Origin of the sequence: Pseudomonas sp. GM33 (assembly GCF_000282295.1) — a bacterium.
Lineage (GTDB): Bacteria > Pseudomonadota > Gammaproteobacteria > Pseudomonadales > Pseudomonadaceae > Aquipseudomonas > Aquipseudomonas laurylsulfatiphila.
In genome coordinates, this window is record NZ_AKJO01000176.1 from 1 (window position 1) to 108,506 (window position 108,506).

Annotated in this window: 102 protein-coding genes and 1 pseudogene; 42 read left to right on the forward strand and 61 right to left on the reverse strand. The window is 57.5% G+C overall.

All coding sequences use genetic code 11. The annotated features are described in order from the left end of the window. The first annotated feature begins 115 nt into the window (after positions 1 to 115). Entirely contained in the window at positions 116 to 958 is an 843-nt protein-coding gene (panB, locus tag PMI26_RS03720) for a 3-methyl-2-oxobutanoate hydroxymethyltransferase (RefSeq protein WP_007979388.1), read from the forward strand. 14 nt (positions 959 to 972) lie between these two features. Beyond that, positions 973 to 1,458, forward strand: a complete 486-nt coding sequence (locus PMI26_RS03715) for a MaoC family dehydratase (protein ID WP_007979390.1) — start codon at positions 973 to 975, stop codon at positions 1,456 to 1,458. 81 nt (positions 1,459 to 1,539) lie between these two features. On the opposite strand, the gene PMI26_RS03710 is transcribed toward PMI26_RS03715, so the two are convergent. The 7 genes from PMI26_RS03710 to pyk all read right to left on the reverse strand — a co-directional run bounded on the left by PMI26_RS03710 (position 1,540) and on the right by pyk (position 9,381). After that, positions 1,540 to 2,256 (reverse strand): TerC family protein, encoded by a 717-nt coding sequence (locus tag PMI26_RS03710; protein ID WP_007979391.1) that lies wholly within the window; start codon positions 2,254 to 2,256, stop codon positions 1,540 to 1,542. A gap of 158 nt (positions 2,257 to 2,414) precedes the next feature. Continuing rightward, the gene (gene gpmI / locus PMI26_RS03705; RefSeq protein ID WP_033048337.1) at positions 2,415 to 3,938 is read right to left on the reverse strand and encodes a 2,3-bisphosphoglycerate-independent phosphoglycerate mutase; all 1,524 of its coding nucleotides are present in this window, start codon (positions 3,936 to 3,938) and stop codon (positions 2,415 to 2,417) included. A 9-nt stretch (positions 3,939 to 3,947) separates the two neighbouring features. Then, entirely contained in the window at positions 3,948 to 5,573 is a 1,626-nt protein-coding gene (locus tag PMI26_RS03700) for an NADP-dependent glyceraldehyde-3-phosphate dehydrogenase (protein WP_007979395.1), read from the reverse strand. A 79-nt stretch (positions 5,574 to 5,652) separates the two neighbouring features. Further along, entirely contained in the window at positions 5,653 to 6,450 is a 798-nt protein-coding gene (gene tpiA, locus PMI26_RS03695) for a triose-phosphate isomerase (RefSeq protein WP_007979397.1), read from the reverse strand. A 3-nt stretch (positions 6,451 to 6,453) separates the two neighbouring features. Next, entirely contained in the window at positions 6,454 to 7,755 is a 1,302-nt protein-coding gene (eno, locus tag PMI26_RS03690) for a phosphopyruvate hydratase (RefSeq protein WP_007979399.1), read from the reverse strand. Continuing rightward, positions 7,748 to 7,918: a hypothetical protein gene (locus PMI26_RS31685; RefSeq protein ID WP_007979402.1), complete on the reverse strand. Its 171-nt coding sequence runs from the start codon at positions 7,916 to 7,918 to the stop codon at positions 7,748 to 7,750. Before PMI26_RS31685 ends, eno begins: the two co-directional genes overlap by 8 nt. 14 nt (positions 7,919 to 7,932) lie before the next feature. Then, entirely contained in the window at positions 7,933 to 9,381 is a 1,449-nt protein-coding gene (gene pyk / locus PMI26_RS03685; protein WP_007979404.1) for a pyruvate kinase, read from the reverse strand. A 315-nt stretch (positions 9,382 to 9,696) separates the two neighbouring features. Here pyk and PMI26_RS32425 point away from each other — a divergent pair. The 4 genes and pseudogenes from PMI26_RS32425 to otnC form a co-directional block, all read left to right on the forward strand. Then, a pseudogene (locus PMI26_RS32425) lies at positions 9,697 to 10,458 on the forward strand (MCP four helix bundle domain-containing protein); the annotation flags it as partial. Further along, positions 10,456 to 11,319 (forward strand): methyl-accepting chemotaxis protein, encoded by an 864-nt coding sequence (locus PMI26_RS32430; RefSeq protein WP_443200856.1) that lies wholly within the window; start codon positions 10,456 to 10,458, stop codon positions 11,317 to 11,319. The pseudogene PMI26_RS32425 and the gene PMI26_RS32430, both read left to right, overlap by 3 nt. Before the next feature lie 144 nt (positions 11,320 to 11,463). Beyond that, positions 11,464 to 12,429: a GntR family transcriptional regulator gene (locus tag PMI26_RS03675; protein WP_007979408.1), complete on the forward strand. Its 966-nt coding sequence runs from the start codon at positions 11,464 to 11,466 to the stop codon at positions 12,427 to 12,429. Next, on the forward strand, positions 12,426 to 13,064 hold the full coding sequence (gene otnC / locus PMI26_RS03670) for a 3-oxo-tetronate 4-phosphate decarboxylase (protein ID WP_007946566.1): 639 nt from the start codon (positions 12,426 to 12,428) through the stop codon (positions 13,062 to 13,064). Before PMI26_RS03675 ends, otnC begins: the two co-directional genes overlap by 4 nt. Before the next feature lie 293 nt (positions 13,065 to 13,357). On the opposite strand, the gene PMI26_RS0129870 is transcribed toward otnC, so the two are convergent. Next, entirely contained in the window at positions 13,358 to 14,254 is an 897-nt protein-coding gene (locus PMI26_RS0129870; protein ID WP_033048340.1) for a LysR family transcriptional regulator, read from the reverse strand. Positions 14,255 to 14,358: 104 nt separating this feature from the next. Here PMI26_RS0129870 and PMI26_RS03665 point away from each other — a divergent pair, with 104 nt between their 5' ends. Beyond that, the gene (locus tag PMI26_RS03665) at positions 14,359 to 14,805 is read left to right on the forward strand and encodes a GFA family protein (protein WP_007979412.1); all 447 of its coding nucleotides are present in this window, start codon (positions 14,359 to 14,361) and stop codon (positions 14,803 to 14,805) included. Positions 14,806 to 15,019: 214 nt separating this feature from the next. Here the strand turns inward: PMI26_RS03665 and acnA are convergent, their stop codons facing one another. After that, positions 15,020 to 17,704, reverse strand: coding sequence for an aconitate hydratase AcnA (gene acnA, locus PMI26_RS03660; RefSeq protein WP_007979413.1), 2,685 nt, complete (start codon positions 17,702 to 17,704; stop codon positions 15,020 to 15,022). Positions 17,705 to 17,918: 214 nt separating this feature from the next. Between acnA and PMI26_RS03655 the strand changes: the two genes are divergently transcribed. Then, positions 17,919 to 18,659, forward strand: coding sequence for an ABC transporter substrate-binding protein (locus PMI26_RS03655; RefSeq protein WP_007979415.1), 741 nt, complete (start codon positions 17,919 to 17,921; stop codon positions 18,657 to 18,659). Positions 18,660 to 18,696: 37 nt separating this feature from the next. Here PMI26_RS03655 and PMI26_RS03650 read toward each other — a convergent pair whose 3' ends face one another. The 5 genes from PMI26_RS03650 to PMI26_RS03630 form a co-directional block, all read right to left on the reverse strand. Further along, positions 18,697 to 19,737: an AbrB family transcriptional regulator gene (locus PMI26_RS03650; RefSeq protein WP_007979416.1), complete on the reverse strand. Its 1,041-nt coding sequence runs from the start codon at positions 19,735 to 19,737 to the stop codon at positions 18,697 to 18,699. Next, positions 19,734 to 20,798 carry a lactonase family protein gene (locus PMI26_RS03645; protein ID WP_007979418.1) on the reverse strand — a complete coding sequence of 355 codons (1,065 nt, stop codon included), beginning with the start codon at positions 20,796 to 20,798 and terminating at the stop codon, positions 19,734 to 19,736. The genes PMI26_RS03650 and PMI26_RS03645 overlap by 4 nt, the downstream gene beginning before the upstream one ends. Positions 20,799 to 20,840: 42 nt before the next feature. Next, a complete protein-coding gene (locus tag PMI26_RS03640) occupies positions 20,841 to 21,722 on the reverse strand; it encodes a LysR family transcriptional regulator (protein ID WP_007979420.1) in 882 nt (293 codons plus the stop codon). Further along, entirely contained in the window at positions 21,712 to 22,980 is a 1,269-nt protein-coding gene (otnK, locus tag PMI26_RS03635; protein ID WP_007979422.1) for a 3-oxo-tetronate kinase, read from the reverse strand. Before otnK ends, PMI26_RS03640 begins: the two co-directional genes overlap by 11 nt. A gap of 118 nt (positions 22,981 to 23,098) precedes the next feature. Next, a complete protein-coding gene (locus tag PMI26_RS03630; protein WP_007979423.1) occupies positions 23,099 to 24,169 on the reverse strand; it encodes an isocitrate/isopropylmalate dehydrogenase family protein in 1,071 nt (356 codons plus the stop codon). 262 nt (positions 24,170 to 24,431) lie between these two features. On the opposite strand from PMI26_RS03630, the gene rraA reads away from it, so the two are divergent. Further along, positions 24,432 to 24,914, forward strand: a complete 483-nt coding sequence (gene rraA / locus PMI26_RS03625; RefSeq protein WP_007979425.1) for a ribonuclease E activity regulator RraA — start codon at positions 24,432 to 24,434, stop codon at positions 24,912 to 24,914. On the opposite strand, the gene PMI26_RS03620 is transcribed toward rraA, so the two are convergent. Further along, on the reverse strand, positions 24,907 to 25,845 hold the full coding sequence (locus PMI26_RS03620; RefSeq protein ID WP_033048355.1) for a GntR family transcriptional regulator: 939 nt from the start codon (positions 25,843 to 25,845) through the stop codon (positions 24,907 to 24,909). The two genes, rraA and PMI26_RS03620, sit on opposite strands and share 8 nt — an antisense overlap. A 225-nt stretch (positions 25,846 to 26,070) precedes the next feature. On the opposite strand from PMI26_RS03620, the gene PMI26_RS03615 reads away from it, so the two are divergent. The 4 genes from PMI26_RS03615 to PMI26_RS03600 all read left to right on the forward strand — a co-directional run bounded on the left by PMI26_RS03615 (position 26,071) and on the right by PMI26_RS03600 (position 29,880). After that, the gene (locus PMI26_RS03615; protein ID WP_007979428.1) at positions 26,071 to 26,730 is read left to right on the forward strand and encodes an aspartate/glutamate racemase family protein; all 660 of its coding nucleotides are present in this window, start codon (positions 26,071 to 26,073) and stop codon (positions 26,728 to 26,730) included. A 29-nt stretch (positions 26,731 to 26,759) separates the two neighbouring features. Then, complete coding sequence (locus PMI26_RS03610) at positions 26,760 to 27,548, forward strand: hydroxypyruvate isomerase family protein (protein ID WP_007979430.1); 789 nt, start codon at positions 26,760 to 26,762, stop codon at positions 27,546 to 27,548. Between the two features lie 133 nt (positions 27,549 to 27,681). Continuing rightward, positions 27,682 to 28,425, forward strand: a complete 744-nt coding sequence (gene phbB, locus PMI26_RS03605; protein WP_007979432.1) for an acetoacetyl-CoA reductase — start codon at positions 27,682 to 27,684, stop codon at positions 28,423 to 28,425. Positions 28,426 to 28,518: 93 nt separating this feature from the next. Then, complete coding sequence (locus tag PMI26_RS03600) at positions 28,519 to 29,880, forward strand: CitMHS family transporter (protein ID WP_338009692.1); 1,362 nt, start codon at positions 28,519 to 28,521, stop codon at positions 29,878 to 29,880. A 186-nt stretch (positions 29,881 to 30,066) separates the two neighbouring features. On the opposite strand, the gene PMI26_RS03595 is transcribed toward PMI26_RS03600, so the two are convergent. Then, positions 30,067 to 30,990, reverse strand: a complete 924-nt coding sequence (locus PMI26_RS03595) for a universal stress protein (RefSeq protein ID WP_007979436.1) — start codon at positions 30,988 to 30,990, stop codon at positions 30,067 to 30,069. A 323-nt stretch (positions 30,991 to 31,313) separates the two neighbouring features. Between PMI26_RS03595 and PMI26_RS03590 the strand changes: the two genes are divergently transcribed. Beyond that, complete coding sequence (locus PMI26_RS03590; protein WP_007979437.1) at positions 31,314 to 31,739, forward strand: potassium channel family protein; 426 nt, start codon at positions 31,314 to 31,316, stop codon at positions 31,737 to 31,739. 61 nt (positions 31,740 to 31,800) lie between these two features. Here PMI26_RS03590 and PMI26_RS03585 read toward each other — a convergent pair whose 3' ends face one another. Next, positions 31,801 to 32,685, reverse strand: coding sequence for a universal stress protein (locus PMI26_RS03585; RefSeq protein WP_007979439.1), 885 nt, complete (start codon positions 32,683 to 32,685; stop codon positions 31,801 to 31,803). Positions 32,686 to 33,020: 335 nt separating this feature from the next. On the opposite strand from PMI26_RS03585, the gene fnr reads away from it, so the two are divergent. Next, the gene (fnr, locus tag PMI26_RS03580; RefSeq protein ID WP_007979441.1) at positions 33,021 to 33,764 is read left to right on the forward strand and encodes a fumarate/nitrate reduction transcriptional regulator Fnr; all 744 of its coding nucleotides are present in this window, start codon (positions 33,021 to 33,023) and stop codon (positions 33,762 to 33,764) included. An 85-nt stretch (positions 33,765 to 33,849) separates the two neighbouring features. Here fnr and PMI26_RS03575 read toward each other — a convergent pair whose 3' ends face one another. Then, positions 33,850 to 34,761, reverse strand: a complete 912-nt coding sequence (locus PMI26_RS03575; RefSeq protein WP_007979442.1) for a universal stress protein — start codon at positions 34,759 to 34,761, stop codon at positions 33,850 to 33,852. 225 nt (positions 34,762 to 34,986) lie between these two features. On the opposite strand from PMI26_RS03575, the gene PMI26_RS03570 reads away from it, so the two are divergent. After that, entirely contained in the window at positions 34,987 to 35,550 is a 564-nt protein-coding gene (locus PMI26_RS03570) for a GNAT family N-acetyltransferase (protein WP_007979444.1), read from the forward strand. Between the two features lie 54 nt (positions 35,551 to 35,604). Here the strand turns inward: PMI26_RS03570 and PMI26_RS03565 are convergent, their stop codons facing one another. Further along, complete coding sequence (locus PMI26_RS03565; RefSeq protein WP_007979446.1) at positions 35,605 to 36,528, reverse strand: universal stress protein; 924 nt, start codon at positions 36,526 to 36,528, stop codon at positions 35,605 to 35,607. A gap of 24 nt (positions 36,529 to 36,552) precedes the next feature. Beyond that, positions 36,553 to 36,810 (reverse strand): hypothetical protein, encoded by a 258-nt coding sequence (locus PMI26_RS03560; protein ID WP_007979448.1) that lies wholly within the window; start codon positions 36,808 to 36,810, stop codon positions 36,553 to 36,555. 340 nt (positions 36,811 to 37,150) lie between these two features. Between PMI26_RS03560 and PMI26_RS03555 the strand changes: the two genes are divergently transcribed. Next, complete coding sequence (locus PMI26_RS03555) at positions 37,151 to 38,071, forward strand: universal stress protein (protein ID WP_007979450.1); 921 nt, start codon at positions 37,151 to 37,153, stop codon at positions 38,069 to 38,071. Between the two features lie 21 nt (positions 38,072 to 38,092). Here PMI26_RS03555 and PMI26_RS03550 read toward each other — a convergent pair whose 3' ends face one another. From PMI26_RS03550 to PMI26_RS03490, 13 genes are all read right to left on the reverse strand, one after another. Next, positions 38,093 to 39,292, reverse strand: coding sequence for a patatin-like phospholipase family protein (locus tag PMI26_RS03550; RefSeq protein ID WP_033048348.1), 1,200 nt, complete (start codon positions 39,290 to 39,292; stop codon positions 38,093 to 38,095). Between the two features lie 323 nt (positions 39,293 to 39,615). Continuing rightward, a complete protein-coding gene (locus PMI26_RS03545) occupies positions 39,616 to 39,897 on the reverse strand; it encodes a hypothetical protein (RefSeq protein WP_007979455.1) in 282 nt (93 codons plus the stop codon). A gap of 425 nt (positions 39,898 to 40,322) precedes the next feature. Next, positions 40,323 to 40,910: a peroxidase-related enzyme gene (locus tag PMI26_RS03540; RefSeq protein WP_007979457.1), complete on the reverse strand. Its 588-nt coding sequence runs from the start codon at positions 40,908 to 40,910 to the stop codon at positions 40,323 to 40,325. Beyond that, a complete protein-coding gene (locus tag PMI26_RS03535) occupies positions 40,910 to 41,437 on the reverse strand; it encodes a CMD domain-containing protein (protein WP_007979459.1) in 528 nt (175 codons plus the stop codon). Before PMI26_RS03535 ends, PMI26_RS03540 begins: the two co-directional genes overlap by 1 nt. Before the next feature lie 67 nt (positions 41,438 to 41,504). Continuing rightward, on the reverse strand, positions 41,505 to 43,070 hold the full coding sequence (locus tag PMI26_RS03530) for an ABC transporter substrate-binding protein (RefSeq protein WP_007979461.1): 1,566 nt from the start codon (positions 43,068 to 43,070) through the stop codon (positions 41,505 to 41,507). 54 nt (positions 43,071 to 43,124) lie between these two features. Then, the gene (locus tag PMI26_RS03525) at positions 43,125 to 44,138 is read right to left on the reverse strand and encodes an ABC transporter ATP-binding protein (RefSeq protein WP_007979462.1); all 1,014 of its coding nucleotides are present in this window, start codon (positions 44,136 to 44,138) and stop codon (positions 43,125 to 43,127) included. Next, positions 44,128 to 45,141 (reverse strand): ABC transporter ATP-binding protein, encoded by a 1,014-nt coding sequence (locus PMI26_RS03520; RefSeq protein ID WP_007979464.1) that lies wholly within the window; start codon positions 45,139 to 45,141, stop codon positions 44,128 to 44,130. Before PMI26_RS03520 ends, PMI26_RS03525 begins: the two co-directional genes overlap by 11 nt. After that, on the reverse strand, positions 45,138 to 46,058 hold the full coding sequence (locus tag PMI26_RS03515; RefSeq protein ID WP_007979467.1) for an ABC transporter permease: 921 nt from the start codon (positions 46,056 to 46,058) through the stop codon (positions 45,138 to 45,140). Before PMI26_RS03515 ends, PMI26_RS03520 begins: the two co-directional genes overlap by 4 nt. Then, the gene (locus PMI26_RS03510; protein ID WP_007979469.1) at positions 46,055 to 47,029 is read right to left on the reverse strand and encodes an ABC transporter permease; all 975 of its coding nucleotides are present in this window, start codon (positions 47,027 to 47,029) and stop codon (positions 46,055 to 46,057) included. The genes PMI26_RS03515 and PMI26_RS03510 overlap by 4 nt, the downstream gene beginning before the upstream one ends. Continuing rightward, entirely contained in the window at positions 47,026 to 48,486 is a 1,461-nt protein-coding gene (locus tag PMI26_RS03505) for an FAD-dependent oxidoreductase (protein WP_007979472.1), read from the reverse strand. The genes PMI26_RS03510 and PMI26_RS03505 overlap by 4 nt, the downstream gene beginning before the upstream one ends. A gap of 224 nt (positions 48,487 to 48,710) precedes the next feature. Continuing rightward, the gene (locus tag PMI26_RS03500) at positions 48,711 to 49,661 is read right to left on the reverse strand and encodes a LysR family transcriptional regulator (protein WP_007979475.1); all 951 of its coding nucleotides are present in this window, start codon (positions 49,659 to 49,661) and stop codon (positions 48,711 to 48,713) included. Positions 49,662 to 49,806: 145 nt separating this feature from the next. Then, entirely contained in the window at positions 49,807 to 50,259 is a 453-nt protein-coding gene (locus tag PMI26_RS03495; protein ID WP_007979477.1) for a VOC family protein, read from the reverse strand. An 85-nt stretch (positions 50,260 to 50,344) separates the two neighbouring features. Beyond that, the gene (locus PMI26_RS03490) at positions 50,345 to 52,480 is read right to left on the reverse strand and encodes a calcium-binding protein (RefSeq protein WP_007979479.1); all 2,136 of its coding nucleotides are present in this window, start codon (positions 52,478 to 52,480) and stop codon (positions 50,345 to 50,347) included. Between the two features lie 531 nt (positions 52,481 to 53,011). Between PMI26_RS03490 and PMI26_RS03485 the strand changes: the two genes are divergently transcribed. Both PMI26_RS03485 and gltS read left to right on the forward strand, forming a co-directional pair. Continuing rightward, positions 53,012 to 53,572 (forward strand): YSC84-related protein, encoded by a 561-nt coding sequence (locus PMI26_RS03485; protein WP_007979481.1) that lies wholly within the window; start codon positions 53,012 to 53,014, stop codon positions 53,570 to 53,572. A 233-nt stretch (positions 53,573 to 53,805) separates the two neighbouring features. Next, positions 53,806 to 55,020 carry a sodium/glutamate symporter gene (gene gltS / locus PMI26_RS03480; RefSeq protein WP_007979483.1) on the forward strand — a complete coding sequence of 405 codons (1,215 nt, stop codon included), beginning with the start codon at positions 53,806 to 53,808 and terminating at the stop codon, positions 55,018 to 55,020. A 164-nt stretch (positions 55,021 to 55,184) separates the two neighbouring features. Here the strand turns inward: gltS and putA are convergent, their stop codons facing one another. From putA to lhpH, 6 genes are all read right to left on the reverse strand, one after another. Further along, complete coding sequence (gene putA / locus PMI26_RS03475) at positions 55,185 to 59,135, reverse strand: trifunctional transcriptional regulator/proline dehydrogenase/L-glutamate gamma-semialdehyde dehydrogenase (RefSeq protein ID WP_007979485.1); 3,951 nt, start codon at positions 59,133 to 59,135, stop codon at positions 55,185 to 55,187. Positions 59,136 to 59,362: 227 nt separating this feature from the next. After that, entirely contained in the window at positions 59,363 to 60,085 is a 723-nt protein-coding gene (locus tag PMI26_RS03470) for an amino acid ABC transporter ATP-binding protein (protein ID WP_007979487.1), read from the reverse strand. Beyond that, entirely contained in the window at positions 60,082 to 60,735 is a 654-nt protein-coding gene (locus tag PMI26_RS03465; RefSeq protein ID WP_007979488.1) for an amino acid ABC transporter permease, read from the reverse strand. The genes PMI26_RS03470 and PMI26_RS03465 overlap by 4 nt, the downstream gene beginning before the upstream one ends. Before the next feature lie 10 nt (positions 60,736 to 60,745). Beyond that, on the reverse strand, positions 60,746 to 61,408 hold the full coding sequence (locus tag PMI26_RS03460) for an amino acid ABC transporter permease (RefSeq protein ID WP_007979490.1): 663 nt from the start codon (positions 61,406 to 61,408) through the stop codon (positions 60,746 to 60,748). Between the two features lie 56 nt (positions 61,409 to 61,464). Further along, on the reverse strand, positions 61,465 to 62,286 hold the full coding sequence (locus PMI26_RS03455; protein ID WP_007979493.1) for a transporter substrate-binding domain-containing protein: 822 nt from the start codon (positions 62,284 to 62,286) through the stop codon (positions 61,465 to 61,467). Between the two features lie 123 nt (positions 62,287 to 62,409). Continuing rightward, positions 62,410 to 63,417 (reverse strand): trans-3-hydroxy-L-proline dehydratase, encoded by a 1,008-nt coding sequence (gene lhpH, locus PMI26_RS03450; protein WP_007979495.1) that lies wholly within the window; start codon positions 63,415 to 63,417, stop codon positions 62,410 to 62,412. Positions 63,418 to 63,672: 255 nt separating this feature from the next. Between lhpH and PMI26_RS03445 the strand changes: the two genes are divergently transcribed. From PMI26_RS03445 to PMI26_RS03435, 3 genes are read left to right on the forward strand one after another with little or no spacing between them, the layout of a single operon-like run. Further along, on the forward strand, positions 63,673 to 65,904 hold the full coding sequence (locus PMI26_RS03445; RefSeq protein ID WP_007979497.1) for a N,N-dimethylformamidase beta subunit family domain-containing protein: 2,232 nt from the start codon (positions 63,673 to 63,675) through the stop codon (positions 65,902 to 65,904). A gap of 4 nt (positions 65,905 to 65,908) precedes the next feature. After that, a complete protein-coding gene (locus PMI26_RS03440) occupies positions 65,909 to 66,934 on the forward strand; it encodes an Ldh family oxidoreductase (RefSeq protein WP_033048360.1) in 1,026 nt (341 codons plus the stop codon). A gap of 53 nt (positions 66,935 to 66,987) precedes the next feature. Then, positions 66,988 to 67,428, forward strand: coding sequence for a GNAT family N-acetyltransferase (locus PMI26_RS03435; protein ID WP_007979501.1), 441 nt, complete (start codon positions 66,988 to 66,990; stop codon positions 67,426 to 67,428). Between the two features lie 23 nt (positions 67,429 to 67,451). Here PMI26_RS03435 and PMI26_RS03430 read toward each other — a convergent pair whose 3' ends face one another. Both PMI26_RS03430 and PMI26_RS03425 read right to left on the reverse strand, forming a co-directional pair. Then, a complete protein-coding gene (locus tag PMI26_RS03430) occupies positions 67,452 to 68,735 on the reverse strand; it encodes an NAD(P)/FAD-dependent oxidoreductase (protein ID WP_007979503.1) in 1,284 nt (427 codons plus the stop codon). Positions 68,736 to 68,852: 117 nt separating this feature from the next. Beyond that, positions 68,853 to 69,518, reverse strand: a complete 666-nt coding sequence (locus PMI26_RS03425) for a GntR family transcriptional regulator (RefSeq protein ID WP_007979505.1) — start codon at positions 69,516 to 69,518, stop codon at positions 68,853 to 68,855. 260 nt (positions 69,519 to 69,778) lie between these two features. Here PMI26_RS03425 and PMI26_RS31495 point away from each other — a divergent pair, with 260 nt between their 5' ends. From PMI26_RS31495 to PMI26_RS03410, 4 genes are all read left to right on the forward strand, one after another. Next, positions 69,779 to 69,940, forward strand: a complete 162-nt coding sequence (locus tag PMI26_RS31495) for a hypothetical protein (protein WP_007979507.1) — start codon at positions 69,779 to 69,781, stop codon at positions 69,938 to 69,940. A gap of 23 nt (positions 69,941 to 69,963) precedes the next feature. Beyond that, entirely contained in the window at positions 69,964 to 70,215 is a 252-nt protein-coding gene (locus PMI26_RS03420; protein ID WP_274517841.1) for a tautomerase family protein, read from the forward strand. A 54-nt stretch (positions 70,216 to 70,269) separates the two neighbouring features. Continuing rightward, the gene (locus tag PMI26_RS03415) at positions 70,270 to 71,232 is read left to right on the forward strand and encodes an ornithine cyclodeaminase family protein (protein WP_007979511.1); all 963 of its coding nucleotides are present in this window, start codon (positions 70,270 to 70,272) and stop codon (positions 71,230 to 71,232) included. 85 nt (positions 71,233 to 71,317) lie between these two features. Further along, the gene (locus PMI26_RS03410; RefSeq protein ID WP_007979513.1) at positions 71,318 to 72,352 is read left to right on the forward strand and encodes a trans-3-hydroxy-L-proline dehydratase; all 1,035 of its coding nucleotides are present in this window, start codon (positions 71,318 to 71,320) and stop codon (positions 72,350 to 72,352) included. A gap of 90 nt (positions 72,353 to 72,442) precedes the next feature. On the opposite strand, the gene PMI26_RS03405 is transcribed toward PMI26_RS03410, so the two are convergent. After that, positions 72,443 to 72,907 carry an Lrp/AsnC family transcriptional regulator gene (locus tag PMI26_RS03405; RefSeq protein ID WP_007979515.1) on the reverse strand — a complete coding sequence of 155 codons (465 nt, stop codon included), beginning with the start codon at positions 72,905 to 72,907 and terminating at the stop codon, positions 72,443 to 72,445. A gap of 260 nt (positions 72,908 to 73,167) precedes the next feature. On the opposite strand from PMI26_RS03405, the gene PMI26_RS03400 reads away from it, so the two are divergent. The 6 genes from PMI26_RS03400 to PMI26_RS03375 all read left to right on the forward strand — a co-directional run bounded on the left by PMI26_RS03400 (position 73,168) and on the right by PMI26_RS03375 (position 78,870). Further along, on the forward strand, positions 73,168 to 74,151 hold the full coding sequence (locus PMI26_RS03400) for a transporter substrate-binding domain-containing protein (RefSeq protein WP_238540845.1): 984 nt from the start codon (positions 73,168 to 73,170) through the stop codon (positions 74,149 to 74,151). Between the two features lie 116 nt (positions 74,152 to 74,267). Beyond that, the gene (locus tag PMI26_RS03395) at positions 74,268 to 74,909 is read left to right on the forward strand and encodes an amino acid ABC transporter permease (protein WP_007979518.1); all 642 of its coding nucleotides are present in this window, start codon (positions 74,268 to 74,270) and stop codon (positions 74,907 to 74,909) included. Between the two features lie 8 nt (positions 74,910 to 74,917). Beyond that, a complete protein-coding gene (locus tag PMI26_RS03390) occupies positions 74,918 to 75,583 on the forward strand; it encodes an amino acid ABC transporter permease (protein ID WP_007979520.1) in 666 nt (221 codons plus the stop codon). Continuing rightward, positions 75,576 to 76,352 (forward strand): amino acid ABC transporter ATP-binding protein, encoded by a 777-nt coding sequence (locus PMI26_RS03385; RefSeq protein ID WP_007979523.1) that lies wholly within the window; start codon positions 75,576 to 75,578, stop codon positions 76,350 to 76,352. The genes PMI26_RS03390 and PMI26_RS03385 overlap by 8 nt, the downstream gene beginning before the upstream one ends. A gap of 90 nt (positions 76,353 to 76,442) precedes the next feature. Then, positions 76,443 to 77,675 carry a diaminopropionate ammonia-lyase gene (locus tag PMI26_RS03380; protein WP_007979525.1) on the forward strand — a complete coding sequence of 411 codons (1,233 nt, stop codon included), beginning with the start codon at positions 76,443 to 76,445 and terminating at the stop codon, positions 77,673 to 77,675. A 25-nt stretch (positions 77,676 to 77,700) separates the two neighbouring features. Continuing rightward, positions 77,701 to 78,870 (forward strand): M20 aminoacylase family protein, encoded by a 1,170-nt coding sequence (locus tag PMI26_RS03375; protein WP_007979527.1) that lies wholly within the window; start codon positions 77,701 to 77,703, stop codon positions 78,868 to 78,870. A 63-nt stretch (positions 78,871 to 78,933) separates the two neighbouring features. Here the strand turns inward: PMI26_RS03375 and PMI26_RS03370 are convergent, their stop codons facing one another. Together PMI26_RS03370 and PMI26_RS03365 are read right to left on the reverse strand one after the other, a co-directional pair. Beyond that, positions 78,934 to 79,716, reverse strand: coding sequence for an SDR family NAD(P)-dependent oxidoreductase (locus tag PMI26_RS03370; RefSeq protein WP_007979528.1), 783 nt, complete (start codon positions 79,714 to 79,716; stop codon positions 78,934 to 78,936). A 121-nt stretch (positions 79,717 to 79,837) separates the two neighbouring features. Next, positions 79,838 to 80,758 carry a LysR family transcriptional regulator gene (locus PMI26_RS03365; RefSeq protein ID WP_007979530.1) on the reverse strand — a complete coding sequence of 307 codons (921 nt, stop codon included), beginning with the start codon at positions 80,756 to 80,758 and terminating at the stop codon, positions 79,838 to 79,840. Positions 80,759 to 80,906: 148 nt separating this feature from the next. Here PMI26_RS03365 and PMI26_RS03360 point away from each other — a divergent pair, with 148 nt between their 5' ends. Continuing rightward, a complete protein-coding gene (locus PMI26_RS03360; RefSeq protein WP_007979532.1) occupies positions 80,907 to 81,812 on the forward strand; it encodes an NAD-dependent epimerase/dehydratase family protein in 906 nt (301 codons plus the stop codon). A gap of 290 nt (positions 81,813 to 82,102) precedes the next feature. Here PMI26_RS03360 and PMI26_RS03355 read toward each other — a convergent pair whose 3' ends face one another. From PMI26_RS03355 to PMI26_RS03320, 8 genes are all read right to left on the reverse strand, one after another. Beyond that, positions 82,103 to 83,083 (reverse strand): transketolase family protein, encoded by a 981-nt coding sequence (locus PMI26_RS03355; RefSeq protein ID WP_007979535.1) that lies wholly within the window; start codon positions 83,081 to 83,083, stop codon positions 82,103 to 82,105. A gap of 3 nt (positions 83,084 to 83,086) precedes the next feature. Next, positions 83,087 to 83,971, reverse strand: a complete 885-nt coding sequence (locus PMI26_RS03350) for a transketolase (protein ID WP_007979537.1) — start codon at positions 83,969 to 83,971, stop codon at positions 83,087 to 83,089. 79 nt (positions 83,972 to 84,050) lie between these two features. Then, the gene (locus PMI26_RS03345) at positions 84,051 to 85,154 is read right to left on the reverse strand and encodes an LLM class flavin-dependent oxidoreductase (protein ID WP_007979539.1); all 1,104 of its coding nucleotides are present in this window, start codon (positions 85,152 to 85,154) and stop codon (positions 84,051 to 84,053) included. Positions 85,155 to 85,356: 202 nt separating this feature from the next. After that, positions 85,357 to 86,154: an SDR family NAD(P)-dependent oxidoreductase gene (locus tag PMI26_RS03340; RefSeq protein WP_007979542.1), complete on the reverse strand. Its 798-nt coding sequence runs from the start codon at positions 86,152 to 86,154 to the stop codon at positions 85,357 to 85,359. 29 nt (positions 86,155 to 86,183) lie between these two features. Beyond that, a complete protein-coding gene (locus PMI26_RS03335) occupies positions 86,184 to 87,683 on the reverse strand; it encodes a sugar ABC transporter ATP-binding protein (RefSeq protein WP_007979544.1) in 1,500 nt (499 codons plus the stop codon). Positions 87,684 to 87,706: 23 nt separating this feature from the next. Continuing rightward, positions 87,707 to 88,657 carry a sugar ABC transporter substrate-binding protein gene (locus PMI26_RS03330; RefSeq protein WP_007979547.1) on the reverse strand — a complete coding sequence of 317 codons (951 nt, stop codon included), beginning with the start codon at positions 88,655 to 88,657 and terminating at the stop codon, positions 87,707 to 87,709. A 57-nt stretch (positions 88,658 to 88,714) separates the two neighbouring features. Continuing rightward, positions 88,715 to 89,701 carry an ABC transporter permease gene (locus PMI26_RS03325; protein ID WP_007979549.1) on the reverse strand — a complete coding sequence of 329 codons (987 nt, stop codon included), beginning with the start codon at positions 89,699 to 89,701 and terminating at the stop codon, positions 88,715 to 88,717. A gap of 59 nt (positions 89,702 to 89,760) precedes the next feature. Next, positions 89,761 to 90,276: a flavin reductase family protein gene (locus PMI26_RS03320; protein ID WP_007979551.1), complete on the reverse strand. Its 516-nt coding sequence runs from the start codon at positions 90,274 to 90,276 to the stop codon at positions 89,761 to 89,763. A gap of 289 nt (positions 90,277 to 90,565) precedes the next feature. On the opposite strand from PMI26_RS03320, the gene PMI26_RS03315 reads away from it, so the two are divergent. Continuing rightward, complete coding sequence (locus PMI26_RS03315; RefSeq protein ID WP_007979553.1) at positions 90,566 to 91,492, forward strand: LysR family transcriptional regulator; 927 nt, start codon at positions 90,566 to 90,568, stop codon at positions 91,490 to 91,492. Positions 91,493 to 91,651: 159 nt separating this feature from the next. Here PMI26_RS03315 and PMI26_RS03310 read toward each other — a convergent pair whose 3' ends face one another. Continuing rightward, positions 91,652 to 92,566 carry a pirin family protein gene (locus tag PMI26_RS03310; RefSeq protein ID WP_007979555.1) on the reverse strand — a complete coding sequence of 305 codons (915 nt, stop codon included), beginning with the start codon at positions 92,564 to 92,566 and terminating at the stop codon, positions 91,652 to 91,654. Between the two features lie 122 nt (positions 92,567 to 92,688). Here PMI26_RS03310 and PMI26_RS03305 point away from each other — a divergent pair, with 122 nt between their 5' ends. The 3 genes from PMI26_RS03305 (at position 92,689) to PMI26_RS03295 (ending at position 95,691) form a co-directional block, all read left to right on the forward strand. Further along, complete coding sequence (locus PMI26_RS03305) at positions 92,689 to 93,600, forward strand: LysR family transcriptional regulator (RefSeq protein ID WP_007979557.1); 912 nt, start codon at positions 92,689 to 92,691, stop codon at positions 93,598 to 93,600. Between the two features lie 94 nt (positions 93,601 to 93,694). Continuing rightward, entirely contained in the window at positions 93,695 to 94,510 is an 816-nt protein-coding gene (locus tag PMI26_RS03300; RefSeq protein ID WP_007979559.1) for an AraC family transcriptional regulator, read from the forward strand. A 110-nt stretch (positions 94,511 to 94,620) separates the two neighbouring features. Then, positions 94,621 to 95,691: a threonine aldolase family protein gene (locus PMI26_RS03295; RefSeq protein WP_007979561.1), complete on the forward strand. Its 1,071-nt coding sequence runs from the start codon at positions 94,621 to 94,623 to the stop codon at positions 95,689 to 95,691. Between the two features lie 79 nt (positions 95,692 to 95,770). Here the strand turns inward: PMI26_RS03295 and PMI26_RS0129875 are convergent, their stop codons facing one another. From PMI26_RS0129875 to PMI26_RS03280, 4 genes are all read right to left on the reverse strand, one after another. Then, positions 95,771 to 96,028 (reverse strand): Atu4866 domain-containing protein, encoded by a 258-nt coding sequence (locus PMI26_RS0129875; RefSeq protein ID WP_033048352.1) that lies wholly within the window; start codon positions 96,026 to 96,028, stop codon positions 95,771 to 95,773. Positions 96,029 to 96,043: 15 nt separating this feature from the next. Continuing rightward, the gene (locus tag PMI26_RS03290; RefSeq protein WP_007979562.1) at positions 96,044 to 96,781 is read right to left on the reverse strand and encodes an SDR family oxidoreductase; all 738 of its coding nucleotides are present in this window, start codon (positions 96,779 to 96,781) and stop codon (positions 96,044 to 96,046) included. A 134-nt stretch (positions 96,782 to 96,915) separates the two neighbouring features. Continuing rightward, complete coding sequence (locus tag PMI26_RS03285) at positions 96,916 to 97,839, reverse strand: NADP-dependent oxidoreductase (RefSeq protein ID WP_007979564.1); 924 nt, start codon at positions 97,837 to 97,839, stop codon at positions 96,916 to 96,918. A gap of 74 nt (positions 97,840 to 97,913) precedes the next feature. Beyond that, positions 97,914 to 98,354: a DoxX family protein gene (locus tag PMI26_RS03280; protein ID WP_007979566.1), complete on the reverse strand. Its 441-nt coding sequence runs from the start codon at positions 98,352 to 98,354 to the stop codon at positions 97,914 to 97,916. A gap of 153 nt (positions 98,355 to 98,507) precedes the next feature. Between PMI26_RS03280 and PMI26_RS03275 the strand changes: the two genes are divergently transcribed. Beyond that, positions 98,508 to 99,410 carry a helix-turn-helix domain-containing protein gene (locus PMI26_RS03275; protein WP_007979568.1) on the forward strand — a complete coding sequence of 301 codons (903 nt, stop codon included), beginning with the start codon at positions 98,508 to 98,510 and terminating at the stop codon, positions 99,408 to 99,410. A 44-nt stretch (positions 99,411 to 99,454) separates the two neighbouring features. On the opposite strand, the gene PMI26_RS03270 is transcribed toward PMI26_RS03275, so the two are convergent. Continuing rightward, entirely contained in the window at positions 99,455 to 100,219 is a 765-nt protein-coding gene (locus PMI26_RS03270; RefSeq protein ID WP_007979570.1) for an SDR family NAD(P)-dependent oxidoreductase, read from the reverse strand. Positions 100,220 to 100,471: 252 nt separating this feature from the next. On the opposite strand from PMI26_RS03270, the gene PMI26_RS03265 reads away from it, so the two are divergent. Then, complete coding sequence (locus PMI26_RS03265) at positions 100,472 to 101,389, forward strand: LysR family transcriptional regulator (RefSeq protein ID WP_007979572.1); 918 nt, start codon at positions 100,472 to 100,474, stop codon at positions 101,387 to 101,389. 177 nt (positions 101,390 to 101,566) lie between these two features. Next, on the forward strand, positions 101,567 to 102,460 hold the full coding sequence (locus tag PMI26_RS03260) for a LysR family transcriptional regulator (protein WP_007979575.1): 894 nt from the start codon (positions 101,567 to 101,569) through the stop codon (positions 102,458 to 102,460). Here PMI26_RS03260 and PMI26_RS03255 read toward each other — a convergent pair. The 3 genes from PMI26_RS03255 to PMI26_RS03245 all read right to left on the reverse strand — a co-directional run bounded on the left by PMI26_RS03255 (position 102,448) and on the right by PMI26_RS03245 (position 105,859). After that, on the reverse strand, positions 102,448 to 103,620 hold the full coding sequence (locus tag PMI26_RS03255; protein WP_007979577.1) for a (R)-mandelonitrile lyase: 1,173 nt from the start codon (positions 103,618 to 103,620) through the stop codon (positions 102,448 to 102,450). The genes PMI26_RS03260 and PMI26_RS03255 overlap by 13 nt on opposite strands. 18 nt (positions 103,621 to 103,638) lie before the next feature. Next, positions 103,639 to 104,694 (reverse strand): alpha/beta hydrolase, encoded by a 1,056-nt coding sequence (locus PMI26_RS03250; RefSeq protein WP_007979579.1) that lies wholly within the window; start codon positions 104,692 to 104,694, stop codon positions 103,639 to 103,641. A 61-nt stretch (positions 104,695 to 104,755) separates the two neighbouring features. Further along, positions 104,756 to 105,859, reverse strand: a complete 1,104-nt coding sequence (locus tag PMI26_RS03245; RefSeq protein ID WP_007979581.1) for an alpha/beta hydrolase — start codon at positions 105,857 to 105,859, stop codon at positions 104,756 to 104,758. A 206-nt stretch (positions 105,860 to 106,065) separates the two neighbouring features. Here PMI26_RS03245 and PMI26_RS30975 point away from each other — a divergent pair, with 206 nt between their 5' ends. Continuing rightward, complete coding sequence (locus tag PMI26_RS30975) at positions 106,066 to 106,365, forward strand: DUF4189 domain-containing protein (RefSeq protein ID WP_007979583.1); 300 nt, start codon at positions 106,066 to 106,068, stop codon at positions 106,363 to 106,365. Positions 106,366 to 106,525: 160 nt separating this feature from the next. Continuing rightward, the gene (locus PMI26_RS03240; RefSeq protein WP_007979585.1) at positions 106,526 to 108,265 is read left to right on the forward strand and encodes a dipeptidase; all 1,740 of its coding nucleotides are present in this window, start codon (positions 106,526 to 106,528) and stop codon (positions 108,263 to 108,265) included. Positions 108,266 to 108,506 lie beyond the last annotated feature (241 nt).

Below are 108,506 nucleotides of genomic sequence, written 5' to 3' on the forward strand. Positions count from 1 at the left end.
CCCGCAGCGGCTCGGTTCGTCAGCCGCTTCTCTGGCGCGGCAATGATCATCATCGCAGTCATTCTGCTCGCCGAGCAGATACTGGATTAATCCTTTTTTCATCGAGGCAATATTCATGAGCGATCAGCCCGCACCTTACGGCAACGCAACTCACGCCCAAGCGGCGACCCGAGTACGCATACCGCATCTGAAACAAATGAAAATGGAAGGTCGGAAATGGGCGATGCTCACTGCATACGATATGTATAGCGCTGCCATTTTCGAAGACGCGGGTATACCGGTTCTTCTGGTGGGCGACTCTGCCTCCAACAACGTCTACGGTAATGAGTCCACGCTATCGGTAACCGTTGATGAACTGATTCCGCTGGTTCGGGCGGTCAGTCGCTCCACTCAGCGAGCCCTGGTGATTGCCGATCTGCCTTTCGGTTCTTATCAGGCCTCGGCCGAGCAATGTTTCCATACCGCCGTGCGCTTCATGAAAGAAGCCGGTGCCCACGCGGTCAAACTGGAAGGTGGCATCGAGATGCTGCCTCAGGTCGAGAAACTGACGAGTTCAGGTATACCGGTCATGGCCCACATCGGCTTTACGCCACAGTTCGAACATCAATTGGGCGGCTTTCGTGTCCAGGGCCGGGGCGAAGATGCACAGCGCTTGATCGACAGTGCCAAAGCTTTTGAAGCCGCAGGCGCGTTCGCGATTTTGATCGAGATGGTGCCGGGCGATGTGGGTCGAGCGATTACCGAAGCGGTTTCGATTCCAACTGTTGGTATCGGCGCGGGAAACCAATGCGATGCCCAAGTCCTCGTCTGGCAGGATATGGCCGGACTGCGCACCGGTCGCATGCCGCGTTTCGTCAAGCAATACGCCGATCTTCGCTCGGCTCTTCACAACGCGGCGAAGGATTTTGCACTGGATGTAGGTGCTGGTACTTTTCCCGGCCCCGAGCACACTTTCTAGCCCAAGGATCCGCTATGAAAAGCCTCAGAGAACGTGCTGCCGAAGGTCTTCAGGTCGGAGACCGCTTCACCATCGATCGTTGTTTTTCGGATGAGGATGTCCGCCGATTCGCGCAGATCTCTCGGGACTACAATCCTGTTCACTGCGACGCGTATTACGCATCGATTCGCGGGTTCAAGGCACCTGTAGCCCACGGTCTACTGACAGCCAGCCTCGTTGCCGAAATCGGCGGACAAATCGGTTGGCTGGCCAAAGGAATGAGTTTTGAGTTCAAACGACCGGTTTACCCAGGAGAACAGATCAGCTGTCACTGGCTTCTTGTGAACATCGATGAGCGCGGTCACGCAAAAGCCGAAATCAGTGCTTCCAACGCACAGGGTGTCATCGTGCTGAAGGCAACGACCACGGGGGTACTGCCCGGCGTCGATGAACGTGAACGCATGAAACAGATGCTTTCTGAAGGCGACCCTACCAACGGTGCAACCTCTTGGTCGAGGTGATGGCCACGCGTTGGCGACTGTCCTGTCTGTATCTGAAAAAACTTGCCGCAGCGGGGCGTCCCTGCCCCGTCTGCGACGGACTCACGCAGCCTTCAGCGTCCTGAAGCGAATGTTCAATGCCTCGACCGCAAGCGAGAATGCCATTGCAAAATAGACGTAGCCCTTCGGTACGTGCATCCCCATTGCATCAGCAATCAGTACGACGCCCACGACAATCAGGAATGCCAGGGCCAGCATTTTCAGGCTTGGATGCTTGTCGATAAACGCACTGATCGCCCCGGCCGCAAGCATCATGATCAGCACCGCGACGACGATGGCGGCGATCATCACCGGTACATGAGAAACCATTCCGACAGCTGTGATCACCGAATCCAGCGAAAAGACGATATCGATGATCGCAATTTGAATGATGGTGCTCAGAAAGCCCGCACCTTTTTTACCAAACTCAGACTCCCCCTCCTCGCCACCTTCCAGTTCCTGGAAGATTTCGCTGCTGCTTTTCCACAGCAAGAACAATCCTCCGAAGAACAGAATCAGGTCACGCCCCGAAATCCCTTGATCGAAGACATTAAACAGATCGGCAGTCAGTTGCATGATCCACGTGATGGACAGTAGCAGAAGAATGCGCGTGACCATGGCCAGTGCCAAACCGAAGAAGCGGGTTTTGGGCTGCATGGCTTTGGGCATGCGGCTGACCAAAATCGAAATCATGATGATGTTGTCGATACCCAAAACGATTTCCAACACTGTCAGGGTAAAAAACGCGATCCAGATTTCCGGATTGAGAAACCATTCCATAACGTCAAAACTCTCGATTGCCCAGAAAAAAAGGCATCACCAAAATCGGTGATGCCCGCATGCTCAAATGAGCGAGTCGTGGTAAGCCACATCGCCTCGACGGGGGCGACCAAACCAATCGTCGGTGCGGCGATGCACTGATGGCACCTGTCAGCCAATCAGACGGTGAGAAGCGAGTTGCCATCCATCTCAGACGGAATCGGCAAACTCAGCATCTGCAACAGGGTTGGAGCGATATCGCACAACCGGCCATTCTTCAGACCGTGTCGCCCTGGTTGCTCACTGACCAGAATCAGCGGCACCGGATTCAAGGTATGCGCCGTGTGGGCCTGGCCAGACGTCGCATCGAGCATTTGCTCAACGTTGCCGTGGTCGGCGGTAATCAAACATTCACCACCAGCTGCGAGGGTTGCTTCAACTACGCGACGCAGGCATTCATCGAGCACCTCGACCGCCTTGACGGCAGCATCGAAGGAGCCGGTATGACCTACCATATCGCCGTTGGCATAGTTGCAAACGATCAGATCGAATCTGCCGCCAGCGATGGCGTTGACCAGTTCGTCAGTCAACAGCGGGGCGCTCATCTCAGGCTGCAGATCGTAGGAAGCAACGTCAGGCGACGGAATCAGGATTCGCTCCTCACCCTCAAAAGGCTGCTCTCTACCGCCGTTGAAAAAGAACGTCACGTGGGCGTACTTCTCGGTTTCGGCAATGCGCAATTGCGTTTTCCCAAGTCTGGCCAAGTGTTCCCCCAAGCTGTTGTGAATAGCTTCGGGAGGGAATGCACACAGACAACTCAGCTCTTCGGAATACTGCGTCAATGTGAGCAAGCGATCCTTGGCCACCACAAACGGCCGCTCGAAGGTCGTGAAATCCGGTTGGATCAACGCCTGGGTCAACTCCCGCGCCCGATCGGGGCGAAAGTTCATGAAGATCATGGCGTCATCCGCACCGACACTGACGGACTGCCCAATCGTGGTTGGCTTGACGAATTCGTCCGACTCCCCACGTTCGTAAGCGGCAGACAACGCTACGGACGCCGTTTCAGCCTGATGTTCGGCTTCGCCGCCGACAATCAATCGGTAGGCCGATTCCACGCGACCCCAGCGGTTGTCGCGATCCATTGCATAGTAGCGACCGACCAGCGAAACAATGCGTCCGGCGCCCAGTCTCGCAAACGCGTTTTCCAAAGCCTCAAGCGAGGCTAAAGCGCTCTTGGGCGGCGTGTCTCGGCCATCGAGAAAGCCATGCACATAAACTTTCTCGACACCCTGCTCAACCAGGCAACCACAAGCCGCGATAATCTGATCGATATGACTATGCACGCCGCCCGGAGAAAGGAGCCCCATCACGTGCACAGCACCATCGCGACTCTTCACCCCTTGGAGCAACGCCTGTAGTGCCGGGTTTTGTGAGAACTCTCCTTGCGCGAGCGCTTTATCAATTCGGGTCAGGCTCTGGTAAACCACCCGCCCCGCGCCGAGGTTCATGTGGCCAACCTCGGAGTTCCCCATCTGCCCCTCTGGCAGTCCAACAGCAAGACCTGACGTTTCGATTTCGCCGTTAGCGAAACGCTTAAGCAACGCATCAAACGTCGGCTTTCTCGCTACGGCGAAAGCATTCGATTCAGTAGCCTGCCGAATACCAACACCATCAAGAATAATCAAAGAGCGCGTAGTCATCGTGCCCCCCTAGAAGATGTAGTCAGTGGTCAAGAAGCTCGACTCGCGATTGCGAATGATGTCGCTGACCAGTTCCTTGTTGCTTTCCTGGAACTTGGTGGCGACAAGCGTGCGAATGGAGAACACGCGCAAGGCGTCATGCACGGATAGCGTCCCTTCGGCAGAGTTTTTGCGACCGTTGAATGGAAAGCTGTCTGGGCCGCGCTGGCATTGCGCGTTGATGTTGATACGCCCCACCTGATTGGCGAAGGCATCGACCAAACGACCCACTTGCGCGGAATCCTTGCCGAAGATACTGAGCTGCTGGCCGAAATCGGAATCGAGGACGTATTCGATGACTGTTTCCAGATCACGGTAAACCACCACAGGTACAACCGGCCCGAACTGTTCTTCGTGGTACACACGCATGTCGGAAGTCACCGGGTACAGCACCGCAGGGTAGAAGAACGTCTCACAGACTTCTCCCCCGCCGGCGTTGACGACGTTGGCGCCTTTGCTGACAGCATCGGCCACAAGCCCGGTCAGAAAATCAGTCTTGCCTGGCTCTGGCAGGGGCGTTAAAGCGACACCTGGCTCCCACGGCATACCCGGTTTCAGCTGGGCCAGCTTCGCCTGGAACTTGTCGAGGAAAGTGTCAACGACGTTTTCATGAACGAACAGGATTTTCAGCGCAGTGCAGCGTTGTCCGTTAAACGAGAGCGAGCCGGTAACAGCCTCGGAAACGGCGTTATCCAGATCGACATCGGGCAGGATGATGCCCGGGTTTTTCGCATCCAGACCCAGCGCGGCACGCAGACGGTGTGGCTTAGGGTGCAGCTTTTTCAGGTCGCTGGCAGCCTTGTTGGTTCCGATGAACGCAAAAACATCGATCTTGCCGCTGGCCATTAAAGCGCTGACGGTTTCCCGGCCGCTGCCGTAGATGATGTTGATAACCCCGGCCGGGAAGCTGTCACGGAATGCCTCAAGCAAAGGTCGAATCAGCAGTACACCGAATTTGGCCGGTTTGAACACGACGGTATTGCCCATGATCAACGCAGGGATCAAGGTCGTGAACGTCTCGTTCAGGGGATAGTTATAAGGCCCCATGCACAGCGTTACGCCCAGCGGAACGCGGCGGATCTGGCCCAAGGTGTCTTGTTCGAGCTCGAAACGGCTGGAGCGACGATCCAGTTCCTTGAGGGCATTGATCGTGTCAACGATGTAGTCGCAGGTGCGATCGAACTCTTTCTCCGAGTCTTTGAGATTCTTGCCAATCTCCCACATCAATAGTTTCACTACCGCTTCACGTTGTTCACGCATGCGGCTGAGGAAAGACTCCACGTGCCGAATACGCTCGACCACACGCAGGGTTGGCCAGACGCCTTGGCCACGGTCATAGGCCTGTACCGCTGCATCCAGTGCGGTCATGGCCGTTTGCGCGTCCAGAAGTGGGGTACTGCCCAAAATCACGGACTCATGACCCGATTCCTTTTTTAGGCATACAGGGCTGCGGACGGGAGCGAGCGCGCCGTCCCACAACCGCAGCTCGCCATTGACCAGATATTCGCGCTGTTCAATGGAAGGTCCTGGACGGTATGCAGCAGGGATTTCGTCCGCGCTCGGGAAGAGAGTTTCAAGTCGGTTGTTCAACGTCATTTTTATACCTCTGTGCACACTGTGCAGTGCCGGGAGAGAAAGAACCCGGCACATGGTGCTTTGCACGTTCAAATAGAATTCAGATCGCGATGGGTTCGGCAGCCGGCGCCGTTTGAGCCGCCCAGCAGATGGCAGCAAAGGACATCGCATCCAGCGAAGCTCCGCCGATCAGGCCACCGTCGATGTCCGGTTGATCGAACAATTGCTTGGCGTTCTCGGCCTTCACACTCCCGCCGTACAGAATCCGGCAATCGGTGGCGGCCGGGCGATCCTGTTCAGCCAGCCATTCCCGGATGTACCGATGAACAGCTTGAGCCTGCTCTGGCGTCGCGGTTTCGCCAGTACCAATGGCCCATACAGGTTCATAGGCAATCACACCCTTGACCAGGTCCTGAATGCCCACTGCCTTCAGTACTGCACTCAATTGTTGGGTGACGACTGCCTCTGTTTCACCCCCCTGACGTTGAGCAAGTGTTTCACCCACACACAAAACCGGGATGAGTCCGGCACGAAGCGCGGTAGCAAACTTCTTTGCCACAAGCTCATCATCTTCTGCATAAAGCGCACGGCGCTCCGAATGCCCCACGAGCACATAGCGGCAGCCGATGTCCTGGAGCATCGAAGCACTGACTTCTCCGGTATGTGCGCCTGACAGATGGGTGCTGAGATTCTGGGCTCCCAGCGAAACATCAGAATCATCCAGCAGATCGGCTACGGTCGTCAGGTAGGGAAACGGTGGGCAAATTGCCGTTTCAACGCTTTCAAAGCGCGAAATCACCGGAAGTAAGCTGCGCAGCAACGAAGCATTGGCCACGCTACTGCCGTTCATTTTCCAATTGCCGATAACCAGTTTCTTTTTGTGAGAAGAGGTCTGCATGATTCAGGCTTTCCTGTTCAGAAGCGCGGCCGTGTTGTAAGGCGCTCGCTCTTGCAAGGCCTCTTCTATACGCAACAATCGGTTGTATTTACCCACACGATCCGAGCGGCTCAGAGAGCCTGTCTTAATCTGCCCCGCGCGAGTGGCAACGGCGAGGTCGGCAATGGTGGTGTCCTCGGTCTCACCCGAACGATGGGAAATAACTGCGGTGTAACCGGCATCTTGCGCCATTCGGATGGCGTCCAGCGTCTCGCTGAGTGTGCCGATCTGGTTGAACTTGATCAGGATCGAATTACCGATCCCTTTCTGAATGCCTTCGCGCAGAATTTTGGTGTTGGTCACAAACAAGTCGTCGCCCACCAGTTGCACGTGGCCGAGCTTCTGAGTCAGTCCCGCCCAGCCATCCCAATCGCTTTCATCCATCCCGTCTTCGATGGAAATGATCGGGTACTTGTCGCAAAGCATCGCCAGGTAATCGGCGAAACCTGCCGAATTGAATGACTGGTCTTCGCCGGCGAGTACATAATTACCGTCCTCGTAAAATTCGGAGGCAGCACAATCCAGCGCCAGCGTGATGTCCTTGCCCAGCTCGTAACCCGCTCGACTTACGGCTTCCTTGATAACAATCAATGCTTCTTCATTGGAGGCAAGTGAAGGAGCAAACCCACCCTCATCCCCCACCGCGGTGCTCAGGCCGCGTTCCGACAAAACCTTCTTCAAGGAATGGAACACCTCGGCGCCGATACGCAGGCCTTCGCGGAACGACGAGGCTCCGACTGGCTGGATCATGAATTCTTGAATATCGATATTGTTATCAGCGTGCTCGCCGCCGTTGATGATGTTCATCATCGGAACGGGCATGCTGAATTTGCCCGGTGAGCCATACAGCGCAGCCAAGTGTTCGTACAGCGGAACACCCTTGACCGCAGCCGCAGCCCTGGCGGTGGCCAGGGACACCGCGAGGATCGCATTGGCTCCCAGAATGCTCTTGCTCTCGGTACCATCCAGGGCAATCATCGCATTGTCGATTTCGCGCTGATTCAGGGCATCCAGTCCGATCAGGCATTCACGAATCGGGTTGTTCACATTCTCGACCGCGCGCATCACCCCTTTACCCATGTAACGCGATGCATTGTCTCTCAGCTCGAGCGCTTCACGGGAACCCGTGGACGCACCGGAGGGAACGCTGGCCGTTGCACTGACGCCACACGCGAGGGTCACAACCGCTTCGACGGTGGGGTTGCCTCGCGAGTCCAGAATTTCACGGGCAAGGATGTGTTGGATACGGCTGTTCTTGTTAAGCATGATTTGTCCCCTTCGAATGGTTCACTGCCGTTACCTCTTCGCCTTGCGGCGTCAGCAGCTCCTGCTGTTCTGCGTACTGCGCTCGAAAATCGAAATCGCGTGGCCACGACCCAAAATCGTGGTTATCCACGGCTTCGTGATCAGTTGAACGGGTTTCACTCATCAAAGCATCCTCACTCAGCGAATGGCTTCGCCAACGCACACGACTCGAAGGGAATTGGTCCCACCTTGGGCGTTGGCGTAATCGCCTTTGGTAATCAGAACGCGATCACCGGCCTTCACCACACCGCGTCGGGTCAACTCTTCAACCGCTTTCTCATTCACCATTTCAGGAGCGAAGTCGTCACTGTCGAACGGAATGGTCGCGACACCACGGAACAACGTGACGCGATTCTGAGTGGCCAGATTGCGAGAGAACGCAAAGATCGGAAGGTGCGAGCGAATGCGCGACATCAAGCGAGGTGTATCGCCGCTTTCCGTCATGCAGATGATGGCTTTGACACCGTGCAGATGGTTGGCCGCGTACATGGCGGACATCGCGATGGACTCGTCGATCTTGTGGAACACCTGGTCGACGCGATGTTTGGAACGATGGGACTGAGGATGCTTTTCTGCGCCGATGATGATCCGGTGCATGGCCTCGATCGTTTCGATCGGATAGGCACCCGCCGCGGTTTCGGCGGAGAGCATCACGGCGTCGGTGCCATCAAGCACTGCGTTGGCAACGTCGAACACTTCTGCACGAGTCGGCATTGACTGCGTGATCATCGACTCCATCATCTGAGTGGCAGTGATCACCACACGATTAAGCGTGCGGGCACGTTCGATAATCAGCTTTTGAACGGCTACCAGTTCCGCGTCACCGATTTCCACCCCCAGGTCACCCCGGGCCACCATCACGCCTTCAGATGCTTCGATGATCTCATCGAGAATTCGCAGGTCATTGACGGTTTCTGCGCGTTCAATCTTGGCAATCAGGCCGGCCTGCCCTCCCGCCTCCTGCATCAGGCGACGAGCCAGGTGCATATCCGAGGCGTCGCGTGGAAACGAAACAGCCAGGTAGTCCACCTGCATGTATGCAGCCGTCTTGATATCGGCGAAATCTTTTTCGGTCAGCGCCGATGCCGACAGTCCACCGCCTTTGCGATTGATCCCCTTGTTGTTGGACAGCGGCCCGCTTATCAGGACTTCACAGATCAATTGCGTCGCTTCGACTTTCAGAACCTTCAACTCGATTCGCCCGTCATCGAGTAACAGAATGTCGTCTGGGCGGCTGTCTGTGATCAAGGCCTCGTAGTCGATTCCGACTCGCTGATTGTCCCCGGCATTTTTGTCCAGCGCAGCGTCGAGAATGAATTGCTGCCCCTTCTCGAGAACGACTTTCCCTTGCGCAAACCGTGCGATGCGAATTTTAGGACCTTGCAGATCGGCCAGTACTGCCACGAAACGACCATGTTTGGCAGCCAGCTCACGCACCAGCCGGGCACGAGCAATGTGATCTTCAGCCTTCCCATGGGAAAAGTTCAGGCGCACGACATCAACGCCCGCTTTCACCAATCCCTCGAGGGCTTCGAATGATTCTGTTGCTGGCCCCAACGTGGCCACGATCTTGGTTCTGCGCTGCATGACAGATGCTTCCTCAAACAGGGTTTTATTATTGAACGCAAAGGAAATCTGGATGCGCTTGTGATTATTTGCGTGCAAATAATCAATCAGCGCAAAGCAATCCTATTGACTGCTAAAACTGCCAGGGACCGAAAAATAGCTTTTTACCTCAATATTTTCGTGCTAACACCCAGTACCCAGGTAAGCGCCATCGAAAAAACGCTTAAAAAATCTTGGCACATTGACACACCAAAATGCAATGCTATTTTAGTCAGCACAAATACACGCATCCGGCCACGACCCGGATCGCACTACTCTGCCGAAGGGATACTGATCATGCTGCCAAGACACCTCTCCATCGCCAGTCGAATGGTTCTCGGGTTCGTCATCATTGCCGCGCTGAGCATTGCGCTAGGGGTCTTCGCGCTACGTCAGATCGATGAAGTGCAGGTCCAATCGACTCAGATAAAGGACAATTGGCTTCAACGGGTACGTGCTCTGGGGGCGGCGAATGCCGCACTGAACCGCTACCGGATGGGATCGATGCAGCACATTCTTTCGGTCAGCGAAAAAGACATGCAGTCTTACGAGGACAAAACCGCCGGGCGGTTGCGTCAGGTTCGCGAGCAAATGCAGATCTATGCCCAGTTGCTCACGAACGAGGACGATAAGGGACGGTTGAGCGCGTTCAATGCCAGCCTTGACGTGTATGCAAAAAATCACCTCGAATTGCTCACGCTTTCTCGCAAGGGTGACAAGACGGGCGCTAGGGAATTTCTGATGACGATCAGGGATTCCTACGATCAGATGACGCAAAACTTCGAAGACCTCATCGACCGTTCAAACCAAGGCGCAGAGATGGCAGGTAACGAGTCGATTGATGCCTATCAACGCGCCGTCCAAGGCGTGGCATTGGTCATCATCCTGGTTGGTATCGGGACAATTCTGGTGGCATGGCTACTGACTCGCAGCATCACTGCTCCCTTGAATGTGGCCGTTAAAGCCGCGAAAACAATTGCCGAAGGTGATCTGAGCCAGCCCATTCAACCAACGGGCAACGATGAAGCTACTCGTCTGCTCGAGTCCTTGGCGACCATGCAAAGCAATCTGATAAAGACATTGGGACAGATTTCAGGCTCATCCCGCCAATTGACCAGCGCCACTGCCCAACTAAACACGGTCACGGAAGCCTCCAGTCAGGATATTCAACAGCAACACGCCGAGATTGAGCAGGCAGCCACCGCGGTGACCGAAATGACCGCAGCCATTGAAGAAGTCGCCCGTAATGCGCTGTCCACGTCCGAGCTGTCCGTGGCGTCACGGGACATTGCACTGAAAGGGCAGCAACGCATGGTCGAAACGTTGGACGCCATAGAGACGCTCACCCGAGATGTGCAACTCAGCTCGGAGCAGATCGAAAGCCTGGCCGAACAGTCGCAACGCATTGGCAAGGTACTGGACGTCATTCGCACGATCGCTGAACAAACCAACCTGTTGGCACTCAACGCCGCTATTGAAGCGGCTCGGGCAGGCGATGCGGGAAGAGGTTTTGCCGTCGTTGCAGATGAGGTACGCGCCCTCGCCCACCGCACTGCACAGTCGACGCGGGAAATCGAAGAGATGATAAGTGGCATCCAAAGCGGAACGGATACCGCCGTTTCAACCATGCTCAGCAGCAGTGAGAACACCCGCCTCACGCTGTCTTTGGCCCAATCCACTCAAAGCGCGCTGGCAGAAATTGTCGCCGCCAATGACGACATCAATCAACGCAATCTAATGATCACAACGGCCACAGAAGAACAAGCGCACGTTGCACGTTCCGTTGACCGCAACTTGCTCAATATCCGTGATCTATCCGTTCAGTCGGCTACGGGCTCGCAACAAACCACTGACGCTTCGTTATCCCTTGGCCATCTGGCTGTCGAGCTCAACAGCATGGTGGGCCACTTCAAAATTTAGCCAATGCAATTTTTTGCATAATGCCACGTTAAAAAGTAGTCATCAGCGACGAAACCTGTTCGAATCAAGCCATGCTTCATTCGCTCTCACTAGCCACTACTGCGGACAGTGATCGTCGCCACCCTATTTGTAAGTGATCAAAATATGGCCTCAAGCGCCCTCGTACTACGCATCGCTGCTGAAATCCGGCAGAAAATCCAGACAGGCAAGCTGGCCCTGGGTGCTCATCTGAGCGCACAAAAAGTCGCCGACGAGTTCAACGTCTCCCGCTCCCCTGCACGCGAAGCGCTGGTGCTGCTCTCCGAGCAAAACATTCTCGAACAACTGCCAAATCGTGGGTTCTTCGTGCTGGAACTCGTGCAGGATCCGTCACAAATCCACGATGAGGTGCTTCCGCTTGAAGAGCCGGACGAATACTACCGCCTCTCGGAAGACTGGCTGAACAATGCAATCCCCAACGAAGTGACAGAGCAGTTTCTGCGCACTCGCTACAACCTGACAAAGGCCCAGGTCATAGACATTCTCAACCGGGCGGCAAAAGTCGGTTGGGCCGAGCCGAAACCGGGTTATGGCTGGCGCTTTCTGGACGTCGCAAAAACACCGGAAACTCTCGAACAGATCTACAAGGTGCGCTCATTGATCGAGCCGGCGGCGCTGCTGGAGCCGACCTACCATCACGACCTGAGCAAGCTCCAGCGCTTGAAAAAAGAGCAGCAGGACATGCTCAACGGCGGCATCGATAACCTGCCGGCTGATGTTCTGCTCAAAAATGGCATTCGCTTCCACGAAGAGTTCATCAAGCTGTCCGGCAACCCGCTTTATCACATGATCCTGGTGCAGATGAACAACATGCGGCGCTTGATCGAGTATCGCTCGATGATCGACCGCAAGCGCCTTTTCAAACAGTGCGCCGAACACATCCGGATGATCGAACTGGTGGAGCAAGGCAACAACCTTGAAGCCGCGCATCTCATGAAACAGCACCTGAGTGGATCCTTCGCTCACAAATCGCCGATTCTGAAATTACGACCTGAATCCGCCGAAGCCAACCGTTCAGTTTCAGGCATCGGCACTGGCCTCACATCACTTCTCGAGGAGAGCACAAGTTGAGCACCGAAGAACAATTGCGTGAAGAAATCTGCACCGTCGGCAAAAGCCTGTACGAACGTGGTTATACCGTGGGTAGCGCAGGCAATATCAGTGCACGCCTGGAAGATGGCTGGTTGATCACCCCCACCGACGCCTGCCTGGGAAGATTGAAGCCGGAAGAAATCGCGAAAGTCAGCAAGGACGGCACCTGGGTATCCGGCAACAAGCCGTCGAAAACCCTGGAGCTGCATCGTCAGGTCTACGACCGCAACCCGGAAGTGAATGGTGTAGTGCACACACATTCGACGTCGCTCGTGGCTTTGACGCTCGCCGGCGTCTGGAAAAACGACGACATCCTCCCTCCACTGACGCCTTACCAAATCATGAAAGTCGGCCACATCCCATTGATCGCCTATCAGCGCCCCGGCTCTCCTGATGTGGCGGCACAAGTTGCGCAATTGGCCAACGATGTGCGCGGCGTCATGCTGGAACGGCTAGGTCCAGTGGTTTGGGAAACCTCAGTATCAAAAGCCAGCTTTGCGTTGGAGGAGCTTGAGGAAACGGCAAAGCTCTGGATGATGAGCAATCCGAAGCCTGCACCGCTAGGTGAAGAGGCAATCGAAGACTTGCGTCGGGTGTTCTCAGTCAAGTGGTGATGCCTCCAAGAAGCAACACAAGATGTTCCATTGAATAATGCGTTGTCACTCGCCTTGTTAATCACAATGCCCATTCAGCTCGCCACAGAGGTGATTAGCGAGGCGAACGTCCTCTTACATCGTTGTCACTGTCCCCCTTCAACCTTGCTCATGCGACCGTTTTATCGATACTGAGCGCCTGTTCCGGCCATTTTTTGCCCCTTTCGGCTTAGGCGTTAGCTGCGGACTCAACCGGTCGCGATAGTCAGCGGACGGCCGATATCTGACGGTCATTAAGGGGCGCTCTTGGCTTGTTACGACTGACCACTGTCCTCCAAGTAACGATTCAGAGCCTCACCCAAGGCTTCAAAAGTTTTGGCAATGCGCCCGACTTTACGCAGGTCATTGTGCATGGCAATCCAAACATCAACGTCGAAGCCGAAGCTGTCAGGCAGAATCCGGATCAGACCATAGTTAGCCGCGACGGTGGCTGGACATAAGCCAAACCCAAGGCCATTTCTCAGCGCAGCGAGTTGAGCAAGGTGATTATCGGTAGCGATAGAGAAAGGCTGGTCTGCCTCGCACAGTCCTATCTCGACCAGCCGACGCAGGTCGGCGGTGCGTCGGTCGGGGCCAATCAGCGGCGCGCGACGCACGGCATCGAGACTTGCAGGCTCGCCATAGCGTTCAAGGCACTGGGCACTTGCGTACAAGCCGACTCGCAAAGCACCTGTGCGTCGCACGACCACTCCGGTTTCTCTCGGGCGCACGAGTCGTACGGCGATGTCTGACTCCTGTCGGGAGATGTCTTCCAGCAAATCGTTGATACTGATTTCGAGCTTCAATGCTGAATGCTGGTAATGAAACTCGCGAATCAATCCAGGGAGTACCTCAACACCCAAAAAGGCGCTGCTGGTGAGCCTGACAGTGCCGCACGATACGTCCGTTTCAGCGCTGGCCATGCGATTGAACGCCTCGGCAGCCATCGCCATTGATTCGACATGGTGAACAAGCCCACGTGCCGATGCAGTAGGCACTAGACCTGCGCAGGTTCGGGTGAACAGCTTCACCCCCAGACCAGCTTCAAGGCTTTCCAGACGTCGGCGAGCCGTTGCCTGCGCAATTCCCAGCAATCTGGAGGCGCCTGACAGGCTGCCACTGCGCAATACTGCCAGGAATACTCGCTGGCTTTCCCATTCAAGGCCACTCATCTATTTCTTACCAACGGTTGCTCCGTTTATTGTCTTCTGCCGGGTTCGAGGAACATGGATGATGCACCTCTCATTCGTAGCGCAGCAGTATAAGGAGCGACACCATGGGTTTCACCGGACAATGCCGATGTGGACAAGTCCAACTTCAACTGCAAATTGAATCTGCACCGCTGTACGCATGCCACTGCCTGAACTGCCAACGCTGGAGTGGCAGTGCCTTCGCATTACATATGCTCTGTCCAGCTCAGGCGATTGAGATATCGGGAAGCACACTTGCATACACCCATACAACAGAAGGACATACATCGACGCAGTACGCCTGCGGTACGTGTTTCACCCGGCTGTTCAATGAGACCGACGCGGCCCCAGGCATGCGTGTGCTGCGGGCTGGCGTACTCCACGGCGCGGACCGTTTGGCACCCTTGGCACACATCTGGGTCAAGCGTAAACAGCCCTGGATTTCGCTGCCAGAGGGTGTTGCGCAGTGGCCGGAAAGCCCAACCCCCGAAGACTTTGCAGTTGCCATCAGCGAAGGGCGGCTTCAGGTTTGAGTCACACCTTAAAAACTGACTGATTCGACCTGGAAATTTGTTTCGACGGCTGTGCGCAATAGCAATAAAACAACCGCTTTGGCGCTACAACAGCCCTGGCCTTAGCACAGTCTGCGCAACGGGTACCTGAACCGTTGCGCGCATGCCGGCCAAACCGTTACCAGGCATCTACGAACGCGGCATCTCGCCATGCCCTTCAAAGCATCCCCCTCAGTTAAGTATTCACCTGCGAAACGACCTTGCGCACGACATACGGCAGGATACCGCCCTCCTTCAAGTAGAGAATTTCCTGTTGCGAATCCAGCTGCAGAATCAACGGCAGCGAGGTCTGACTTCCGTCCGCGCGATTGATCACCAGGCACAGCGGATTTGCCCCCACCTGCATTGTCTCCAGACCGTTGAAGTCCAGCGCCTCATCCCCCTTTAACTGCAAGTTCGTCGCGTCGACGCCTGCCGAGAAGGTAATGGGCAAGATGCCCATGCCGATCAGATTGCTACGATGGATACGCTCAAAACTCTGCGCGACGACAGCCTTGACGCCCAAGGTGGCTTGCGCCTTGGCTGCCCAGTCACGACTGGAGCCCGCTCCATAGTTGAACCCGGCGAAGATCACCAGCGGCACATCCTTGGCAACGTAGCTCAGAGCTGCGTCGTAAACGCGCTGGATCGAACCGTCAAAAGCCGTTGCAAAACCACCCTCTCCCGGCTGTTGCTCCAATAGCCGATTCTTCACTGCTCGATTCACGAACGCACCGCGCATCATCACTTCGTGATTGCTGCGGCGGGTCGAGTATTGATTGAGATCGTCCGGGTTTTCGCCACGCTCGATCAACCACTGGCCCGCCTGGCTTTCGAGTGGAATCGCACTGGCCGGAGAGATGTGGTCAGTGGTGACGTTGTCGCCCAGCACCATCAAAGTTCTTGCACTATGAATCGACAACTCGGGTGAAGCCTTGGCCTTGACGTTTTGCAGGTAAACGGGGCGGCGCAGGTAAGTCGAATTCGGCGCCCAAGGAAACTGCACGCTGCCACTCGCTGACAGTGCCTGCCAGTGATGAGTGCCATCCCACAGCATCGCGTTACGCTGGCGGAACAAATCCGGGCGAACGGTCTGGCTGACCAGTGCCTGAATCTGCTCTTCACTTGGCATCAGTTCATGCAGGTACACATCGTTGCCTGCCGCATCCTGTCCTAACGGCTCAGTCTGAATATCCATATTGATGGTGCCCGCCAACGCATAAGCAACGACCAGCGCCGGCGAGGCCAGATAGCCGACCTGTACGCGAGGATTGACCCGCCCCTCGAAGTTGCGATTGCCCGACAGCACCACCACGGTTTTGAGGCCCTGGTCCGAGAAGCGCTCCATGTGTTCTTCGAGACTGCCGGAGTTACCGATGCAGGTCATGCAGCCAAACCCGGCGAGGTCGAACCCCAGGGCCGAGAAGTCGCTCAGCAGATCGGCCTTTTCCAGGTAGTCCGCGACTACGCGTGAGCCGGGCGACAGAGATGTCTTGACCCAGGGTTTACTGCGCAAACCGCGACGCTGAGCGTTGCGGGCCAGCAATCCCGCCTGGATCATCTGGCTCGGGTTTGCAGTGTTGGTGCAACTGGTGATCGCCGCCAGGGAGATGGCGCCATGGGTCAGGGCCTGGCCAAACGAAGGCTCGAAGTATTCGGCTTCAGCGTCCGAGGCACGAGCGATCACGCCCTCCCGCTCACCCAGAATTTCCTGACGAAAGGATGGCGCGGCGTCAGCCAGCTTGCGCCACTGATGCGGCTGATGAGGCCCGGCAACACTAGGCTCGATGGCCGCAAGATCCAGCTCGATCAGGTCATCGAAATGCGGTTCGGGCAGTGAGTCGTGGCGCCACAGGCCTTGCGCTTCGAGGTAAGTTTCGATGCGCGCAATGGTGTCTTCGCTGCGACCGGTCAGGTGCATGTACTCCATCGTGCTGTCGTCGAACGGGAAGAACACTACCGTGGCGCCATACTCAGGGGCCATGTTCGACAGCGTGCCTCGCGCCGCCCAACTGAGCTTCGACAGGCCAGGGCCGCAGAACTCAACGAACTTGCCCACTACGCGCTTCGCACGCAATATTTGCGTGATGCGCAATGCCAGATCGGTTGCTGTCACACCGGGCCGCAGTTCATTGCTCAAACGAATGCCGACGACTTCAGGAAAACTGATCGGCACCGGCTCACCGAGCATGGCAGCCTGCCCCTCCAGACCACCCACACCCCAGCCCAGGACGCCGATGGCGTTGATCATCGGCGTGTGGCTGTCGGTCGCTACGATATCGTCAGGATGCAGCAGTGGCTGGCCATCGGCGGTCTGGCTTTCCCAAACCACGGTCGCCAGCGACTCCATGTTGACCTGGTGAATGATCCCGGTACCGGGCGGAACCACCTTGAAATTCGTCAGGCTCTTCTGTGCCCACTTGATGAATTCGTAGCGTTCGGAGTTGCGGCGGTAGTCGATGTCCAGGTTCTTCTCCACCGCGTCCGCTTCGGCGTAGCGCTCGACGATCACCGAGTGGTCAATGACCAGCACCGCAGGAATCATCGGGTTCATGGTTTCCGGTGCGCCACCCATTTCCACCACCATGTCGCGCATACCGGCAAAGTCAGCAAGCGCCGGCAGGCAGGTCGTGTCGTGGAACATCAGCCGGTTAGGATAAAACGGCACTTCGCAGGCCGGCGCCCCTTGGCGTATGCATGCGATGAAGTTGTCCAGCGACGCTGGTGAGCACCGCGCCACATTCTCCAGCAGAATACGGATTGAATAGGGCAAGCCAATGAGCTCGTCCGGGGTGAGTATCTTGTGCAGATCCACGTAGGCGTAACGGGTGTCGCCCACTTGAAGATGACTTTGATGACGTGCGTCGATGGCTGAAATCATGGGCTTATCATTCACCGGTTGAGTGCGTACGCAAACGACTCTATACGGTCGTTCAGTTGAACCCAGCGTAACCAAAGGCCGAGCTGGAGAAAATTGAACAATGAGCAAGTCATCGTTCGCCAACGGAGAACGCAGCCTTGATGAGTCTGAAATTGTCAGGTCTTGCTCACTTCCCTACTCTCAGGGCCGACGACAATTTCCATGGAGACCATTTATGCTCGCCCCTACCGCAAAAGTTCTTGAAGATCTTGCACCGACCGGCGTGCTCAGAGCAGCCATCAACTTCGGCAACCCGGTGCTTGCACAGCGCAATGCCGAAACGGGCCAACCTCAAGGTGTATCTGTCAGCCTGGCGGTGGAACTGGGCAAGCACTTGGGCGTTCCTGTCGAGTTCATCACCTACGATGCTGCAGGGAAGGTGTTCGAGGCTTTGGCGCAAAATCAATGGAACATTGCATTCCTGGCCATCGAACCTGTGCGTGAAGCTCAAGTCGCCTTCAGTGAACCTTACGTGATTATCGAAGGTACCTATCTGGTCAAGGACAGCTCTCCATTCCGCAAGATGGAAGATCTGGATCAGCCCGGCGTGCGGATCGCCGTGGGTAAGGGTGCAGCTTATGATCTGTACCTGAGCCGGACTCAACAGCACGCAACTCTGGTTCGCGCGCCAACCTCTGCCGGAGCGGTGGACTTGTTTCTCGATGAGAACCTGGATGCGGCGGCGGGCGTGCGTCAACCGCTGCTCAAGGTCGCCGAGGCCAACAAGGAATTGCGCGTACTGGACGGCTACTTCACATCAATTCGCCAGGCAATGGGCGTTCCAGTGCGATGCGTCACGGGTGCGGCGTACGTCAGAGCATTCCTGGAAGAACAGAAAGCCAACGGCTTCGTTAACAAGGCACTTGCCGCAAGCGGCCAAAGTGACGTCACGGTTGCCCCGCTTCAAGTCAATTGAGGCCGCTGCGATAAAGGGTTGAAACGCACTTGCCTGCTCAGCGGCGAAGGCGTTTCAACCAGATTTTATGCACCGGCTCAGCGCAGAGCATCACCACTATCAAGCGCATGATCTGCATTGCCGTAACGATGCCAACGCCCAGGTTCAAGGCTTCGGCCGTCAGGTACATTTCCGTACTGCTGCCCGGCATCATGCCCAGTGCCAGCGTCACCAAAGGAAAGCCCAGCAGATATCCGATCCCAAGTGCCAGCAACAAGGTGCAAACAATCATGCTCAAGGTGAACACCGAAACCTTGATCAGGAATGTCGGTGAGGCCTTGAAGAACTGGCGATCAAAGTAGCCTCCGAGCGCACAACCGATCATGAGTTGACCGTAATGGCTCAGCTCAACGGGTAATGCCGTCTGCAGATTGAAGCTGGCAGTGAATAGCGCGCACAGCGCCATCGGGCCGAACATCCAAGGGTTCGGCAACTTGTACCGTTTCCAGATAATCGCCGTCAGCGCCCCGCCGAGCAACAATGGCAGCAGCCAATACCAATCACTGGGCAATCGGGCATGAACCACCGATGGAGAGATTTTCGAGCTGAAAAACATCGCGGGCGGAACACAAAGAACAATCAGCACGAGCCGTACACTGTGAGCTGCAGCGATCTGACTGACGTTGGCCTTATGCCTGATCCCCGATTGAATCATCTCTGCAAAGTTCGCAGGCATGAAGGCGAAAAAGGCAGTCGTCAGATCCATGCCTCGACGCCGCATGAACTCTATGCCGAGCAAGGCAAGCAACAAGGTCAGAAATGCCGCGAACAGCATCATCGCGAAATGCCCCAGGATCTGCTCCAGCACCGCGGGTGTGAAATGCAGACCGATGGATGTCGCAATCATCCATTGCCCAGTCAATCGACCATTGGGGATCTCCCCTACCCGCCAGCCTAGGCAACGCACCAGAATAACCGCCAACATCGATCCAATGATCCACGGCAAAGGCCAGTTCAGGTAACTGGCAATCAGTGCGCCGGTCACTCCAACCAGCGGTGTCGCCCACCACAATCCCATTGAGGTGAAAAACGCTCTCATACGTTGGCGCCACCAAAGACCATGCACACTGGACTCCCTGTCTCAATCACCTCACCCGTTGGGGTCAAGCTGCCAGTCGTTGGGTCAACACTGAAAACCACGATCGTGTCGCTGTCCTCGTTGGCCACATACATGCATCTGCCGTCGGGCGACAAAGCGAAAAATCGAGGAGTGAGGCCTTGCGTTGGCGTCGCTGATTCGAATGTCAGCCAGCCCGATTGGGGATCAATGCTGAAGCGCGCAATGCTGTCGCTTCCTCGGTTGGAGGCATAGAGGAAGCGCCCGGCCTTATCAACCTCGATCTCTGCGGCCGTGCTGTCGCCCGTGAAAGAATCCGGCAGCGCAGAGAGCACCTGCTGCGGCTGCAGCTCACCACTTTCGCTGTTGAAGCGATAGATTGCGACAGTCGAATCGAGCTCATTGACCGAGTAGACAACGGGCAATCCCGGATGAAACGCCACATGCCGTGGTCCTGCACCTTTGCGAGTAGCAACCGATGGACAGGCTGTCGGCAGCAACTTGCCCGATTGCGAGTCGAATCGATAAGTGAAGATCCGATCGAGACCTTTATCCGGCACGACCACTAGTTTTCCACTGGGGTCGAATGGATTGAAATGCGGTTTCGGGCCTTTTTGTTCAATTCGATGGGGTCCGATAGGCCCTTGCGTCATCACTTGATCGCAGAGCTCGCCGAGCTCTCCCGAATCGAGAATCGGTAAGACAACAACAGAACCACTGTAATGGTTGCTCACCACCAGAAAGGCGCCGTCCGGTGAAATCGCCAGGTGTGCGGGATTGTGGCCATGGGTGCATTGGCTATTGAGATAGCGCAGTGCGCCATCGGCGCCGATGCTAAATGCGCTGGCCTGATCCGTATCACCATGGACGCAGTACAGGAAATCCCCCTGTTTACTGATCGCAAGAAATGAAGGGTTTACCAAACCATCAACCAGTTGCACATGAGACAGGCGCCCAGTCTGTGAATCGACGCTGTAGACATTGATCCCGTTGCCACGGGCATTCCTTTCACGAGTGGTACGACAGCCTACGTAAATGAACATGAAGTCATCTCAAAAAGCGAACAGGTACATGGATAGCACTTGTCACGCGGTCAAGTGTGCGACGAACGCGCGAGCGGTAGGAGGGAGCGCTTCGAATCGTCGAGCAACAATATTCAACTGACGCTTGGCCCATGGCTCGGCCAACGTGACAGCCTGCAAATGGAAGGAACGCAGATAGGGACGCAGAACATCGCGAGGCAAAATGCAAATGCCCAGATTGGTCGAAACCATCCGGCACATGCATTCAAAGCTGGAAACGCGAACCCGCTGCCTGATTGGCTTACCTAACAATTCGGCTTGTTCACTCAGGAGCAAATGCACCGAGCTCTCCACGTGAGGACCAATGAATTCGAAGATCAGCGCTTGCTCGAAACTGGCTTGCGTCTGCGCCGCCAATGGATGCCGTTCTGGAACCGCAATCACCAACTCATCCACGCGATAGGGAACGGATTCCAACCCTTGTGAAGGCGTCTGTTCGGCAATGATGCCGACATCCGCACGACCGTCCGACACGGCTCGAACGATTGCCGCACCGACGCGCTCCTCGATATCGAACTTGATATCGGGGTAGGTTTCCATAAACCTGCCGATATCCAGACTCAGCTGTTGGGCCAACGCCGATGTAATGGCGTGCAATCGAACATGGCCCTTGATTCCAGCACCATACTCACTCAACTCCTGGTCCATCTTCTGAAGAGTTTCGTTCACCTGCAACGCGTAATGGCGCAGCGACTGCCCCGCAGGCGTCAGCTCCATTCCGCGCGGATATCGAATGAACAACGGGGAACCCACCTTCTCTTCAAGCTCGCTGATCCGCTTACTGACTGCGGAGGTCGCCAGATGGCAGAGCTGCGACGCCTTTGTCAGGTTTCGCTGCTCCGCCACAGCCATGAAGATTTCCAGGCTGAGCAGATCATGGCGCATTGGCCAATGCCTTCTCGAAGAAGTCTACCGTGCCGAAATTGCCGGATTTCAGCGCCAGGGCAACCGGGTCGTCGCGCAAGCCGAGTGTCCAGGGCACACCAGGATCGATGGTCGCACCAATTCGCAGAGCCTTGACTTGCAGTGCCTTGACTACCGCACCCGATGTTTCGCCGCCGGCGACCACCAACTTGCGAACACCCATGCCGTAGAGGCCGACAGCGACGGCGGACAATGCGTCCTCAACGATCTGCCCAGCAGCCTCAACACCGAGCTTTTGCTGAGCAAGCTTGACCGTCTCTGGATGTGCGCTCCCGTAGATCAGGACGGGGCCCTTTTGAATCAGATCCTTCGCCCATTCGAGTGCTTCAGCAACCTGATCATGACCATTGGCAAGACGCAGCGGATCAATGGAAAAGCTCGGACGGGTTTTCTGCCAGTGCTCGACCTGACCATTCGTCGCTACCGAACAACTGCCGGAAACAACGGCGCCCAAGCCCTCGATGACAGGCAGTACCGATGCCGTTTCGGACTGACCGAGCTTGCCTGCACGACGGAAGTTTTCAGGTAGACCCAGCGCAACGCCAGAACCGCCGGTAACCAGTTTATGGTCCGCCACGGCAGTGCCTATCGCATACAAATCTTCATCATCGATCGCATCGACAATGGCATAACCTCGACCTTGGGCAGTGAGGCTATTGAAAGCCGCGGAAATGGCTTGCGCGCCCTTGTTGACGACCGAATGTGCAACAAGACCTACCGGTTTGAGCGTCTGCTGCTGCAACACCCGAACCAGATTGGAATCGGTCATTGGCGTCAATGGATGATTACGCATGCCGGATTCGCTCAACAGCACATCGCCGACGAACAAATGACCGTTAAAAATCGTCCGTTTGTTCTCCGGGAATGCAGGACAAGCCACAGCGAACGAGACGTTCAAAGCTTCAGCAAGTGCGTCGGCGACAGGGCCGATGTTTCCGCGAGAGGTCGAGTCAAACGTCGAGCAATATTTGAAAAAAAACTGTTGGCAGCCTGCCGCACGCAACCATTCCAGCGCTTCGAGCGATTGAGTAACGGCTTCTTCCGGGCTGACGGTACGGCTTTTCAGGGCAATGACGACAGCATCGATGTCATCAGGCAGAGGCCCTTGCGGCACGCCGATCACTTGTAGCGTGCGCATGCCGCCACGTACCAGCGTACTTGCCAAATCCGTACCGCCGGTGAAGTCATCAGCGATGCAACCGAGTAGTAATTGACTCACTGTGGTCTCCTCGTGCCCTCCTCCTTTGGATATCCAAAAGGAGAACAGGCGATTTCTTGTTATAGATCCGCAACATTCCAGACAACGGGCGGCATGCCTGGCATGCCGCCCGTTTCAATCAGCCCAGAATGGCTTTGGCTACAGCTTCGCCGAACGATTTGGTACCGCTGGAGCCGCCCAGATCAGGCGTGCGCTGCTTAGGATCCTGCAGCACAACATCCACTGCCTTTTCCATTTCCAGGCCGGCCTTGATCAGCGCTTCTTTATTGTGGTGCTCGCCCATCCACTGCAGCAGCATGCCAACGGACAGAATCATCGAAACCGGGTTGGCCTTGTCCTGACCGGCGATATCCGGCGCAGAGCCGTGCTGGGCCTGGGCGCAGCAATGAGTGTCGCTGGCCATCATGGAACCGGCCAGACCCAGGCTGCCCGACAGTTCACTGGCAAGGTCGCTGATGATGTCGCCGTAGAAGTTGGTCGCGACCAGAACGTCGAAGCGCTCAGGGCTACGTACCAGGTGGGCAGTGGAGGCATCGACCAGCAGATCGTCCAGCGCGACCTCCGGGAAGTCCTTCGCTACATCGCGAACGCACTCGAGGAACAGACCGTCAGTCATGTGGAAGCTGTTGGCCTTATGAATAGCGGTGACTTTCTTGCCACGCTTCATAGCCAGCTCGAATGCACGGCGGGCGATACGCTCGCTGCAATGACGAGTGATTTTACGTGTGGATAAAGCCATATCCGGAGTCGGCATCACTTCGCCCCAACCACGGCTCATGTTGCGATCTGGATAAAAGCCTTCAGTCGCTTCACGCATGATCACCAGGTCCATGGTCTTGCCTTCCTTCATGTTGGAAGTCAGGAATGGACGAGTACGAGCAGGACGTACGTTGGCGTAGAGATCCAGGCCGATACGGAAACCGGCAGAAACGTTGCGACCGCCTTTTTCAGGCACTGGATAGTCGGCGTGCGACTGGGTGCCGAGAATGATGCCGTCGTAGCTTTTGGCCTTTTCCAGCACTTCATCACGCAAAGTTGTGCCGTATTTATCCAGGCTTGTGAAACCGACATCGTCGTAATCGAAGCTCAAGCCCAGATCGAATTTTGTGTTGGCAGCCTTGAGCACCGACATCGAAGATTCAACGATTTCTGGACCAATACCGTCACCAGGAAGAACCAAAATACGCATCGCATACCCCTTACTTATTGTTTGAACTGAATTTTTTCGAAGCCTGTGCGTGATGAACCGGCTCCATTTCTGTACATCGTAAATACAAAGTACAATATTGGCGAGACGAAGTCCTCAACCTTTTGCTCCCGTTCGTCCTGAGACGTTACGGGGAGCAGTAGCGCTATCGCCCTCGACAGATTGCATTTTATTGCATGAATATTCAGTTTGTGCAACCTTTACGCTCAACGGTCACCCATTTCACTTTCCCAGGAGATCCTGCATGACAGTTAAAACCTCCGATCTTTGCGATCAGTACCCAGACTCAATTCGCGTGCTGTCCCCGATTTTTCAGGACTTTGGCGGCAAAAATGATTTCGAGGGACGCGCCTTCACCCTCAAATGTTTCGAGGACAATTCCAGGATCAAGGAGATAAGCAGTCTGCCAGGACACGGCCGGGTGCTGGTGGTGGACGGTGGTGGCAGTGACCGCTACGCGCTGTTTGGCGATGTGATCGCTGAGGATCTGGTCAAGAACGGCTGGGTCGGTGTGTTGATTTACGGTTACATCCGCGACAAAGCGGCGCTGCGCGATATGCCGATCGCCATCAAGGCACTGGGCACATCCCCGCGCAAGACCGTCAAGCGAAACGAGGGACAGATTGGCATATCGGTGGAATTCGCCGGGCACACCATCGCCGATGGAGACCAACTGTTCGGCGATGACGATGGCGTGGTGCTGTTAAACGAGCTGAGCGCTAGCTGACAACCGATACTTCAAGGCTGCGCTGGTACTCCAGCTCATCCTTGGCCTCTTTATCTGTTTTCTGCCGCCCGACCACATCAAGGTGGTTGCGTAGAAATTCCGCCGCCGCCTCTCGCTGTCCACTTTCGATGAGATCAAGAAGATGGATGTGTTCTTTACATTGGTTGATCAAGCGAGGCCGATCCACGTTGGCCTTGTAGGCCATGAACCGACGCAATTGGTTCTGGCGGCGGATAGCCTCAAGAAAGAAAGCGTTGCCCGAGCAGCGCACCACCAGCTCATGAAGCTGCGAACCGATCTGAAACAGCTGCGATCGCGACAAGGTGAAAATGTCGCCATCGAGCAGTTGCTGCTGGATTTCCCGCGCTTTGGCAAACGCTGGCTTATCCACCTCGTAACCCGGTTCCAATACCGCAGCCGGTTCGATTGCCATGCGAAAGCGATAGCTCTGAATATGGGCTTTGGAGTCGTGCAGAAAACTGTTGATCTCCCACCCCTGCCCCGGCTTGCGCTCAATCATTGCTTCATTGGCCAGCCGGGTCAGAACCTTCATGAGCTGTCCTCTCGGCACCTCATATTTGCGCATCAACTCGGCTTCAAAAAAAGTCGTGGGAATGTCACCACGCAAGACGTCGTCGACAACGCGCAAATAGAAGTCTTCAAACGGATCGACTTCCAGAGGGAGCTTGCGACTGTCGATTCCTCGCGCGTCAGCTGTCAGGAAATAACCTCGGTTCGGCTCCTTGGTCGCCAGACCCAATTCGGCCAACAACGCGAAACCTCGTCGAATCGGAGATCGGGAAACTCCCAACTCCTTGGCAAAAGACTCCTCGCGCAAAGGATCACCAGCGCGCATCGACCGGGCTCTGGCCATGTCGATGATCTTGGGTGCCAACTGCTCCGCAAGGTCTTTCTTTATCTTGGGCTTCATTTTGGCTGGTTCGCCCACCAAGGGTTGTTGAAGAGTCGATTCTGCTGAGTTCATGGAAACCGATAATCAGAGGAGGATGACATCAATGCATTGCCTGGGATGGAGCGTTACATCCAACACCAAGCTTTAAAGAAAAATAACACACCTGATGCACATCAACACGCCAGTGACACTTCAGGACTTCACCGTACACCAACTTGACCTACAGCCATCCAGGAATCCGTCATGACCGCACCACGCATCTATTTGATCCATGCAACACCAGTAGCAATCGCACCCATTACTGAAGCATTCACTCGGCTTTGGCCTGAGGCCAGGCTGGCCAATTTATTGGAAGATTCGCTTTCCAGCGATTTGGCCGAGGCCGGTGAACTGACTCCGGCATTGAGCCAGCGGTTCTTGAAACTCGCTACCTACGCCGCAGAGTCCGGTGCTGATGCGATCTTGTTTACGTGTTCGGCATTCGGTGACGCGATCGATTTGTGCAAGCGCTCGCTGAGCATTCCGGTACTTAAACCGAACGAAGCCATGATCGAGGAGGCCATTCAACGCACCGGAAAAATCACCATACTTGCGACTTTCCAGCCGGCCATTGCATCGATGACCGAGGAATTTCAAGCCTATGCGCAACAACTGGGTGTCGATATTGAGCTCAATTCCGTTGTCTGCCCAGAAGCACTCGCCGAATTGCGCAAGGGGAATGCCGAGCGACATGACACGCTTATCGTCGATTCCGCACGCCCCCCTACCAATAGCGAGCTGCTGTGTTTTGCACAATTTTCCATGACCAGTGCAGCACAAAGGGTGAGCCAAGCAAGTGGTCTGCCTGTACTGACAACACCCGACAGCGCCGTATTGAAGCTGCGCAACCTTCTGAACGCCTGATGCAGATTCGAAGATTTGAGGAGTCACCCATGACCAGGTTGAACGCGCACATCGGCTTCCAGTTTACGGAATTGCCTTTTCTGGAGCGGTTCTCGGCAGCGGCCAACGCGGGTTTTCGAGCCATCGAGTTTCCCTCGCCCTATGAATACGAAGCTCCGCACATCGCAGAGCTTCTCCGCGAGCATGAACTCCAGATGGTGCAATTCGCCGCGCCATCGGGCCCAACCAAAGGCAACACCGGCATTTGCAGTTCAAAAGAAGCATTTCGATCGGATCTAACCAAGGCCGTTGAATATGCCAGTGCACTCGACTGCCGAATGGTTCACCTGATGTCAGGGGTGTCGCAGGCAGAACTTGGGGTCATTGCCGATAGCGGCATTTACCGTCGCAATCTGAAGTACGCCGTTGAGTTCTTGACTGGAGAAGGCATCGAGCCTTTGATTGAAGTCATCAGCTCAGATGAAGTCCCGGGTTACCTGATGAGCCACTTCGACTTCGCTGAAGAGATGCTCGAGACCCTGCCCGGCCTAGGACTGATCCTGGACACCTACCACACCGAGCTTCTCGGCGTGGATTGCCTGCGCAAGCTCAATCAATGGTGGTCGCGGGTGAGGCACATTCAGGTCGCTGACTTTCCCGGCCGCAACGAGCCAGGCACAGGCAACATCGACTTCCCGAAACTGCTCTCCATGCTGGAAGACCGGGCCTATCAGGGCTGGGTGGGTTGCGAGTACCGCCCTCGCACCTCGACGCTCGATGGGCTGGAAGAACTCTGGAGGATCATGAAACCGCATCCCCATGAAGATGACCGCTGGTAAGAAATTGTTTCTTTTTGGCGTAATTGTACTCCGTAACCTTGCAAAACAATTTCGACTGGGGTTTATTAGCCCCCAGTAGCCTTCAAAGGTTGCAATCAATGCTCCCAACAAAAAACACAACAGGAGTTTGCGCATGAACAAAAAGATCGCATTTGTTACTGCAGGTATGGGAAACCTGGGCACCGCAGTTTGCCAACGACTGGCACGTGACGGATTCACCGTCGTCGCAGGATGCGGCCCTGACTCGCCTCTGAAGGACACTTGGCTCGCTCAACAAAAGGAGCTTGGCTTTAACTTCATCGCTTCTGAAGGCAGCGTTGCTGACTGGGAGTCCTGCCGGAAGGCTTTCGATCAAATCAAGAAAAATGTCGGCCCCGTTGACGTTTTGATCAACAACGCCGGCACCGCTCGGAATGTTGTTTTTCAGGACATGCAGCCCAATGACTGGGCCACGGTCATCGATACCAACCTCAACTCGCTGTTCAACGTAACCAAACAGGTTATCGATGGCATGGCTGAACGAGGCTGGGGACGAGTGATCAACATTTCTTCAGTAAACGCCCAACTGGGCCAAGTAGGTCAAGTCAACTACTCAACTGCAAAGTCGGCAATCCGAGGCTTCACTCGCGCACTGGCACGAGAAGTCGGTTCCCGCGGAGTTACGGTGAATACCGTGTCTCCTGGCTACATCGCCACTGCCAAACTCAAGTCCGTCACCACGGCGGACGCGATGGATCGCATCATCCAGGACATTCCGACTCGTCGCCTTGGAACACCCGAGGAGATCGCAGCGGTATGCGCTTGGCTGGCCTCGGACGAGGCTGGGTATGCGAATGGTGCTGACTTCTCGCTTAATGGTGGCCTTCACATGAGTTGATACTCGTGTGAGACTCAGCGGCAACCCGCTGGATCAAACCAAAAATACAGCGGGAACCTTGATGCGCTTTTTTGCGCAGATCCCATAAAAACAATTGTACTTTACGTCAAGGTGATACAAATGCTCTCAATACTCGGCTACGGCATGATAGTGACCTTCATGGCACTGATCATGACCAAGCGGTTGTCACCGTTGGTAGCGATGACAACAGTTCCGATCGTATTCGCGCTCATGGCAGGATTCGGTCCGGACATGGGCAACATGATGATCGACGGCCTGAAAAAGGTAGCGCCGACCGCGGTCATGGTGATGTTCGCGATCCTCTACTTCGGCGTGATGTTTGATACCGGTCTGTTCGATCCGATCATTCGCAAGTTCATCAAGCTGATCAACGGCGACCCGATGAAGGCTGTTGTGTTTGCAACGCTTCTGGCAGGGATGGTATCGCTGGATGGCGACGGCTCAACGACGTACATGATCACCGTCACCGCGATGCTGCCTCTCTTCAAACGGCTGAGGCTCGAACCCTTGTCGCTGACGTGCGTGGTCATTCTGGCGGCAAGTGTGACAAACCTATTGCCATGGGGCGGACCACTTGCACGTGCCGCAGCCTCCTTGCAGGTTGATACGTCCGAGCTCTTTATCCCACTTATTCCCGTTATGGTAGTGGGCTTCCTCGGTGTTCTGGCGCTGGCTTACTTCATCGGTATTCGTGAGCGTCAACGTCTTGGAAAACTGCGCTTGTCAGTGGGTGCTGCTGCCACAGTTTTTGACGAGGAGACTGACGAAGGTCTGCCATCGATGTCAGACGAGAATGCCGAACTGCGTCGCCCAAAACTGTTTTGGTTGAACGCGGGCCTGACGATTGCTTTGATGGCCGGCTTGGTGGTGGAAATCTTGCCACTTTCCATTTTGTTCATGGTCGCGTTCTCCGTTGCATTGGTGATCAACTACCCACACATGAACGATCAGCGTCGTCGTATTTCCGCGCACGCTCCAACAGCCCTGAACCAGATCGCGATCTTCCTGGCAGCCGGCATTCTGGCTGGCATTCTTTCCGGAACGGGCATGGTCAATGCGATGTCTGCGAGCTTCCTGGCAATGCTACCAGCGACCTGGGGCCCATACATGGCGCCGATAACCGCGCTGGCGAGTATTCCGGGCACGTTCTTCATGTCCAATGACGCCTTCTACTATGGTGTGCTTCCAGTACTTGCCAAGGCTGCCGAAGTCTATGGCATTACCCACGCTGAAATTGGACGTGCCTCTCTGGTAGGCCAACCTGTTCACCTTCTGAGCCCTCTTGTGGCCTCGACCTACCTGCTCTGTGGCTTGGCAGGTGTGGAGTTCAGCGACCACCAGAAATACACCATGAAATGGGCGTTTGCGCTGAGCTTCCTCATCTTGATCGCTTGCTTGGTAGCAGGGTTGTTCCCTCTGGCAGCTGGTGTCTAAGGGAAAGTCGAGAGCAACTAGCTTCACCGTCGCGAAACAATGAAAAATCCCGAAAACAGAAATGCTTTCGGGATTTTTTGTGTTCGCTCAAACAAATTTCACTTCGGAGCCCTAATGCCTGGCCCAAAGGACATCGCCGCCGAAAGCGGTACACCGATGATTCCAGCGTCGTGATTTCCCGCCTTCCTACATCCCGCCCCCCGATAATGGCTTGACGATCATCAAACTGCACGGTGCCCTGTTCAACACACTCTCGGCGGTATCGCCGATAAACCGCTCAGGCCCATGGTGATAAGCCGTGCCCAGCACCACCATGTCGAAAGCATGCTGTTGAGCGAACAGTGCGATAACCTTGTGGGGGGAGCCCGCCAATAAATGTCGACGGGCATCCTTGATGCAGTAACGCTCGGCAAGCACATCGAATGCCTCTTGTTGGGCATCCTCGATAGCGTCTCTCAAACTCTCATCAAGACTGCCTGTCGGTACACTCATCGGCGCATCGCTTATCTCTGACCAACGACTGACGTTAAGCAAGTGCAACTGCGCACCGCAACTGGCCGCCAGAGTAGAGGCCAGGTCGAGTATTCGGTCATTCAACCCCTGAGTGAGCTCCTCCAGATGGGACAGATCGATCGCCGCGAGAATTTTCAAGGGCTTGGGATTTTGGGCGCTGGTCACCAGGTGCAGGTGGGTCGGACACTCGCGTAGCAATCGCCAGTCCACAGGCCGATGAAAGGCGCGGTCCAGAGCCGGCACATAATGGGTGTCCTTGATCACCAGGTCCGGAAGAAAGTCGTTCACGTACTCCAGCAGATTTGTCAGGCTCGACCTGGCCCAGACCACTTCGGTGGTCACCTGTATGCCGCTGCATCGTTGAAACCGGGCCTGCTGCTCCAGCCAATGACGGTGAACCTGCAGATAGCCTTCTCGTGCCTGTGCCATCGCGTCATGGTCAAGCAGACCGGCTACCGCCAGGGCCTGGACATAATCGAACGCGACAATGTGCAATAAGGCACCGGTTGCACCCGCCAAGGCATGTGCACGCTCAAACGCCGGGGTCAGGGTCATTTCGCTGGGGGCTATCAATAGAATGCGTTTGAGTTTGAGCATCACATACCTCGGCCTGAAACCTGCCTGAGTGCAAACCCGCCTGGCTGTCCGGGCCTTGAGTCAAATGCTTGTTACTTCGAGCGAACTCGTGACGGCAGCCAGCAAAAAGTCCTGTCGACTTGTTGCGACCGGAAAGCGGCAGTTCGATTATTTGGCGTTATGCCGTGGGGGATCTGACTTTTATCAACTAATCAACAGCTATCGTTAACGGAGCGACTGGCTTTCGATGACTTAAACCCTTATTGATTCAGCTCAACGATTTTCCGGCTTCCTGGCGTAGAACTACGCTGATGCACCGCCTCCCCTATCGCTGGAGATTTGCCATGCTGGCAGTCACGCTGATCAATACGCTGGTGGTGGTCATCGCCGTAGTGATCCACTACGAATGCCTGTTACGCCTGAATGACTGGCTGCCCCGGCTCAAGGTGTGGAACCGCTTCAGAATCGTGGTTGGCGTATTCGGCGCCCTCCTGGCCCACGCCATGGAGGTCTGGTGCTTTGCGCTGGTCTATTACCTGATGGTGCACTCAGGGGGATGGGGCAGCCTGACGGGTAACTTCGACGGTTCGCTGATGGACTGCGTCTACTTTTCCTTTACGACGTACACGACCATCGGCTTCGGCGATATTTCGCCTGAGGGCAACCTCAAATACTTGACCGGTCTGCAAGCCCTTACCGGGCTGGTGCTCATCACATGGACCGCATCCTTCCTGTTTCTGGAAATGCAAAAGTACTGGAAGCGCAAATAATCCCCTTTCTGACATATCAGACTCAACTGACGGTCTGGATCAAGTCTGGTACGGACAGGATCTAGACCGCCAGAACGCAGCAGGGCACCTGATACAGAATATGCTCGGTCGTGCTGCCCAGAAGCTTGTCCACACCATGGGACTGGACTCTGCCCATCACGATCACATCCACATTGTGTTCATCGGCAAACTCACTCAACGCCTTCACCGGGTTTCCCTCAATGAAATGTCGACGATCGGAGGGCACTCCGAACCGATCTGCCAACTCAATGAACGACGTTTCCAGGTCTCTGCGAAGCGCGTGGGTCAGGTCAGCGAGGGTCAGGCCGCCCATGTCCGCCAGAAAAGCGGCCGAGATATCGCAGGCATACAGCAAATGCAGCTCGGCGTTGCATTGCATCGCAAGGCTGCAAGCCTGCTTGATGATTCGGTCGTTCAGTTCATTGTCGGTAGACTCGACATCCGATACCTCGACCGCTGCTACTACCTTGCGAGGCAAAACGAAGCTGCTCCCGCCCACCAGAAACACCGGCACCGGACAGTGACGCAACAAATGCCAATCCAACGGGGTGAAGAAGGCCCGCTTGAGCGCGGACTCATGCTGAACCTCGTTGATCAACACGTCGGGTTGCATGTCCGTGACGTGTTCAATGATGTCTTGCTTGATGTCCTCGGCCCAGGCCACCTCGGTGGTCACCTCTATCCCCCTGCCACGCAAATTTTCGGCCTGAGCCTCAAGCCAGCCGCGATGGTCCTGCAGGTAGCGCTCCCGACCCGATTCTCGATCGCCCTCTTCAAGCAGCGATAACCATTTGGACGAAGGGGTCAGCGCCGCGATATGCAAACTTGCACCGCTGGCCTTGGCCAGCGCCGCTGCATGATTAATGGCTGAGGAATGGCGCAACGCCGGGTTGATGATCAGTAACAGGCGTTGATACTGGCTCATGAAAAATCTCCCGTGGGGTGGATATTCGGCTCAGCCTGGACGTCATGTGCCTGCAGTTGCCCGGCACTCGAAAAATCGCTCTTGTACTTCTCCGCCAGCGGATCAGGCCACCAACAGGTTTTTCTTGATTCTGAGCGCCTGCAGCGCTCATGACTTGATTTACATCAACGCTCAGAAAGTGCGCATTGACTGAATAACGCACAGGCATTGGGCATTGGTCCAGCAGAGGCAACGAGGCTTTCACCCGTTCGTCTATTACATCAACTATATGTTGGAACAAAGGGTGGCCTGGGCTGCTAGCGCGTATGCTGATCCTATCCGTGGGGAGACATGTCATGTCTGAAGCCATGCAGATTCAAAGTCAAAACCTCAAGTCTGCATGTTCCAACTGCAGCGTCCTGGAGCTGTGCCTGCCGCTTGGCCTGACCGGTCCGGAAATCGAACGCCTCGACACACTGATCGTGCAACGATTCAAGGTCAAAAAGGGCGCAACGCTTTACCGCGCGGGCGACCCGTTGCGTTCGCTGTATGCGGTGCGAATCGGTTCGTTCAAGACCAGCGTGCTGTCGATCGATGGTCGCGAGCAAGTCACAGGGTTCCAGATCCCCGGCGAAATACTTGGTCTGGATGCCATCAGCACCGATCTGCATGCGTGTAATGCCGTTGCTTTGGAAGACAGCGAGGTCTGCCCCATCCATTTTGCTCACCTGGAAAAACTTGCCCGGGAACTGCCTTCGTTGCAGCACAACCTGAACAAAATCCTCAGCCGGGAAATCGTTCGCGATCACGACATGCTGATGATGCTGGGCAACATGAACGCGGATGAACGCCTGGCCGCTTTTCTCCTCAATTGGTCGCAGCGCTTGAATACCCGCGGTTATTCGTCCAGCAGCTTTGTGCTGAAAATGCGTCGGGAGGAAATTGGCTCCTACCTGGGCCTGCGCCTTGAAACCATCTGTCGGGGCATCGCGCACCTGCGAGACCAGGGATTGGTGGAAATAAGCGGCCGCGACGTCAAGATCCTGAACATGGACGGGCTCAAGCAACTGAACGTGGGCTGCCATCGCAACCTCCACTGATACCGGCAGCCTGGAGAATCTGCATGCGTGCCATGTTGCTGGCTGGCGCTGTTGCGCGCAGGTCAGTTCAACGGTGCGATAGTGCTCACTCCCTGGCTCGCGACCTGACCACCAACAGACTGCCCGGCACGGAGTACAACGCCCGCTCTGTGTTGCTGCCGATCAACCGATCGAGCCCCACCCGATGAGCTGTGCCCATCACCACGACATCGGCCAGGTATTGCTCGACAAACTCACTGATCACCGGCACCGGCAGTCCCATGACGAAATGCCGTCGCTCCGGTGGCACCCCGTAGCGCTCCGCCAGTGCAACAAACGCCTGGTGCAAGGATTGACGCAGCTCTTCGCTCAGATCCACGCCCCAACCGCCCCCGGCCAATGGCGCGTCGCTGTTGAAAGCCGGCGACAGGTCATAGGCGTAAAGCAGGTGCAACGGCGCATCGCAGTGCAGGGCCAGGGCGTTGGCGGTCTGAATGATGGTGTCGTTCAAACCGCTCAATTGTGTCGACGGATCGAACGGATCCACTGCCGCCACGATTCGGTGCGGCAAGCTGTAACGAACGTGGTTGACCAGATGCACGGGGATCGGGCACTCACGCAATAAGTGACAATCGAGCGGGGTGATGAACACTCGCTTGAGCACAGGTTCAAGGGTTACATCCTTGATCAACAGGTCGGGCTTGAGATCCTCGACCGTCTTCAAGATATCCAGCAACGCATGGGTGGTGAAGACGGCCTTGACCGTCACCTGCAGCCCCAGGTCGCTGAGTCGATCGAGCTCTTCGGCCTCCCAGCGGCGGTAGCGACGCAAATACCGCTGTTGCTCTGCATCATCGACTTTTTCTTGCCATAAATGCACCACCGGTGCCGGTTCGACAAAGGCCCGTACATCCAGTACGGCCCCGGCTGCCTTGGCCAACGCGACGGCACGCAGCTGGGCGGGAGACTGATGCAGGTTTTGGTCAGCGATCAGCAGAAAACGTTGATATCGACCCATCACACACCTCCGTTCGACTCCGGTCATACAGTGCCGGGATGTTTTCAAGACTGCGCTCTATCACCTGGCGCGGTTTGATTTACATCAAGCCCACGCAAACCGGTGCCGCCGGCACAGCTGTCTGATCCAGATCAGATTCAAACGTCGCCAGCGGAGTAGAAAAGAACTCAAACGCGAATTTTTTGCCGCATGCCAATCTTGCAAACCGCACTGGAGGAACACCCCATGCTTACCGTCAAAGACCACAACGATCGGGCCGCGGCCACCTATGCCGCGGTCGACGGCCAATACTGGATAGAAGCGCTCAGGGACGGTCGCCACGTTTTGATCCGACCACTGGCGCAGAAGGATCGCGACCGTGAATACGCGTTCATCAAACGGCTGTCTCCCGAATCCCGGCACATGCGCTTTCTCGCGCAGATCAGCGAACCCGGCGCTGCGATGCTCGATCAGTTGATGGACACGGACAATAAACAGCGTGTGGCCTATGTCGCCCTGGTCCATGAAAAAGGGGATCTGATCGAGATCGGCATCAGCCGTTACGCGGCCACCCGCGAGCATGAGTGTGAATGTGCCGTCACGGTCGCCGATGAATGGATGCATCTGGGGCTGGGCACGTTGTTGATGGAGCATCTGATCAAGGCGGCGCGCAAAAACGGCTTTCGCCAGATGTATTCGGTTGACGCCTCCAGCAATGCCCCCATGCGCGACCTGGCCAAGGCACTCGGATTCGAGACACACAATGATCCCGACGACAGCCGTCAGGTGATCCATCGTCTTTACCTGTAGAACAAACGCTGCGCGATGTGCCGGCCAACGAATCGTCGCGGGGCGATCAAGCCCTCAGGATTGCAGCATTCTTCCCGGCTTGATCGCCAGCACACTGCACGGCGCCCGATGCAGCAGTTGCTCGGCGGTGGTTCCGAGTAATTTGCTCAGGCCCTTGTGCTGTACCGTGCCCATGACAATGACATCGGTACGGTGGTCCGAGACGAATTCACAGATACTCGGCACGGGTGCCCCCACTATGAAGTGACGACGCTGCGGTGACACGCCGTGGCGTTCAGCGATGGCCGCAAATGCCTCATGCTGAGCCGCTCCCAACATTTCATGGATCCCGCTGGCCAGCGGCAATGCGCCAATGCCCATGTCCTGTACATATATAGCCGTCCAGTCATACACATGCAGCAACTCAAGACTGGCATCACAGACTGAGGCCAGTTTCGCCGCGGCGTCGATAACCTGGTCGTTGAACACGCGGTCCTGATCTTCATCGCGCAACACATCAATGATGGCCAGCACGTTGCGTGGTCGGGCATTCAGCGCAGTCGTCACCAGATTCACCGGCACAGGACAATCGCGCAGCAGCTGCCAATCCAGCGGTGTAAAAAATACTCGTTTTAACGCCGATTCTTCCTGGGCGTCCTTGATGATCAGCGTCAGCGGCATCTCATTGATGAAGTTCAGAATCTCCTCATAAGGATGCTGTACCCACACCACTTCGCTGGTGACCTCGACACCCTGCTTGCTCATCAATCCGGCCTGATCCACGAGCCATTGGCGATGGGTTTGCAGATAGCCATCCCGAGCCCTACTGAATTGTTCCGGGGCGAACAACCCGGCCACCGCCAGGGCCTGGGAATAGTCGAACGCCACGATGTGCAACGGCAATTGCATCGCGAGCGCCAGCGCAGCAGCCCGGTCGAATGCCGGTGTCCGAGTCATGGCTGAAGGAGCGATCAAGAGTAAACGCTGAGATTGCGTCATGGGGCACCTCGGCACGCGGCCATTTCAATCCGGGAGTAGAACCACAGATTGATTGCTCCTTGTTCCGACCACTTGATTTTTATCAGTTGAGCGCGCGATATCCTTCAGGGCCGCCCCTGCCAGGCTAGCGCCGCTTGGCCAGACATGGGGCGCCTCGATACGCGCCGTGAGCTGACCAACAAATGCCTGTGCTTCTCCCAGAGTGTTGAAGTTCACTTTCAAGGCATCCATGCACACAACCCAGCAATGGCTTGCCGGTTTCTCCTTGATATCAATGATCATAGAGTCCTCCGTACTGCTTCGAGAATGCATGGTCCGGCTCCTTTCGACGAAAACAGCCGCTCTCACGTTTTCGTGATGCTCCCTCCTCCACCGTACGTATGCCGAGTTCGGCATGAGCCCAAAGATTGCGCCGGAGAGCCGGACGAAAAATTGATAACGGTCAACAATTTCGTCACTGGACGAAGCCCGGACAACCGCACGTCGGGCAACGCCATCCGTTCCCTTCCATTTGACAAAGATCAAACCTGGCGCCCTGAACAGCGGCAGGCTAGGTGCAAGGCTTCACTGCCCAATAACACCGCAGCCATCGGGGCAAGCGATTACCTACCGGAGATCTGTCATGTCCGATCAACTACGCTTCATGCTGGTCGTTTCGCCGCTGATGGAAAACAGCCCCGCCTTCGACCGGGCCGCTGCCTTGGCCAAGGCTTCAGGTGCTGCCCTGCACATCGTGGCGTTCGATTATCTTGAAGGGCTGGCGACTGCCGGAATGGTCAATGGACAGGCGCTGGAACAGATGCGGCTGGGCTATGTCGAGCGCCATCGTCAGTGGCTCGAAGACCAGGCCCGCCCCTTGCGCAAGATCGGTGTGCACGTCACCACGGAAGTCGTCTGGGTCGAAAGGCCTTTGCAGGAAATCCTCATTCATCTCAAAGAACAGCCGATGGCCGTATTGATCAAGGCACTGGAACACGAATCGCTGTTATCACGCCTGATGTTTACGCCATTGGATATCCACCTGCTACGTGAATGCCCGGTGCCCCTGCATTTTGTCAGTCATTCGCACAACACTTTACCGCGCAAGATCGTCGCCGCCGTTGACCCTTTTCATTCTGATGAGCAATACGAAGGCTTCAACGACAGCATTCTGCGCGAGGCCTCCAAACTGGCGAGCACCTGTAATGCAGAACTGGACGTGATCTACGCCCATGACCTTTCCAGCATCAGTGCAGACGAATTCGGTTTCAGCAATGGATCGGCGTTTTTTTCCTCGGGAAAAGCCAAGTCGCTGTTCGAAGCGCAGGCTGATGCGTTCCGCGAACTTTCTGAGCGCAACGGTATCCCGCCGGAGCACCAGCACATGATCATGGGCAATCCGGTCAAGGTGCTATCCAGCTACGCGCAGACTTATGACATCGATGTGATTGTCATGGGACGCATTGGTCATCGCGGCATGGAGCGGCTGGTTGGCAGCACGGTGGAACACCTGCTGTACAAGTTGCCCTGCAGCGTGTGGGTGGTTTCCCCGGAAAAAATCTGAACGCTTGATGACACGCTTGTTTCACCGTTTAGCGTTTTCCAGGTACGGCAATTTATGCCACGGATAGCCCTTCGCGCTGAGTTGAAAGGCGTAATCGAACAAACGCTTCATGTACTCGCCATCGAATTTCCGATCGTGCGCAAAGTTAAAGTCGGAGCCAATGTACGCAAGATTGAAATCCGCCCCATCCTGTTGCGCCATACGGTAGATACGCTCCAGGTCGCTGATCCCCTGGGTTTGAATCAAGGCGCTGATGGCCCGGCCGCCGATGCTCAATGTGCGGCGCTTGGTCCCGGCCCACTGCGGCTCCAGTGTCCCGTTACGAATGACATAGAAATGACGGTCGAACCGCAACGGTGCGCCGGTGGCTTTGCTCAGCGCCATCACGGTGCTGGGCGGGTAAAGAAACACTTGGGTGATGACCCCTCCGTCCACGTGCATTTCCTGGAACTGTTTGCCGTCAACGTCCACATCAATCATGACGGGTGAGACTGCACCGGGAATGCTCATTGACGCGAGCATGATGTTGCGAAAGAGGTCGAGCGCTCCCGGTGCCTGGCTTGCGGCAATCGCGCCCATGTTCCAGGTGACGGGCCGGCCCGAATCAAGGTCGGTTGTGCCGATCAGCAGGATTCGTCCTTTGGCATACTCCGTCGCGATCGCCGCAAGAATCTGTGCCGTGACGTATTTTGCGATGAGCCGCGACAGTGGCTTGCTGTCCGCTATACCGTCGCTGGCAAAACGGGTTAATACGTTTCGCGAATGAAAAATGTCTTTGGGCCCGATTGCGTTGGAGACATACCGAATCACGCTGTCGTAATCGGACCCCAGGTAAGCGAACGGGGCGACCAGGGCACCCGCGCTGATGCCGGTGACGACCTTGAACTGGGGGCGAGTCCCGTGCGTCGTCCATCCCGCAATCAGTCCCGCTGCGAAGGCGCCCGCATCGCCGCCACCGGAAACCGCCAGCATATTGGCCAGCGGAAGGATATGGTTCGGCTTCCCGGCCTTGGCGAGCTCCTCGCTCTCACGCTTGTTGGACTGAACCGCATCCTCAATGAAAGGCGTCAGGTCGTGGTCCAGCCTGTAGCGAGCATTGGGAATGCCGGGGATGACCGCTTTTTCCGTCAAGGTTGGCGGAACAGCGTCACGACGTGGCAGACACGCTTGAAGAAACATGTCCAGAGTTGAGGCGCCAGGTCTGAGCGGGAATGGTTTCAAAGCGCGTCTCCAGCCCTTGCCGTCGTCAGCAAGCGCTCATCATCCCGAGAGAGTCCCTACCCCGGCTGCTCGAGATGACTACACGCCAGCCCCGCCTGCGGCACTTCATTCGAACGCCGGGCTGCTCATTCTGCGCTCCTTTACCTGATAAAAAAACTCATTGGCCACGCGCGCCAGGTTTTATACGAAGCCATTGGACTCACCAGGTTAAAGGGCAGAGCGTAATATTCAACAAGCCGGGTTGGAGCGCCTGATGAAAGAGCATGGTTTCAATAACCAGCATAAGATGTGTCAGAACCTAGCTCGTCAGTGACAACCCACTATTAGAACAGGACGTTGTATTTATTGTTGGCGATATTCAGTGTTGCCATAACCCTGACAGAACTATCGGCGTAGAACTTCTGGACAATGCCGTCATATACACAGAGCACAACCCCTTCGCCGGATACGTATGAACTACCGTTATCCACCAATACCAAGTTGTGCACGCCGTAACTACGAGTGATATCTGGCTTGAGCCTGTTGCAAATGGCCAGATGATCAGGTTCGCCAGCAATGGTGATAAGGGGTGCAAGCAGGGTCAACAGGATGAGTGACTTTTTCACTTTGGCTCGCCTTAACGCACATTTATTTTGAATCTGACAGGCTCGGCATTCAGCAATACTGCAGACACAACAGGCGCACATGAATATATATTTCCACCCGGGTGTCGGAGCAAGTGCAAGATACCCGTGATTAGCTGCCTTAAAGTTCATGGCGCCGGATGGTAATTTTGGCTTAACTATCTGTCAATATGCGATATCTGCTAGATTTTTATGCGACACAAGACCATTAAATACAAAACTGACTGTTTAATTATTGGAAAATAAATAATAAATCCGACAAGCCAACCAGGTTAATGCAGAGCTTCAATCGTCAAGATCAGTGAATCCCCAGAAGCACGAAGCTCCTGCTCCCGAATCGATCACAGGAGATACTTTTCTGCCGTAGAAACCGTGGCCGACTCTTGATCGGCCAGGCCTGATGGGGGCTATGGGGCGGTAAACACAGGCTCACCCAGATTCAACATCAATCGATTGGCCCAGGCGAAAATCGCAATCGCGTGGATCAGATCCAGGACCTGTGCATCATCCAGCCCTTGTTCACGCAGTGTTTGGATGTGCCCGGCACTCAGCGAGGCTGGCTCAAGGGTCAGGTCGATCGCGAACTGCACAATGGCCCTTTCGCGATCTGTCGTGCCGGCCGTTGCCGGGTCGGCAAACACTTCGCTGATCACGTCGTTGCGCTTGGCCAGTTGCTCGAAGCGTTGTGCATGCACCGAGGCGCAGTACACGCACCGATTGATCCGCGACACCACGGTACTCGCCAGTTCGCGCTCGGCACGGGACAAACCGCCGGGTGCATACATGATGGCGTTGAATGCCTGCGAACGCTGGCGAAGGATGTCCGGGTGATGGGCCAGTGTCAGGTAGTAGTCCGACGTCATGGCCTGCGGATGACTCTCTTGCAGTACGGCCACTTGCTCGTCCGTAGCGTTGTTGAGGTCGACCGTAGGCAGCCAGGCTTTCCAGCCGAGCACTTCGTTGGTGAAGCCATTGCTGCGAATCAGTTCGCTCATCAGGCGGCTCCCGCGGACTGCAACGCGCCGAGCCCGGCGGCCAAACGCACTTGATAGGACAGGAAGGCAATCAACTGCGCCAGCACGACAATTTCAGCCGTGCTCAGGCCTTCGTGTTGAAGCGCTTGCAACGCCACCTGATCGCCATTGACGGGTGATTCGATCAGCGTGCGAGTGAACCCCAGGATCACCCGCAGACGAGCGTCTTCCAGCGTTCCGATGGCGCCGGAATCGACCGCGGCGTGTACGGTTTCATCCAGGCCCAGTGCCTGTAATTGCTCGAGGTAATGTGCCGTGAGTGTCGCCTGCGGTGTCAGTCGCGCGGCGTAGTAAGCCACCCACAGGCGCTCACCCAATGACAGGTTGTTTTCCAGTGCCGGATCAAAAAACAGATCCTGGCTGCCTTGCGTGGCCGAGGCCACTTTGGCCCGGGCATGGCGCATGGCGTGCAGATGTGTACCCGTCTGGATGTCCAGCAAACGGTCGAGCAAATCCGGCTCGGCGATGTGTTCAGCGGTCGAGGTCATGACAATTCCTGTAGGGCTGTTGGCGAGCATTGCGCGCAGAGCCCGGTGGGCCCTGGCGCAAACCGGTTCAAGGCAGTTCGGTGACCATGGTCGCCGCCGTGCGGTCGCTGACCAGCGGTTCGACTTTCAGGCCTTTGCGGGCGGCCCAGATGTTCTGGTAGTGGAACAGCGGGATGATGCCGACGTCATCGCTGACCACCTTGACCGAGTCCTGGAGGATCTTGCGGCGCCTGGCTTCATCAAACTCGGCGGTCGAATCCACCAACGCCTTGTCCACCAGCGGGTTGCTGTAACGACCCCAGTTGGAGGCGCCCTGCCCTTTGCTGCTGTCCACCGTGGTCAGGATGTTGGTCAGCGCATACGCCGCTTCCCCGGTGCCGTTGCCCCAGGCAATCACGCTGACCGCCAGTTCATTCTTGTTGGCCTTGCCGGCATACACCGCCCACGGCAACACTTCGAGCTGGACCTTGACGCCGATCCGCGACCAGAACTGCGCCACCGCCTGCATCGCTTCCGGCGCCTGCGGATAGCGGTCGCTGGGTACATGCACGGTCAATTGGAAGCCGTCCGGGAAGCCTGCCTGCGCCAACAGTTCCTTGGCCTGTTTCGGGTCGTACGCAATGTTCTTCACGTCCGGGTTGTAGCCGAAGGTGTTGGCCGGCATCCATTGATTGGCCTCGGTGACGGTGCCTTGCATGATGCGTTCATCGATGGCCTGGCGGTTGATCGCCAGAGACAACGCCTTGCGCACACGCACATCACGCAGCGGGTTCTCGGGCAGCGGCTGGCCGGCGTTATCACGAATGAACTCGTTGGGGCCTTCGCGAAAGCTTGGCTGGATGATCAGCGCACGCAGGCCCTGGTAGGCGTAGACATTGACCCCCGGGGTGTTGCGCAGACGCTCGACATCGGTGGGCGAAACCTTGTCGATCACGTCCACGTCACCGGCCAGCAACGCGGCAGTGCGGTTGGCGGCGTTGGCGATGAAGCGGTAGTCGACCTTGTCCCAGGTCGGCTTGGCGCCCCAATAGCTATCGTTGCGCTCGAAGATCGTCCGGTCACCCGGCACGTAGGAGACGAAACGGTACGGCCCCACGCCAATCATGGCCTTGCCCGAGTTGTAATCGGCGCTGCTGGCATCGGCGCCGGCGTGGCGACTGACGATGTAGATCGAATCAACATCCGGCAGCAGGTTCGCGTTGGGGGTGCGGGTCTTGATAATCAGCGTGTGATCGTCTTTGGCCTTGACCGACTCCACGGTACGTGTGGACCCGGCATAAGAAGCCACGCTGCCCGGCACATTGCGGGCACGCTCGAACGAGAACACGAAGTCATCGGCGGTCAGCGGCGTGCCGTCCTGCCATTTGACGTCGTCGCGCAGGGCGAACTCCCAGGTGGTGTCATCGATGACTTTCCAGCTCTTGGCCAGGCCCGGCAGGGTCTTGTTGTCCCGGCGACTGACCAGCGATTCGAAGGCATGCAGCGCCACCGAACGGTCACCGGCGTAGTTGTTCTGTTGCGGATCAAGCGACGAAACAGGATCGGCATAACCGATGCGCAGGGTCTGCGCGACAACACTGCCGGTCGCGAGGATAAGGGCCGAGGTCAACAGTGAACGAACAAGTGGTTTCATGGGTAATTCCTTGTACGCAATGGCAATGGGCATGACGAACGTCTTAGCGCTCGCTCAAAAGTGGTCGTTGAGGTGACACGCACTGAGGTGGTTCGGCGAAACCTCCCTGAGCGCTGGAGCTTCGTTGCGGCAGCGCGCTGAGGCGTGCGGGCAACGAGGGTGGAAATGACACCCGGCGGGCGGGTTCAGCGGGCTGGGGATTTCCCCTTTGATCGCGTCATAACGGGTACTGCGGACATCAAAACGCGGGATCTGCGCCAACAACGCCTGGGTGTAGGGATGGTTGGCGCGGGCAAACAGGTCATCGACTGACGCGCTCTCCACCACCCTGCCCAGGTACATCACCACTACGCGGTCGCACAGGTGCTCGACGACGCCCAGGTCATGGCTGATGAACAGATAGGTCAGGCCCAGTTCATCGCGCAGATCCATGAACAGATTGAGAATCTGCGCCTGAATCGACACGTCCAGCGCCGCCACTGACTCATCGCAGACCAGCAGTTGTGGCTGCACCGCCAGCGCTCGGGCAATGCCGATGCGCTGACGTTGACCGCCGCTGAACTGGTGCGGATAGCGCTGACGCAGCTGCGGGCTAAGCCCGGCGCGTTGCAGTTGCGCACTGACGTAATCGTCAAAACCCTGCTTGTCGGTGAGCCCGTGCAGCAGCGCGCCCTCGCCCACGATCCGGTCGACCCGCAGACGCGGATTGAGGCTCGACGACGGGTCCTGAAAGATCATCTGCACCTTCAGGCGCACGGCCTGGCGCTCATCGGCGGTCATGTTGTCGAGGGATTGGCCGTCCACCCACGCACTGCCCGACGACACAGGCAACAGCCCCGCCACCATGCGCCCCAGGGTTGATTTGCCGCAGCCGGATTCGCCGACCAGGCCCACCACTTCGCCACGGGCGATGCGCAAGTCCACGCGATCGACCGCCTGGGTCACCGGCCTTGGGCGCGTCAGGTGTAACCGTTGCAGCCAATGCCGGACTGAATGTTGATCCACTGGCTTGCCGAAGGTCTTGCTGACCTGGCGCAGTTCAATGAGGGGGACTTGATCAGTACGCATGGGCGGCTCCCGGATGAAAACAACGAACCGTCCTGCCTGGTTCGACCTCGCGTGGTTCAGGACTCTGTGCGCAGGCCTGCGACGCTCGCGCACAGCGCGCGGCGAATGCACAGCCTGCAGGCATCGACAGCAAGTCCGGCGCCATCCCGGGAATCTGTCGCAGGCGCTGACCGCGCTGGTTGCGGCTTGGCAGGCTGTCGATCAAACCCTGGGTGTAGGGGTGTTGCGGACGATCAAGCACGTCGGCGACCGAACCCTGTTCGACGATGCGTCCGGCGTACATCACGGCCACGTCGTCGGCCAGCCCAGCCACCACCGACAGGTCATGCGTGATCCAGATCAGCGACGTGCCCTGCTCGCGCACCAGTTTCTGCACTTCACTGAGGATCTGCGCCTGGATCGTCACGTCCAGTGCCGTGGTGGGCTCATCGGCAATGATCAGGTCAGGTGAATGCAGCAGCGCGATAGCAATCGCCACCCGCTGACGCATGCCGCCGGACAACTGATGGGGATAGGCGCGCAGACGCTCTTCAGGGCTGGCAATGCCCATCAGCGCCAAGGTGCGGCTGGCGTGTTCACGCGCGTCGCGCTTGCTCAGTGGACGATGGGCACGCACCGCTTCAATCATTTGCGTGTCGACCCGCAGCACCGGGTTGAGGGTCATCATCGGATCCTGAAAAATCATCGCGATCCGATTGCCTTGCAAAGCGCGCAGTTGAGAACCCGACAGTTTTGTGAGGTCACGGCCTTTGAACAACACCTGACCGCCACTGATACGACCGGGCTCATCCACCAGCCCGAGAATGGAAAACCCGGTCACCGATTTACCCGACCCGGATTCGCCCACCAGCCCCAGGATCCGCCCCGGCTGTACACGCAACGACAGGTCGCGCACCGCCGGCAGCACGCCTGCCCGGGTGTAGAACGAGGTGCAAAGCCCCCGCACCTCCAGGGTTGGCTGCTCGGCAGCCGACGGTGGTAAAGACACTTCAGGCTGGCTCATCGCTGTAACCTCGGGTTCAGGACATCACGCAACCGGTCACCGACCAGATTGATGGCGACGATGGTGATCAACAGCGCCAGCCCCGGAAACAGGCTGATCCAGTATTCGTTGCTGAGCATGTACTGGAAGCCGTTGGCGATCAGCAGGCCCAGGGAAGGCTCCGTGACCGGCACACCGAGGCCGAGAAACGACAAGGTCGCTTCCAGCGTGATCGCGCGAGCGATCTGCAAGGCGCCGATGACAATAAGCGGCGGCAGGCAGTTAGGCAGGATGTGCCCGACGACGATGCGCCACGGACCAATACCCTGCCCCCGTGCGGCGTCAACGTATTCGCGGCGACTTTCGGTTAATGCCTGGCCGCGGGCGGTGCGGGCGTAATAGGCCCACTCCAGCAGGACCAGCGTGAGCATCACATTGCCGACACCCTTGCCGAGCCAGGCGAGGATCATCAGCGCCATGAGAATTACCGGGAACGACAACAGCAGATCCACCAGACGCATCAACAAAGCGTCCACCCAACCGCCGGCATAGGCCGAGACCAGCCCCAGCAGCGTACCGATCAAGGCCGCGATCAACGCCGAACCGATGCCCACCCACAAACTGATCCGCAAGCCATACAGAATGGCTGAGACCAGATCGCGGCCTTGACCATCGGTGCCGAGCCAGTAGGTATAGCCGCTGTCCATGTTGGCGCTGCCCGGCGCCAGGCGTGCATCCAGTACGTTGAGCTGCATCAGGTCGTAGGGGTTTTGCACCACGATCCACGGGGCCAACACCGCGACCAGCACGATGGCCAGCAACACCAGCAGACCCACTACGGCGGTCGGCGAATTCATGAACTCGACGGCCACCCTCCTCCACGGCGACTGGGCCTGTAGACACACGCGGGTCGTCAAGACTTTCTGAACGGCATTCATCGGGAGGCCTCGATACGCACGCGGGGGTCGAGCAGGTAGTACAAGCCGTCGACAATCAGGTTAAGCACGACGAAGATCACCACGACCACCATCAGATAGGCCACCACCACCGGACGATCCAGGGTGTTGATGCTGTCCAGGATCAGCTTCCCGGCGCCGGGCCAGGAAAAGATGCTTTCGGTGACCACGGCGTAGGCAATCGTCGACCCCAACTCCATCGCCAGCACCGTGACCAGGGGAATCATGGTGTTGCGCATGACGTGCATGCACATCACTCGCATCGGTGACAGGCCCTTGGCCCGTGCGAACTTGACGAACTCCTGTGGCAGCACTTCCCGAACGCCGGCGCGGGTCAGACGCAACACCAGCGATATCTTGAACAGCGCCAGGTTCAGCGCCGGCAACAGCAGGTGTTGCAGACCATCGAGGGTCAGCCACGACCACTGCACGCCCAGCCATTCGCGGGTCTCGCCGCGCCCACTGGCGGGCAGCCATCCCAACTTGATCGAGAACAGCATGATCATCATCAACGCCACCCAAAACGCCGGCAGCGAAAAGCCCACGATGCTGGCGGCCATCATCAGGCGCGATAACGGGTGATCGGGATAGGCGCCGGCGAACATGCCCAAGGGCACGCCGATCACGACCGCCAGGAACAGCGCACAGAAGGCCAGTTCGAAGGTGGCCGGCAGTCGTTGCAGGATCAGGCGCATGGCGTCTTCGTGATAGACAAAACTCTGCCCCAGATTGGCGTGGGCAACCCCCTTGAGAAAGATCAGGTACTGCTCCCACAGCGGCTTGTCCAGCCCCAGGTGGGTGATGGCCTGCAAGCGTTCGGCCTGGTTGAGGTCTTCACCCACCAGGATGTCCATGGGATTGCCAATGGCGTTCAGGCCGATGAACACCACCAGGGTCATCAGCACAATCACCAGCAGCGACTGAGTCATACGCCGCAGTGCCCAGCCGATCATGGCCGCAACTCCTCAGCGGTCGGCTGGCTCGCCACCCACTCATCGCCCAGCAGTTCGGGGTCTGCATAGCTGCGCATGGACTCGAAATGCAGCGCGATGTCTTCGTTGAACAACTGGCCGACCAAGGCGTGGGCCAGGCGTTTGGAGCCTTCGCTGATGGCCGGAATGTCGCCGGACACCGCGCCATAGTTCAGTGCCGCGGGATAGCTGAAGCAATGGATGTGGCTCAGCCCCGGGCAGAGACCGGGTGTCTTTTCCTGGAATTCGAAACAGCTGCCCAGGTCCGGCAGTTCGGACAGTTCGGCATCGCGTTCAGTGGGCGGGGCCTCGAAACGATCCTGCCAGGTGCGGATGTGCCGGGAGAACGGCGCGAACTCCGGACGCTGGTCAAAGTCAGTGCGAAAACCGGTGGCGAACACCAGAAAATCCGCTTCGATCCGGGCTGTGGGCGTGTGCAGCCACAGACCGCCAGCCGGATTTTCTTCCACCGCGACAACCGGGCTGCTCAACAGGAACCGCGCCCGGCCCGAGCAGGACACTCTGAGCGTGCTGCTGCGTGGCGGAGGCACTTGCTGCGTATTGAGGTAGTTGCGAATGCGCCATTTCCAGGCGTCCGGCAGGCGCCAGTAACCGTGGACCATGCCCGGATTGCCAGCGCCTTTGCCTTTGTTGATGCGGGGTAACTCGGCGCGACGGATCAACAGGTCCACCCGTGTCGCACCCGCTTCCAGCGCGGTGGCGGCACTGTCCATGGCTGACGCCCCGCCACCGATGACCGCGACGCGTTTGCCTTCAAACCACGCATCCTGCAAACCGTCCGCCGAGTGCGCCCACAAGTGACCCGGCAGCTGCCGGGCGAACTCAGGCACCCAGGGTCCACCCAGGCCGTCGCGCCCGGTGGCAAGCACGACATGGCGCGCCAACAGATGATGCGTCTGCGCCGGCGTCACGATGTCCAGTTCAACCAGCCCGTCTGCCCTGGGCGCAAGCCGGTTGACGCGATGCTCGTTGCGCACGTCCAGCGTCAATACCTTGCGATACCAGCGCAGGTAGTCGGCCCATTGCAGACGCGGAATCTTGTCCAGCGTGGCCCAACCCTCAGCGCCGAATTGCGCTTCGAACCAGGCGCGGAAAGTCAGCGCAGGCAATCCCAGTGCTGGCCCGGTCAGGTGTTTGGGTGAACGCAGGGTTTCCATGCGTGCGGTGGTTGCCCAGGGCCCTTCGAAGCCTGCCACCGACTGATCGAACACCACCGCTGCCACACCGAGGTGGCGCAGTTCGGCGGCAAGGGCCAGGCCGGCCATACCGCCGCCGATGATCGCCACCTCGAGCACCGGCGTGCCTTCGCTCACACGTGGCTTGACCCATGGACTGGCGGGAAGGTCGAGCCAGGCCAGGTCCTGGCGCAAGCGTGCTTCAAGTGCCGCAAGGCCTGCGGGTGGCTTTACATCGGACATTGATCGCTACTCGATGACGATCGAGAGCAAATCACTCGACCCTTGATTGAAATCACTCCATCAACATTGAACGGCTATAAATGAATTCTTATAGCTATTGAATGCTTAAAGTGAATACTAAAAGGGACCTTTTATTCCTGCAATGCGCAAAAAAACATAATGATATTCACAAATGGAATTAGAAGACTCTAGAGAAAGCAACCCGCGACTGTGGCTCAGCCGCCCTACTCGGCGTAAATGCTCTGCAACAAGGCATCATGGACGCCGGCTTCATGCATGATCATCTGCGGCAGCAACAGCTTTGCCGAAGCGGCGATCTCGCCGATCAGCGCACGCGCCACATCGGACAACGGGCTGGCGAACGCCGAAATCAAACCGAAGAAAAACGGGATGTTGCAGGCAATCGGCCGCACCACCACGCCTTCCAATGGCACCCCCCTGGCGGTAAAGGGATCGACCAAGGCCACGCCCAGCCCGACTCTGGCCATCTGCATCGCAATCAACGATGTGTTGGTGTCGAGCATGCGCGGCGGCGCGCCTCCTGCGTCCTGGAAAGCCTTGTCGACGCGGCGCCGAAAACGATACGGATTGGCCATGGTGATCAGGGTCTGCTGCGCCAGCAGTTCCATGGACAGCACCTCGTGCACCGCCAGTTCTGAGCTGGCCGGCAACACCGCGACACAGGGCGCCTCGCCGATCCAGTGAATATCCAGTCCGCGATGCTCCAGCGGCAGACTCACCGCGCCCAGATCCATGGTTTTCGACAGCACCGCCTGCACCACGTTTTCCGGCGACATGCTCTGCAACTGGATCTGCTGCGGGCGAAGGCTGTCAGGCAATCGCGACAACGCCACAGGCAACAGCCCTGCCGCCAGCGCCGAGATCGCTACCAGTTTGATTTGATTGCTCTCTTCCCGAGCGATGTGCTGCGCGCGCTGGCGAATGTTGCGAATCCCCAGCAGTGCGCTTTCGACTTCGCCGTACATCATGAACGCCTTTTGGGTCGGCATGACCTTTGGCCCGCTGCGCTCGAACAAAGCGAAGCCCAGCTCTTGCTCCAGCTCCTGAATGACCCTTGTCACCGAGGGCTGGGAACGACCGAGCATCTTTCCTGCTGCGGTGACACTGCCCGCCGACATCACAGCAGCAAACGCTTCGAGCTGACGCAGATCCATAAGCACGCCTTAATCAATACTGAGACTGGCAGGAGCGCGAAATGCAAGGCTCCCAGGTTCGAAGCGCGAAAGTCTACACGCTGTCGAGGCATATATCGCGCTTGCAACCGGTCCGGTGGTGACGCTCAGCCATTGTCGCAGGTGCTCATCGAGAAGCGTGCTGCCCGAGTTCCTGGGCAAGTCCGATGAGAATACCTTCGGGGCCGCGGATGTAGCACAGACGATACGTCTCTTGGTACCTGACCACGTTGCCGACGAGCTCTGCGCCGTGTTTGTGGAGCCTGGCGAGTGTGTCGTCGATGTCTTCCACGGTGAACATGACTCGCAGGTAACCAAGCGCGTTCACCGGGGCGCGGCGGTGATCGGCGACCACGGGGGGTGCGAGGAATCGGGAAATTTCGAGCCGGCTGTGACCGTCCGGCGTGCGCATCATGGCAATCTCGACGCGCATGTCGCGCAATCCTGTGACGCCATCTGCCCAGTCGCCCTCGATGGGCGCGCGCCCCTCGAGCTCAAGGCCCAGTTCGGTGAAAAACTCAATGGCAGCGTCGATGTCTTCTACAACGATGCCGATGTTGTCCATGCGCTTGACGGTCATGCTGTCTCCCTGGCGCTTGAAGGGGCCCGTCGCCCGGCCTGAGGCATGCTCACGCCCTCAACCGGCGTGAGCATGCGTCGCTCACTCAGGTAAAGGCGAAATCCGACTCGGTGATGGCGGCCTGTGGCACGCCGCTCAAGGTGATGGTTCCCACCCCCGGCTGGCCCGTGACGCTGATGACGGCCTCGCCGAACTGTTCTCCAACGGTGAGGTTGGCAAAGGTCAGACCGCTGGCGCTCAGGTCGATCAGATCAATACCGTCCTCGAAGTCGGCGATGGTGTCCGTTCCCCATAGGGCACCGAACTGGAACCTGTCCGCATCGAGGCCAGGTTCGAACTGGACGCTGCCGACCATGAAATCACCCGCCGCACTGCCCACCAGCCGGTCGTCCCCGGTGCCGCCAATCATGAAGGCACCTGCGCTGCCCGATTGCAGCGTGTCGTTGCCTTCATTGCCCTCAAGGGTCGTCTGGAAGGCGAACTCGGCGCTGCTGCCGATCACCAGGTCGTTGCCGGCTCCGCCGAAGGCACTGCCGAAATCCTCGATGGTGAGTGTGTCGTTACCCTCACCGCCGAACAGATTATCCAGGCCAGTGCCGCTGAGCAGCACGTCGTCCCCCGTACCGCCATCGAGCAGGTCCTCTCCTGCCTGACCGAACAACTGGTCGTTGCCGCCAAGGCCGAAGATCTTGTCGTCGCCATCGGTGCCGACGATGATGTCGTTGCCATCGGTGCCCGCCGTGACGAACTCGGTATTGTTGCCGAAGTCGCCCACCGTGAAGTTGTTGACGCCCAGGAAGTTCACAGTGAAGTCGGTGCTGTCGAGCCGGCCGTTGTCATCGTCGTCCGCTATCAGCCAGGTGTTGCCCTGGCGGACCGTGTAGAACAGGTCGGTGATGCCGTTGCCGCCGCCGACAAGTACTGCGCCAAGCTGTGGATTGAGCGTGACCTGGCCACGAAATACGAACTCATCGTTCAGCTCGAGCGTATCGCCGCCGGCCACACCGGCGCCCTGGAAGTCCTGGACCGTATCGAAGATCGCGAAGGTCGAGCTGGGGTTGAACGAGCCAAGGAAGAACTCGAACTCGTCATTGCCGGCACCGCCGTTCAACTGGTCTGCCCCGGCGTCGCCTTCGAGCGCGTCGTCACCATTGCCGCCGAACAACTGGTCGTTGCCGGCATCACCGAACAGTTCGTCGTTGCCGTCCTCGCCGAAGATCTGGTCGTTACCCTCGCCGCCAAAGAAGTCGTCGTTACCGACACCACCGAACAACTGGTCGTTACCGGCATCGCCGTCGAGGGTATCGTTGCCGGCACCGCCATTGACGATATCAGTGCCGTTACCGCCGGAAAGAGTCGTGTCATTGCCGGCGCCACCATCAATGATGTCGTTGCCGTCGCCCCCGGTGATGAGGTCGCGGTCATCGCCACCGTTGAGGGTGTCATTGCCCAGCCCCCCGGTAAGCCGGTCGATTCCCGCGCCACCGTTGAGGATGTCGTTGCCGGCGCCGCCGTCGACGATGTCATTGCCGTTGCCGGCGTTGGCCACGTCGTTGCCACCGAGCGCGAAGATTGTATCGGCGTCCGGGGTGCCGTTGATCACGTCATTGCCCTCGGTCCCACGTACGACGAAGGCCGTGGTGCCGAAATCGGCTCTTGTGAGGTTGTGCTGTCCCGTGAGTTGTGCGGAGAAGTCACTGGCATCGAGCACGCCATTGTCGTTGGAGTCCGCGAACAGCAGCGTGCTGGCGGCACCTACGGCATAGAACACCTCGGTAAAACCGTTGCCACCGAAACCGAGCGAAGCGCCCAGCGTCGGCACCGTGGGGCGAGCCCCCTCGAAAACCAGGCGGTTGCTCGCGGAAAGAAGCAGGTTGTCACCACCGGCAACGCCGGCCCCCTGGAAGTCGGTCACTGTGTCGCGGGCCAGGGAAGAGGATTCCACGCCACTGCCGACAAACCAGTTGAAAGCGTCATTATCCGCGCCCCCGGTCAGGGTATCGGCACCGACACTGCCCGTAAGACTGTCGAGTCCGGCGCCACCGCGAAGGAGGTCATCGCCGTCACCACCGACGAGTTCATCGTTGCCGTCCCCCCCTTCTATCGTGTCGTTGCCTCCTTCACCCAGGATAAAGTCGTCTCCACCCAGGCCGAAGATCTGATCATCCTCCGGGTTGCCAAATATGAAGTCGCCTTGTTCAGTCCCATTGATAACAGCCATGGTACTACCCTCCATTAAAGGAAATGGTAAGCGTTAACTGCGTTACAGCGGGTTGAGAAAATTAGACAAGCTCAAGGCGTGACAAGTGCGCCATTTCGGCCTCACCGTTTATCGCGAATGGAGACGTGTATTGCGGAGCGTTCGCCCACCTTCCAACGCCGCCATACGGCTGGTTCGGGTGTTCCAAGGCAGTAGGGTTTGAAAAGCGACTACCCCCACGGCGACCCGATGAAATATTTGGAAATATTTAACGCTTCCCATGCGTGAACTTTTACAAAAGTTCTACCGCACATCTTTTTACTCGACAGAACCCCAAAGAAAAGCCTGGCGAACGAACACCACCATTACGCAGTGGTCACAACATCTGATGGCATCGCAAATGACAGGTGATTACGAGCCTGCTTCATACAAAAGCGAAGCTTGAATTCACACATTTCAGGGCGCGCCGGATAACCTCAGCGGATTCAGTTCCTGCCAAATGCAGGCGCCTGCCGCTGCTCTCATCCAATGCTCCCTCAGCGGAGTATGCAAATGACTCAATCAATGCGGTTCTTCCTCTCGTTCTTCCTCGCCACTGCAACATTGGCATCGACCGGTTTCCTGAGCACGGCAGGAGCGGCCACCGCCGAGGATCTGAATGCCGATGCCAAACAAGCCTTGCAATTGCTTTACAAGGCCCATCCTTTTGCCGAAAAAATCTCGCACGAAGCCAAAGCGGTGCTGGTTTTCCCGAAAATCATCAAGGCGGGCCTTGTGTTTGGTGGCAGCTACGGCGAAGGCGTCCTGATGAAAGGCACCAAAGTCGAAAATTACTACAACTCCGTCAGCGGTTCATGGGGCCTGCAGGCCGGCGCCCAGTCGTACGGCTATGCGGTTTTCCTGATGACCGATAAAGCCGTGAAATATGTCGCCGAAACCAAGGGCTGGGAAATCGGTGTGGGGCCAACGGTTGTCGTGGTTGATGAAGGGGTGGCGAAGAACCTGTCCAGCTCGACGCTGAAGGACGACGCCTACGCGTTCATCTTCGACCAGCAAGGGTTGATGGCGGGGGTCAGTATCGAGGGAACGAAGATTTCCCTGATCAAGCGCTAGACTCAGCCGTTTGACTGGCTATCGGGAGCGTGATGGCGGCCTATGCCAATACTGGTGGGTTTTCCCATTCAGGCTAGGCTGTCCTCACTCCAGGCGCACAGACTTAGCTGATGATTGGGGCTATCTGGACGAGCAAGGCTGGAAGTGGCTGTATCGACCATTCATTGATCCAGGTCTAAACATTGAATGATCGAATCCTGATAATGATTGATCAGTTTTTAGGTAGGCCTTAAATGACTTCACAGCTCTTCCAGGTTCACGGCCTCGTGAGTTTTACCCTTGCCATCCTTCTGCTTTTCCTCGGCAAAACCCTCGTCCAGCACAACAACTTTCTCCGGCAATACTGCATCCCCGAATCGGTCGTCGGCGGCTTCGTCTGTGCGGCGGTGACGTCCTTGCTCTACTTCGGCCTGAATATCCAGGTCGAATTCGATCTGGAGGTTCGCGACACCCTGCTGCTCTATTTCTTCGCCGGCATTGGCTTGAAATCGGACATGCGCCAACTGCTCAAGGGTGGGCGCCCGTTGCTGATCCTGCTATTACTCGCCGCTGTGTTCATTCTCCTGCAGAACTCGCTGGGCATGGGTGTGGCCCAGGCGTTCGGGCTGGATCCCAAGGCGGGCCTGATGGTGGGCTCCATTTCCCTCACGGGCGGAGTGGGCACCACCCTGGCCTGGGCACCGCTTTTCGTCGAGAAACTGGGCATCAGTAACGCCCATGAACTGGGCATCGCCAGCAACACCGTCGGCCTGATTGCCGCTTGTGTCATCGGCGGCCCTATCGCCAACCGTCTGATACGTCGTTATCGACTGACGCCGTCCAGGGATGCGGAGCTGGAAGTCGGCATTCTCGAACAACAACCGAGCAAGGCGCTGGACTACTACGACGTGCTCTGGGCGTGGATGTGGCTCAACCTGACCCTGATGCTCGGCTATGGGCTCAACCTGCTGCTGTTCGATGCCGGCGTCACCCTGCCCAAATTTGTCAGCTGCCTGTTCGCGGGCATCGTCATTCACCACCTTGTGCTGGCCTTTGTGGGTGATAAACGCCTGAAAAGCTGGAGCGGCGCCAGCCTGGGTCTGTCGCTGATCTCCGATATCTGCCTGGGCATGTTTTTGACCATGGCCCTGATGGGGCTTCAGCTATGGCAACTCAGCGGCGCGCTGTTGTTCATTCTGTGTGCGTTGACCCTGCAAATTCTGCTGACGGTTGCCTATACGTATTTTGTGGTCTTCCGCTTCATGGGGCGCGATTACGAAGCCAGCGTGATCGCTTCCGGATTCGGCGGGATCGCCCTCGGCTCCACGGCGACAGCCATCGTCAACATGTCGACCGTGACACAGAAGTACGGCGCGGCGCACCAGGCCTTCCTGATCGTGCCACTGGTGTGTGGTTTTTTCATTGACCTGGTCAATGCCGTGATCATCAGCCTGTTCAGTGGGCTTTAACGACCGCCCCTCGGTTCACGAACGGCCAGGCACACAGGACGCTCGGTCAGCGCTGAGTGTGCCTCTGCCTTAACCCTGCCGGGAATTCCAGCACTTCCACAACCCGGCTTCATCGATAAAGCTACATTCAGAGGCCAACACTCCTTGTCAGCCTCTCTCACCGATTAACCGATGGTCATCAGACTTGCATTGCCACCTGCCGCCGCCGTGTTGACACTTACAGCCCGCTCGATAACCAGTCTCTCCAGTGGAATATCGCATTCGCCTGGCGACAGGCCGTGAACGCTGATAATTGCTCCTGGCCGGTAAGCGATAAGCTGACACAAATGACGTAACTGATCCGAATGCCCATGATGCAAAACCGCATCAAACTCTACCGCCCCAGTGCTCCAGTCAGTCACTCTGCAGATAGCACGCTGCACAACTTCGGGAAGCTGGGTAAACAAAGCCTTGACTCGTGGACTCTCAACCCACAGGACTTTGCTGCCGACTGCAAGCACGGCGGCCAGTTGCGCCAACAGATCCTCTTGCGTATCGCCGATACACAGGACTCGAGCCCGAGGGAGTATGGAGTAGGTGTTTCGTTCCCCCGTAGGCCCGGTCAGCACACGTGTCAGTCCGCTTTGGGATTCGGTTTCGAATTTCTTGCACAGCGTATGCAGTACATCCTTTTTTTCGGCATGAGCCCAATCGGCCAGGGATTTCAACGGCAAAAGTAAAGGTGCCCGACCGCTCTTCTCTGGAACGTTTTGCCCATCAGACTCAATAAATGCCTTGGATACGGCTTGCTCCGGTCTTGTCGATAGAAGGCGGTACATATAGAGCGGCCCACCGGCTTTCGGGCCCGTACCCGATAATCCTTCCCCACCGAATGGCTGAACGCCGACCACAGCCCCCACAATGTTGCGGTTTACATAGACGTTGCCCGCGTGAACATTGCCAACGACTTTGGCGATGGTTTCGTCGATGCGTGTGTGTACACCCAGGGTCAGCCCGTAGCCTGAACCATTGATGTGCTGGATCAATTGGTCCAGGTTCTTGCGGCTGTAACGAACCACATGGAGTACAGGCCCGAAAATCTCACGCTCCAGCTCGTCGATGCTTTCCAGCTCGATCAGTGTCGGCTGTACAAAGGTTCCTCGACGAACATCCTCACCCGCCATGATGGAGGTCTGATAAACCGATCGACCTTTGGCACGCATGGACTCGATATGTTTATCGATGCCAGCCTTCGCCTCGGCATCGATGACCGACCCGATATCAACACATAGCCTGTCCGGATTGCCTTGCCTGCATTCAGCCATCGCGCCCTTCAACATCTCGATCACTCGATCTGCCGAGTCATCCTGAAGGCACAGCACCCTTAAAGCAGAGCATCGCTGGCCAGCGCTGTCGAAAGCAGAAGCAACAACATCAATGACGACCTGCTCGGTCAAAGCGGATGAATCGACGATCATCGCGTTTTGCCCACCCGTTTCCGCAATTAAGGGTACGGGGCGCCCCATGGCGTCGAGACGTCCAGCGATATTCTTCTGCAGGAGACGGGCGACCTCCGTCGAACCGGTAAACATCACACCTTTGACCCGGTCATCACTTATCAGCGCCGCACCAATCACACTGCCGCGACCTGGCAGAAGTTGCAGCACGCCAGCTGGAATACCGGCATCCAGCAAGATGCGAACAGCTTGCGCGGCAATCAAAGAAGTTTGCTCAGCCGGCTTGGCCAGCACCGGATTGCCGGCCGCCAACGCGGCGCAGACCTGTCCGGTAAAAATCGCCAGCGGGAAGTTCCAGGGACTGATGCAAACGACCGGGCCCAATGGCCGGTGGGCATCATTGGTGAAATCCCGGCGCGCTTGCACGGCGTAATAGCGAAGAAAGTCGACTGCCTCACGAACCTCGGCAATGGCATTGGCAAAGGTCTTTCCGGCTTCCCGTACCAGCAACCCCATGAGCGGTTGAATTTCAGCCTCCATGAGATCGGCGGCCCGCTCGAGTATTTGAGCACGCTCGCTGACAGGTGTTGCCTGCCAGATCGGGGCAGCGTTGATCGCATACCCAAGTGCCTGTTCAACATCCTCCAGACCGGCAGGTTGAACGTGACCCACCACGTCACGCAGATCCGAAGGATTGCAGACGGGTTTAAGTTCACCGTGACGGCCAATCCCCCCCAGCATGGGCGCAGCAGTCCATTGAGCATTCGCGGTTGCGAGCAAGGCGCTGGACAGTGAGGCTAGACGGTGTTCATTCGCCAGATCGATCCCCGACGAGTTGGCTCGGTCCGCACCATACAAGTCGCGGGGCAACGGGATTTTTGGATGCGCCAGACCATAGGCTCCTTCCTCAAAGGCCATTGCATCGACCGTCAGCACTGGATCGGCAACCAACTCCTGAACAGCGATCGAATGGTCAGCGATGCGGTTGACGAATGAGGTATTGGCGCCGTTTTCCAGCAGGCGACGAACCAGATACGCCAGGAGTGTTTCATGAGTGCCCACGGGGGCATAAACCCGGCATGGCCTGTTCAGCCTGCCTTCGGAAACCTTGCCGACGACTTGTTCATACAAGGGTTCGCCCATGCCATGCAGGCACTGGAACTCATACTGCCCAGGGTAGTAGTTCTGGCCAGCCATGTGGTAAATGGCGGAAAGTGTATGGGCATTGTGCGTTGCAAACTGAGGGTAAATGGCTTCAGGGACCGCCAGTAATTTACGGGCACACGCGATGTAGGAGACATCGGTATACACCTTGCGGGTATAGACCGGATAACCTTCAAGCCCCTCAACCTGGGCGCGCTTGATCTCACTGTCCCAGTACGCGCCCTTCACAAGCCGGATCATCAGGCGATGACGGCTTCGACGGGCAAGATCGATCACAAAGTCGATGACATAAGGACAACGTTTTTGATAGGCCTGAATGACAAAACCAATACCGTTCCATCCGGCCAGTTCAGGTTCGAAACAAAGGCGCTCGAGCAAATCCAGCGATAGCTCCAGGCGGTCAGCCTCTTCGGCGTCGATGTTCAAACCGATGTCATAACTCTTTGCCAGGAGAGTCAACGACAGAAGGCGCGGATAAAGCTCGCCCATCACTCGGTCGTATTGAGCACGACTGTAGCGTGGGTGCAGCGCCGAGAGCTTGATAGAGATGCCTGGGCCCTCATAGATTCCACGCCCGTGAGAGGCCTTGCCAATGGCATGAATGGCTTGCGTGTAGGACGCCAGATATTTTTGTGCGTCATACTCGGTCAGTGCAGCCTCTCCCAACATGTCGTAGGAGTAACGAAACCCTTTGGATTCGAATCGGGTGGCATTTGCCAACGCCTGTGCGATGGTTTCGCCCGTGACAAACTGCTCGCCCATCACACGCATCGCCATATCGACGCCTTTGCGTATGAGTGGCTCTCCCCCTTTACCGATAATCCGCGTAAGCGTTGAAGTCATGCCGGTTTCGCTGTGGGTGGAAACCAGCTTGCCAGTCAACAACAATCCCCACGTAGCCGCGTTCACAAACAGCGAGCCGCTTTTACCTATGTGCGTCTGCCAGTTGCCGTTGCTGACTTTGTCGCGGATCAGGGCATCCCGGGTGCCTTTGTCCGGAATGCGCAGGAGCGCTTCGGCAAGACACATCAATGCGACACCTTCTTGCGATGAAAGCGAGAACTCCTGAAGCAGACCTTGAACGAGCCCTGCCCGTCCGCTGGCGCTCTTCTGATGGCGCAGTTTTTCGGCAATGCTGGCTGCCAGTCTGATGGCCGACGAAGCCGTTTCAGACGGCAAGCGTGCCTGCTCCAAAAGCATTGGCACCATCTCTTCTTCCGGTCGGCGGTAAGCCGAGGTGATCGCCGCTCTAAGCACCGACTGCGGATGGATGCTTTCAGCCAGATCCAGAAAAGGCTGATAAGCAGCCTCCACGGGTGGCTCACCCTGTTCTTGCGAATCTGTCAGGTTTGTACCGATCAGGTCTTCCAGTGTGGCCCCCCCTTCAAGCTTCTGCAGACAATTGAAGAGCGCCTGTTTAATCAACCAATGAGGGGTTCGGTCAATGGATGCGGCAGCGGTTTTGAGGCGTTCACGGGTAAGGTCGTCGAGTTTCACACCGAGGGTGGTTGCCATATTTAGAGCCCAGCCAACGAAACTGTTTAATGGAAATTGGAGCAGCCGTAGACGGCAACTTCCCAAGCCAACTTGATAGCGCGCCTGTTGAGTGCCAAACGATCAAACGTGCTGAAGACCGTTGCTGGCCCCAGGCGGGATGACCCAATCGGAATGACAACCGCGGCGCTGGCAAACCAGTTGGCCGCGGTCTTCATCTGTTCGCTCTCATTGCGAGAGCGCCGTCTTCAAAGTACGGAGCGCAGAAAATCTGCCGTTTCAGGTTTTTCCGGGTGGTCGAAAATCTGCTCAGGTGTTCCAAGTTCGTGGATTTGCCCTTTATGGAAGAAGGCAACACGATCCGAAACTTCACGGGCGAAACGCATTTCATGGGTGACGACGATCATGGTCATCCCCTCGTGGGACAACATGCGCAACGTATCCAGAACCTCGCCCACGAGCTGAGGGTCCAGTGCGGACGTCACCTCATCGAACAGCATGTAGTCCGGCGACATCGCCAGTGCACGTGCGATCGCCATACGCTGTTGCTGCCCACCGGATAAGCGAGACGGGAAAGTCGTCAGCTTTTCACCCAGGCCCACATGCCGAAGTTTTTCCACAGCGATCGCCTCGGCTTCCTGCTTCGACTTGCCCAACACTTTTCGCGGCGCAAGCATGACATTCTCAAGCACAGTCATGTGTGGAAAGGCGTTCCATTGCTGGAACACGATACCAATCCTTTGGCGAAGTTTATTTAAATCGGTTTTTTTCGAATGCACATGAATGCCATCAACACTGATACGGCCCTGTTGAATATCTTCAAGTCCATTGATGCACATCAGCATGGTTGACTTGCCGGAGCCCGAGCCACCGATCATTGATAACACTTCACCCTTGTTTACGCTCAAGCTCACACCCTTGAGAACATGCAAGGCGCCGAAGTGTTTATGTACGTCTTCAATTTTTATCATTGTATTTGCCACCTTTTCTCAAGCCGAGCGCCAAGTCTCGCAATGGGGAAGCTCATCAAGAAGTAGATCACACCGGTAATTGCCAGGATCGTTAAGGGTTCCTGAATGCGGGTTGTGACAATCTGGGAACTGCGTAACAGTTCAATAATGCCGATCCACAAAACCAGTGAGGTATCTTTCATTATCCCGAGGGCCAGACCGATCCAACTCGGGAATACAATCCTGGTGGCGATAGGCAACGTGATCGAAACCACTTCCTGCCGCCAATTCAAACCTAGTGACCGTGCAGCGCGGCGAGTGGTGGTCGGCACCGCCGCCACCCCGCTCCTGACAATCTCGGTGCACAAGGCAGCGGCATAAACCCCGAGGCAAATGCACGCAACCACATAGGTTGGCCAGTTCAGGCGAAACATGCTGTTGAACGAATTGAATATGACCAATTGAATCAACAGCGGTACAGAGCGAAATATGTCGAGAACCCAGCCAATGGGCGAACTTACCCACCAGGCAGCACCGGCCCTGATGAGACCGAACAGCGTTCCAAACAGCGTTCCAATACCGACAGCCGCTAAGGTAATAGCGATTGTGACAACAGCACCCCTTAACAAAAACAGGATGTCGCTCCACGCTAATGTCCCTTCAAAAAACATGGCGCACCTCTCAATAACGAAACAGGCGCCAAGCGAATAGCCGCGCGCAAATCGTGAATATTTTCGATATCAGGTAGTACAAGCAAGCCGCAACAAAAAAGAACTCAAATGTACGATAGGTCATGACGTTAAGTTGTTGAGTGACGCCCGTTAAATCGCTCGTCAGTCCAACAATAGTGCCGAGGGAGGTCATCAAAATTGACCATACCATCTGGTTTGTCATGGCATGGAACACTGCCCGCAACATCTGCGGCAGCACGATGTGCCATATCGTCTGAGCGGCCCCCATTCCCAACGAACGAGCGGCGCGCACTTGAGTTTCCGGAACGGCGGAGAAACCGCCCCGGAACGTTTCTGCCAGGTAACCTGCGTTGTTAAACGTAATACCGAGCAAGAGTGCATAGTAAGAGTCGATACCAACTCCAATGGAGCCCAGCCCGAAATAGACCATGTAAATCTGAAACAGCGCTGGCGTGTTACGCGCCGTTTCGATCCACACACTGGCCAGACCCGAAAGGGTTTTGCCACCCGATCGTTTTGCAAGCGCCAACAGAACTGCCAGCACCGTACCAATTGCCATCGCCAGCGTGGCAATCTCCAGGGTGACGACCGCCCCCGCCAACATATCCGGGAGCGATTCCAGAACCGGACGCCACTGGAAGGTATAAGACATACGATTACCTTTTTACGCTAAAGGTTTTTGTTTTCCGGAACGAAAGATCCGTGTCCTTAACGATAGGTGCCTGAAACAGTCAGGTCCGGAGCCGGTCCGCCCTCTTTTCCCACCCACTTGGTATAGAGCTCGGCATAACGACCGGAGCGAACCTGGCGGTTGAGGAAAAGATTCACGTAGTTGAGCAGTCCCTGCTCCTGGCGCTGCACGAGGAACGCACAGTAGTCAGGGTCGACCGGAGCATCACCGACGATCTTCAGACCAGGGTATTTCCCCGAGTTGATCACGTGGGTCGCAATCGTCGCAGTGGTGTAGGTCGCATCGATTTTCTTCTGGCTCAACGCCAGAAAGCTGTCCGATTGAGACTGGAACGTCAGCATCTTGGTTGCCGGGTCATTGAACTTCTGAACCGTCTCCTTCAGTGCTGTCGTTTCATAGGCGCCTGCCGGACCGCCCACTGTATGGCCCTTGAAGTCTTCGACACTCTTAATGCCGGAGTCTTCGCGTACGAGAATGATGGTTTTGAAGACGAAATAAGGTATCGAGAAGCCGATGGTTCTTGCTCGTTCCAGCGTGTCAGAAGCAACCGCGATACCGACATCAGCGCGTCCTGACAGGACTGCAGGAATTCGATCCGGGTCCGGGGTATCGACGATTTCAGCTTTCACGCCAAGGGCGGCAGCCAGGTCGTTGCAATAATCCACGTCGAAGCCGATCGGCTTGTTGTCCTTGTCACGGGAACCGTTGGGCGGGAAATCAAGCTCTACCGCACAGCGCAGCTTGCCCGAGGAAATGATGTCGTCCAATTGGTCCGCGTGAACGGCGGTGGTTCCTAACGCAGCAAAGGCTGCAGCCAGGATAACGGTGTTGATGCGCATTTTGTTCCCCTCGTTTGTTGGCTGAACTCAGAAACAAGATACGCTTATTCTAGCGTATCTTGGATATCGTATACGTATTATCGGGGCAGTAAAATTGGTTTGCTTAGATCGTTATTGTTGGTTTCACTGGACCAGAAAACCGTAGGCAAGTGGATCCGTTTCGTCGATGATCCAGTTGGCAAAGCCACAGATATGAGCCTTGCCGCTCACTTCAGGTATGACGGCGTCGTAAGGCCCGACCTTGGTTTCACTCAGCACACGCCCCTTGAACGCGGTTCCGATAATGGATTCGTTCACCAGGGTGTCCTCTGCCGATAGTTCGCCGCGCAGGTAGAGTTGTGCAACACGGCCCGCCGTACCCGTACCTGTTGGCGACCGATCAATCGCCCGGTCCGCATACACGCAGCAGTTAGCCTGAGTCGAGCCCTCATGACGCGGATCGCCATAAACCATGACGCCATAAACATCATTGATGTCCGGGTTTTCAGGGTGAATGGCGGACATTTGGGCGTTCACTGCAATTTTGATTTCATAACCAAACTGCGTGATCGCCGCCAGGTCATTTTCCCGTATGGAAATATTGTGAGGACGACCGTCAACGTAGAAATAGGTCGCCCCACCGAACGCGACATCACCCGTGACTTCACCAAAAGTTGGCGTGTTGACCGTCACATCGCGCTTGAAGATAAATGACGGCACGTTCACGAAACGCACGGCGCCTGCGCGCTTGCCATCCCACTCAACAAAGGCTTCGATAAAGCCGCAAGGTACGTCGATGCCTACGCGCGTCTCCGGGGATTTACGCTCAACCCAGCCCAATTCCACGGCAGCGGTTGCCAACGCGATGACACCGTGCCCGCAATGGGGGCTGTAACCCGAGTTGTTCAGGAAAATGACGCCGAAATCCGCTTCAGGATGAACGGGCTCAGTCAGAAAGCCACCGTAAAGATCCTTATGCCCACGCGGCTCAAGCATCAGCGCGCGGCGGTACTGATCTGCATTTTTTTCCAACCAGATGCCGCGCTCGATGACGGTGGCGCCCGGCACCTTTGGCAGCCCTTGGGTAACAAGGCGGAAGGTTTCTCCGCTTGTATGCATCTCGACAGTGGTAAACGACCTTTCGTACTGCATTCGAATTCTCCAGATCTGATTGTTATGAACGCTGGGTGATGGCGCGTCTTTTGCGCCATTTCAGATATGGTATACGATAAACGATACGAGTCAACTGTCAAATTGAGTGGCGTCGCCAATCGCGACAACGCCAACTGGTGAAAAAACGAATGCATTTAAAGAAGAAAAAGAACGGCGAGACGCGTACGGCTACGATGTCGTTGACAGCGATTTAATAGTATACGATATTCGATATAAACATCAGGTAGCAGGTCTATGGCCCATTCAGATATCGATTTCCCGGCAGTGATCGGCTACGTGACGCCGTTGAGCGCACGGCCTGGAGAAATGCTCGAATTCAAAGTTTCCTCGATCGGTGATCGGGACATCTGCGCCAAGGTTGTCAGGTTGGACTGCTGCGATCCCAATCCACAGGGCCCCGGCCTCAAAAGCACGGAAGTGGATTTCGGTCTGGAGCCAAGCTATCGCGCGACCGAGCAAGCGACTCACCTCGGATCGTGTGCAATAGGCCCCCTGCCCTCCATCCGCGACGCACGCAACCTGACGCTGTCACTGCTCATTAAACCCACGCTGTTCAGCGCCACCGACCAAGTGATTTGTTCACTGCAGGATGAGGCTGGAACGACGGGCTTCGCAGTGGCGCTCAACCAGGGAAGGTTGCTTTTGAAAAGGCTGGGAATTCCCAGCCGCCAAGAGGTCTCCCTCCCTCTGGAAAGCAACCGATGGAGCCAACTGGAAATCTGCTTCGGCCGGCAGGACGTCGTCATTCGCTCGACGCTCGTGGATAGTCGAAAAACCGCCGAAGCCAGCACCCGGCTGGAGGAGCTTCAAGTCCTCCTCAAGGACACCAGTCACCTGTGTCTCGCTGCAATCTGGAACGGCCATCCCGTCGATTGCTTCAACGGTTCCATCGAAGCGCCCTTCCTGACCCGCTCGCAGGATGGCGCGACAACTGACACGCAAGTGCTTGCGCGCTGGTCACTCGCAAAGGATGTACACAAGCAAACGGTTGAAGATGACATTGATCCTTCGCGCCATCTCACCCTGGTCAACATGCCGATGCGTGGCGTGCGGTCCTCGGCCTGGACCGGGCGAAACATGGACTGGAAAAGCGCGCCAGGAGAATACGCAGCCATCGCCTTTCACGCCGATGATCTGAGCGATTGCCAATGGAGCACCACCTTGGCGGTTCGAGTGCCTGCGGGCGTACCATCGGGTGTCTACGGCCTGATAGTCGATAACCATTCAGGCAGCGACACCATTCCCTTCTACGTGCTGCCAGGCGCAGACTCACCCCGCCGTAAAATCCTCTTTCTGGCGCCCACATTCACCTACATGGCCTACGCGAACCATGCTCGCGGAACATTCGCTGGCGCACTGCAAAACCGTGTCAGGGAATGGAACGCCTATCCGCATAACCCGGATGTGGTGGGTGCCTTTGGGTACTCAAACTACAACCGCCACCCGGATGGCTCAGGGATAACCCTTTCGTCCCGACTGCGGCCGATCATGACGATGCGTCCGGGCTATCTGGTCTACCCCGACGAGAATGGATCGGGTATGCGTGGCTTCGCATCGGACTCACACCTGACGGACTGGTTGAAAGCCAAAGGCTTCGAGTTCGATGTCATCACCGATGAAGACCTCGACCGTGATGGCGTCGATGCCCTGGCGCACTACGATGTCGTGCTGACCGGCACCCAGCCTGAATATCACACCCGCCGCACGCTGGAAGCACTGATCGCCTATCGAAAAGGCGGCGGAAAGTTGATGTACCTGGGCGGTAACGGCTTTTATTGGAAAATCGGCCGCGACCCAAGTCACCCGCACATGATCGAGGTGCGCCGGGCGGAAGGCGGCATGCGGGTTTGGGCCAGCCAACCCGGCGAGTATTACCACCAACTCGATGGCGAATACGGGGGGCTGTGGCGCCGCAACGGCATCGCACCACAACAAGTCGCCGGCGTGGGTTTCACCGCTGAAGGCGCGTTCGAGGGAACGTATTACGTCCGCACCCCGGAATCGTTTCACAGTGAATTGGCCTTCCTGTTCGAGGGCATTCCCCAGGGGCAAAAAATCGGGGACTTCGGTCTTTCGGGAGGCGGCGCTGCCGGCTTCGAAATCGACCAGGTCTGTTCGGATCTGGGAACCCCGGATTTCGTGACGGTGATTGCCGCCTCCGAAGGTCATGGTCCGACCTTCGAAACCACCTTCGAAGAGCTGCTGCTTCCAGGCGTCTTTGACGGTGGACCGCGACCTTATGGAGGCATCCGTTCCAACATCGTCTACGGCATTGATGAAAATGGCGGCGGCCTGTTCTCGGTCGGCTCCATCACGTTTTGCGGCAGCCTGTCGCACAACCATTACGACAACAACGTATCGCGTCTGCTGGAAAACTGCCTGCGCAAATTCCTCGCGGCCTCACGCAGTAATGATGACCCGCCGCCGCGCCCAACCCGCCCCGACTTTCTTTCAACAGGTGATTGACACCATGACAGACGAACACCGTTTAGTGCGCATGGACTTCGACGAACTCACAGCGCTGCTGAAGGAAATCTTCATAGGCCATGGGACGTCTGCGTTCGTCGCCGATATTCTGGCCACCAATTGTGCAGGCTGCGAGCAAGATGGCGCCCTCAGTCACGGCATCTTCCGCATGCCCGGTTATGCGGCCTCGTTGAAGAGCGGATGGGTAGATGGGCAAGCTGAAGCCGAGGTTAACGTTGTCAGTCCCTCATTCATCCGCATCGATGCCCGGAACGGATTCGCACAACCGGCCCTGGCCGCCGCCGCGAGCGCCGTTGATGAAGCGATCGAACGCACTGGCGTGGTCGTCGTTGCCATTCGCAACTCCCATCACTTCAGTGCGCTCTGGCCAGACATTGAACCGTTTGCCCGCAAAGGGCTAGTCGCTATCAGCTTCGTCAACGGTCTGGCCAATGTCGTCCCGCATGGTGGGCACACTGCGGTTTTCGGCACCAATCCGATTGCCTTTGCCATACCGGTAGCCAACGCCGATCCGCTCGTGGTGGATCAGGCAACCAGCGTCATGGCCAACGGTGAAGTCCGGCTTCATGCGCTCGACAACAAACCGCTCCCGCCCGGTGCCGGCGTCGACAGTTCAGGTGCCGCCACCACCGATCCCCATGCGGTGCTGGCCGGCGGAGCGCTGAATACGTTCGGGGGGTACAAAGGCTCCTCGATTGCACTCATGGTCGAACTGTTGGCAGGTGCATTGACCGGAGGGCAATTGTCTTTCGAGAACGATTTCGGCCAGTGCGTTGGCGCGCAGACACCGAAGGCCGGGCAATTGTTGATCGTTATCGATCCGAATCGAGGTGGATTGACCGACTTCAGCCAACGTGCGGCGGTGCTCTGCAAGCAATTGATTGAAGCCGGTCAGGATCGCTTGCCGGGTGAGCGTCGCTACAAGAACCGACACACCGCGCAAACCCTGGGCATACCGCTTGCAAAAGATACCCTGGCGAACCTGCTTCACCTGGTCACTAACGCGTGACCTTCACCACAGACACACTCAACCCATCTCACAAGCACTATTCGGAAGCAGACATGAGTAACCTATCGCGTGACACCGGGAAACTGGAATTCCATCGTTCGCTGACCTCTTCACACATTGATCAGCTAGTGGCGCTTTTTCAAACCGAATGGTGGACCAAGGGACGCAACAAGGCAGACGTGGAAAAGATGCTGCAATCGGGTGGCCCCCTCTTCGCTTTCATCGACCCGCACAATGATGAACTCGTCGCGTTCGCCCGGGCGATGACCGACGGCGTCTATAAAGCGATGATCTTCGACATCATCGTCAAGGAAACATGGCGCGGTACGGGCCTTGGCGGTGTGTTAATGAACACCGTGCTGAACGATCCAGCGCTGGTCGACATCAAGCATCGCGAACTCTACTGCCTGGATGACATGGTCCCTTTCTATGAGAAATGGGGCTTTGCCACCGCAGCAGCCGGCCTGAACTTCATGCGCAAGTCAGAGGGATAAACCGGGCGCCGGCCGTTTACCCGTCACAGGGAAAAACGCGTGGCGCTGAAGGGCGCCAGATTCTGCGCAGGCGTGCGACCGGCGACCATCTGTGCGATGAGTCGTCCGGTCGTGGCGCCCAATGTCAGGCCGAGCTGACCATGACCGAGCGCCAGGAACACATTCGATAACCGCGCACTGCGATCGATCACCGGCTTGGTATCGGGCAGGTACGGGCGGTAGCCGACACCGTATTCGAGGTTGTCCAGTTGCAGGCGAGGAAGGATCTTTCGAGCCTTCTCCAGAATGATTTCGGCGCGCTTGAAGTTCGGCTCGGCATTGGGCCGGGCAAACTCCATGGTTCCGCCGATCTGCAGGCCGCGGGTCATCGGGCTGAAGCAAAACCCGCCATCGGGGAAGATCACCGAGTGGTGTACAGCCACCTCCGGTGTCGGTAGAAGCACCTGATACCCGGCGATACCGGCCAGTGGAATTTGTGCACCAAGCTGATCAAAAAACGCTCGCGAACCGATACCTGCCGCAATCACCACATGATCAGCGGCGTAACGCTCACCGTTGGTCAGTGTGACGCCGCTTGCCTGATCGACCGCCTCATCCAGCCGTTTGACCTGACCTCGCACCCGAACGCCGCCCTGATCGATAAAGCTTTGCGTCAGCGCCGTAATGAATCCTTCGGTATCACTGACCGAGCGCCAGTCGGGGAACAGCAAGCCATGGCTGAATGTACCGGCCAAGGACGGTTCGAGATCGGCTATCGCGGCGGCATCGAGTACTTCTGCCTTGAAGCCAAGGGCCGTGCGAAACGCCAAATGGGGACGTTCTTGCTCCAGGCCTGCGGCGGACTCGAACAGCTTGATTACCGGGACTTCACGCAGCAGTGCCTGCTCGGAACAGGCCTGCAGCAGCGGCGCATAATCAGCATGGACATGGTGAGTAAGGCTGGCGATGTCCCGAGCAATCTCCTCCGTTTTCGCCTGCCGGGCGCACGCCAGAAACCTCAGGAACCACGGCAGCATACCCGGCAGCGCGCTTGCTCTTAACGCCAGCGGCCCTTTCTGATCGAGCAGCCAACCGGGTATTTTCTGCATCACACCCGGCCTTGAGAGCGGAATCACTTCGCCGATTGCCATCTGGCCGCAACTCCATTTGGCTGTGCTGTCACCCGCCGCGGCCGGGTCGATCAGCAGCACCGCATAGCCCTCCCTCTGCAGATACAGGGCACAACAGACCCCGACGATTCCCCCACCCACAACAACGACCCTTTCTGAAAACAGACGAGGATGCTCAGAAGAATGAACAGGTGCCATGTATCCCCCTTAAGGCAGCGTTAAATCGAGGCATTATCAGATATCGTATACTTAGATCATCAAAACCAAATCGCCGCAGCGAGGGCTACGGCGATGCACAGCACTTAACGGCTGGACTTACTTACGGATGTTGGTCAGCAGCGACTCGCAGGCCTTGGTGATGTGCTGACGCAGCAACTCGGCGGCTTCATCGGCATCGCCGTTGCGGCACGCTGCGAGGATTTGCCGATGTTCGCGATCATCAACCCCTGTACCACCGGAAAGTGTCAGCTGAATTCTCAAGTAGCGCTCGATACGGTCATTGACCGAGCGGATGAGGTTCATCAGGAATGGTCGATTGGCATCCTCGTACAGACAGGAATGAAACTGCCAGTTGAGTTCTGCCCAGCGTGCAACGTTCGTCTCTTGGGCGAATTCGTCGCAATACTGCTCGGCTCTCTTGAAGGTGGCTTCGGTCATCAACGGCACGGACAGTTTCAGCGCGCTGGACTCCAGCATCGCCCGGACTTCGAAGATCTGCGCAATTTCCGGCTCTGAAATGCTTTTGACAACAGCACCGCGATTGCGTTGAAACTCGACCAGGCCCTCGGCTTCGAGCCGTTTGAGCGCTTCGCGCACCGGGATTTTGCTGACATCAAAAAGCTTGGCGACGTCGTCCTGGCGAATCGGTTCGCCTTCGTCGAAGTCGCCAGTGATGATTGCCTCGCGAATATGATTGGCGATGATGTCGGACGCCGTTGGCGCCGAGCCTAGCGAAGGCAGATCTGCAGGACTTAGGGGCAATTTGAACTCCATGTGTGCAATCGGGAAGCCACGATCGAATAACGTATTCTATATCAGATTACAGCTTACCATCGGCCGGTCTGTCAGGTGATCCAGCCTTGCCTGGTCGCTGACGCTACCCGACAGCCATTAAAAACCCGTTGACACCCTCTTTAACGTATACGATATTCAATCTAGAGTTTGACTCATCCGGTGTCAAGCGGCTAACGGCAGCATTTGCGCTGCACCTCTACCTATAAAAACAACAGGAGAAGCCCTGCATGCAAAACCCGAAAAAAAACGCAGGCGACAAATCGCAGACTGACGAAGTCGGCGGCCATCAACAGCGCGCAAAGAAAACCGCCAAGCGTGACGACGTCAGATCCGTCGTCCACGACTTGATGTGGGTACCCATCGCCAATGACTACATGCTGATTCTTTGATACGGGACTGAAACATCCGCGCCATTGAGGCACGCGACTCGAATACTCAGGAGAACCCTGGAATGCCAATTGTAAGAATCGAAATGCTCGCCGGACGGCAGGACGAGAAAAAGCACCAACTGGCGCGTGAGATTACCGCCGCCTTCGCCAGAATCCTTGGCTCCGAGCCCAAGGACGTGACCATTACCTTCACAGATGTGGCGGCTTCTGACTGGGTGATTGCCGGCGATCCGCTGGGTGCTTCAGTGACCGATTGCTCGCGGCCCCGACGCTGAAAGCCAATCACGCAAGCACTGCATTTCCCCCTCCTCCAATATCGAGTGTTTCTCATGTATTTGAATGCCCAACAATTGACCGACGCCCTGCCCTGGGACGCGCTGATGGATGCGTTGTGCGATATCTTCACGCGCACCGTGCACTCCCCTGTGCGTCACCACCACAAAATCGAAGTTCCGGGCGATCCCGCCGCCATGCTGCTGCTGATGCCGGCCTGGATCGAAGGTGAATACCTGGGGGTCAAACAAGTCACCGTGTTCCCCGGCAACAATGCCAAAGGTCAGCCGGGTCTCAGCAGTCACTATCTCCTGAGCTGCGCAAAAACCGGTTTGCCGCTGGGGCAGTTTGACGGCAACGAACTGACGGCCCGTCGCACCGCCGCCGCTTCCGCCCTGGCCTCGCGTTATCTGTCACGTGCCAACTCGAAACGCCTGCTGATGGTCGGGGCTGGGCGCATGGGCCGTTATCTGGTCAGTGCTCACCGCTCGGTTCGGGATCTGGAAGAGGTGCTGGTTCATGACCTCAACATCGAAGCAGCAAGAGCCTTCGCCAGCGACCTCCGCGCCCAGGGACTCCAGGCTCAGGCGGTGACACTCCAGGAACTGCCCACTGCCGCGGCGGTAGCCGACATCATCAGTTGCGCGACCTTGGCCACCGAACCGGTGATCAAGGGTCAATGGTTGCAGCCGGGAGTGCATCTGGATCTGGTCGGCAGCTTCACCCCGACCATGCGCGAAGTCGATGACGACGTCGTGGCACGCTGCAGCATTTTCGTCGACACCCGTGAGGGCGCTCTCGCGGAGACCGGTGACCTGATTCAGCCGATTCGCAACGGTGTCATCACCGAAACCGATGTCATCGCCGAGTTCAGCGAACTGTGTGCCGGCAAACACTCAGGGCGCTCCGCCCTGAAGGAACCAGAGCTGGCCATGACGATGTTCAAATCGGTTGGCGCTTCGGTGGAAGACCTTGCGGCAGCGATTCTGGCCTACCAGCGGACTTCGGCTGGCGATTAACAGCAGCCATGGCAACCGCTTTCAATTTCTGCATTTTCAATACTGCCTGGGCGGCATGCGCCCGTGAATTCCCGGAGGAAATAACATGCGATCATCCAAAGTCATCCATGTCGTCAGTTGCCATGCAGCGGGTGAAGTTGGCGACGTCATTGTCGGCGGCGTCGCGCCCCCTCCGGGTGAAACCATCTGGGATCAGCGCCAATTCATTGAAACCGATCAAACCCTGCGCAACTTCGTCTTGAACGAACCCCGCGGCGGGGTGTTCCGGCATGTCAATTTGCTGGTGCCTCCCAAGCATCCGAAAGCGCACATGGGCTGGATCATCATGGAACCGTGCGACACGCCTCCCATGTCCGGTTCCAACTCCATGTGTGTGGCGACCGTGCTGCTGGAGACCGGCATCATTCCCATGGTGGAGCCGCAGACCCGCATGTTCCTTGAGCCGCCAGGGGGATTGATCGAGGTGGTTGCGACCTGCCGCAATGGCAAGGCGGAACGCATCAGTGTGCGCAACGTACCGTCATTTGCCGATAAGCTCGACGTCATGATCGAAGTGCCGGGGATCGGCACCCTACTGGTGGATACGGCCTATGGTGGTGACAGCTTTGTGATCACCGACGCGAAAAAACTTGGCTTCTCGCTCACCCCCGACGAGGCTCGGGACATTGCCGACTACGGCATGAAAATCACCCAGGCGGCCAACGAGCAATTGGGCTTCGCACATCCGGAAAATGCCGAATGGAACCACATCTCCTTCTGCCAGATCGCCAACCCGGTCGAGATGAAAAATGGCGTGCTGACAGCAGCCAATGCTGTAGCTATCCGTCCCGGGAAGATCGATCGCTCCCCTTGCGGTACGGGTTGTTCCGCGCGAATGGCGGTTTTGCTTGCCAAGGGCCAAATGAAGGTAGGTGACCGCTTTATCGGTCAGTCGATCCTTGGCACCGAATTCGACTGTCGCATTGACTCTGAGTTGCTGGTCGGCGGCCGGCCTGGCATTAGTCCCATCATCTCTGGACAAGCCTGGATTACCGGTACCCATCAGCACACACTCGATCCAACAGACCCCTTCCCCTCTGGCTATCGCCTCTCCGACACCTGGCCTGTGGAAGGTCGGTGACAGGACATCAGCTGCATGTCCGCCTATAAAGGGGCGGTGAACCGGTGGCGCGGGACAAATCCGCACTGCCGGCCTGCATGGAACTGCACTTCACTCAATATCCATGGGTATCGCAAAAGTTCTTTTGTTGTTCTGCATCGCCACGAATGTCTTGAACTGCTTGATATTCCCAAAAAAGAAAAGTTCACGAGTGAGTTGCTCATACTCAGTCATATCCTTGACGTTCAACACCAACAAAAAGTCAAAGTCGCCCGTCACGTAATAAACCTGTTGCACTTGCGGACAACTAACGAAGCGCTTTTTTATCTCATCCAGCAAGTCAAGTCGCTCATTCTCGAGCTTGACTTCGACAATAACGGTAATGGGGCGCCCTACAGCAGCTGGGTCCACGATACTGACGTTGTATTTTATTACACCTGCAGATTCCAATGCTGCGATTCTTCTATTGACCGCAGAGGGAGACAGGTTCACGCCTTCTGCCAATTCGCGCTGGGAAATCCGATTGTTCTCTTGAAGGAAGCTGAGGATTTTTCGGTCATAGGCATCAAGTTGCATCTTGAGTCTCCTTCGCTTGGGCGAACCCATTACAGCAGAAAAGCGCACTGAACGCTCATTCGTTGCGTAAAGCCCCTCCACTCTCGCACCCTCTCCCCCAACCCGCGCAACAAAATACTGAAAACGCAACGATGATGCATTTGACCACTCGATTTTCGAGTAATCGTGCACATTCGGCGCATTAGCATCCTTCTATCCCACCTGCCTGTCAGGCAAGGGCTGCGCCTTCAACTGCAAAAAACAATAAGAGCGGAGAAAGCATGATCAAAGCTATCCCAACATCAATCGCAGCTTTTAGTTTGGTACTGCCCCGCCACCTATCCGATGGGAGTTTCACGATGCATATCGTTCAAGAAAAGCGCACAGACCGAAGTGTCATGTTCAAAGCGGGTCGCCTTCTCGCCATTGGCGCGGCAAGTATTATCCTCAGCGCTACCCTTGGTTTTACCAGCATGGCTAATGCGGCCAGCCTGGCAGAGATCAAAAGTCGCGGCACACTCAATGTTGCAACTGAAGACAGCTACTACCCCTTTGAGTTTATCAAGGATGGTGAGTCGGACGGCTTCCACAAGGACGTTATCGCGGAGCTGCGCAAGTACGCACAATTCAAGGTAAACCAGGACATTATGCCTTGGACCGGCCTGCTGGCCGGTGTCACATCCGGTAAATACGACGCAGCAATCACGGGTGCTGGCGTTACCGAGGAGCGGTTGGGAGCGTTTGATTTCGTTGCACCGGTCGCCCCCGAGGTCTCGTATTACATCAAGCGGGCAGATGACGACCGCATCAAGAACATTTCAAGCCTTTCGGGGATGACCGTGGGTGTACAGGCCGGTGGTGCCCAACTGGCACGATTGACGCAACTGGATGCAAAACTGAAAGCCTCCGGCGGAGCGATAGGCAAGATTGTGCAGTATCAATCTTACCCGGAGGCGTATGCCGACCTGGCTAATCATCGGCTGGACTACGTCGTCAACTCGATCGTGCCTGCCAACATGCTGGTGAAAGAGCGACCAAAAGTATTTGCAGTTGGCGAGGCCACTTCAAGCATGGGTTATATCGCTTGGCCGGTGGCCAAGGGGAACAAGGAACTACTCGACTATCTGAGTGGTTTTGTTAACCATTTGCGCGAAACCGGCAAACTCGCTGAGCTACAGAAGAAGTGGCTCGGACAATCTTTCGACAACCTGCCCCACGACCCCATTACTTCCGGTGAACAATTTACACAGCTGACGGCGAAATAATCTGAGCGCCTCCATCGTTGGCAAAAAGAGTTGTCAACGATGGTCAGGTCGGCAACTACTTCTTTTGACTCGCTAGATAGCAAAGAGCCGAAAGACTTGTTCGAAGGATGTACTCAATGGATAGCAGTGACTGGATCACTCTACTTTATGCTGGCTGGACGACCATTTGGGTTTCCGGCGTATCTATAGTGTTTGGCATTATCCTGGGGCTGGTTGTTGCGATGTTGCGAGCAGCAAAAATCCCTGTCGTCAGTCAGGCTCTCGCTGTGTATGTCAGCTTGATCAGGGCTACGCCGATGGTCACCCTGGTTTTATTTTTGTTCGTAATAGCACCTTCCGTTGGCTGGGAAGTCGATGCGAGAGTTGTCGCCATTGCGGCGATGACGATCAATACCACCGCATTTAACGCCGAGATCTGGCGTAGCGCCCTGACGAGCTTCTCGCGTGAACAACTGGAGGCGGCAAAAGCAGCAGGCATGACCACGGGATTGACCCTGCGACGCATCATGCTTCCGCAGATGCTGACGACAAGTCTTCCCGGACTGGTGAATGAAATGTCGCTATTGGTCAAAAGCAGTCCGGCGATTGCGATGATTGGCATTGTGGATTTAACCCGTGTCACCAACCGGATTGCTGCTGTGACCTACGATCCGCTTCCGCCCATCCTCGCGGCAGGCCTTCTTTACATTTTGATCATTGGTGGCCTTGTTCGCTTCCAGCGGATCGCCGATTCGCGCGCCAAGCGCCTGGCCATGTAGGGGACCCCATGAACGGAATTAAAATGCTGTGGGACAACCTGGATGTTTTCTCGGTTGGCCTCCAGAACACACTCATACTCTTTTGCGTATCGGCCGTGTTTTCATTTCTGTTGGCCTGCTTCATCGCCTTCCTGTTAGAAGGACGGGACAATATTCCCAGACGGTTTGTACGTGGGGGATTGGATCTCATGCGGATGCTGCCGTTCCTGATTTTTTTATACCTGCTTTATTACGGCCTTCCTAACGTTGGCATCAGCATGGATGTCTGGTCGGCCGGGTTCATTGCATTGATTACTTATCACGGCGCTTATTTCGCCGAGATCCTCCGTGCGGCGAGAACTTCGTTACCCTCTGGCCAGGCAGAAGCTGCATGCGCTCATGGTTTCATCAACTCCAAGATGTATTGGAGAATCTTACTGCCGCAAATGGTAATGCGTTCAGGTCCGCTGTTTGGCAACCAATTAGTCTGCCTGCTAAAGGACACCGCCTTTTTATCGATCATCACCCTGATGGATCTAACGGCCGCGGCATCTGCAGTTCAAGCTAAATACTTCGTTCCGCTACCACCCTTCATATTTGTGATTGTTCTGTATTGGTCCATCACATTGTGTGTAGAGGCGTTATTACGTCGCCTGGGCCGGCGAGCGCAGAAAAGAGGATTGGTAAATGAATAAGTCAGCTCCGGTCGTTGAAATACGTGACCTCCATAAACACTTCGCCGGTATCGAGGTTCTTCGCGGGATCAATCTCAACGTTGAACGAGGACAAACCGTCAGCGTTTTAGGCTCATCCGGCTCAGGTAAATCCACGATGCTGCGCTGCATCAACTGGCTGGAGGTTCCTGACGGCGGTGAGATTTACATCGGCGGGGATCGCATGGGTGTCAAGAGCGGTGGGGTTAAACCCATGTCAAACCGCGAACTTTCAGCCATGCGCGCTCGAACCGCCATGGTGTTCCAAAGCTTCAATCTCTGGCCGCATCTCACGGTGCTCCAGAATGTTACCGAGGCCCCTGTTCATGTCATGGGCGTCAGCCGAAAGGATGCCAACGATCACGCCATTGCGCTGCTGGAAAAGGTAGGACTGTCCCATAAGCACGATGCCTACCCCTGGTCTTTGTCGGGTGGACAACGACAACGCGTGGCCATTGCCAGAGCCCTGGCGATGAACCCTGAAGTCATTTTGTTCGATGAACCGACCTCTGCTCTCGATCCGGAGCTTGTCGGAGAAGTCCTTGCGGTGATGCGCTCGCTGGCCGAGGACGGTTTCACCATGGTCATCGTCACTCATGAAATGGAGTTCGCTCGCGCCGTATCAAATGAAGTGGTCTTCATTGAAAAAGGACAGATCATTGAACGGGCTGCACCGGAAAAATTCTTCACGAATTCAGACAGTGAACGCGTACGTCAGTTTTTAGGGCGCTACAGAACGACGAGCGCATGACTGACCATGCCACTCGCTGACATTGCACCCAAAGCAACGCCATCCGCGCCTATCCACACGCCACTTCTCAATGAGTTACAAGGAACCGGTATGTTATTCGTAAATCCTCGCGCCTCTCGTTGCCCTTATCCTGCCGACCTCAAGGAAGTCATGAGCGTCGGCTCAGCACATGAATCACGAGACTGGCTATCGAGCTGGGAGCATCTGAGCCAGGACGCAACGCCGCTGTGGGAGCTTCCCGGGATTGCAGCAGAGCTTGGTGTCGCCCGGTTTTGGGTCAAGGATGAGTCGACACGCTCACCCTTGGCCAGCTTCAAGGCACTCGGTGCCCCCATCGCGCTGATCAGGCTGATTCTGCGTCTCATGCCCCTGGAGTCCTTCGACCCCAAAGGGCTTATTACCGGCAGGTATCGGGAACGCCTTCGTGACTTCACCGTTATCAGTGCCACCGACGGAAATCATGGCCGGGCACTGGCTGCTGCCGCTCAAAGCGTCGGCTGCAAATGCGTCATCGTCTTGCACGCCAATGTGAGTGCCGAACGCGAGGCTGCCATTGCGGCGTACGGTGCTCGCATCATCCGCATTGAAGGCAACTACGATGAGTCTGTCGAGCATACGGCCAAGGTTGCTCAACAAAATGGATGGCCCGTCGTCTCCGATACGTCATACGAAGGTTATGAGATTGTCCCTCGTGATGTGATGCAGGGTTACGGCACCATCGCCGCCGAACTGATAGAGCAAACCACGGGGGATACCGCAGCGCCCTGCCCCTTTACCCACGTCTTCCTGCAGGGGGGCGTTGGCGGAATGGCCGCCGGGATCAGCAGCTATCTCTGGGAAATTTATCAAGACCAACGACCTGCATTCGTGATGGTCGAACCCCGGCAAGCCGATTGCCTTTATCAAAGCGCGATTCAGGGTCGTCCTGCCAAAGCGACAGGCTCGGTAGATTCCGTCATGGCGGGTTTGGCCTGTGGTGAAACCTCTCCCCTCGCCTGGCGATTCCTGGAGCCGAGCATCGATTTCTTTTTGACCATTGCTGACCACGAAGCTGTAACCGCAATGCGCAAGCTCGCTCAAGGGAGCGCAAACGATATTCCCATCGTTGCCGGTGAGTCTGGGGTGGCCGGTCTGGCGGCTGTTCAAATACTGGTGCGCGATTCGGAAGCAGCCAGAAAAATCGGCCTCAACAGTGACTCTCGCATCCTGATCATCAGTACCGAAGGCGCTACTGCACCGACAGTGTACGAAAGCCTGGTGGGTGAATCCGACGAAGCAGTGATCGACCGCCAGCGTCAATGGCAGAAACGAAAACATCTGTGATTCGAAGAGAGAAGGAGCACCTCCAGTGATCAACCAAGACGAATTCCACGCACAGCTTGTGAGCTGGCGTCATCACTTGCACCAACACCCCGAGGTCGGCTTCGAAGAGCTGCAAACCTCAAACTACGTTGCCGATGCGCTCACCTCTATGGGCCTGGAAGTTCACCGAGGTATTGGTGGCACGGGGTTGGTCGCGAGTCTGAAGATCGGTGATAGCCCGGCGGTCGTAGGCTTGCGTGCCGATATGGATGCACTGCATATCCATGAAGATGCGCCGGGACGCGATCACGCCTCCGTATCCGCCGGGAAGATGCATGCCTGCGGTCACGACGGCCACATGACGATGATCCTCGGAGCCGCGCGGCTATTGACCGAAAGTCGCGATTTCAATGGCACCGTGCGTTTCATTTTCCAGCCCGCCGAAGAACACGGCTGTGGTGCAAAAGCGATGATCGCCGACGGTCTGTTTGAGCGTTTTCCTGTTGATGCGATCTACGGTGCTCATAACATGCCCGGGCTCCCCGCTGGATCGATCGCGACTCGCTCAGGGGGGATCATGGCCAGTGAAGATAACTTCGCTATTCGAATCAAAGGCCAGGGGACCCATGCGGCACGGCCTCACATGGGGATTGACCCAATCGTCATTGCGGCTGAAGTGGTGTTGGCGTTGCAGACCATCATTTCCCGAAACCTCGACCCGAGCGTTCCGGCGGTGATTTCGTGCACAGAGTTCATCACTGATGGAATCCGCAATGCGATTCCAACCCATGTTGTGATCAAGGGCGACACTCGCAGCTATGCACCCGACGTCCAGTCCATGCTGGAAACGCGGATGCGAGAAGTTGCAGAAGGTATTTGCAGGCTCCATGGCGCTTCCTGCGAATTCGAATACTCCCACGAGTTCGCACCGACGGTGAACTGGGCGCAGTGCACCCCCATCGCTGTTGCTGCCGCGACAAAAATCGTTGGCGCAGACAAGGTGAATGCTGAAATCCAGCCGATGATGATCTCGGAGGATTTCGGTGCCTTCCTTCAAGTCGTACCCGGTAATTTTGTATTCATCGGCAATGGCGAAAAGGCGGATGAAGGGGGTATTCCGCTCCACAACGCCAAATACGATTTCAACGACAATGTACTGACCACCGGTGCACATTATTTCGCTGAGGTGGCCCGGACGGCCCTGTCTGCGGGATAGGCAAGAAGAGGACAGCACTGTGACGTGCTGTCCTCTCGCAAGGGCGTGAGAGCGGCTACCGCTTTAAAGTATCGAGCGTATGGTTCCACCTTCAATGCGCATGGCCATGCCGTTGAGCGCCGGCGATGCTGCCAGGTGCAGGACGCTGCAGGCCACCTCTTCGGGCTCGATCATGCGTCTGATCAGGGATGTCGGTTCGGTCTCGTCAAAATAGTCGTATACCACCTGTTGCGCCGAGATGCCCTTCTCTTCCGCGATTTCCCGGTGATAGTGCTTGACCGCCTCGGTGCAGGTAGGCCCGGGGAGTATCGAGTTCACGCGCACCGCAGTGCCCTTGGTCAACTCCGCCAAAGCCCTGGAGATACCCAGCAGACAAGTTTTCATCGCGCCATAGTGAACCATCCACGGCTGCGGCTTGACGGCGGACTCACTGCTGATGAAGACAATCGACCCATGCCCGCGGTTGAGCATGTCCTTCATGACAAGGCGCGTCATGCGCACACCGCTCATGACATTGACGTTGAAGTAATGAAACCACTGGGCATCGTCTGTTTCGAAAAAATCCCTGACCTCGAATATCCCGACATTATTGATTAGGAAGTCGATCGGGCCGGACTCCAGGGCCATGTTGACCAGGTGCTCCGCCGCCCCGTCCTGCGTCAGATCGGCAACCAGGCCCCTGCTGGAGTCGCCCAGTTCTTGCACAGCAGCATTCACTTCGTCTGCCAATAGCCCGCTAATGACAACCTTTGCACCTTCGAGGATGAAGCGTTGGGCGATGGCCTTGCCAATGCCTGTCGCCCCGCCTGTGATGAGTGCGGTTTTGCCAGTCAGTTGATAATCCATGAAAGCGGCCTTGTTTGTTGTTATGCGCAAAATCTTGCCCCAGGCTCGGGCTGAAGTCTTTCAAGGGTTACAGAAGACTGCTTTAACAAAACTCTGAAAATGGCTGCTTGACCTGCCTTTATCAAGGTCTGAGATGCGGGCCAATCCTTTCCAACAGAAAATCAATAAAAACCCTGACGCGATGGGGCAGTTGCTGTCCCGGGCCGATAAACACCGCATGAATCGCCTCGGTTTCACCGCTGTTGAATGGCTCCAGCAGCGGTATCAAACGCCCCGACTCGATATCGGCATTAATATGGAAGCTCGCGAGTCGAGCGATACCCAATCCCGCCAGCGCAGACTGGCGCATGCTCTCGCCATCGCTGAGCAAGGCATTGCCTTTGGGTTCAATCTCGATGCGCTGGCCCTCGGCGTCGCGATAAACCCAGGCCTGCGAATGACGATGAAAACCAAAGCTCAGCCGATTATGTCGCTGCAGGTCATCCAGGGTTTTCGGCTGACCGTATCGTGCGATGTACGCCGGTGACGCCACCGTGATCATGCGGCTTTCACCCAGTCGACGCTGAACCAGGCTCGACTCCTTCATCGGTCCGGTACGTATCGCGACATCCGCGCGTCGTTCCAGTAGATCCACAACAGTATCGGTCAACTCCACGTTCAGGGTGATGTCCGGGTAAGCCGCCAGAAAATCAGGCAATTGCGGTAACAAGCAATGCAGGCCAAAGGGAAGGTTGGCATTGACCTGAATCAACCCGCTAGGTTTGGCCACATTGGCAACATCACGTTCGGCGGAGTCAATCAGCTCAAGTATCCGCAGGCACTCATTGTTGAATCGCTCGCCTTCGGCCGTGAGCTCGAGGCGTCGGGTGGAGCGATGAAGTAAACGCGCACCCAGCCGCGTTTCCAATCGGGCGATCAACTTGCTCACCGCCGAGGGCGACATGTGCAGTAGCCGGGCAGCCTCGGAAAAGGTGCCTGCGTTGACGACTCGGGTGAACACTTCCATTTCGCCAGAGCGGTTGATGTCTTTGAGATTTAGCATGAACTGTATTCACAGATACTTGTAGTTAGAGCAGTCTAGCTCACAAACGGACCCCATCGTATCGTGAAGAGATTCCTTAACCAGGAATGACCGCGCCTTTGTTTCAAGTAAAGGCCGGGCAAACTCAAGATGCGAAGGAGACAGAACATTGAAAATTTTCGTTACCGGTGTGACCGGTTACATCGGCGGTTCGATTGCCAAATACTTGGTAGATGCGGGTCATGAAGTCACTGGCCTGCTGCGTAATCCGGAGCAGCGCAGTGCGCTGCTGGCGCTGGGCATCACCCCTGTGCTCGGTACCCTGGATGACGCGTTCATTCTCAGCGAACAGGCGCATGCTGCAGACGCGGTCGTGAATGCGGCCAATTCGGATCATCTGGCCTCGGTCCAAACCTTTATCAGCGCCCTGAGCGGCAGCGGAAAAGTGCTGCTGCATACCTCAGGCTCCAGTGTTGTGGGGGACGATGCTCGCGGTGCTTATGAGCGTGCCGAGATCTTCACCGACGAGACGCCATTCACCCCCATGGACATCCGCAAGGATCGGGTTCACATCAACCAGACCGTGCGGCGCGCGGGTGTCGAACAAGGTATCCGCAGCATCGTGTTTTGCCCGACCATGATCTACGGTGAATCATTGGGATTGCCGGCAAAAAGCGATCAACTGCCCAAGCTGTTCGCGCAATCGCGCAAATATGGCGCCGGGGCCTACATGGGTGCCGGAGTACATCGCTGGTCCAATGTGCACATTGAAGATCTGGCAGAGCTTTATCGCCTTGCAATCGAAAAGGCCCCATCGGCCTCGTTGTTCTTCGCCGAAAACGGCGAAGCATCGTTCCTCGAAATCGCTACGTCGATCAGCAAATCACTTGGCTTTGGCGGCGAGATTCAAAGCTGGCCGGCTGATGATGCCATCGCAAAACTTGGAGATTGGGCGCGTTTTGCCATCGGCTCCAACAGCCGCGTGCGGGCAGTCAATGCGCGTACTCTGCTTGGTTGGAAGCCAAAGCGCGAATCGATTTTGCAGTGGATCGAAAACAGCGGAGTTCAATGGTAGTAACCGCTGACTGTCGAGATTCTGAAAGCTCACTTCGGTGAGCTTTTTTATGGGCTGGCGAATGCTGTTTCCAGGCAAGTCCCACCCATAAAAAAACGTGCAACCAGGGTGATCGTCAATGAAGACCCTCGTTGCACGCCAGGCCCAACAAGCCTAAAGGGGAAATTCGTCATGGCGTTACTGCCGGTCAGTCATGTGGGGGAGCCTGCTCGCGAAAGCGATGTATCCGTCGAATCATCGGCGACTGACACACCGTCGCGAGCAGGCTCGCTCCCACCCGATATCAAGGCTTAACCCAACACCTCCAGCGCCACGCTTTCGATGCCCGCCGCATCCAGCCGGTAATGCCGATAAAGGTGAGTCGGCGGCGCAATGAGGCTGTACTCGTCGTAAATCCCATGGCGTCGCACTTTGACGCCAATACCTTCTTCGGCGATGACTTCACACACGGCGCCACCCAGACCGCCAATGATGTTGTGTTCTTCAACGGTAAGAATGGACCGGCTGTTGCGCGCAGCCGTCAGTACCGCTTCACGGTCCAACGGCTTAATGGTGGTCATATCGATCACGCCAACCGAACGCCCGGCGGCATTCAAGGCTCGCGCCGCTTCAAGGGCGGGGTGAACCGTGGAGCCGGTCGCGATGATGGTCAGTTCATCGCCCGTCAGGTGCACGGTTGCCTTGCCAAAGACAAAGTCCGGAACGGTTTCATACACCACCGGATCCCGCCCGCGCTGGATGCGGAAGTAGATCGGTTGCGGGTAGTTGGCCGAAGCCAGGATCGCCGCCTTGAGCTGATTGCCATCGGCTGGCGCAACCACCGTGATATCGGCAATCGAACGCATGATCGCCAGGTCCTCGGTGGCGTGGTGCGAGGTACCGTAGAAGCCCAGTGAAATTCCGGCATGGTGGCCGATCAGGCGCACCGGCAAGGCTGAATACGCGACGTCCATACGGATCTGCTCGCAGCACAGCAATGGCAGGAAGGACGCGAAGGTCGCTACGAACGGCTTCATGCCTACTGCGGCCATCCCGGCCGCGGCAGACACCATGTTCTGTTCGGAAATACCGAACTGCACGAATTTCTCTGGATGCAGTTCGGCAAATTTAGAGAGGCCGTTGGAGTACTGAAGGTCGGCGGTACCGGCAACGATTGGCTCGCCCCGTTCGACCAGTTCAATCAAGGCATCCGACAAGGCATTCAAGCTCGGTGTCTGGCTGTTCAGTTCCCGGTACTGCCAGGAGTTGTTCGACAGAGGTGCGGTATTCATGAGTTAGATCACCTTGCTTTTGATTTCGTCGATAGCACGTTGCGCATCTTCGGGATCGAGATACCCCAGGTGCCAACCCGGCTCGGTTTCCATGTAGGAAACCCCTTTGCCTTTGACCGTATTGGCGATGACGCACACCGGCTGCGTGCGCGTCGTGTCGGCTTTGAGACGTCGCAACAGGCTGGTGACTGCAGCGAGATCATGGCCATCCACCACGTGGGTCTCCCAACCGAAAGCAATCCACTTGTCCGCCAACGGCTCGATACCGATGACATCATCGACATTACCGTCGAGCTGATAGCCATTGCGGTCGATGATAGCCACCAGGTTTGCAGTCTTGTGGTGGGCCGCCGACAGTGCCGCCTCCCACACTTGCCCTTCCTGCATTTCCCCGTCGCCGAGCATCACGTAAGTGGTGAACGACTTGCCCAGCATCCGCCCGGCCAGGGCCATGCCCAAGCCGCCGGACAGGGCATGACCGATGGAACCGGAAGAGAAATCCACACCGGGGACTTTGCGCATATCAGGGTGGTCGCCCAGGGGATTACCGAGACGCGTGTAGTTGTCGAGGATTTCTTTGGCGAAGAAGCCCCACTCCACCAACACTGGAAACAACCCGACGGCCGCATGCCCCTTACCCATCATGAAACGGTCACGGTCGGGCCATTTTGGCTCGGCGAACCGCAGGTCCATCACGTCGTAATACAACGCGGCGAACAACTCGGCGGCAGAGAACACTGAGGTGTAGTGGCCGACCTTGGCGATCTCGATCAACCGGATGGTTTCCAGGCGAATGAACTGGGCTTTCTCTCGCAGTCGAGACAATTCGTTCTCGGTCAGTTCAAAAGCGTGATCCGCGCTTTCGCGGAAATTCGTCAAATCAGTCATATGTCGTGTCCAGGCGCAATACCAGAGTTTCGGCCGCATCCGCGACGCGGCCGCACATAAGCCCAGCGCAATCGGGCGATTACTGCGCTTTCAAGCGTGGCGTCATGTAGTCGTTGAGGCGCGGCATGACCTGCTGCGCGGTCAACTGCATCGAGCGCCGCCACAGCGCTTCGTCGTCCCACTCGTGGAAGGTGGTCATCAAGGTGCCGAACGGCCCGGTCTGCTCACTGAACGCGACCAGTTGCTCGGTGACGGAATTGACGTCGCCGTAAATCACCATTTCCTTGATGCAGTGGTCGACCGTCACTTCCTCGTCGGTCATGTCGGGGCGGGTCTTGAAGATCTTGGTGTAATGGTTGGTGGCCAGGTTATCGATCATGTAGTCGAAGTAGCGCCGCAGCGTGCAGCTCTCTTGCGCCAGATAGTCTTCGGCCTGGGCCTGGGAGTCGGCAACGAACACCGATCGGGCCACTCGCCAATTATTGGCATCGGCCTTGATCCCGGCACTTTCCGCGCCCTGACAGTAAGCCAGCCAATGGGAAGCCACCGTTGCTGTCGGGTTGAAATTGGCGGACATCAGGTCCCAATCCTTGGCGCCCGCGAGTTTTGCAGTGCCGGAAAACGGACTCATGGCCGTGGTTGCCACCCGTGGAAACGGCTTCTGGAAAGGCGTCGGCATGTAGCCGATCTCCAGTTCGTGGTGCACCGATTCCTTGAGGCTGACCTGGTAGTGCTGCGAGGAAAAATCATAGGGCGCGCCCGAGTTCCAGATCGCACGGATCATCTCGTAGCACTCCACCATCATCTGCCCACGGTCCTTGCCGTTGCTGCCGTACACCTCGAAGTCGGAAGCCAGCCCACCCGGGCCGATGCCCATGATGAAACGTCCCTTGGACATGTGGTCGAACATCGCGGCATCGGCGGCGATTCGCGCCGGGAAATGGTGCGGAAGATTCAGCACACCGGTGCACAGTTTCATGCGTTGGGTGAGCGGAATCAGGGTGGACAGAAATTGCAGCGCATTGGTAATCGGCTCGGTGCGCTGTGAGGTATGTTCACCGACCCAAAGCTCATCAAAACCGACGCTGTCGGCATGGACGGCACACGCGATGTCCTGATCGTACATCTCGTGATAGTCCCAGCCCTTGTGATGAAGTGGCTGCATGAACATGGCGAGTTTCATGTCGTTCTCCTGCTGTTTTCAGTGACCGGTGCACTGCGAAACTGTTTTCGCTGCACACCGTTTTCATGACGAGCGCTCGTTTCGCAGGCGTGCCAGTGCCCGCGCTGCAAGTCGCAACGTTCAAGGAATGGGTTAAATATCCGGGGCAATTGACGCGTGACTTCAGCGCGTACAACTCACCCTCAAATGCTTTGTTTATGCTTCAACTTCCGTGCAGCAACCAGCCGCCGTCCACCAGCAAATCGATGCCCGTCACATAGGACGACAGCGGCGAAACCAGGAACAGCACGGCATCGGCGATCTCCCAGGGCTCGGCCGCCCGACCCAGGGCGATGTTGCCCAGCACGTTGTTCTGCCTGTGCTGTTCGAGCAGTTCCGGCTCCAGGTTGCCCGGCGTCGCGGTCAAGCCCGGCGAGATCGAATTGACCCGAATGTTGAAGGCACTCAAGTCCTTCGCCAGGCTCCGGGTCATGGCCAGAACCGCGCCCTTTGAAGCGTCATAGGTGCAGTGATTGGCCATGGGTCGGTGAGCGCAAATCGACGACAGATTGACGATCGCCCCGGCGCTTTTCTGCCGGCGCATTTGTCGTTGTGCGGCCTGAGCGCCCAGAAACACCGCCCGCGTATTGATCGCGTGGACTGCGTCCCAGAAACCCGCATCGATGTCATCAACCGCCTGGAGCGGGTAGACGCCAGCGTTATTGACCCAGATATCCAGGCCACCGAAACGTTCGATCGCGGTGTCCGCCAACCCTTGAATGTCACTCGGACGACTGACATCGGTGGCGTGAAAGTCCACGGCGAAACCGGCCTCGATCAGTTCGCCGCTGCGCTCCGGCGCCAGACTGCCGATCAGTACATTGGCCCCTGCTTCGGCCAGGCGCCGACTGATGGCGAAGCCGATGCCGTTGCTGCCGCCGGTGACGACGGCGGTTTTTCCGGACAAATCCAGCAGTTCGGCAAAGGGCCGATACGGCAGCGCCTGGTACGGGTTCGACATGTTTGATCCTCCTCGATTAATGCCCGTCATCAAGCGGTGGCCAGGGTCATGATGCTGTCGGGGGCAATCTGCGGCCGATGCAGAATGCCCTGGGAACAGCCGCGCGCCATGACCATGACCCGATGGGAGAGACCGATGACTTCCTCCAGGTCGGAACTGACGACAATCACTGACACCCCGGTTTTAGCCAGATTGATGATCAGCTCGTAAATCGCCGCGCGTGCGCCCATGTCGATGCCTCGGGTCGGCTCATCGAGGATGATGACTTTCGGATTGCGCGCGATCCATTTGGCGATCACCACTTTCTGCTGGTTGCCGCCGGACAACTTGTCGAGCATCTGCCCCGCCACGCCCTTGATCCCCAGCGTCGCAATGCGTTCACGGGCGAATGCCGCTACCCGGTGATTGGCCATGACGCCGCAAGAGCTGAGACTATCCAGATTGCAGTAGGCCAGGTTCTCGGCAATCGTCTGGCTCAGCACCACGCCTTCGGATTTGCGGTCCTCCGGGATCAGCACGACACCGGCATGGATCGCCGCCAGCACGTTATTGGCTGGCAGTGTCCGATCCCCCAGGACCACCCTGCCCTGGCTCAACGCACTCAGCCCGGCGATCGCCTGAACCAGCTCCGTTCGACCGGCGCCGACGATACCGGCAATGCCGAAAATCTCCCCGGCCTTCACTGAAAATGACACATCGTGAAAGCGCCCCGCCTTGTCCGACAGATGCTCGACGCTCAATACCGGCGCATCCCCTGGGGTCGGCAGTTCCGGAAACAAACGGTCGATCGGGCGCCCTACCATCTGCGACACCAGGACGCCGACATCGGCCTTTCCGCTGTCGTGACGAGCGATCAGGTGACCATCGCGCATGACCACGACCTTGTCGGCGATCCGCGCGATCTCATCCATGCGATGACTGATGTAGATGAAGGACACGCCCTCCTTCTTCAGCTCCTCGATCTGTTTGAACAGCAGGTCGGTTTCGTCCTTGCCCAGGGCTGCGGTCGGCTCGTCGAGAATCAACAGACGCGAGTTGAGCGTCAGGGCCCGGGCGATTTCCACCAGCTGCTGGGCGGCGATTTTCAGTTGCCGCACCGGTTTATCCGGCGAGATATCCAGACCCAGGCGCCGCAGTTGCGTCTCTGTTTCACGGAACATCTTCTTACGGTCGATGATGCCGTCGCGGGTCGGCAGATGACCGAGGAAAACGTTCTCCGCCACGCTCAGGTCAGGCAGCAGGTGGACTTCCTGATGGATCATGTTGATCCCCAGCGCCATCGCAGCCCCCGGTCCACTCGGCGCATAGGGTTCACCGGCCAGGAACATCGTGCCTTTGGACGGCGTCAGTGCGCCGGCGACGATGGAGGAAAAGGTCGATTTACCCGCGCCGTTTTCCCCCAGCAATGCCACCACTTCTCCATAGCCGATATCGAGGCTGATATCTTCCAGCACCCTGACCGAGTTGAATGACTTGCCGATGTTGCTTGCACGGAACAACGGCGCCTGGGTGGTATTGATCGCACTCATGACTTGCCCTCCCTTCACCGGTCTCAAGGATGCTGCTCAAGGAAGGTTGCTGCGTTTTCCCGGGTGGTGACGAAGGCCGGCAACAGCTGAGTCTTGGTCACCGGTTTGCCTTGCTGCAGATCGACCGCGGTACGCAACGCGGTACGACCCATTTCCACGGCTTGTTGCGTGATGGTCATGTCCAGTTTTCCATCGCGAATCGCTTCCAGGGCAGATGGCAAACCGTCATAACCGAACACCCAGACCTTGTGATCGATGTTGGCCACCTTTACCGCCTGAGCCGCACCGAGCGCCGGCGCATCGGAACGTCCGATGAACACGTTGATCTTCGGGTTTTTTTGCAGCATGTCCTGGGCGACCTTGAAGCCGTTGTCCTGCAGCCAGTCAGTCGGTTTGCGGTCGATGATTTTCATCTCCGGGGCCTCGGACAGCACCGCATCCAGGCCTTTGGCCCGAGCGACTTCAGTGGAGTCGCCAAGAGTCCCTTGCAGCAGGCCGATTTCAGCCTTGCCGCCCGTCAACTTGATCATTTGCCGGGCCAGTTCGCCCGCCGCGGCCAGGTTGTCGGTAGAGATGTAGGCATCGCATTCGACGTTTTTCGGAAAGTTGTCAATGCAGATCACCGGCACACCCTGCTGTCGCGCCAGGCGCACAGGCACGGCCGAAGCAGCGCTACCGGTGGCGGTGTAGAGCAGCACATCGATGCCTTTGCTCAACATGTCCTGAATCTGACTGACCTGGCGCGCGGGATCGGCCTGTGCATCGGCCACCAGCACATTCTTGATGCCGAGGGTCTTGGCTTGCTCCATGACACCGTCTCGAACCATCAGGTAGAACACCCATTGCAGGCTCGGGATCGACATCCCCACGGTGATTTCGTCCGTAGGTTTGCTTTGTGCGTAAGCACCGGCCGACATCAGGCAACCCAGCAATGGCAACCACAGAAAACGAAGCGAAAAAGCAGACAGGTTCATGTTTTTTACCTTTTTATTGTGCGTGGAACGATGCGGGTGTTGGTCAATGACCCGGGATCAGTCGGCCTTGCGCTTGAGCAAGTCGAGCATCACCGCGAAAGCGATCACCGCGCCGATGACCACTTGCTGGACGAAGGGAGAAATACCGGCCAGGTTCAGGCCATTGCGCAAAACGCCGATGATCAATACGCCGATGATCGTGCCGACCACACTCCCCGCACCGCCCTTGAGGCTGCCACCGCCGATCACCACGGCAGCGATCACATCCAGTTCGTAGCCGACACCCGCGCCGGCACCGGCGGTGTCCAGGCGGGAGGTCATGATGATGCCGCCCAGTGCCGCACAGATGCCCGAGATGATGTACACCGCGCTGGTGTAACCCTTGACCCGGATACCGGCGAGCTTGGCCACCTTGCTGCTACCGCCGATGGCATACAGGCTGCGACCGGGCACCGTGAACTTGAGAACGAACCAGAACACCAGCGCCAGTACCACGAAACAGCTGACGGTGAGCGACAGCACGCCGCCATAGCGAATAACCGAGAGGTTGCTGAACCACTCCGGAAAACCGCTGACTTGCGCGCCGTCCGTGACCATATAGGCCAGGCCACGCGCTATGGACATCATCGCCAGCGTCGCAATGAATGATGGCAGGCCAGCCCGCACCACCAGCAAGGCTGTGGTCGACCCACACGCTGCACCAACGGCTATCGCTCCGAGCATGGCTGCCCACATCGGCAGGCCGAGAACCTGTTCGAGCCAGCTCATGACCATGATCGCTACCGCCAGCACTGCACCCACCGACAGATCGATGCCACCGATGAGAATCACCAGCGTCATGCCCAGCGCCATGATGCCCAGCACCGTCACTTGATCCAGCACATTGAGCAGGTTGCTCAAGGTCAGAAAACTATCGGTAAAGAAGGTTAATACTGCACATAACAATAAAAGCCCGACCATCGGACCCGCCACACTGTTTTCCAGACCGACCCACTTTGGAACCGACCCGGGCAGTCTTGTTTTTGCCAACAACTGATTATTCATACCCACATCCACTTCTTATGTAATTGTTATAAGATCGAGCAGTACGCGCCAACTACGAATTAACGACTCAACTCCCTGTAACGCCCCTCCATATATAAAAGTGGCTCGTCCAGTGGCTGCGTGATGACATAAATGACGTTGCCGATAATCACCGTGTGCGTGCCGTGTTCAATCTCCTGCACCACCTCGCAAAAGATCGCCGCCTGGGCGTCGGCCAAGTAACGAATACCGTGAACACCCGTGCGCCAGTCACCCTCGACAAAACGTCGTTCGCGCAGATCGGGCTGGCTGAATATTTTGCAGATCGGTTCGTGCTGACTTTGCAGCATGTTCACGCAGAACAGCCCGGAACGCTTGATGATCGGTGAGGCACTTGCGCTGCGATTGACACAGATCAGGGCCGACGCAGGGTCCATCGACACCGAGGAAAAGGCAGTCGCAGCCAGGCCGTGGGGCTGACCATCGTCATCAAGTGTGGTGATCAGGGTTATAGAGGAGGCAAAGCGGCCCATTGCCAATTTGAACTGACCGGCCAGGTCTATCGAAGGGGCGGCCTCTTGATATTGAACGCGCATAGCATAAACCCTCTTTTTATTGTGACTCACAGGCACTGGCTAGCATTATTAACAATCAATCGGACTTTTCTATTCGATTTTAGGAAATTGACTCTTCACTAAAGCTGAAAGATGAACCAAACAACAAACACATTTGAATTCGTTTCACAGACACCCTCAAACCCCTACTCCAAAGCGCTTGCGTACTTATTCACCTTATCCGTCGACTTTTTGATTAGATGGTTTTTACTGAATAATTGGCTGATACTTTGACAGCAATAAAAAGCAACTTTCACGAGGCGAAATCCCCATGGTCGATCGATTGCAGGACATGCGGCTGTTTCGCCTTGTCGTTCAGACAGGTTCACTTTCAACGGCGGGTCGGCAAATGGGCCTGTCGCCAGCGGCCATGAGTGGTCGACTCAAGGCGATGGAGGACTTCTATGGATTGCGCTTGCTCAAGCGCAACACCCGAAGCTTGAGCCCTACCGCCGAAGGGCAGTTGCTGTTTGAAAATGCCCAGAGAATTCTCGAGGAGGTCGACACCCTCGACAGCATCATCAAAAACGGCCACAGCGATTTGCTGGGCACTATCGGCCTGACGTGCCCTACCGATCTGGGTCGGCAGTGGATCAGCCAACTGGTCGATAGTTTCATCAGCGAAAATCCCCATATCCGCATTCGCCTTTTTCTCACTGACCGCGTACTGGACTTTGTCGAGTCCGGCTCGGACATTGCGATCAGGTTCGGCGACCTTCCGGACAGCACACTTATCGCCCGCTCCCTTGGAGTGGACCGGCATATAGTTTGCTGTTCTCCGCAGTATCTTGAGCGGCACGGCGCACCGCTCAGCCCTGAAGACCTGCAGCATCACAACTGCCTGGTACACCTGAGTGCAGACTTCACACTTGATCGATGGAAATTCATGGATAAAGGCGTGCCGACCACCATTCAGGTCCAGGGCAATCGGCTGGCCAACGACGGTTTCACCTTGCGCCAATGGGGCGTTCAAGGCTTGGGGATCATCTGGAAGTCAGCCTGGGAGGTGGCGGACGACATACAAGCCAAACGGTTGGTCCCGCTGCTTGAAGACTATCAATGCCCCAGCACCGGGTTTCACCTGCTGACCGAGGGTGGAAAAAAGCTGCCGTTACGGGTCAAAACCTTCGTCGATTTTGCCGTGCAGTACTTCAAGAAACTCGACACGCCGTCGCGATACAACCTGCCCTCCCCCTGACAAGACCTGCTCAAGACATCGGCCTTGATCTGACGAACTGAGCACTGTTGGAGCCACCGTTGGAGTCCACAGGCGTGAGGCTTCTCGATACAGCGAAGCCCCCGTTCCATCTCAAAATCCTTCGACCGGCACCAATTCGGTCAGACCAGGACATCCGGGTTATTTGAAAACCGGCACACTGCCTGAGCCGTCGGGCTTTTTCAGATATTCACGCAACCGGACGCCAATCTCGGCGATTTTCGCCTCCCCCGCCCGCAAGGCTTGCGGGTTGGTATGCACCGAGTAGTTGCCCAGTGCCAGGTCATGGGGATGGGGTAACGCCGAGCCGATCACGAAGACCGTATCCTTGTGCATGGCCTTGAGCGTGACGGCACCGCTACCGGGTTCGAAGATCACCATTTCTCCCGCCATGACCACCCCGGGCGCGCCAAGGGATCCGCGGCTGACGCTCAACCACAACGACTCATGACCATCGGGCGGCACATAGCGCCAGGATTCCCCGGCACGCAGCGTGACCAGCAGATAATTCATGCCGGCGGGAGCGCGGACCGGACTTTGAACACCTTGATAGGTGCCGAGAATCACCCGCGCCGGCCCCACTTCGGGCATCGCGCTCGACTCCAGGTACTGGCTGTCGACACTGGCGTTTTCCAACGCCGGCGGCAGTGCCACCCACAATTGAAAGCCCTGGATCCGTTTCGATGTCCCCATCGACATTTCCTTGCCGTGCCAGACTCCGCCTCCGGCCCGCATCCACTCGACCCCGCCGTAGTCGATCATGCCCTTGCCCGAATCCGCATCCTCGAAGCGCAGGTTGCCTTCGGTGATGACGGTGACGGTGGCGATGCCCGAGTGCGGGTGCATGGGCATGCCATTGATGAACGAGCTCTCACCTTCGAACAGATCAAGGAACACGAAGGGCTTGACCAGGTGGCCGAGATCACCCGGGCTCATCAACCGGACAATAGCGCCATGTCCGCTGCCTGTGGTGCGGTAGCTGATTGCCCGATAGGAGTCGGTTTCACGCGCAGTGCCCGGAGCTACCGCGTTGTATGGCTGTGGCTGAACGTTCATCAGGATCACTCTAAGCAGGAGGCATCACGGCCCGTTACCCCAAACAATAGAGCGAGGCCGATTACTTGATTAGCCGGTACAATTGGATTTCACTCGTCCACCCATGTCAGGAATGACCGGCCATGCTCGACCTCAATGACATCGCGATGTTTGTCCAGGTGGTCCGCTGCGGCAGCTTTGCCGAGGCGGCGCGCCGGTTGGGCATGCCGCCCAATACCCTGAGTCGCCGCATCCAGCAGCTCGAAGCGCACCTCGGCACACGGCTGCTGCAACGCTCCACCCGCAAGCTCACGCTCACCAGTGCCGGCCAAGGCTTTCACGAGCGTTGCGTGGGAGCCGTCGAGGGTCTGCTCGAAGCGGGACAAGCGCTGATGACCGGCAGCAACGAACCCAGCGGGCTGGTGCGGGTGGCGGCTCCCGCCGACTTTTTCGACTTTTTCCAGATGGAGTGGGTGAGCGGGTTTCTGGCCGAGCACCCGCGCGTGCGGCTCGATTTCGTGCTCAGCGATGCGAAGGCCGACCTTATCGCAGAACAGATCGACGTCGCCTTTCGCGGCGGCCCCTTGCGCGATTCCGGCTTTGTCGGCCGCCAGATCCTTGATCCGCGCAGCGTCGGCATGGTGGCCAGTCCGGCCTACATCGCGGCGCGTGGCGCCCCCCGCACCTTGCAGGACCTGGCGGACCACGACTGTGTGATCTCCGCACAGCCGGGCGGTCACGCCACCTGGCGCCTGGTCGGTCCCGAGGGCGAGGAAGAAGTGCAGGTTGCCGGGCGCTTCAGCGGCAATACCGCCCAGGCATTGCGCAAGGCCGCCGTGGCCGGGCTCGGCATCGCGTTGCTGCCGCCCGTAATGGCCAGGCTGGAGGTAGAGACCGGCGCACTGATCCCGGTGCTGCCGCAATACCAGCCCAAAGGCTATGGCCTGAACGTGCTGTATCCGAGCCGTCGGCAGTTGCCGCTGGCGGTATCGGCATTCATCGGGCTGGTGATCCGGAAGATGAATACGGCAGACTCACCGCAGGTGCCTCAGTAACCACCCCCGTAACTGGCACCCCATGGATCTGAACCGCGGGAGCACCTAGACTTTGTGCGCCCCTGCCCTCCTCGCCGATTGTTGAACGGGTCCCATGACTGAGCATGCCAAGTACCATCACGTGTCCGAAGTACCAGGCCTGGTCTTGGGTTCCGCACGCTTTGCGGATGTCGGTTTCGATCGCCATTACCACCTCGATTTCCACATTGGCTTTGTCACCGAAGGCATCCAGCGTCATCGTTCGAAAGGCGAGTCGTTTCTTTTGGGGCCGGGCCGTATTGCCCTGATGCCGCCGGGTGAAATTCACGATGGTGCGTCTGAAGGCGGCGGTGCCTATACGCTCAAGACGTTCCGTCTGTCCCAGGCACTGATCGCGGACATGACCGAGGAGATCAGCGGTCAACCGAGAGAACTTGAGTTGACCAGTGTGTTGCTGGAGGACGCGCGGCTTGTCGGCAACCTGCGCGGGCTGCACGAAGCGATGCAGCAGGCCGTTGGCCCCGGCAGCCTCGCGGTGCAGACGCAATGGATCACCCTGCTTGAACGCCTGTTGCGCCAGTCACGGACAATCACGCCCGAAAGCATTCCCGGATCGCTCTCAGCCCTGCAATGGTCGCGCGTCAGGGACTATTGTTTCAGCCACATCGATCAGCGCATCACGCTCGATGATCTTGCCGGACTGTGCGGTCTGGGCCGATTCCCGTTCCTCAAGCAGTTCAAGCGGACCATCGGCATGACGCCACACGCGTGGCTGCTTCGGCTACGTCTTGAACGGGCGTGTGGCCTGCTATCGCGCAGCGGCCAACCGATCATCGATGTCGCCCACGCTGTCGGCTTTTACGATCAGAGCCATTTCAACCGCGCCTTTCGCCAGGCATTCGGCGTCGCCCCCTCGCGCTACAGGACTTAGGGCGTCGCACAGGCGAGCGTCAATTTTTTACAAGCGCGACAACCGCCCCTCTCCCTAGGATGCGCCAATCCAGGCGAAACACCTTCGCCTGCGCAGCCGAGAGTTGGATGATGAACGGTGAAACAAGCAGAGCGCCCGCCCTGGGTTTTTCAAGTGACAACATCGCAGGCGCATCGCCGGAGGTGGCACACGCCCTCGTGAAGTACAGCACGGGCCAGGCGGGCCCCTATGGCAGCGACGAGTTGACGGCGCAGGTCCAGCGCAAATTCAGCGAGATCTTCGAGCGCGACGTGGAGGTCCTTCTCGTGCCCACCGGCACCGCCGCCAACGGCCTGTGCCTGAGCGCGATGACACCACCCTGGGGCAATATCTATTGCCATCCCGCCAGTCACATCAATAACGACGAATGTGGCGCGCCTGAGTTCTTCTCCAACGGCGCGAAGCTGATGACCATCGACGGCCCGTCGGCCAAGCTCGACATCAACCAACTGCGTGAGCGCACCCGCGAAAAACTGGGTGACGTGCACACGACCCAGCCCGCCTGCGTCAGCATCACCCAGGCCACCGAAGTTGGCAGCGTCTACACCCTGGACGACATCGCGGCCATCGGTGAGGTCTGCAAGTCGGCCTCCCTCGGGTTCCATATGGATGGATCCCGATTCGCCAACGCCCTGGTGTCCCTGGGTTGCTCGGCGGCAGAGATGACCTGGAAGGCCGGCGTGGATGCCCTGTCGTTTGGCGCCACCAAGAATGGCGTGCTGGCGGCGGAAGCCATCGTCCTGTTCAACGCCTCCCTCGCCACCGAGATGAGGTACCGCCGCAAGCGTGCAGGTCACCTCTTCTCCAAAATGCGTTTTCTTTCGGCGCAGATCGATGCGTACCTGACCGATGATCTCTGGCTGCGCAATGCCCGCAAGGCCAACGATGCCGCCCAGCGCTTGGCGCAGGGGCTTGCCGGGCTGAGTGGCGTTGAAGTGCTGGGTGGCACCGAGGCGAATATCCTGTTTTGTCGGCTGGACTCTGCCGTGATTGATGCACTGCTGAAGGCCGGGTTCGTCTTCTACCATGATCGCTGGGGCCCCAACATCGTGCGTTTTGTCACCTCGTTCGCCACCACCGCCGAGGATGTCGATCACCTGTTGAGCCATGTGAGGCGAGTGGTGAGGTCGGTACACGCATAACGGGCGCAAGGCGCAATGACGGATGGCGGCGGTGCTCACTCTTAGTCGAATGAGCACCCGCCATTGCGGCGTCAGGCGTCTACATCTGGCGGTAAAGAATCATGCCCGCGTGATACAGAATCCCGTCGCGGAACTCCCCGTCAGCCGTGAAGCCGGTGTCATCGACGTACTCGATGTGGTCACCCTCCAGCCAATACCGGCCCTGGTAGGCACTCGTCTTGCGGCCCCGGGCTTCATCGTATCGGCCACCCGGTAACAGCTCATGGCGGATGAGTCCGTCTGCCGTGACCCACAGACCGACGTACTTAGCCTGATCAGCGGATTTTTTCCTCGTCATGTTCAGGTCCTCCGTTCAGAACGCGCTGGCAGTCGGGCGGACAATCAGCTCACTGACGTCCACATCGGCAGGCTGTTCAATGGCGTAAGCGATCGCACGAGCAACCGCCATTGCAGGGATGGCGATCTTGCGGAACTCACGCATCTCCGCCCGCCCGCCTTCATCGGAAATGCTCTCGGCCAATTCGGACTCGGTAACCCCAGGGGAAATCACGGTGACACGAATGTCCCCGCCGACCTCCTGGCGCAACCCTTCCGAGATGGCACGCACGGCAAACTTGGTCGCGCAGTAGACCGCCGCCGTCGGGCTGACGGTGTAGGCACCGATCGAGGCGATATTGATGAACTGGCCTGATTGCTGTTTTTGCATCAGCGGCAAACCGGCCGCGATACCGTGCAAGACCCCGCGAATATTGACGTCGATCATCCGGTCCCACTCGGAGACTTTCAGCGCCTCGAGTTTCGACAGCGGCATCACCCCGGCATTGTTGACGATCACATCGACCCGGCCATGCAGCTTCAACGCAAAGTCCACAAACCCTTGCATGTCGTCTCGGCGGGTGACATCCAATGCCTGGAAGTGAGCGACTCCACCGCTCGCGTTGATCTCGCCACAGAGTATTTCGAGGCGCTCGGTACGACGTGCCCCGAGCACGACATGCGCCCCCTTGCTGGCCAACAGGCGCGCTGTCGCCTCGCCTATACCACTGCTCGCGCCGGTGATCAGAACGATTTTTTTCGAGATGTTCGACATGACCCTATTCCCTCACTTGAGTGTCTGGTGACGCGAGAGCGGTGTCTCGCTGCCAGTCCAGATTAGGAATAACGACGGTCGGCCAGTTAGTCAGATCCTTCTGACAACTTGCCTGATCCTGTCGGGGGAACACCTTACTTCGTGGTGTCGAGGACAAGCCTGCCCTGTAAATGCCGGCCCATGCTTTTCTCGATCGCCACTTTCGCCTCACTCAACGGGAATGCCTCGACGTCGACCCTGAGGTGTCCCTTGTCGAACAGTTCAGCAATCAGCGAAAGCTGCCTGCCATCCGAGCGAGTCGCAAAGTTGGTCGGGGTCACACCGTAGTCGTTGGCCAGCGACATGTTCGGCAGGCTCACGGGCGATACCAGCACGCCGTGTTTTTTCAGCACCGCAAACGAACGGGTCTGTGTGTCGCCGCCCACCAGGTCCAGTACCACATCGACACCGGACACCAGCTCTTCGAATGCCTGGGTGCTGTAGTCGATGGTGTAATCAGCGCCGAGGTCTTTCAGATAAGCATGATTATGCGCGGAGGCCGTTGCGTAGACTTCGGCGCCCAGGTACTTGGCCATCTGCACGGCCATGCTGCCCACGCCCCCGGCCGCGGCGTGGATCAACACTTTCTGTCGACGTTGCACACCCGCGTGTTCGGTCAGGGCCTGCCAGGCCGTCAGGGCCGTGGCGGGGACAGCGCTGGCCTGCAAGGCACTGAGTGATGTGGGTTTCAGCGCCAGTTTTGCAACCTGGGCGACGGCTTTGCTCGCATAACCCCCGACGATGTTGATGAAGCCGAACACTTCATCGCCGAGGCTGAACTCAGTGACGCCCTGCCCCAGCGCGATCACGGTACCGGCCACTTCAACCCCCGGGGTAAAGGGCAGCGGCAAAGGGATGAACGCTTTCATGGCACCGGAGAGGATCTTCCAGTCAATCGGGTTAACTCCGGCTCCGGCGACATCGATCAGTACTTCACCGACACCGGCCACCGGGTCGGCAATGTCTTCCAGACGTAAAACTTCAGGGCTGCCGTATTCGTACACGCGTATGGCTTTCATGGAGGTCTCGACTATCGAAAAAGAAGGGAGAAGAACATTGCGCTGCGAGGGGCTGGCCTTCGCAGCGCGGGGTATCAACGACGGCGGGCGTCCAGGCTGAATCGACCGGCACCAAAGGCCACGACCTGCAGCAGGCCACCCGCCATGGCGATGTTCTTGAAGAAGTGGATGAACTGGTTTTGATCGCCCAGGGCGTTATGGAAAGCCAGTGCGGTAAACACGCTGAACACAGCCAGCACAGCGGCAACGGCGCGGGTGCGGTAACCGGCGATCAGTGCCAGGCCACCACCGATTTCAACGACGATCGCCAGCGCCAGCGCCAATTGCGGAAGCGGAAGACCCACGGAGCTGATGTAGCCGACCATCATGGCCGGAGCGGCCAGTTTCGAAAAACCGGAGAGGATGAAGATTGCACTGAGCAGTACGCGGCCGATCAACGAGGCCGAGGCCTGGGTGAAGTCGGAACGGCTCTGTTCAGCGGTGGCGGAATGAGCGATGTTTGCGGAAGTCGTCATGAGGTATTTCCTTCAATGGGGTGCGATTCGACATGAACCGCCCTGTTGAGGAAATGTTGCTCCTGGACAGCTAGCCTGAATAGCCGACTAATTTAGATCATTAGATTCGATAAAATCGACAAGCTAATCACCCCATCGAAAGGGAGCTCAATCGTGCAAACCGCTGAGCGAACGTCTGCAACAGGCCTGGAGGCCCACATTCGCGGTCAGCGCCTGGCCGCCTCCGACGAGGTTTTTTCCAACGATGTGCTGGTGCAGATCTTTACCCGCGAGCGGATCGAGCAAAGCGTTATCGTTCCCGCCGTGGCTGAGCCGCTGATCGTCTGGGTACTTTCCGGGAGCGCCACCATTGAGGAACGGGAGGCAGGCGAAGCGTGGCGGGCGAGTGAAGTGACACAAGGGGATTTTTTCCTCACCACCAGCGCCATGCCCTACGAAATGCGCTGGCAAGTGACCAGTGCGGAGCCCTTTGTGGTGATGCACATTTACCTCGGCCTGCCCCTGCTGGAACGAGCGATCCAGGAAACCGGCAAACAGGTCACGGGGTCGATTTGTCTGCGTGAAATATCCGGGGGGCGTGACGAGACTTTGTCGTTGTTGTTCGAACAATTCAGAGTCGAACTGCAATCCCGGGGAGAAACCAGCCCGCTGCTGATGCAAGGCATCGCCCAGTGCATCGCCGTGCACCTGGCGCGCCACTATCTGGATGCGCAAGCCGATAACATCGTTCAGCGCAACGCCCTGCCGGCCTTCAAGCTCAAGCGTGCGGTGACTGCGATGGAGACGTCGCTGGGAGAGACGTTTTGCCTAGGGGATCTGGCCGACGCAGCCGGGATGAGCGAGTACCACTTCAGCCGTCTGTTCAAGCGCGCCACGGGGCTTTCACCCTCGCGCTACTTCATCAGGCTGAGAATGACCAAGGCCAGGCAACTGCTGATCGAAACCGACATGAGCATCATCGATGCGGGACTTGAGGTCGGGTACAGCAGCGCCAGCCATTTTTCCCAGGCATTCAAACGGGAGGTCGGCGTCCCGCCCAGTCATTACCGCAAATGAAAACGCGGCACGGCGCTCGCCGTGCCGCCAGTACAACCGGCCAATCAACTGCCCACGGGAATGCTCATGCCGCCATCGGCCATGACCACCGAGCCGACAATGAAACTGGCGCGCTCGGAGGCCAGGAACGCCACGATCTCGGCGATTTCATCGGGCGAAGCCGCACGGCCGATCGGTGCCGACTTGCCGTGCTCTTGCAGGAAGCCCGGGCCGTCTTCCATGAAGTGATTGAGCAGATTTGTGACCACGTCGCCCACGCCAATTGCATTGACCCGAATACCGTGCTCTATCGCTTCCAGGGCCTGGGTTCGGGTCAGTTGAGCCAGGGCCCCTTTCGATGCGGTGTAGGCCGCGATGCCCGGGAACGCGAAGTAAGAGGCATAGGACGCGATGTTGACGATGGCGCCTGACTTTTGCTTCATCATTTCCTTCGCCGCCTCACGGGAATGGAGGAACGCGCCCGTCACGTTGGTCTCCATCTGCCAGCTCCAGTCCTCGCGCGTCATCTCGACCAGAGGCTTGTAGATGATCCGCCCCGCGTTGTTGACCAGCACATCGAGCTTGCCGAAGTGTTGAACGGCCAGGGCAACCGCTTTTTCCGCCGAGCCATCGACCGTGATATCGGCCACGAATGGCACCAGGCCCGGACGCTCGAGGGTGTTCACTTCAGGGTTGATGTCTTCGGCAATGACCTTGGCGCCACGGGCATGGAACAGCTCGGCGATGGCACGGCCGATACCGCTGGCGGCGCCCGTGACAATCACGACTTTGCCGGCGATCTCGTTGGGGGTAGCAATAAAATCAGTCATCTCGTTTCTCCTGGCAAGAGAGCAGCTGAACCATTCCAGCCGCTGCGCATACGCCTGAACGTATGCGGGGTGTCGCTTTCGACGACTCAACTGTCGCCGATCACGGTTCGCCACTCTTTAGGAGCCTTGTTCAACCTGTCGCGGTTTTGCGCTTATCTGCCTGGTGTTTCATTTTTTCAGCACACCGGGCAGATGCATGACGCTATACGTTGTACCGGGATAATATTGGCCATTACGTTCGAGGAAACAGGCATGATCTCTGACCCCGGAACACCGACACTGGACCAGCTGCGCGTGTTCCTGACGGTCGTGGAAGTCGGCAGTTTTGCCGCAGCGGCCAGAAAACTGCACCGGGCCACCTCGGTCATCAGTTACTCGATCGCCAACCTGGAAATGCAGCTCGGCGTGTCGCTGTTTGACCGTCAGACCACCCGCAAACCCCAGCTCACTGATGCCGGCCGTACCGTGCTGGCCGAAGCCAGGACCATTGCCAACGGTATTCATGGATTGCGCGCCAAAGTGAAGGGCCTGCTCCAGGGGCTCGAAGCCGAGGTTCACGTGGTACTCGATGTGATGCTTCCCCCCGACCGGGTGGTGGACGCGCTCAAATCCTTTCGCGAAGCGTTCCCCACCGTTGCCCTGCACTTGCACATGGAAGCCCTCGGCGCCGTGACTGAGCTGGTGATCAACCGAGGCGCGATCATCGGCGTCAGTGGGCCCATGAATGAAGGCATCGACGGTATCGAAAGAATGGGCGTCGGCAGTGTCGAGCTGATTCCGGTGGCCGCCCCCAATCATCCACTGGCATCGAGCGACTCGAATGTTCCGGGCGCCGGGCGAGAGTTCACGCAACTGGTGCTGTCCGACCGTTCGGTGCTGACCAAGGACAAGGATTTCGCCGTGCTCAGCAACCGCACCTGGCGGCTGGCGGACCTGGGCGCCAAACACATGCTGCTGCGTGAAGGCATCGGCTGGGGCAACATGCCAGCCCCGATGGTCAAGGAAGATCTGCAGAGCGGCCGACTGGTGCAACTGAACATTCCGGAATACAAAAGCGGCCGATATTCCTTCGACGTCATCTACCGCACGGATCTGCCACCGGGGCCGGCGGCGCGATGGTTGATTGAACGCTTCGTCCAACAAGGCTCGGCGCAGGCGGCATCGGCTTGAGGATGGAACTTGTTGATTTTCTGGAAATCCCGGGGGAACAGAAATTACGAAATATCCTACGGTTTCCCGGAATTACGTGATGAACCATTTTTTGCCCAGACCGTGAACGTTCCAGGGCAACACCATTACTCACTTCAGATGGCATAATCGCAACCGGTTCATAACAGGTGCGTATCAATGACCGTCGAAAGCTACGACCAATTGGCGATCTTCTCGGCCGTGGCACAGGAGCGCAGTTTCACCCGTGCCGCCGCCAGGCTGGGTATGTCGCAGCCGGCCTTGAGCCGCGCCATGCGCCAGCTGGAGGATCGACTGGGTGTCCGGTTGCTGTCTCGCACCACGCGCAGCGTTTCGCCGACTGAAGCCGGCGAGCATCTGCTGCGGGTGATCGCCCCCAGGTTCGAAGAGATCGACAACGAACTGGCCTTGCTCAGTGCATTCCGCGACAAGCCGGCGGGCAAGTTGCGGATCACGGCCGGCGAGCATTCAGCGATCACGGTTCTGCACCCCGTACTGGCCAAATTGCTGCCGGACTATCCTGACCTCTACATCGAAATCATCGTCGACTACGGCTTTACCGACATTGTGGCCGAAGGCTTCGACGCTGGCGTACGGTTGGGTGAGCAGGTCGCCAAGGACATGATCGCCATGCGCATCGGCCCCGACATGCGCATGGCGGTGGTCGGCTCCCCCGCGTATTTCATCCGATATTCAAAGCCCGTCGTCCCGATCGATCTGATGCAGCACAATTGCATCACCTTGCGCATGCCGACTCACGGTGGGCTGTATTCGTGGGAGTTCGAGAAAAATGGCCAGCCAGTGAACGTCCGCGTCGAGGGCCAACTGGTGTTCAACAACATTGCCATGCGCCTGCAGGCCGCCCTGCAGGGGTTGGGCCTGGCCTACATGCCGGAAGACCAGGTGCAGGATCATGTAGCGCAGGGCCGGTTGATCCGCGTGCTCACGGACTGGTGCGAGCCGTTCTCTGGTTACCACCTCTATTACCCAAGCCGGCGGCAAAGCTCGCCGGCCTTTACCCTGCTACGCGAAGCCTTGCGCTATCCGGGCTGATTGGCCTGAGTGGCGTCCAGCGCCTCGGCGGCGCGCTTGGCGGCTTCAGCATCCCCCTGATCGGCCAGTAGCCGGGTCAACTGACGCAATTGCCCGACAGTCAGGCCGACCCGCAGGCTGGCGGCCATGTGCGAGCGCAGTTGTGACTCTACGCCCGGCGTGGCGGCCAGCGCCGCGACGGTCGCCAGCTCCCGACTTTGCCAGTCAAGGTTGTCGCGCTCGAAAATGTCACCGAACAGATGCGTTTGCAGGTACTGATTGATGACTGGGACGAAGTCGAACAGCGGCCCCTGGACAGGCGCCCCGGCAATACGCGTCTGGTTGGCCTTGCCAACCGCCAGCAACTCATCGCCGACGGGAATGGTGCGACCGGGCTCGCGCCCCGCGACATCCTCGATACCCCGCTGTTTGCGTGCCTGGACCACTTTCATCAACTCGCCAAGGGCATTGAGGCTGCGCGGAAAACCGCTGTAGGCGTAGAGCTGCACCAGTATTTCCTTGGCCTCGCTGACCGTCAGCCCCGCATCAAGCCCCTGGTTCAGGGCCGCGTTGAGTCGGGGAATATTGCTCGTGGCCATGGCGGCGGCAATCAGCGGGATGGCCTGCTGCCTGGCGGACAATGTCTCGGAAACGGGTTGCGTAGCAGGCAAGGATTGCGGCGCAACAGAACGCTGGGCGCTGTACTGGGCATCGGTGACCTTCTCCAGCCATTGCACGCTTTTGCCCTCTACCGAACCGGTCACGGCCAGGTGCGTCATGCGGCTCGCAGGAGCGGCACCATGCCAGTGCTTGACGCCCGGCGGGCAGACAATCACATCCCCCGGATGGATTTCCTGCACGGGCTTGCCCCACTCTTGCGTCAGGCCGACACCGGAGGTCACCACCAATCGTTGGCCGGCAGGATGGGTGTGCCAGGCCGAACGCGCGCCCGGCTCGAAGGTGACGTAGGCACCGGACGCATTATTCTCGCCCGTGGCAGGAAACAACGGATCGACGCGCACCTGTCCGGTGAAATAATCCGCCGGGCCGGCGACCGAAGCCTGGCTGCCTGCCCGACTGATCTGCTGGGCGGCCCTGGGCTCACTGACACTGTCGGCCCCTGCTGCGCCGGCAAAAGGCGCCGCGGCGCACACCGCGATGCCAAAAAGCGTGTTTTTCATGATGAAGGATCCCTCGAGTCAGAGTGTTCTGGCGTAGAACGCGTTCAACTGGCCTATGGCGACGTCCACATACTCAGGCACCCAATAGGTTTCGATATGGGTCGCGCCATCGATCGTGAACAGTTTCTTGTCCCGGGTTCCAGTGGCCTTGGCGAACGCCTGCTCCGACATGTACAGGCTGTCGGCCTTGCTGCCGGCGATCATCAGCAAGGGTTGGTCGATCAGTTCGATCTGGTCCGTGGCATCGAAGCTCATCAGGTCCAGCAGGCTGCTCTGGGTGTAGCGGAAGGTCGAGTTCGGATGGGCGTGGGTCTTGCCGTAATACTCGAAACCCTGCCGATACAGATCGAACGGCAGCCTGGCGATCTGCTCATCGGTCAGTCTGGCGTCGCCGACGTAGAGCACCTCCCCGCCCGCCGCTTCCTGCGCGCGGGCGGCCGAAGCCTGTTGCAAGCGCTCCTGGATCGTCGACAGTTGCGAGTCCCGGTAGCCATTGCGACGTACCAGCCCGGAGTTGAACATGCTCAAGGTCGCGATCGACTGGAAGCGCTTGTCGGTTTGCGCCGCCTTCAACGAATACCCCCCGCCGCCGCAGATACCGAGCAAGCCCAGTCGTGCGCTATCGACGCCCGGATAGCGGGCGATGAAGTCCGCCATGCCATGGATGTCCTCGATGCGGTACGCGGGCTTGTCGATGTTGCGCGGCTCGCCACCGCTGGCCCCCTGATACGCCGCATCCGCCGTGATCGTGATGTAGCCCTGATCGGCCAGACGCTGGGCATACAGGCCGGCGACCTGCTCCTTCACCCCGCCATTGGGATGCGCCACAACGACGGCCGGGTATTGCTTCGCCGCGTCATAATTGGCCGGGGTGTAGACGTTGGCGGCGATGTCCAGGCCGTTGAGTCTGTAGGTGACCGGATGGATGTTGACCTTGCCCGGCTCGTTCTTCACCAGCGCGCCTGCGTAGGTCAAGGTGTAGGGATTGTGTTTGTAGTCCGCGGCCTCGGCGTCAACGCCCGACATGCCGATCATGGTGGCCATGAGTGTGGCCTTCAGCGTGGTTCGCATCATGTGAATACTCCTGACAATTCCTGTTTCCAAGGGTGTGCGGCAGCGATTGCCCTGCTCGACATCAATCGAGGTTTTTCTCGGCGAGAAACTGCGAAACAAGGTCCGCGATCTCGACGTTGTTCAGGTCCGAAAACGGGAAGTGGCTGTTGCCCCTGATGCCGATCTCCGGCAAGTGAATGAGCCGCACGTCGCCACCATGGCGGTTCACGGTGTCTCGCCACAGTCGCGCCATCTCGAGCCGGGCACGCCAGCTGTCCTGTGCCGGTAAACGAACCGGCTTGTCGGGGATGTTGTCGCCGTAGATGATCAGGATGGGGATATGCGTCAGCGCTTCGAACTGCGCCTTCGATACGACCTGCGCCGAGAGCGTGTCGAACGCGCTGGGAATCGGCGCCGGCACCTCGCCTTCGGGAAACACGAAACTGCTACCCGGCTCGAACGCGACGATGCCCCGCACCTGTTGGCTCTTGATCGCGGTCATCCAACCGGGTCCACCGCCCTGAGAGTGGGTGAACAGGATGGCGGGCCCGGTCTTGTCCAACAGCGCGGATACGCCATCAGAGGCGACTTCAATGTCATAAGGGCCGGTGTTGGGTGTCATCGAACGGAAGAATTGCTCCAGCGCCTGCGGCCCACGGGGGAACTGACTGCCCTCGAAGGTTTCAGGCCACAGTCCGATGCGGAACTGGTTGAACCACAGTTGCTCGTCCGGCACTGGCTTGATCGTCGTTTCCACCAGGCTGCGCCCCGCATCGCCACGGCGCGGTTGGTCAATCAGGTAGGTGGAGAACCCGCGCCGCAGGAAGATGTTCTGGAAGCCTTCGCGGCCATCGGCCGTGGTTTCCCAGGACTTCGCCGATTGCCCCGCGCCATGCCACATGACGATGGGCAACGGGTGCGCATCGACCGGTACCTGATAGAACGCATACACATGGTCGCCATGGTAGGTCTGGCCGTCAGACATCATGGGTTTGTATGGATCGAAGCGACCCGGCTTGGTGATCAGTCCCCCGCCGGCAATCAGGCTGCCTTGATCCTTGATGATCAGCGGGCTGCGCTCGCTGCGCTCGTCAGCTTCCACGAGCGCCCCGCCGGTCAGGGTGAGACAGAGCGTGCCCGCCCTGACGGCGGCATGTGCGTACTTGCGGATGGAATCCCGGGTCATGAGTGGCTCTCGACGTGTAATCGCAGAGAGGCAAACTACCGCCCAGGCATTAATTAATGAATAGACCCAATCGGATAGCAGTAATACCAAAAACACATAATTGTATTTGTTGAGGCAGGTCCAGCCGAAGGTGGAGGATGTCCTGAAACAGGCCTAATCTGAATAGGCACGACCTTGAGCACGCCTCTTGATACAGGGGAACCAGGATGACGGGACATACAGCACGCCAAGGCTCGTCATGGATCCTGCTTTCCCTGCTCGCCGCCAATCTGGCGCTGCTGGCCGGATGCTCAGGCAAAACCACCACGGCTCGCCCTGCAGCCTCAAGCGTCGGCTCAACCTGCTATGCAAAGGCGCTTCCCACTGTCGGCGAAGGCGGCCTCGCTTGGGGCGACACCTTGAACATCGCTCGCCAGAAATCCCTGACTAATTGCAAACGCTATGCCGGCCGATCGGGTGGCACGCCGGATACCTGCCAGGTGGTGTTGGCGGAATGCAAACACTGAAAGAGCGTTTTTTCGTTTCTGCGTCGCTTTTGCATTTCTGTGCGACAGATCCCACTTCTAGGGCTCCCGTTTCACACGCGCATGGTGTTAGTTTTGAAATGTTTCTGATCAAGCGATCAGATATTTCTTACAACCCGCCTGCAAAGGAATGCCCCCAGCAATGGATTTTTCACTCAAGCACCTGGCTGCGACCACCCTGATGCTCGCCAGCCTTTCGTCGTTCACCAGCGCTGCCCACGCCAACATCACACCGCAACAGAGCGCGATCATCCTCAAGACGTTCAATGATGCTTCGGTCAAGGATTTCAGGCAGTTCCTGCAAACCCTGGCCAAGAGCGATGTCGCCAAAACCGACGACCTCGGCCCGGCCATCAGTGCCTTCCTCGGCAACAAGACGCTGTCCGCTGAGCAGCAGAACGAAATCCATCGTTTGCTGGGTCTTTATGCCCGGGTGAAGTACGGCAGCGCGGCCACCGAAACCCTGAAGGAGCTGGTGGCCATTCCGACCGTGCGCGTGGACGGCGTTGACCAGCACGACAACCCCGAATTCCTCAAGATTGCCGAGAAGATCAAGGGCCTCGCCCAGGCGTTCAACCTGAACTTTCGCAACATCGACAACCGCGTCTACGAGATCTCCCTCGAAGGCAAGGGCGATGAAGTCGTGGGCATTCACGCCCATGCCGATGTGGTGCCGGTGACGCCGGAGAACTGGGTTTTGCAGGACGGCACCCGCCTCGATCCGTTCAAGGTCACCCTGGTCGGCGATCGCATGTATGGCCGCGGCACCGAAGATGACAAGAACGGCATCGTGGTGGCGCTCTACGCCATGAAGATCATCAAGGAGGAGCAACTGCCGCTGGCGCGCAACTTCAAGCTGCTGGTCGACACCACCGAAGAAACCACTGGTGATGCCATCCCCTACTACTTCGAGCGCAACCCGACGCCCAACTACAACCTGGCACTGGATGGCGGCTACCCGGTGGTGATCGCCGAGAAAGGCTACGGCACCGTCATGGCGAGCTTCGCCAAGCGTGCTGGCGAGGGCAAAGGCGCAGAAATCATTTCGATGACCGGCGGCCTGGCCACCAACCAGATTCCGTCGACATCGGTCGCGACCCTGGTGACCGACAAGCCTGCCGAACTGGCTGCCGGCCTGCAAAAGGCCGGCACTGAGTACGCCAAGCGCAACGGCGGTAACTTCGAAGTGGCTGCCAAGGTCGACGGCAAGAACGTCAAACTGACGGTCACCGGCGTTTCCGCCCACTCCTCCGAGCCCGAGTCCGGCGTCAACCCGGTGGCCAGGATGCTCGACTTCATCAATAGCCTCGACGGCAAGGTCGCGCTCAAGCACAACCAGTTCACCGACGCTGCCCGCTACGCCGCCGACAACTGGGGGCTGGACTACCTGGGCGGCAAGCTGGGGGTCGGTTTTGCCGATGAATTCATGGGCCCGCTGACCACGTCCCTGACGTATGTCGGGATGGATGACAAAGCCTTCAAACTCGCCGTCAACCTGCGCGTGCCGAAGGGCAAGACGCCGGAGGTGCTCAAATCCGAAATCGCCACCAAACTGGACGCCTGGAGCAAGAAAACCGGGATCGCGCCGACCTTCGACCTGTCGATTGCCGAACCGATGTATCGCAACCCCGAGGGCGAATGGGTCAAGGCCTTGCTCGCAGTGGCCAGCGAAAACCTCGGCATGGAACACAAGTTCGGCACCTCCGCCGGCGCCACGTCCGTGCATGAATTGCCGAACGGCGTGCAATTCGGCCTGGCCATGCCGGACGTCAAGTACACCGGTCACAACGACAACGAGTTCAAGACGACCGAGCAGTTCCTGCTGGACTTGCAGATCGTGACCGAGATGATGGGCCGCATCGGGCAATTGCCGACGCTTTGATCGGTACTTTCACTGGTTTGGACTCGGACGCGGTCACCTGTAGGAGCTGGCTTGTCGGGTCGCCGCATCGCAGCGATGGTCGTTAACGATAACGCGTGTTAACCGGATAAACGCAGCGCATTTGAATCCATCGCCAGCAAGCTGGCTCCTACAGTTTCAGCGTGGACACGGCCCCCTGTGGGAGCTGGCTTGCCAGCGATGGTCGTCAACGATAACGCGTGCGAACTGGATAAACGCGGCG

Excerpts from the sequence above, each read along its gene's own strand:
- PMI26_RS31495 (WP_007979507.1), top strand. The coding sequence starts at position 69,779 with ATGCAAAACCCGAAAAAAAACGCAGGCGACAAATCGCAGACTGACGAA.
- PMI26_RS03620 (WP_033048355.1), bottom strand. The coding sequence starts at position 25,845 with ATGAAGCCCAAGATAAAGAAAGACCTTGCGGAGCAGTTGGCACCCAAG.
- PMI26_RS0129870 (WP_033048340.1), bottom strand. The coding sequence starts at position 14,254 with ATGAGTGGCCTTGAATGGGAAAGCCAGCGAGTATTCCTGGCAGTATTG.
- PMI26_RS03315 (WP_007979553.1), top strand. The coding sequence starts at position 90,566 with ATGGTCGATCGATTGCAGGACATGCGGCTGTTTCGCCTTGTCGTTCAG.
- PMI26_RS03570 (WP_007979444.1), top strand. The coding sequence starts at position 34,987 with ATGCTTACCGTCAAAGACCACAACGATCGGGCCGCGGCCACCTATGCC.
- PMI26_RS03410 (WP_007979513.1), top strand. The coding sequence starts at position 71,318 with ATGCGATCATCCAAAGTCATCCATGTCGTCAGTTGCCATGCAGCGGGT.
- PMI26_RS03310 (WP_007979555.1), bottom strand. The coding sequence starts at position 92,566 with ATGAACGTTCAGCCACAGCCATACAACGCGGTAGCTCCGGGCACTGCG.
- PMI26_RS03305 (WP_007979557.1), top strand. The coding sequence starts at position 92,689 with ATGCTCGACCTCAATGACATCGCGATGTTTGTCCAGGTGGTCCGCTGC.
- PMI26_RS03365 (WP_007979530.1), bottom strand. The coding sequence starts at position 80,758 with ATGCTAAATCTCAAAGACATCAACCGCTCTGGCGAAATGGAAGTGTTC.
- PMI26_RS03265 (WP_007979572.1), top strand. The coding sequence starts at position 100,472 with ATGATCTCTGACCCCGGAACACCGACACTGGACCAGCTGCGCGTGTTC.
- PMI26_RS03535 (WP_007979459.1), bottom strand. The coding sequence starts at position 41,437 with ATGACCTCGACCGCTGAACACATCGCCGAGCCGGATTTGCTCGACCGT.
- PMI26_RS03250 (WP_007979579.1), bottom strand. The coding sequence starts at position 104,694 with ATGATGCGAACCACGCTGAAGGCCACACTCATGGCCACCATGATCGGC.
- PMI26_RS03640 (WP_007979420.1), bottom strand. The coding sequence starts at position 21,722 with ATGCGCCATGATCTGCTCAGCCTGGAAATCTTCATGGCTGTGGCGGAG.
- pyk (WP_007979404.1), bottom strand. The coding sequence starts at position 9,381 with ATGCAGCGCAGAACCAAGATCGTGGCCACGTTGGGGCCAGCAACAGAA.
- PMI26_RS03645 (WP_007979418.1), bottom strand. The coding sequence starts at position 20,798 with ATGTTCATTTACGTAGGCTGTCGTACCACTCGTGAAAGGAATGCCCGT.
- PMI26_RS03380 (WP_007979525.1), top strand. The coding sequence starts at position 76,443 with ATGTTATTCGTAAATCCTCGCGCCTCTCGTTGCCCTTATCCTGCCGAC.
- PMI26_RS03485 (WP_007979481.1), top strand. The coding sequence starts at position 53,012 with ATGACTCAATCAATGCGGTTCTTCCTCTCGTTCTTCCTCGCCACTGCA.
- acnA (WP_007979413.1), bottom strand. The coding sequence starts at position 17,704 with ATGATTTCAGCCATCGACGCACGTCATCAAAGTCATCTTCAAGTGGGC.
- PMI26_RS03255 (WP_007979577.1), bottom strand. The coding sequence starts at position 103,620 with ATGAAAAACACGCTTTTTGGCATCGCGGTGTGCGCCGCGGCGCCTTTT.
- PMI26_RS03270 (WP_007979570.1), bottom strand. The coding sequence starts at position 100,219 with ATGACTGATTTTATTGCTACCCCCAACGAGATCGCCGGCAAAGTCGTG.
- PMI26_RS0129875 (WP_033048352.1), bottom strand. The coding sequence starts at position 96,028 with ATGACGAGGAAAAAATCCGCTGATCAGGCTAAGTACGTCGGTCTGTGG.
- PMI26_RS03280 (WP_007979566.1), bottom strand. The coding sequence starts at position 98,354 with ATGACGACTTCCGCAAACATCGCTCATTCCGCCACCGCTGAACAGAGC.
- PMI26_RS03710 (WP_007979391.1), bottom strand. The coding sequence starts at position 2,256 with ATGGAATGGTTTCTCAATCCGGAAATCTGGATCGCGTTTTTTACCCTG.
- PMI26_RS03345 (WP_007979539.1), bottom strand. The coding sequence starts at position 85,154 with ATGAAACTCGCCATGTTCATGCAGCCACTTCATCACAAGGGCTGGGAC.
- phbB (WP_007979432.1), top strand. The coding sequence starts at position 27,682 with ATGAACAAAAAGATCGCATTTGTTACTGCAGGTATGGGAAACCTGGGC.
- PMI26_RS03490 (WP_007979479.1), bottom strand. The coding sequence starts at position 52,480 with ATGGCTGTTATCAATGGGACTGAACAAGGCGACTTCATATTTGGCAAC.
- PMI26_RS03455 (WP_007979493.1), bottom strand. The coding sequence starts at position 62,286 with ATGCGCATCAACACCGTTATCCTGGCTGCAGCCTTTGCTGCGTTAGGA.
- panB (WP_007979388.1), top strand. The coding sequence starts at position 116 with ATGAGCGATCAGCCCGCACCTTACGGCAACGCAACTCACGCCCAAGCG.
- PMI26_RS03525 (WP_007979462.1), bottom strand. The coding sequence starts at position 44,138 with ATGCGTACTGATCAAGTCCCCCTCATTGAACTGCGCCAGGTCAGCAAG.
- PMI26_RS03530 (WP_007979461.1), bottom strand. The coding sequence starts at position 43,070 with ATGAAACCACTTGTTCGTTCACTGTTGACCTCGGCCCTTATCCTCGCG.
- PMI26_RS03460 (WP_007979490.1), bottom strand. The coding sequence starts at position 61,408 with ATGTCTTATACCTTCCAGTGGCGTCCGGTTCTGGAATCGCTCCCGGAT.
- PMI26_RS03245 (WP_007979581.1), bottom strand. The coding sequence starts at position 105,859 with ATGACCCGGGATTCCATCCGCAAGTACGCACATGCCGCCGTCAGGGCG.
- PMI26_RS03330 (WP_007979547.1), bottom strand. The coding sequence starts at position 88,657 with ATGAACCTGTCTGCTTTTTCGCTTCGTTTTCTGTGGTTGCCATTGCTG.
- PMI26_RS03715 (WP_007979390.1), top strand. The coding sequence starts at position 973 with ATGAAAAGCCTCAGAGAACGTGCTGCCGAAGGTCTTCAGGTCGGAGAC.
- tpiA (WP_007979397.1), bottom strand. The coding sequence starts at position 6,450 with ATGCAGACCTCTTCTCACAAAAAGAAACTGGTTATCGGCAATTGGAAA.
- PMI26_RS03370 (WP_007979528.1), bottom strand. The coding sequence starts at position 79,716 with ATGGATTATCAACTGACTGGCAAAACCGCACTCATCACAGGCGGGGCG.
- PMI26_RS03350 (WP_007979537.1), bottom strand. The coding sequence starts at position 83,971 with ATGACTGATTTGACGAATTTCCGCGAAAGCGCGGATCACGCTTTTGAA.
- PMI26_RS03700 (WP_007979395.1), bottom strand. The coding sequence starts at position 5,573 with ATGACGTTGAACAACCGACTTGAAACTCTCTTCCCGAGCGCGGACGAA.
- PMI26_RS03285 (WP_007979564.1), bottom strand. The coding sequence starts at position 97,839 with ATGAAAGCCATACGCGTGTACGAATACGGCAGCCCTGAAGTTTTACGT.
- PMI26_RS03335 (WP_007979544.1), bottom strand. The coding sequence starts at position 87,683 with ATGAGTGCGATCAATACCACCCAGGCGCCGTTGTTCCGTGCAAGCAAC.
- gpmI (WP_033048337.1), bottom strand. The coding sequence starts at position 3,938 with ATGACTACGCGCTCTTTGATTATTCTTGATGGTGTTGGTATTCGGCAG.
- rraA (WP_007979425.1), top strand. The coding sequence starts at position 24,432 with ATGACAGTTAAAACCTCCGATCTTTGCGATCAGTACCCAGACTCAATT.
- PMI26_RS03295 (WP_007979561.1), top strand. The coding sequence starts at position 94,621 with ATGAACGGTGAAACAAGCAGAGCGCCCGCCCTGGGTTTTTCAAGTGAC.
- PMI26_RS03565 (WP_007979446.1), bottom strand. The coding sequence starts at position 36,528 with ATGACGCAATCTCAGCGTTTACTCTTGATCGCTCCTTCAGCCATGACT.
- PMI26_RS03515 (WP_007979467.1), bottom strand. The coding sequence starts at position 46,058 with ATGAATGCCGTTCAGAAAGTCTTGACGACCCGCGTGTGTCTACAGGCC.
- PMI26_RS03435 (WP_007979501.1), top strand. The coding sequence starts at position 66,988 with ATGAGTAACCTATCGCGTGACACCGGGAAACTGGAATTCCATCGTTCG.
- PMI26_RS03355 (WP_007979535.1), bottom strand. The coding sequence starts at position 83,083 with ATGAATACCGCACCTCTGTCGAACAACTCCTGGCAGTACCGGGAACTG.
- PMI26_RS03655 (WP_007979415.1), top strand. The coding sequence starts at position 17,919 with ATGCTCGCCCCTACCGCAAAAGTTCTTGAAGATCTTGCACCGACCGGC.
- PMI26_RS31685 (WP_007979402.1), bottom strand. The coding sequence starts at position 7,918 with ATGAGTGAAACCCGTTCAACTGATCACGAAGCCGTGGATAACCACGAT.
- PMI26_RS03560 (WP_007979448.1), bottom strand. The coding sequence starts at position 36,810 with ATGATCATTGATATCAAGGAGAAACCGGCAAGCCATTGCTGGGTTGTG.
- PMI26_RS03415 (WP_007979511.1), top strand. The coding sequence starts at position 70,270 with ATGTATTTGAATGCCCAACAATTGACCGACGCCCTGCCCTGGGACGCG.
- PMI26_RS03325 (WP_007979549.1), bottom strand. The coding sequence starts at position 89,701 with ATGAATAATCAGTTGTTGGCAAAAACAAGACTGCCCGGGTCGGTTCCA.
- PMI26_RS03470 (WP_007979487.1), bottom strand. The coding sequence starts at position 60,085 with ATGATAAAAATTGAAGACGTACATAAACACTTCGGCGCCTTGCATGTT.
- PMI26_RS03595 (WP_007979436.1), bottom strand. The coding sequence starts at position 30,990 with ATGCTCAAACTCAAACGCATTCTATTGATAGCCCCCAGCGAAATGACC.
- PMI26_RS03440 (WP_033048360.1), top strand. The coding sequence starts at position 65,909 with ATGACAGACGAACACCGTTTAGTGCGCATGGACTTCGACGAACTCACA.
- PMI26_RS03590 (WP_007979437.1), top strand. The coding sequence starts at position 31,314 with ATGCTGGCAGTCACGCTGATCAATACGCTGGTGGTGGTCATCGCCGTA.
- PMI26_RS03500 (WP_007979475.1), bottom strand. The coding sequence starts at position 49,661 with ATGGATCTGCGTCAGCTCGAAGCGTTTGCTGCTGTGATGTCGGCGGGC.
- PMI26_RS03575 (WP_007979442.1), bottom strand. The coding sequence starts at position 34,761 with ATGGGTCGATATCAACGTTTTCTGCTGATCGCTGACCAAAACCTGCAT.
- PMI26_RS03320 (WP_007979551.1), bottom strand. The coding sequence starts at position 90,276 with ATGCGCGTTCAATATCAAGAGGCCGCCCCTTCGATAGACCTGGCCGGT.
- gltS (WP_007979483.1), top strand. The coding sequence starts at position 53,806 with ATGACTTCACAGCTCTTCCAGGTTCACGGCCTCGTGAGTTTTACCCTT.
- PMI26_RS03240 (WP_007979585.1), top strand. The coding sequence starts at position 106,526 with ATGGATTTTTCACTCAAGCACCTGGCTGCGACCACCCTGATGCTCGCC.
- PMI26_RS03555 (WP_007979450.1), top strand. The coding sequence starts at position 37,151 with ATGTCCGATCAACTACGCTTCATGCTGGTCGTTTCGCCGCTGATGGAA.
- PMI26_RS32430 (WP_443200856.1), top strand. The coding sequence starts at position 10,456 with ATGCAAAGCAATCTGATAAAGACATTGGGACAGATTTCAGGCTCATCC.
- PMI26_RS03395 (WP_007979518.1), top strand. The coding sequence starts at position 74,268 with ATGGATAGCAGTGACTGGATCACTCTACTTTATGCTGGCTGGACGACC.
- PMI26_RS03260 (WP_007979575.1), top strand. The coding sequence starts at position 101,567 with ATGACCGTCGAAAGCTACGACCAATTGGCGATCTTCTCGGCCGTGGCA.
- PMI26_RS03390 (WP_007979520.1), top strand. The coding sequence starts at position 74,918 with ATGAACGGAATTAAAATGCTGTGGGACAACCTGGATGTTTTCTCGGTT.
- PMI26_RS03505 (WP_007979472.1), bottom strand. The coding sequence starts at position 48,486 with ATGTCCGATGTAAAGCCACCCGCAGGCCTTGCGGCACTTGAAGCACGC.
- PMI26_RS03615 (WP_007979428.1), top strand. The coding sequence starts at position 26,071 with ATGACCGCACCACGCATCTATTTGATCCATGCAACACCAGTAGCAATC.
- PMI26_RS30975 (WP_007979583.1), top strand. The coding sequence starts at position 106,066 with ATGACGGGACATACAGCACGCCAAGGCTCGTCATGGATCCTGCTTTCC.
- PMI26_RS03495 (WP_007979477.1), bottom strand. The coding sequence starts at position 50,259 with ATGACCGTCAAGCGCATGGACAACATCGGCATCGTTGTAGAAGACATC.
- PMI26_RS03585 (WP_007979439.1), bottom strand. The coding sequence starts at position 32,685 with ATGAGCCAGTATCAACGCCTGTTACTGATCATCAACCCGGCGTTGCGC.
- PMI26_RS03465 (WP_007979488.1), bottom strand. The coding sequence starts at position 60,735 with ATGTTTTTTGAAGGGACATTAGCGTGGAGCGACATCCTGTTTTTGTTA.
- PMI26_RS03510 (WP_007979469.1), bottom strand. The coding sequence starts at position 47,029 with ATGATCGGCTGGGCACTGCGGCGTATGACTCAGTCGCTGCTGGTGATT.
- PMI26_RS03300 (WP_007979559.1), top strand. The coding sequence starts at position 93,695 with ATGACTGAGCATGCCAAGTACCATCACGTGTCCGAAGTACCAGGCCTG.
- PMI26_RS03540 (WP_007979457.1), bottom strand. The coding sequence starts at position 40,910 with ATGAGCGAACTGATTCGCAGCAATGGCTTCACCAACGAAGTGCTCGGC.
- PMI26_RS03430 (WP_007979503.1), bottom strand. The coding sequence starts at position 68,735 with ATGGCACCTGTTCATTCTTCTGAGCATCCTCGTCTGTTTTCAGAAAGG.
- PMI26_RS03340 (WP_007979542.1), bottom strand. The coding sequence starts at position 86,154 with ATGTCGAACCCGTACCAGGCGCTGCCGTATCGGCCCTTTGCCGAACTG.
- PMI26_RS03610 (WP_007979430.1), top strand. The coding sequence starts at position 26,760 with ATGACCAGGTTGAACGCGCACATCGGCTTCCAGTTTACGGAATTGCCT.
- PMI26_RS03675 (WP_007979408.1), top strand. The coding sequence starts at position 11,464 with ATGGCCTCAAGCGCCCTCGTACTACGCATCGCTGCTGAAATCCGGCAG.
- PMI26_RS03445 (WP_007979497.1), top strand. The coding sequence starts at position 63,673 with ATGGCCCATTCAGATATCGATTTCCCGGCAGTGATCGGCTACGTGACG.
- PMI26_RS03650 (WP_007979416.1), bottom strand. The coding sequence starts at position 19,737 with ATGAGAGCGTTTTTCACCTCAATGGGATTGTGGTGGGCGACACCGCTG.
- fnr (WP_007979441.1), top strand. The coding sequence starts at position 33,021 with ATGTCTGAAGCCATGCAGATTCAAAGTCAAAACCTCAAGTCTGCATGT.
- PMI26_RS03520 (WP_007979464.1), bottom strand. The coding sequence starts at position 45,141 with ATGAGCCAGCCTGAAGTGTCTTTACCACCGTCGGCTGCCGAGCAGCCA.
- PMI26_RS03385 (WP_007979523.1), top strand. The coding sequence starts at position 75,576 with ATGAATAAGTCAGCTCCGGTCGTTGAAATACGTGACCTCCATAAACAC.
- PMI26_RS03400 (WP_238540845.1), top strand. The coding sequence starts at position 73,168 with ATGATCAAAGCTATCCCAACATCAATCGCAGCTTTTAGTTTGGTACTG.
- lhpH (WP_007979495.1), bottom strand. The coding sequence starts at position 63,417 with ATGCAGTACGAAAGGTCGTTTACCACTGTCGAGATGCATACAAGCGGA.
- PMI26_RS03630 (WP_007979423.1), bottom strand. The coding sequence starts at position 24,169 with ATGCGTATTTTGGTTCTTCCTGGTGACGGTATTGGTCCAGAAATCGTT.
- eno (WP_007979399.1), bottom strand. The coding sequence starts at position 7,755 with ATGCTTAACAAGAACAGCCGTATCCAACACATCCTTGCCCGTGAAATT.
- PMI26_RS03665 (WP_007979412.1), top strand. The coding sequence starts at position 14,359 with ATGGGTTTCACCGGACAATGCCGATGTGGACAAGTCCAACTTCAACTG.
- PMI26_RS03405 (WP_007979515.1), bottom strand. The coding sequence starts at position 72,907 with ATGCAACTTGATGCCTATGACCGAAAAATCCTCAGCTTCCTTCAAGAG.
- putA (WP_007979485.1), bottom strand. The coding sequence starts at position 59,135 with ATGGCAACCACCCTCGGTGTGAAACTCGACGACCTTACCCGTGAACGC.
- PMI26_RS03290 (WP_007979562.1), bottom strand. The coding sequence starts at position 96,781 with ATGTCGAACATCTCGAAAAAAATCGTTCTGATCACCGGCGCGAGCAGT.